Annotated in this window: 95 protein-coding genes; 47 read left to right on the forward strand and 48 right to left on the reverse strand. The window is 53.9% G+C overall.

Going from position 1 to position 94,910, the window contains the following annotated elements; all coding sequences use genetic code 11:
* Positions 1-109: 109 nt before the first annotated feature.
* Genes THS27_RS13050 through THS27_RS13075 form a run of 6 tightly spaced genes read right to left on the reverse strand, consistent with a single transcriptional unit; the run spans position 110 to position 3,227 of the window.
* Positions 110-697, reverse strand: coding sequence for a hypothetical protein (locus THS27_RS13050; protein WP_085591545.1), 588 nt, complete (start codon positions 695-697; stop codon positions 110-112).
* Positions 678-941: an acyl carrier protein gene (locus tag THS27_RS13055; RefSeq protein ID WP_085591547.1), complete on the reverse strand. Its 264-nt coding sequence runs from the start codon at positions 939-941 to the stop codon at positions 678-680. The genes THS27_RS13050 and THS27_RS13055 overlap by 20 nt, the downstream gene beginning before the upstream one ends.
* Positions 938-1,201 carry a phosphopantetheine-binding protein gene (locus tag THS27_RS13060; RefSeq protein ID WP_085591549.1) on the reverse strand — a complete coding sequence of 88 codons (264 nt, stop codon included), beginning with the start codon at positions 1,199-1,201 and terminating at the stop codon, positions 938-940. The genes THS27_RS13055 and THS27_RS13060 overlap by 4 nt, the downstream gene beginning before the upstream one ends.
* Positions 1,188-2,003 (reverse strand): 1-acyl-sn-glycerol-3-phosphate acyltransferase, encoded by an 816-nt coding sequence (locus tag THS27_RS13065; protein WP_085591551.1) that lies wholly within the window; start codon positions 2,001-2,003, stop codon positions 1,188-1,190. Before THS27_RS13065 ends, THS27_RS13060 begins: the two co-directional genes overlap by 14 nt.
* Complete coding sequence (locus THS27_RS13070) at positions 1,996-2,811, reverse strand: beta-ketoacyl synthase chain length factor (RefSeq protein WP_085591554.1); 816 nt, start codon at positions 2,809-2,811, stop codon at positions 1,996-1,998. The genes THS27_RS13065 and THS27_RS13070 overlap by 8 nt, the downstream gene beginning before the upstream one ends.
* A 14-nt stretch (positions 2,812-2,825) precedes the next feature.
* Entirely contained in the window at positions 2,826-3,227 is a 402-nt protein-coding gene (locus THS27_RS13075) for a hypothetical protein (RefSeq protein WP_085591556.1), read from the reverse strand.
* A 173-nt stretch (positions 3,228-3,400) separates the two neighbouring features.
* Here THS27_RS13075 and THS27_RS13080 point away from each other — a divergent pair, with 173 nt between their 5' ends.
* The 3 genes from THS27_RS13080 to THS27_RS27595 all read left to right on the forward strand — a co-directional run bounded on the left by THS27_RS13080 (position 3,401) and on the right by THS27_RS27595 (position 5,407).
* Positions 3,401-3,988 carry a 4'-phosphopantetheinyl transferase superfamily protein gene (locus tag THS27_RS13080; RefSeq protein WP_085591558.1) on the forward strand — a complete coding sequence of 196 codons (588 nt, stop codon included), beginning with the start codon at positions 3,401-3,403 and terminating at the stop codon, positions 3,986-3,988.
* Between the two features lie 178 nt (positions 3,989-4,166).
* On the forward strand, positions 4,167-5,147 hold the full coding sequence (locus tag THS27_RS13085) for an aldo/keto reductase (RefSeq protein ID WP_085591560.1): 981 nt from the start codon (positions 4,167-4,169) through the stop codon (positions 5,145-5,147).
* 137 nt (positions 5,148-5,284) lie between these two features.
* Positions 5,285-5,407, forward strand: a complete 123-nt coding sequence (locus THS27_RS27595; RefSeq protein WP_256376796.1) for a hypothetical protein — start codon at positions 5,285-5,287, stop codon at positions 5,405-5,407.
* Positions 5,408-5,552: 145 nt separating this feature from the next.
* Here THS27_RS27595 and THS27_RS13090 read toward each other — a convergent pair whose 3' ends face one another.
* The 7 genes from THS27_RS13090 to THS27_RS13120 form a co-directional block, all read right to left on the reverse strand.
* Positions 5,553-6,716, reverse strand: coding sequence for an amidohydrolase (locus THS27_RS13090; protein WP_085591562.1), 1,164 nt, complete (start codon positions 6,714-6,716; stop codon positions 5,553-5,555).
* The gene (locus THS27_RS13095; protein ID WP_085591564.1) at positions 6,695-7,357 is read right to left on the reverse strand and encodes a GntR family transcriptional regulator; all 663 of its coding nucleotides are present in this window, start codon (positions 7,355-7,357) and stop codon (positions 6,695-6,697) included. The genes THS27_RS13090 and THS27_RS13095 overlap by 22 nt, the downstream gene beginning before the upstream one ends.
* Before the next feature lie 278 nt (positions 7,358-7,635).
* Positions 7,636-7,923, reverse strand: a complete 288-nt coding sequence (locus tag THS27_RS13100) for a JAB domain-containing protein (RefSeq protein WP_085591566.1) — start codon at positions 7,921-7,923, stop codon at positions 7,636-7,638.
* Positions 7,924-7,963: 40 nt separating this feature from the next.
* Entirely contained in the window at positions 7,964-9,052 is a 1,089-nt protein-coding gene (locus tag THS27_RS13105; protein ID WP_085591568.1) for an ABC transporter ATP-binding protein, read from the reverse strand.
* A 1-nt stretch (position 9,053) separates the two neighbouring features.
* Positions 9,054-10,109, reverse strand: a complete 1,056-nt coding sequence (locus THS27_RS13110; protein WP_168184891.1) for a carbohydrate kinase family protein — start codon at positions 10,107-10,109, stop codon at positions 9,054-9,056.
* A gap of 5 nt (positions 10,110-10,114) precedes the next feature.
* Entirely contained in the window at positions 10,115-10,963 is an 849-nt protein-coding gene (locus THS27_RS13115) for a carbohydrate ABC transporter permease (RefSeq protein ID WP_085591572.1), read from the reverse strand.
* Between the two features lie 2 nt (positions 10,964-10,965).
* The gene (locus THS27_RS13120) at positions 10,966-11,850 is read right to left on the reverse strand and encodes a carbohydrate ABC transporter permease (protein ID WP_168184892.1); all 885 of its coding nucleotides are present in this window, start codon (positions 11,848-11,850) and stop codon (positions 10,966-10,968) included.
* Positions 11,851-11,886: 36 nt separating this feature from the next.
* Between THS27_RS13120 and THS27_RS26905 the strand changes: the two genes are divergently transcribed.
* Positions 11,887-12,027 (forward strand): hypothetical protein, encoded by a 141-nt coding sequence (locus THS27_RS26905; protein ID WP_168184893.1) that lies wholly within the window; start codon positions 11,887-11,889, stop codon positions 12,025-12,027.
* 28 nt (positions 12,028-12,055) lie between these two features.
* Here the strand turns inward: THS27_RS26905 and THS27_RS13125 are convergent, their stop codons facing one another.
* Positions 12,056-13,297 (reverse strand): extracellular solute-binding protein, encoded by a 1,242-nt coding sequence (locus tag THS27_RS13125; protein WP_085591574.1) that lies wholly within the window; start codon positions 13,295-13,297, stop codon positions 12,056-12,058.
* A 123-nt stretch (positions 13,298-13,420) separates the two neighbouring features.
* On the opposite strand from THS27_RS13125, the gene THS27_RS13130 reads away from it, so the two are divergent.
* Positions 13,421-14,629, forward strand: coding sequence for an ROK family transcriptional regulator (locus THS27_RS13130; protein WP_168184894.1), 1,209 nt, complete (start codon positions 13,421-13,423; stop codon positions 14,627-14,629).
* On the opposite strand, the gene THS27_RS13135 is transcribed toward THS27_RS13130, so the two are convergent.
* Together THS27_RS13135 and radC are read right to left on the reverse strand one after the other, a co-directional pair.
* Positions 14,626-15,018, reverse strand: a complete 393-nt coding sequence (locus THS27_RS13135) for a VOC family protein (protein ID WP_085591579.1) — start codon at positions 15,016-15,018, stop codon at positions 14,626-14,628. The genes THS27_RS13130 and THS27_RS13135 overlap by 4 nt on opposite strands.
* Positions 15,018-15,806 (reverse strand): DNA repair protein RadC, encoded by a 789-nt coding sequence (radC, locus tag THS27_RS13140; protein ID WP_139835579.1) that lies wholly within the window; start codon positions 15,804-15,806, stop codon positions 15,018-15,020. Before radC ends, THS27_RS13135 begins: the two co-directional genes overlap by 1 nt.
* A 429-nt stretch (positions 15,807-16,235) precedes the next feature.
* Here radC and THS27_RS13145 point away from each other — a divergent pair, with 429 nt between their 5' ends.
* From THS27_RS13145 to THS27_RS13170, 5 genes are all read left to right on the forward strand, one after another.
* A complete protein-coding gene (locus tag THS27_RS13145) occupies positions 16,236-16,670 on the forward strand; it encodes a MarR family winged helix-turn-helix transcriptional regulator (RefSeq protein WP_085591581.1) in 435 nt (144 codons plus the stop codon).
* Positions 16,671-16,707: 37 nt separating this feature from the next.
* The gene (fabF, locus tag THS27_RS13150; protein ID WP_210402900.1) at positions 16,708-17,973 is read left to right on the forward strand and encodes a beta-ketoacyl-ACP synthase II; all 1,266 of its coding nucleotides are present in this window, start codon (positions 16,708-16,710) and stop codon (positions 17,971-17,973) included.
* Positions 17,974-18,215: 242 nt separating this feature from the next.
* On the forward strand, positions 18,216-18,689 hold the full coding sequence (locus tag THS27_RS13155; protein WP_085591582.1) for a MarR family winged helix-turn-helix transcriptional regulator: 474 nt from the start codon (positions 18,216-18,218) through the stop codon (positions 18,687-18,689).
* Positions 18,690-19,079: 390 nt separating this feature from the next.
* Entirely contained in the window at positions 19,080-19,649 is a 570-nt protein-coding gene (locus tag THS27_RS13165; RefSeq protein WP_085591586.1) for an isochorismatase family protein, read from the forward strand.
* Between the two features lie 70 nt (positions 19,650-19,719).
* Positions 19,720-21,009, forward strand: coding sequence for an MFS transporter (locus THS27_RS13170; RefSeq protein ID WP_246832957.1), 1,290 nt, complete (start codon positions 19,720-19,722; stop codon positions 21,007-21,009).
* A gap of 75 nt (positions 21,010-21,084) precedes the next feature.
* Here the strand turns inward: THS27_RS13170 and map are convergent, their stop codons facing one another.
* A complete protein-coding gene (gene map / locus THS27_RS13175; RefSeq protein WP_085591719.1) occupies positions 21,085-21,891 on the reverse strand; it encodes a type I methionyl aminopeptidase in 807 nt (268 codons plus the stop codon).
* A gap of 430 nt (positions 21,892-22,321) precedes the next feature.
* Positions 22,322-24,268: an alpha/beta hydrolase domain-containing protein gene (locus tag THS27_RS13180; RefSeq protein WP_085591588.1), complete on the reverse strand. Its 1,947-nt coding sequence runs from the start codon at positions 24,266-24,268 to the stop codon at positions 22,322-22,324.
* Positions 24,269-24,313: 45 nt separating this feature from the next.
* On the opposite strand from THS27_RS13180, the gene THS27_RS13185 reads away from it, so the two are divergent.
* The gene (locus tag THS27_RS13185; protein ID WP_210402901.1) at positions 24,314-25,057 is read left to right on the forward strand and encodes a GntR family transcriptional regulator; all 744 of its coding nucleotides are present in this window, start codon (positions 24,314-24,316) and stop codon (positions 25,055-25,057) included.
* Between the two features lie 24 nt (positions 25,058-25,081).
* On the opposite strand, the gene sfsA is transcribed toward THS27_RS13185, so the two are convergent.
* Positions 25,082-25,798, reverse strand: a complete 717-nt coding sequence (gene sfsA, locus THS27_RS13190; RefSeq protein ID WP_085591592.1) for a DNA/RNA nuclease SfsA — start codon at positions 25,796-25,798, stop codon at positions 25,082-25,084.
* Positions 25,799-25,925: 127 nt separating this feature from the next.
* Here sfsA and THS27_RS13195 point away from each other — a divergent pair, with 127 nt between their 5' ends.
* Positions 25,926-26,144, forward strand: a complete 219-nt coding sequence (locus THS27_RS13195; RefSeq protein WP_085591594.1) for a DUF6500 family protein — start codon at positions 25,926-25,928, stop codon at positions 26,142-26,144.
* A 3-nt stretch (positions 26,145-26,147) separates the two neighbouring features.
* Here THS27_RS13195 and THS27_RS13200 read toward each other — a convergent pair whose 3' ends face one another.
* The 3 genes from THS27_RS13200 to THS27_RS13210 all read right to left on the reverse strand — a co-directional run bounded on the left by THS27_RS13200 (position 26,148) and on the right by THS27_RS13210 (position 30,151).
* A complete protein-coding gene (locus tag THS27_RS13200; RefSeq protein WP_085591596.1) occupies positions 26,148-27,062 on the reverse strand; it encodes a methyltransferase domain-containing protein in 915 nt (304 codons plus the stop codon).
* Positions 27,063-27,243: 181 nt separating this feature from the next.
* Complete coding sequence (locus THS27_RS13205) at positions 27,244-29,424, reverse strand: pyridoxamine 5'-phosphate oxidase family protein (protein ID WP_085591597.1); 2,181 nt, start codon at positions 29,422-29,424, stop codon at positions 27,244-27,246.
* 109 nt (positions 29,425-29,533) lie between these two features.
* Positions 29,534-30,151, reverse strand: a complete 618-nt coding sequence (locus THS27_RS13210; protein ID WP_085591600.1) for a glutathione S-transferase family protein — start codon at positions 30,149-30,151, stop codon at positions 29,534-29,536.
* A 154-nt stretch (positions 30,152-30,305) separates the two neighbouring features.
* Here THS27_RS13210 and THS27_RS13215 point away from each other — a divergent pair, with 154 nt between their 5' ends.
* The 4 genes from THS27_RS13215 to THS27_RS13230 all read left to right on the forward strand — a co-directional run bounded on the left by THS27_RS13215 (position 30,306) and on the right by THS27_RS13230 (position 33,411).
* Positions 30,306-31,211 carry a LysR family transcriptional regulator gene (locus THS27_RS13215; protein WP_085591602.1) on the forward strand — a complete coding sequence of 302 codons (906 nt, stop codon included), beginning with the start codon at positions 30,306-30,308 and terminating at the stop codon, positions 31,209-31,211.
* A 57-nt stretch (positions 31,212-31,268) separates the two neighbouring features.
* Positions 31,269-32,105 (forward strand): ComF family protein, encoded by an 837-nt coding sequence (locus THS27_RS13220; RefSeq protein ID WP_085591604.1) that lies wholly within the window; start codon positions 31,269-31,271, stop codon positions 32,103-32,105.
* Between the two features lie 82 nt (positions 32,106-32,187).
* Entirely contained in the window at positions 32,188-32,445 is a 258-nt protein-coding gene (grxC, locus tag THS27_RS13225; RefSeq protein ID WP_085591606.1) for a glutaredoxin 3, read from the forward strand.
* 141 nt (positions 32,446-32,586) lie between these two features.
* Positions 32,587-33,411: a carbon-nitrogen hydrolase family protein gene (locus THS27_RS13230; protein WP_085591607.1), complete on the forward strand. Its 825-nt coding sequence runs from the start codon at positions 32,587-32,589 to the stop codon at positions 33,409-33,411.
* Positions 33,412-33,487: 76 nt separating this feature from the next.
* Here the strand turns inward: THS27_RS13230 and THS27_RS13235 are convergent, their stop codons facing one another.
* The 5 genes from THS27_RS13235 to THS27_RS26660 all read right to left on the reverse strand — a co-directional run bounded on the left by THS27_RS13235 (position 33,488) and on the right by THS27_RS26660 (position 38,134).
* Positions 33,488-34,813 carry an ABC transporter permease gene (locus THS27_RS13235; protein WP_085591609.1) on the reverse strand — a complete coding sequence of 442 codons (1,326 nt, stop codon included), beginning with the start codon at positions 34,811-34,813 and terminating at the stop codon, positions 33,488-33,490.
* Positions 34,810-35,595, reverse strand: coding sequence for an ABC transporter ATP-binding protein (locus THS27_RS13240; protein ID WP_210402902.1), 786 nt, complete (start codon positions 35,593-35,595; stop codon positions 34,810-34,812). Before THS27_RS13240 ends, THS27_RS13235 begins: the two co-directional genes overlap by 4 nt.
* Positions 35,549-35,989, reverse strand: coding sequence for a hypothetical protein (locus THS27_RS13245; protein ID WP_085591613.1), 441 nt, complete (start codon positions 35,987-35,989; stop codon positions 35,549-35,551). Before THS27_RS13245 ends, THS27_RS13240 begins: the two co-directional genes overlap by 47 nt.
* A gap of 72 nt (positions 35,990-36,061) precedes the next feature.
* The gene (locus THS27_RS13250) at positions 36,062-37,549 is read right to left on the reverse strand and encodes an alkaline phosphatase (protein ID WP_085591615.1); all 1,488 of its coding nucleotides are present in this window, start codon (positions 37,547-37,549) and stop codon (positions 36,062-36,064) included.
* A 159-nt stretch (positions 37,550-37,708) separates the two neighbouring features.
* A complete protein-coding gene (locus THS27_RS26660) occupies positions 37,709-38,134 on the reverse strand; it encodes a hypothetical protein (protein WP_139835580.1) in 426 nt (141 codons plus the stop codon).
* 32 nt (positions 38,135-38,166) lie between these two features.
* Here THS27_RS26660 and THS27_RS13260 point away from each other — a divergent pair, with 32 nt between their 5' ends.
* The gene (locus tag THS27_RS13260; RefSeq protein WP_085591618.1) at positions 38,167-38,604 is read left to right on the forward strand and encodes a DUF1178 family protein; all 438 of its coding nucleotides are present in this window, start codon (positions 38,167-38,169) and stop codon (positions 38,602-38,604) included.
* A gap of 109 nt (positions 38,605-38,713) precedes the next feature.
* On the opposite strand, the gene THS27_RS13265 is transcribed toward THS27_RS13260, so the two are convergent.
* From THS27_RS13265 to THS27_RS13290, 6 genes are all read right to left on the reverse strand, one after another.
* A complete protein-coding gene (locus THS27_RS13265; RefSeq protein ID WP_139835581.1) occupies positions 38,714-39,280 on the reverse strand; it encodes a GNAT family N-acetyltransferase in 567 nt (188 codons plus the stop codon).
* Between the two features lie 31 nt (positions 39,281-39,311).
* Complete coding sequence (locus THS27_RS13270) at positions 39,312-39,866, reverse strand: GNAT family N-acetyltransferase (protein WP_085591622.1); 555 nt, start codon at positions 39,864-39,866, stop codon at positions 39,312-39,314.
* A 13-nt stretch (positions 39,867-39,879) separates the two neighbouring features.
* Entirely contained in the window at positions 39,880-40,641 is a 762-nt protein-coding gene (ubiG, locus tag THS27_RS13275; RefSeq protein ID WP_085591624.1) for a bifunctional 2-polyprenyl-6-hydroxyphenol methylase/3-demethylubiquinol 3-O-methyltransferase UbiG, read from the reverse strand.
* A gap of 149 nt (positions 40,642-40,790) precedes the next feature.
* On the reverse strand, positions 40,791-41,426 hold the full coding sequence (locus THS27_RS13280; protein WP_371455600.1) for a YbhB/YbcL family Raf kinase inhibitor-like protein: 636 nt from the start codon (positions 41,424-41,426) through the stop codon (positions 40,791-40,793).
* A gap of 74 nt (positions 41,427-41,500) precedes the next feature.
* Positions 41,501-42,583, reverse strand: coding sequence for an AraC family transcriptional regulator (locus tag THS27_RS13285; protein WP_085591625.1), 1,083 nt, complete (start codon positions 42,581-42,583; stop codon positions 41,501-41,503).
* 33 nt (positions 42,584-42,616) lie between these two features.
* Positions 42,617-43,327 (reverse strand): HAD family hydrolase, encoded by a 711-nt coding sequence (locus tag THS27_RS13290; protein WP_085591627.1) that lies wholly within the window; start codon positions 43,325-43,327, stop codon positions 42,617-42,619.
* Between the two features lie 323 nt (positions 43,328-43,650).
* Between THS27_RS13290 and THS27_RS13295 the strand changes: the two genes are divergently transcribed.
* The 11 genes from THS27_RS13295 (at position 43,651) to THS27_RS13345 (ending at position 59,342) form a co-directional block, all read left to right on the forward strand.
* A complete protein-coding gene (locus THS27_RS13295) occupies positions 43,651-44,871 on the forward strand; it encodes an aspartate kinase (protein WP_085591629.1) in 1,221 nt (406 codons plus the stop codon).
* Positions 44,872-45,039: 168 nt separating this feature from the next.
* Positions 45,040-46,068: a nitronate monooxygenase family protein gene (locus tag THS27_RS13300; protein ID WP_085591723.1), complete on the forward strand. Its 1,029-nt coding sequence runs from the start codon at positions 45,040-45,042 to the stop codon at positions 46,066-46,068.
* 5 nt (positions 46,069-46,073) lie between these two features.
* Positions 46,074-48,353 (forward strand): phosphoenolpyruvate--protein phosphotransferase, encoded by a 2,280-nt coding sequence (ptsP, locus tag THS27_RS13305; RefSeq protein ID WP_085591631.1) that lies wholly within the window; start codon positions 46,074-46,076, stop codon positions 48,351-48,353.
* 168 nt (positions 48,354-48,521) lie between these two features.
* Complete coding sequence (locus THS27_RS13310; RefSeq protein WP_085591633.1) at positions 48,522-49,805, forward strand: RodZ domain-containing protein; 1,284 nt, start codon at positions 48,522-48,524, stop codon at positions 49,803-49,805.
* Positions 49,806-49,979: 174 nt separating this feature from the next.
* A complete protein-coding gene (gene ispG / locus THS27_RS13315; RefSeq protein ID WP_085591635.1) occupies positions 49,980-51,092 on the forward strand; it encodes a flavodoxin-dependent (E)-4-hydroxy-3-methylbut-2-enyl-diphosphate synthase in 1,113 nt (370 codons plus the stop codon).
* 108 nt (positions 51,093-51,200) lie between these two features.
* Positions 51,201-52,442, forward strand: coding sequence for a histidine--tRNA ligase (gene hisS, locus THS27_RS13320; protein WP_085591637.1), 1,242 nt, complete (start codon positions 51,201-51,203; stop codon positions 52,440-52,442).
* Positions 52,443-52,449: 7 nt separating this feature from the next.
* Complete coding sequence (hemA, locus tag THS27_RS13325) at positions 52,450-53,793, forward strand: glutamyl-tRNA reductase (RefSeq protein ID WP_085591639.1); 1,344 nt, start codon at positions 52,450-52,452, stop codon at positions 53,791-53,793.
* A complete protein-coding gene (gene prfA / locus THS27_RS13330) occupies positions 53,790-54,872 on the forward strand; it encodes a peptide chain release factor 1 (protein ID WP_085591641.1) in 1,083 nt (360 codons plus the stop codon). Before hemA ends, prfA begins: the two co-directional genes overlap by 4 nt.
* Before the next feature lie 8 nt (positions 54,873-54,880).
* Positions 54,881-55,759 (forward strand): peptide chain release factor N(5)-glutamine methyltransferase, encoded by an 879-nt coding sequence (gene prmC, locus THS27_RS13335; protein WP_085591643.1) that lies wholly within the window; start codon positions 54,881-54,883, stop codon positions 55,757-55,759.
* Positions 55,760-56,177: 418 nt separating this feature from the next.
* Entirely contained in the window at positions 56,178-57,266 is a 1,089-nt protein-coding gene (locus THS27_RS13340) for a DUF4167 domain-containing protein (RefSeq protein ID WP_085591645.1), read from the forward strand.
* A 474-nt stretch (positions 57,267-57,740) separates the two neighbouring features.
* Positions 57,741-59,342: a type IV secretory system conjugative DNA transfer family protein gene (locus tag THS27_RS13345; RefSeq protein ID WP_168184895.1), complete on the forward strand. Its 1,602-nt coding sequence runs from the start codon at positions 57,741-57,743 to the stop codon at positions 59,340-59,342.
* A 96-nt stretch (positions 59,343-59,438) separates the two neighbouring features.
* Here THS27_RS13345 and THS27_RS13350 read toward each other — a convergent pair whose 3' ends face one another.
* Positions 59,439-60,206 carry an MOSC domain-containing protein gene (locus tag THS27_RS13350; protein ID WP_085591649.1) on the reverse strand — a complete coding sequence of 256 codons (768 nt, stop codon included), beginning with the start codon at positions 60,204-60,206 and terminating at the stop codon, positions 59,439-59,441.
* Positions 60,207-60,279: 73 nt separating this feature from the next.
* On the opposite strand from THS27_RS13350, the gene THS27_RS13355 reads away from it, so the two are divergent.
* From THS27_RS13355 to THS27_RS13365, 3 genes are all read left to right on the forward strand, one after another.
* The gene (locus THS27_RS13355) at positions 60,280-60,588 is read left to right on the forward strand and encodes a hypothetical protein (protein WP_085591650.1); all 309 of its coding nucleotides are present in this window, start codon (positions 60,280-60,282) and stop codon (positions 60,586-60,588) included.
* Between the two features lie 58 nt (positions 60,589-60,646).
* On the forward strand, positions 60,647-63,241 hold the full coding sequence (gene clpB / locus THS27_RS13360; protein ID WP_085591652.1) for an ATP-dependent chaperone ClpB: 2,595 nt from the start codon (positions 60,647-60,649) through the stop codon (positions 63,239-63,241).
* A gap of 139 nt (positions 63,242-63,380) precedes the next feature.
* Positions 63,381-64,211, forward strand: a complete 831-nt coding sequence (locus THS27_RS13365) for a DUF4197 domain-containing protein (protein ID WP_085591654.1) — start codon at positions 63,381-63,383, stop codon at positions 64,209-64,211.
* 76 nt (positions 64,212-64,287) lie between these two features.
* Here the strand turns inward: THS27_RS13365 and THS27_RS13370 are convergent, their stop codons facing one another.
* The 3 genes from THS27_RS13370 to THS27_RS13380 all read right to left on the reverse strand — a co-directional run bounded on the left by THS27_RS13370 (position 64,288) and on the right by THS27_RS13380 (position 67,864).
* Positions 64,288-64,701 (reverse strand): ATP-binding protein, encoded by a 414-nt coding sequence (locus tag THS27_RS13370; RefSeq protein WP_085591656.1) that lies wholly within the window; start codon positions 64,699-64,701, stop codon positions 64,288-64,290.
* Between the two features lie 170 nt (positions 64,702-64,871).
* A complete protein-coding gene (locus tag THS27_RS13375) occupies positions 64,872-65,798 on the reverse strand; it encodes an ABC transporter substrate-binding protein (protein ID WP_085591658.1) in 927 nt (308 codons plus the stop codon).
* 248 nt (positions 65,799-66,046) lie between these two features.
* Positions 66,047-67,864, reverse strand: a complete 1,818-nt coding sequence (locus tag THS27_RS13380; protein WP_085591660.1) for a long-chain fatty acid--CoA ligase — start codon at positions 67,862-67,864, stop codon at positions 66,047-66,049.
* Positions 67,865-68,031: 167 nt separating this feature from the next.
* On the opposite strand from THS27_RS13380, the gene THS27_RS13385 reads away from it, so the two are divergent.
* The 7 genes from THS27_RS13385 to THS27_RS13415 all read left to right on the forward strand — a co-directional run bounded on the left by THS27_RS13385 (position 68,032) and on the right by THS27_RS13415 (position 76,329).
* A complete protein-coding gene (locus THS27_RS13385; RefSeq protein WP_085591662.1) occupies positions 68,032-69,807 on the forward strand; it encodes a M3 family oligoendopeptidase in 1,776 nt (591 codons plus the stop codon).
* A 1-nt stretch (position 69,808) separates the two neighbouring features.
* The gene (locus THS27_RS13390; RefSeq protein WP_085591664.1) at positions 69,809-71,185 is read left to right on the forward strand and encodes an AarF/ABC1/UbiB kinase family protein; all 1,377 of its coding nucleotides are present in this window, start codon (positions 69,809-69,811) and stop codon (positions 71,183-71,185) included.
* 38 nt (positions 71,186-71,223) lie between these two features.
* Positions 71,224-71,661, forward strand: coding sequence for a hypothetical protein (locus THS27_RS13395; RefSeq protein ID WP_139835583.1), 438 nt, complete (start codon positions 71,224-71,226; stop codon positions 71,659-71,661).
* Positions 71,662-72,577: 916 nt separating this feature from the next.
* Positions 72,578-73,753 (forward strand): Re/Si-specific NAD(P)(+) transhydrogenase subunit alpha, encoded by a 1,176-nt coding sequence (locus tag THS27_RS13400; RefSeq protein ID WP_085591668.1) that lies wholly within the window; start codon positions 72,578-72,580, stop codon positions 73,751-73,753.
* Entirely contained in the window at positions 73,746-74,177 is a 432-nt protein-coding gene (locus THS27_RS13405; protein WP_085591670.1) for an NAD(P) transhydrogenase subunit alpha, read from the forward strand. The genes THS27_RS13400 and THS27_RS13405 overlap by 8 nt, the downstream gene beginning before the upstream one ends.
* A gap of 15 nt (positions 74,178-74,192) precedes the next feature.
* On the forward strand, positions 74,193-75,590 hold the full coding sequence (locus tag THS27_RS13410; RefSeq protein ID WP_085591672.1) for an NAD(P)(+) transhydrogenase (Re/Si-specific) subunit beta: 1,398 nt from the start codon (positions 74,193-74,195) through the stop codon (positions 75,588-75,590).
* 166 nt (positions 75,591-75,756) lie between these two features.
* Positions 75,757-76,329: a GNAT family N-acetyltransferase gene (locus THS27_RS13415; protein ID WP_085591674.1), complete on the forward strand. Its 573-nt coding sequence runs from the start codon at positions 75,757-75,759 to the stop codon at positions 76,327-76,329.
* Between the two features lie 72 nt (positions 76,330-76,401).
* Here the strand turns inward: THS27_RS13415 and THS27_RS13420 are convergent, their stop codons facing one another.
* Positions 76,402-77,031 (reverse strand): LysE family translocator, encoded by a 630-nt coding sequence (locus THS27_RS13420; protein WP_210402903.1) that lies wholly within the window; start codon positions 77,029-77,031, stop codon positions 76,402-76,404.
* 232 nt (positions 77,032-77,263) lie between these two features.
* Between THS27_RS13420 and THS27_RS13425 the strand changes: the two genes are divergently transcribed.
* Positions 77,264-77,863, forward strand: coding sequence for a hypothetical protein (locus THS27_RS13425; RefSeq protein ID WP_085591677.1), 600 nt, complete (start codon positions 77,264-77,266; stop codon positions 77,861-77,863).
* Between the two features lie 23 nt (positions 77,864-77,886).
* Here the strand turns inward: THS27_RS13425 and THS27_RS13430 are convergent, their stop codons facing one another.
* Positions 77,887-78,738 carry a hypothetical protein gene (locus THS27_RS13430; RefSeq protein ID WP_085591679.1) on the reverse strand — a complete coding sequence of 284 codons (852 nt, stop codon included), beginning with the start codon at positions 78,736-78,738 and terminating at the stop codon, positions 77,887-77,889.
* 272 nt (positions 78,739-79,010) lie between these two features.
* Here THS27_RS13430 and THS27_RS13435 point away from each other — a divergent pair, with 272 nt between their 5' ends.
* Entirely contained in the window at positions 79,011-79,775 is a 765-nt protein-coding gene (locus THS27_RS13435; RefSeq protein WP_085591681.1) for an SDR family oxidoreductase, read from the forward strand.
* A gap of 152 nt (positions 79,776-79,927) precedes the next feature.
* Here THS27_RS13435 and rpsU read toward each other — a convergent pair whose 3' ends face one another.
* On the reverse strand, positions 79,928-80,131 hold the full coding sequence (rpsU, locus tag THS27_RS13440; protein ID WP_007091098.1) for a 30S ribosomal protein S21: 204 nt from the start codon (positions 80,129-80,131) through the stop codon (positions 79,928-79,930).
* A 224-nt stretch (positions 80,132-80,355) separates the two neighbouring features.
* On the opposite strand from rpsU, the gene def reads away from it, so the two are divergent.
* Both def and THS27_RS13450 read left to right on the forward strand, forming a co-directional pair.
* Positions 80,356-80,949 carry a peptide deformylase gene (gene def / locus THS27_RS13445; RefSeq protein ID WP_085591683.1) on the forward strand — a complete coding sequence of 198 codons (594 nt, stop codon included), beginning with the start codon at positions 80,356-80,358 and terminating at the stop codon, positions 80,947-80,949.
* Position 80,950: 1 nt separating this feature from the next.
* Positions 80,951-81,652 carry a COQ9 family protein gene (locus THS27_RS13450; RefSeq protein ID WP_085591685.1) on the forward strand — a complete coding sequence of 234 codons (702 nt, stop codon included), beginning with the start codon at positions 80,951-80,953 and terminating at the stop codon, positions 81,650-81,652.
* 135 nt (positions 81,653-81,787) lie between these two features.
* Here THS27_RS13450 and THS27_RS13455 read toward each other — a convergent pair whose 3' ends face one another.
* From THS27_RS13455 to purE, 3 genes are all read right to left on the reverse strand, one after another.
* Positions 81,788-82,429 (reverse strand): thermonuclease family protein, encoded by a 642-nt coding sequence (locus tag THS27_RS13455; protein ID WP_085591687.1) that lies wholly within the window; start codon positions 82,427-82,429, stop codon positions 81,788-81,790.
* Between the two features lie 324 nt (positions 82,430-82,753).
* Positions 82,754-83,854, reverse strand: a complete 1,101-nt coding sequence (locus tag THS27_RS13465) for a 5-(carboxyamino)imidazole ribonucleotide synthase (protein WP_085591725.1) — start codon at positions 83,852-83,854, stop codon at positions 82,754-82,756.
* Between the two features lie 164 nt (positions 83,855-84,018).
* Positions 84,019-84,519, reverse strand: a complete 501-nt coding sequence (purE, locus tag THS27_RS13470; RefSeq protein WP_085591691.1) for a 5-(carboxyamino)imidazole ribonucleotide mutase — start codon at positions 84,517-84,519, stop codon at positions 84,019-84,021.
* A 306-nt stretch (positions 84,520-84,825) separates the two neighbouring features.
* On the opposite strand from purE, the gene THS27_RS13475 reads away from it, so the two are divergent.
* On the forward strand, positions 84,826-85,701 hold the full coding sequence (locus THS27_RS13475; RefSeq protein WP_085591693.1) for a GGDEF domain-containing protein: 876 nt from the start codon (positions 84,826-84,828) through the stop codon (positions 85,699-85,701).
* 229 nt (positions 85,702-85,930) lie between these two features.
* On the opposite strand, the gene THS27_RS13480 is transcribed toward THS27_RS13475, so the two are convergent.
* Positions 85,931-86,137, reverse strand: coding sequence for a YdcH family protein (locus THS27_RS13480; RefSeq protein ID WP_085591695.1), 207 nt, complete (start codon positions 86,135-86,137; stop codon positions 85,931-85,933).
* A 135-nt stretch (positions 86,138-86,272) separates the two neighbouring features.
* Here THS27_RS13480 and THS27_RS13485 point away from each other — a divergent pair, with 135 nt between their 5' ends.
* Positions 86,273-87,379, forward strand: a complete 1,107-nt coding sequence (locus THS27_RS13485; RefSeq protein WP_085591697.1) for an ATP-dependent 6-phosphofructokinase — start codon at positions 86,273-86,275, stop codon at positions 87,377-87,379.
* Positions 87,380-87,488: 109 nt separating this feature from the next.
* On the forward strand, positions 87,489-87,965 hold the full coding sequence (locus THS27_RS13490; protein WP_085591699.1) for a TIGR02444 family protein: 477 nt from the start codon (positions 87,489-87,491) through the stop codon (positions 87,963-87,965).
* Between the two features lie 94 nt (positions 87,966-88,059).
* Here THS27_RS13490 and THS27_RS13495 read toward each other — a convergent pair whose 3' ends face one another.
* Entirely contained in the window at positions 88,060-88,749 is a 690-nt protein-coding gene (locus THS27_RS13495; RefSeq protein ID WP_085591701.1) for a type 1 glutamine amidotransferase domain-containing protein, read from the reverse strand.
* Positions 88,750-88,964: 215 nt separating this feature from the next.
* Positions 88,965-89,567 carry a TetR/AcrR family transcriptional regulator gene (locus THS27_RS13500; protein WP_085591703.1) on the reverse strand — a complete coding sequence of 201 codons (603 nt, stop codon included), beginning with the start codon at positions 89,565-89,567 and terminating at the stop codon, positions 88,965-88,967.
* A 711-nt stretch (positions 89,568-90,278) separates the two neighbouring features.
* Here THS27_RS13500 and THS27_RS13505 point away from each other — a divergent pair.
* Both THS27_RS13505 and THS27_RS13510 read left to right on the forward strand, forming a co-directional pair.
* The gene (locus THS27_RS13505) at positions 90,279-90,443 is read left to right on the forward strand and encodes a YdcH family protein (RefSeq protein ID WP_085591706.1); all 165 of its coding nucleotides are present in this window, start codon (positions 90,279-90,281) and stop codon (positions 90,441-90,443) included.
* A gap of 459 nt (positions 90,444-90,902) precedes the next feature.
* Complete coding sequence (locus THS27_RS13510) at positions 90,903-92,810, forward strand: propionyl-CoA synthetase (RefSeq protein ID WP_085591708.1); 1,908 nt, start codon at positions 90,903-90,905, stop codon at positions 92,808-92,810.
* A gap of 232 nt (positions 92,811-93,042) precedes the next feature.
* Here the strand turns inward: THS27_RS13510 and THS27_RS13515 are convergent, their stop codons facing one another.
* Together THS27_RS13515 and THS27_RS13520 are read right to left on the reverse strand one after the other, a co-directional pair.
* Positions 93,043-94,296 carry an MFS transporter gene (locus tag THS27_RS13515; RefSeq protein ID WP_085591710.1) on the reverse strand — a complete coding sequence of 418 codons (1,254 nt, stop codon included), beginning with the start codon at positions 94,294-94,296 and terminating at the stop codon, positions 93,043-93,045.
* On the reverse strand, positions 94,293-94,889 hold the full coding sequence (locus THS27_RS13520; RefSeq protein ID WP_371455614.1) for an N-acetyltransferase family protein: 597 nt from the start codon (positions 94,887-94,889) through the stop codon (positions 94,293-94,295). Before THS27_RS13520 ends, THS27_RS13515 begins: the two co-directional genes overlap by 4 nt.
* Positions 94,890-94,910 lie beyond the last annotated feature (21 nt).

Genomic DNA, 94,910 nt, shown 5'->3' on the forward strand with positions numbered 1-94,910 from the left:
GTTAAAAATGGGGGGATTACCAGCTGATCGCGATAAAAACAGGTGTCACCTTCGAGGCAAACAGGGATGTTTGGCCCGTCTTGCGTGATCAGGGCTGTTAAAAAGCCGGTCATTGACCCTGTTTCCTGTTTTCATGTCGACGACGCAGCCAGTGGCGTACCGGCCATTCGCCAATAAATAAAATGCCGATCAGCCCATAGGAAACAATGCCGTTATAAATTGTCCATTGTTCCAGTGTGCCCCATAAAACGGTGGCGGTACTTATGGCTGCATTAGCCACGAAAAAACCCACCCATACACGGGTCAGGCACCGGGTATAGGCAATGCCATAATCATCAAGATCGGGATGGCGCAGGCGGGCAAACCGTTCGATCATGGGGGGCGGATATTTAAGTGTTGCGCCAAATACCCCGGCCAGCGCCAGGCTGATGAATACCGGGTAAAGTCGCAAAGCCTGCATTTGCGCGTAATAGCCAATAACGGCAATAAGTGCGGCAATCGCCAGGGTAACAATTGCCGCTGCAATACGGGCTGATACCAGAAACAACACCGCACGCGCCACAATCAAACCCAAAAGGCCCCACAGAAGATAGCGGGCCGAAAAACGGGTTAACCCGTAATATGCCAACACCGGATAGCCAAGGCCGATCAGGGCCAGTAGCCCGGCAAAAACCCGTTTAGGTATTGACCAGGGCATGGATTTTTTCGACCACATCATCAACCGTGCGCACCGACTTGAATTCCATTGCCGGAATTTTCTTGCCGACCCTTTCCTGAAATTTGACGATCAGGTCTACGGCATCAATGCTGTCAAGATCCAGGTCTTCCATCAGGCGGGCATCGGGCGAAATGCTTTCGCTGGGCACTTCAAACAGATCGACCAGATAATCGTGCAATTGCTGATACACTTCCTGGCGCGAATGCAATGTCGTGACTGTCATGGCTTCCCCCGCGACATTTCAATAAATTTTGCCAGATTATGCACGGATGCAAAATGGGTTTTCACATCGTCGCTTTTGGCATCAATGCGCACATCGTATTTTTTTTGCAGGGCAACGCCCAGTTCCAGTGCATCAATCGAGTCCAGGCCCAACCCCTCGACAAACAGGGCCTCGTGACTGTCGATATCCTCGACAGTCAGATCCTCAAGATTGAGGGTCTCGATAATGAAGGTTTTCAGTTCGCTCTCAAGCGTGGTCATGGTTTAGCCTGCTGCAGAAATAGTGTTTTATGACCGCCGTTAATGCACGGGCCCGACGGGCGCGCACGTCTGACAGGTCAATTCCCCCCGTAGCGGATATGGTCGATCCGACACGAACATTATATCGTATTTTTGATGGTGGTATGCGGTACCACGGCGTCCCCTTTTTCAGGGTATCGTGATTACAGCGCACAATCACAGGAATCAAGTCGGCAGGTGCAGTAATCGCAATATTTGCAACACCGCGCTGCAACGGACCCAGTTTTTCGCCACTGGCAGTGCGCGTACCTTCGGGGAAAATCATCACGCAATCACCTTCACGCAAATGGCGGGCAGCATCGGCAACCAGTTTTTCGGGGTTGTCATCATTGCGAATAAACCCGGCTGCACGCACCACACCGGCCATAAACGGGTTACGAAACAACTGGTGTTTTACGACGCATTGGCAGCGGTCCATTTGTGCCAGAATAATCACAACATCAAGCAGGGTGGGGTGGTTGGCGATAATCAGCTTGCCATGTGCGGCCAGCAGTTTTTCGCGGCCTTCGATATGTACCGATGCGACCCCGGTAACATCAAGAATGAAACAGAACAGTCGAAAACTGCGGCAAATAACAAGTTGTGCCACCTTGCGCCGTTTTGCCCGGTTTTGCAGCAGTAACATCAGCAAGGGAAACAATGTCAGGGCCAGCAAAAGGGCGCCGCCGCCAAACAGGCAAAAAGCCATACCGGTGGCAAAAAGCCGCCATGCCTGACTGGTTTTATAGGCCACTTTCCCCAAGGTGAACCGCACCTTATCCATTGCGCACCATATGCCATGCAAAACTGCGCCCGGCCAAAAGGCACGATGTCGGCGCGGGGGGGGACGGCGGGGTATCGCAGGGATGACTGTTTTTTAAAAAGTCCGCCATCATGCGGGCGTGGGTGCGGGCAAAGGGTGGCTGCGGGGCGACATCATCGGGGGCGACGGGCCGGGGTTCAAAACAAAAGGCGGCACCCGGCGCGGGTGTGGTCGCGGTGTTAGACAGGGGGGATGTCATGATCATTGCAAAGGCAGTGCCCCTTGTGCCTTCGGGGTCGTTTTGGGCATATACATCGGGCAGGGCAAGGTCGATATAGACAATGGCAACCGGGCTGTGCGGATCGTCCGACAATTGGGATAATGTCTCGGTCAGGGCGGCGACAAAGCTGTCATTTCCGGCTGATATGGCGCTGTGTGACTGGGTAATGGCCCAATTGATGGAGGCAACCCCGACCAGGGCATTATGCACTGACATGCTGAAATCGGCAGGCGAAGGGATTTCTTCGCGGGCAATCTGGCCCAGAAGTTTCAGGGTGCGTTCAATATTGCCGTGTCGGGATGCAAAAACAACCCGGGTATTGCACACGTCATGGGTGCTTGCACCTTCAAGAACGCGGCCTAAAACTTCGGCGCTGGCGCGGCCAAACAGGTCCAGGCGACGACGCCAGGCAGGGGCAATGCCCCGTGCCAGGTCTTTTTTATCTATCCCGGTTGGCTGCCCGTTTGACATATGTGTCATCAGGGTAGGGTATTCTGCGTGATCCTGCAACAGCGCCCATTTGGGAATATAAACCGGGATAGATTGCATCTTGGAACTGTTCCTTACGAAGACATTGCCACTTTGGCAGCAACTTCGCGCTGGATATCAATCTTCAGGTTATTGACCCAGCGGTTATAATTTTTATGAATGGTGCCACCACTATATTTCAGGTTGGTGCTATCCACATACAGAATTGAAAAATCGTGCTGGGTAAAATCAATTTCGACCTTGGCAACATGGTCACGCGGGGCGTAGGTGGCGGTTAATTTGCCGGTCGCAAGTTTTTTGACAGTCCATTCGCGTGCGGTGGCCGCCGTGATGATGGCGTCTTCAATCTGGTCCATGGCCAGGTTTTGTGCTGCGTCGGGAAAGGGTTGACGTTCGACCTGGGCAATCGGGGCGGTGCAGGCAACAACCAGCAAGGTTAACATGCTGAACATGGCAATTTTGACTGAACGCATCATGAAGGGGGCTCCTTATTGCGAAATGTTTGAGGTTGGGTTTAAAAATATGCGTTTGGACAGGCGCAGCAGGTTGTTTTTGAGCATTTGATAACCTGTTGTAGGGCATTGAAACAGAACAAGTAAACAGGGCAGTAGTGTGGTCTGTTTGATAATTTGATAAATGGGACGGGCAAATGCAGATCAAAACAGCCTTTAACGGGAACGTCTTTTGGGCGTGGCAAAGGCTGGAAAATTTGCCCCGGGACCGGGTTTTGCGCCGTAAGGTGACGTCGCAGTGTGCCCGTGTTGCCGTGTGCGATTTGGCGGCAAATGTTACCGGCGAAACCGGTTTGTCCTATCATCGCAATGATAACGGCAAACCGGTTTTGCAACGGGCCAGTGGTGCCGGGTCCTATGGGGTTAGCATCACCCATAGCGGCGACATTTTCGCCGTGGCTTTTTGTCGCACGGGCCAGGTTGGCATTGATGTTGAATATCGTGACCCGGGGCGCAACATATCCCGGCTGGAAAAATGGTTGTTTGGCACAGGGCGGCGGGTGGACCCGAACCAATTGGATGAAAACCGGATGCGTCAGATTGAAAATGACCCGCGCCAGTTTGATTTTTACCAGCAATGGTGCGTTTACGAGGCCATTTTCAAATGTACAGCCATTAACGACCCGGCCCTGCGGCTACCTGCCGATACCTGTTATCTTGATGAATGGGATGATTTTTCCGGTGCGCTGGTTTGGCAATGCCAGGGCGTTGGCGCAGAATTTTAATGTGTTGGCATGTTGGCAAGAATTATTACAACTGTTTTGCGTGCGGATAATTTTGGGTATGATGGGGCATCTCATCATTTCGGCAGCAGGCGCCGCTATCCGCAATATTGGTTAAATATCTGATATTTGGTTTTTGCCGGATACGCGCTTTGCTGCCTTTCCAGACAGGAGACGGCATATGGACTATGTTAAATTTGGTTCTACCGGCTTGGAAGTATCGCGCCTGTGCCTGGGCTGCATGACCTATGGTGAACCTGATCGTGGCCCGCACCCCTGGACCCTGCCCGAAGACGAAAGCAGGCCGATTATTCGCAAGGCCCTGGAAGCCGGGATTAATTTTCTTGATACGGCCAATATCTATTCTGCCGGGTCGTCGGAAGAAATTATTGGCCGCGCGATCAAGGATTTTACCCGTCGCGAAGATGTGGTTCTGGCAACCAAGGTGTTTAACCGTATGCGTCCTGGCCCCAATGGGGCGGGCCTGTCGCGCAAGGCGATTTTTGATGAAATTGATGCCAGTTTGAAAAGGCTGGGCACCGATTATGTTGATCTATACCAGATCCATCGCTGGGATTATGGCACCCCGATTGAAGAAACCCTTGAAGCCCTGCATGACGTGGTCAAGGCGGGCAAGGCGCGTTATATCGGCGCTTCGTCCATGTATGCGTGGCAGTTTGCCAAGGCGTTATATGTATCGCGCGCCAATGGCTGGACGCCGTTTGTCAGTATGCAAAATCATTTGAATTTGCTGTACCGCGAAGAAGAACGCGAAATGCTGCCGCTTTGTGCGGATCAGAAAATTGCCGTGATACCGTGGAGCCCGATGGCCCGCGGCAAACTGACCCGCGACTGGGATGAAAAAACCAACCGCGATGAAAAGGACGAAGTCAGCAAACGGTTATATGAACATACACAGGGTGCCGATCATAAAGTGGTTGATGCCGTCGGTGAGGTCGCCAAAGAACGCGGGGTTCCGCGCGCACAGGTGGCTTTGGCGTGGCTGTTGCAAAAAGACGGCGTTACAGCACCAATTGTCGGCGCATCCAAACCGCATCATTTGGATGATGCGGTCGCAGCGATGACGCTGGGGTTAAGTGATGATGAAATCGCCCGGCTTGAAGCCCCTTATGTGCCCCATGCGGTGGCCGGGTTTAAATAACATTTGCGGGTTTTATCGCCCCAAACACCCGGTCATTCTGGCCGGGTGTTTTTTATGGGCACAACTTTTATTTTTCAATCTTGCGATAGGGGGGCGATGTCGGCTTTGCTGAAACCCTGCGGGCGGATATCGCACATGTGATGTCGCCCTTGGGCGATAATGGTGTAAGCGAAGCCCTGTTTGATGTCGCTGAACTTTCCCACATTGGTCTTGAACTGAGGGTCGCAGAAATAAAATCACATCAGGCCCCGCCTGCCTGATGTGGGCAGGGCCCGTTTTTATGCCATGTCGTTGTTTTGCCAGCCGGCAAGGTCATTCGCTGATGTGGTCGGGTGGGGCAACTGTTTTAAGGCCGATATTGGCGGGTGGCACTGGCATCTAAAAGGGCGAGTGCCATATCCGGTTTCAGGGGGCTTCGACCAGGGCGGCAAAGTATGATGCGCCATATGGCAGGGCGTCGTTGTTAAAATCGAACCATGCGCTGTGAAGGATACGGGCATTGTCATCCGGGCCATTGCCGATCCAGCCGTAACATCCGGGCCGGTCTTCAAGCATGAAGGCGAAATCCTCGACAATCATGGTTTGGGGCGGATTTGTATCAACCTTGTTAAATACCGATAACCCGGCAGCTTCGGCCGTAAGGGCTGCTGCGTGCGAATTTATCAGGGTTGGATATTGCTGATGGTAGGAGAGTTTGCATTGCGCGCCGGTTGACAAGGCAATGCCATCGATAATCCGGCGTATTGCCGGTTCGGCGGCGGCGCGTGCGGCGGGCGAAAATGCCCGGACCGTGCCGCAAATGGTTACCTTGTTTGGCAAAACATTATAGGCGTCGCCGCCGTGAATTTGCGTTGCGCTGACAACGATCGCGTCAAGGGGGTCTATGTTGCGGGCGGAAACTTGCTGAAGGGCGACCAGAATGTGCCCGGCGGTTAACACAACATCAGCCCCTTTTTGCGGCTGGGCGGCGTGCATTCCGGTTGCTGTTACCTCGATTTCAAAGCTGTCGCCTGATGCCATCATCGGGCCAGCTTTTACCGCAAAGGTGCCGATATCCATTCCCGGCCAGTTGTGAATGCCATAAATTTCGTCGCACTGAAATTTTGTAAACAGGCCTTCGCGGATCATGCGGGCTGCGCCGCCGTCTTTACCGCCCATTTCCTCGGCTGGCTGGAAAATAAAAACAACGCGACCTGCAAAATTTTTGGTTTCGGCAAGATAGCGCGCCGCACCCAGCAGCATGGTGGTGTGCCCGTCATGCCCGCAGGCGTGCATAACACCCTTGTTTACCGAACGATGGGCAAAATCGTTGCGTTCTTCAATTGCCAATGCGTCCATGTCGGCACGCAACCCGATGGAGCGGGCGCCCTTTCTGTTGCCATAAAGAACCCCGACAACCCCGGTTCCTCCAACGCCTTCGGTGACCTCGATCCCATAGGATCGTAACTTTTGCGCAACAAATCTGGCGGTTTCATATTCCTGATAGGAAAGTTCGGGATTGGCGTGCAAATGATGCCGCCACTGGCTCATTTCGGTGTGAAATTCGGCTATTCTGTTGATGATGGGCATTCCCTGGGGTTCCTGTTTCGAATGTCATGATGGGCCGATTGTAAATGCGTGCCAAGCAATGCAATCGCGCCGGTTTCGTCGCCCTTTTTGCACGCTTCAAGCAATTGCCGGTGTTCCGCCGCCGACTTTTCGGGCCGGGCGACAATTGAGCTTGCGATGACCTCGGCAAGGGCCGACGCCCTGTTGAGATGTTCGATGGTGCGTAACAGCGTGTGTCGGTTCGAGGGGCGATATAGCGCGTCGTGAAAGGTCCAGTTCAAATCGGAAAGGCGCGAGGGCTGCTGTTCGTTTTCGGCGGCATCAAGCGCCATTTCGGCGGCGGCAAAATCAAGTTTGGTGTGATGTTGAAAGGCCGATTTCAGGGCAAGCGGTTCAAGCAGCATCCGCATTGCAAACAGATCATCGACCATTCCAGGGTCGGGCTTTGCAACGCGAGCCCCTTTAAATCCGGTTGTTTCAACCAGTCCGTTTTCGGCAAGTGATTGCAAGGCGTGCCGCAACGGAGTGCGGCTGACATTAAGATGTTCTGATAGCGCCTCCTGCCGCAATGGCTGGCCGGGTTGAAATGTGCCGTTCAGGATTAAGGTTCTGATTTTGTCGGCAATCGATTCTGCCTGTGTTTTATTTGTATCCGAAACCATAATTGTATCCAATATTGATTTAAGGGTGTGTTGTCAACGCCAAATTCGTACCAGAACTCGCGCATGTCGGCCTGTTGAATTTGATACAAAAAAGCGAGACGCACGGCTTTTGCGTCAAAGGCGGGCGACAAAAAGCCATATCGAAACCGGTGGGATGCGTGGTTGCAATCTGTACTTTGGCTGGGCCAAAGCAATGCACCGTTGCCCTGAACTGCCTTGATTGATGGCACTATTTACGTGGAGCATTTGGGGGATGTAGGGCATGATTTGCGGTTAAATCAGCCCGGCATTTTAAACGAATTATAGCCCGCCCAGGTGACGATGATGTGGTCATGCACATTGATTTTCACGGCCTTGGTGGCCACGATCATTTTGCGGGTTATGTTGATATTGCCGTGTGACGGGGGCAGGGGCGGGGGGCGCGCGTTGCCGCTGGGGTGGTTATGTACCAGGATCAATGCCGGTGTGTGCAGTTCCAACGCGCGCTTGAACCCTTCGGGCGGGTAAACCGGGGTATGGTCAACCGTGCCGCCCGAGTGGCATTCATCGGTAAATCTATGCGGCAACCGGTGTCTTTAGAGGATGCCCCCGCCGATTGGGAAGTTGTTATTGTGCCGCCTCAACCCGGATCCCTTCGGCATCAAAAATATGCCAGTTATCCAGCGATGCGACCGACAGGTTCACGCGTTCGCCAATGCGGACGGGAACGATCCCGGCAAAGCGGACATTGATGTCAACCTGTGCCGGGTCGCCAAAACCGCAATGCAATTGAACAAAGGTGTCCGAGCCCAGATGTTCGACCGACAAAACCGTGCCCTGCAGGGCGGCTGTGCCATCATCGGCTGCCAAAACAAGATGTTCGGGGCGCACCCCAACCGTGACGGGTTGATGGGCGGTTAATTTGCGTGGCAAGGACAGGGCCGTGCCCGATGGTAACAGAAGGTCGCCGTTTTCATTGGTTGTGGCATCCCAGAAATTCATTCTTGGCGAGCCAATAAAACCAGCCACAAACTGGTTAACCGGTGTCAAATAAAGGTCCAGCGGGGAGCCAACCTGTTCGACGATCCCGTCGCGCAGTACCACAATCCGGTCGGCCATGGTCATGGCTTCGACCTGATCATGGGTGACGTAAATCATGGTGGCTTTCAGGTCACGATGCAGGCGGGCCAGTTCCATGCGCATATCAACACGCAGGGCGGCATCCAGGTTGGATAGCGGTTCGTCGAGCAAGATAATTTGTGGATCACGGGCAAGCGCCCGGCCAATGGCAACACGCTGGCGTTGCCCGCCCGATAATTGTTTGGGGGTGCGTTCAAATAACGGCAATAATTGCAAAATGGTGCCGATTTCGTTTGTCTTGGCCTCGATCTCGGCCTTTGACTTGCCCGCCATTTTTAGCGGGAAGCCAATATTTTCCGCCACCGTCATATGCGGGTAAAGGGCGTAGGATTGAAACACCATCGCAATATCGCGGCTGGCCGCCGAAAGATGATCAACCCGCTTTTTGCCAAGGTGAATTTGCCCGCTGGTAATTTCCTCCAGCCCGGAAATCAGGCGCAGCAATGTCGATTTGCCACAGCCCGACGGCCCGACAAAAACAACCAGCTCCCCGTCTTCGATCGACAGATCAACGCCTTTGATGATGTTGGCAGCCCCAAAAGTCTTGGTGACATTTGACAACGATATTGATGACATCTCAGCCGTTCTCCACTTGATCGAAGGTCTTGTGATCGTTTGTTGGTTGGGGGGTAGGGGCCGATGTCAGCAATGTGCGAATACGGACATTCAAATCGGCAAGGGTGGGATATTGGCGTGGATGGCTGGCAATGGCCTTGCCCGCAACCTCGATACCGGCATGAAGGCAATCAAGCAAAGATGCCCCGCGCTGAAAGGCCAGCAGGAAGCCGGCATTAAAACAGTCGCCCGCCCCAACGGTATCAATGACATTGACGCTGCCAGAGGGGGCTGCATGAAGGACCTGTTGCCCCGTGCAGGCCGATGCCCCGTGCGGGCCGCGTTTGACAACCACAATCGCACCCGGTGCCAGTTTGTTGCTGATTGCGCGCATCTGGGCATCCACATTGGCGGTGAAATCATCAATGGCGATGCCCAGTAATCCGGCGGCTTCGGCTTCATTGATTAACAGGACGTCAACCAGCGGCAGCCAGTTTTGCATATGGTGCTGCACATCATCGGTCCAGCCGCCGGTGGGCCAGGCGGTATCAAGGGCGACAATGGCACCCGCATCACGCAATTCGCCTAATAGCTGGGTGCATTCGGGCACCAGGCGCGGCATTAGAAAATTGCCGACCAAAAGGGCGATTGCACCCTTTAACGTGGCATTTTTCAGCATTTTGCGGGCCATGTCGGCATCAAAAAGCGAACTGTGCCCTTGGTTGGATAAAAAGGTTCGTTCCTTGTCGGAATGGGTCAGACCAATGGTAACGGATGTCACCGTGTTGCTGTGATGCCAGTGATCAGCGAGCGCGCCGAATTGCGACTTAAGCCACTGCCCCATTTCATCATTGCCGATATTGACCACCATGCGCTGATTGGCACCAAGAGCCATTAAGGCCGCACCAAAGATGCCGCCGCCGCCGCCAACCCGCATTTCATAATCGGGGTAGACGGTTTCGGTGCCATGATCGGGCCAATGGTCAATCGGGCCGAGCAACTGGTCAATATTGATTGTGCCAATGGAAATGATGTCGCGGGCCGGGTCGGGTTGGCGGGTTTGGGGTGTTTTACGCATGATATTCATCCCTTGACGCTGCCGCTGGCCAGCCCTGAAACCAGGGTTTTTTGCATGAAAAAGGCCAAAATAACCGGTGGGACAGCGGCCAGAATGCCGGCTGCTGAAATCAGCCCGTAATCGGCAACGCGCCCGGCAGCCAGGTCGGCAATGGCGACCGTGATGGTTTTGGAACGGATGTCGTTGGTGAATAACAGGCCATAGAAAAATTCGTCCCAGGCCAGCAAAACCGACATCATCACCGCCGCCCCCAATGCCGGGCGGGCGATGGGCAGGATGACATACCAGATCGCCTGTAACCGGTTGGCGCCGTCAATGATCGGGGCTTCGTCCAGGTCACCGGGGATGGTGTCAAAATTGCTTTTTAACAGCCAGGTCGCAAAGGGCAGCAGGATGGAACAATAAACAATGATCAGGGCAAAATGCGTGTTAAGCAGCCCCAGGGCACTCATGACCGTATAAAGCGGTAACACAAGGGCGACGGGCGGCAGCATGAAGATGGCGATCACGGCATAAAGCAGATTTTTACGACGCGGGCCGGGCATGCGTGAAAAGCTGTATGCGGCGGGAATGGCCGCACAAATCGATAACCCGGTCGCGGCAAGGGCAATGAAAATGCTGTTGCGGATGGCATAGAGGAAACTTTGCGACGGGGTGTTTTCGGCATAGATCAGCAAGCTGCGATAGTTTTCCAGGGTGGGGCTATCGGGCCACCATTCCAGGGGCAGGGTTGTCAGATGGGTGGAGGAGCTGATGCTCATGATAAACAGCCACAAAACGGGCAGGGCAATGACCAGCGCCAATAAGGCAGCGGCCAGATAGATACATATTTTTTTGGCCAGGGTTGTTTGCATGATCAGGCCTCTCCGTGCTTGCGGATCAGATACATGTAACCGGCAATCAGGCAGGCGCTGATCAGCACCACGATCAGGGCATAGGAGGCCCCCGATCCAACCCGCATATAGGCGAAGGCTTCCTGATAGACATAAAAACTGACGGTTTTGGTGCTGCTGGCGGGGCCGCCCCGGGTCATGACATAGATAATGTCAAACACCTTGAAGGCTTCGATGGTGCGCAAGACCAGCGCCACACTAAGCGGCCCCATAATGGCCGGCAGGGTAATGCGCCAAAACCGGTTCCACATGCCAGCGCCGTCCAGGGTTGCGGCCTCGTATAAATCCTTGGGGACGGTTTGCAGGGCGGCCAGCGCGATCAGGGCGACCAGGGGGAAGTTTTTCCAGACATCGGCAACAATCACCATGTCAAGGGCGGTTGCCGGATCGCCCAGCCAGGATCGATAGGCATCAAGCATTCCGAATTGCACCAGAAGTGCATTCAGCGCCCCAAAATCCGGATTATAAATAAGCCGCCACATCATGGCGTTAACCACGGTGGGCAGGGCAAGGGGCAGGATTAGCATGGCACGCAGCAAGGTGCGGCCAACAAAAACCTCGTTTAGCAGCAAGGCGACCATCACGCCGATGATCATTTCCACACCAACGGAAATCACCGCGAAATAGGTGGTGTGCCAAATGGCCTCGCGGAAATTGGCCGAGGACAAGGCACGAATATAATTGTGAAACCAGACCCAATTGTCGGTTAGTTCCGGGGCGACCAGTTTGGCACCCGTCATGCTGTAATAAACTGTTTTGATCAACGGGTATCCGCTGACCCCAAGGATCATTACAATCATCGGGGTCAGCAATAGCCACGCCGTCACCGTTTTACGATGGGAAATCATGGCGGTGGTTCCGGCTCCGGTTGGAAATCATCGTAAATGCTGGTGATCATGACCGGCCGTCAAACCCCGGCACCTGTGTTGGCGGGGTTTGAACAGGAACTTGCCAGTCGTGCTTATAATCACGCAGCACCGTTGGGGCTGATGGGCGTACCCTGCCTTCAGGATAAAACCTTATGAAGGCAGGGGCCAGGTCAGTCGAAAAGGGTTACTGAAGATCGGCAATATTGTTTGCCGCGTTGTCAAGCGCATCTTTTGGGGTGGTGGTGCCCAGCATGGCGTTTTGCAGGGCTTCTTGCAAAACAGCCGATGCCTCCTGATAGGATGCCATCGTGGGACGCGGTGCCATCACGGCAAAGCTGGTTTTTGCTGCATTGACGAACGGTTCCTGGCCCTTGATCACGTCGGGATTGCTATAGGATGCTTCCCAGACCGGCAGGCTGAGCTTGGCGTATTTGTTTTGCACTTTTTGCGACGTCAGGAACTGGATGTATTTCCAGGCTTCTTCCTTGTGCGTGCTTTTGCTGGGAATACCAAGGCCCATCGACCCATTGACGGCCGACGCCTTTGAAACGCCTGCTTCGCCCGGTGCCGGAACAATGCCAACATTGCCGGCAACCTGGCTTTCGGCCGGATCATTGGCAAGATTATACATGTAGCCCCAATTAAGTGCGAAAGCGGCCTGCCCACTTGAAAAGACACGACGGACATCTTCTTCGGCATATTCGCGCGAATTGGGGTTGGTCACGCCATCATTGATGGTTCCGACCATGTATTGTAATGCCTTGAGGCCGCCGCCTGTATTAAAGGCCGGTTTGCCATCCGCATCCAGAAACTTGCCGCCCATGCCTGAGAGGATGGTGGTGTAGTCGCAAATTGCGGCTTCGGATTGTGACCATGACCAGACCAGCGGATAATCAACAATCCCCTTGTCCTTGATGACCTTGGCCTGGGATTCAAGTTCTTCCCATGTTGCGGGTGGATGATCAAACCCGGCTTTTTTCAGCATGTCCTTGTTATAAAAAAGGAACTTTGTATCGGCAATCCAGGGCATGCCGTAATATTTGCCGTCATATTCCACCGTCGTCCAGGCCCCGCTCAGAACAGCTTTGCGGGTTTTGTCATCAATACGGTCTGTTACGTCTTCAAGCAGTTTGTATTGTGCAAATTCTGCAGGCCAGATCACGTCATAAAGAACAACGTCATAGCCATTGGCACTTTGCGACAGCACAATTTTGTCATGCAGGGCCTCGTAGGGGACCAGCTCAACATTGACATCGACGCCAGGATTGGCCGCCTTGAAGTCAGCGGTCATGTTGCGAATGTCGTCTTCGCTATAGGCGGCCTGGGCCATGAACAGCGCATTTAGCGTGACATCTGCGGCATGTGCAGCGCCGGAAATGGCAAAGACACCGAAAACAGCCCCTTTTAGGATATTCCTGATCTTCATGTTCTTATCTCCCTGATAAATGAGATACGCAATGACTGAGACGTGATCTTTTTGATCACAGGCTTTATTATTAATTCAATTTGATGTAATTAATAATGGATAAATTTAGGGAGGGCAATGGTGATGATAAAAAAACAGTCTGAAAATGTAACCGGCACCAACCTTCTGCATGCTAAAAGCCACAATCGCCGCGCCATTCTCGATGCCGTTCGACGCCGTGACGGCCTGTCGCGCGCTGATATTACCCGCATCACCAATCTGTCTGCCCAGGCGGTTTCAAACCTTGTGGCCGAACTGGAAGAAGCCGGGCTTTTGCTTGCGGGTGAACCGGTTCGGCAAAAACGGGGGCAGCCCGCCCGGCCATATCGCCTTAACCCTGAAGGCGGTTTTGCCATTGGCTTTCAGCTAAACGGTACCGAAATTGATGCCGTCCTTGTGGACCTTCTGGGTGAAGAGCGCTGCCGGTTTAGTCAGCAAATCAAACATCCCGATCCTCATCAGGCCGTTGACCTTCTGGTTGCTGCCAGTCACGAGATAATTGCGAAGTCCGGTCTGGATCCCGAACGTAATATCGGGATCGGCATTGCCATGCCGGGCCCCGTCGGTATCGCCGGGCCAACCGGCATTGCGCCGGGATGGGAAAGTTTTGATCTGGCCAGTGCCATGCGAAAAAAGGCGGGCTGCCCGGTTTTTGTCGAAAATGATGCTGATGCTGCGGCCATTTCGGAAAAGCTTTACGGGACCGGGCGCGACCTTGATAATTTCGTTTATATCTTCATCGGTGTTGGTTTGGGCGCGGGATTGTTTCTTGATGGCCGAATAATTCGTGGTGCCAAGGGGGCGGCAGGCGAGATTGGCCATATTCCGATACAGGTTAATGGTCGCCAATGCGGTTGCGGGCGCAAGGGATGCCTTGAGCGTTATGTCTCGCTGTTGGCCTTGTACGAAGAATTTGATGCGGGCCATCGCGACGATCTGGTTCATGACGCCACCTTGACCCGGCTTTCTGCCATGTCACCAGATGACATCCCGGTTCGGAAATGGATTAATCAGGCCGCATTACATTTGACAACGACCTTCCAGATTATCTCAAGCATGTTGAATCCGCAGGCGGTTATATTGGGGGGGCTGCTGCCTGAAGCGATTCTGTATGCTCTTTGGCAGGAAGTCACCCGGCTGCAAGAGGCGGATGGTCCGACACCCACCGGCGATCATTTGCCGGTTCTGATTGGTGATGCCAGCACTTATTCCGCAGCACGTGGTGCTGCGGCCCTGCCAATTTACCAGGAAATGATCCCGGATTTTCAAAACATGCTGAAAGTTCGGGATTAGGCTGGTTGTAACAAATCCCACTTGTTGCCGTATAAATCCTCAAACACGGCAACGATGCCATAGGGTTCGTGGCGTGGGTTTTCTAAAAAACGAACGCCGTTTTCGACCATGCGCGTATGATCCGTTTGAAAATCATCCGTCATCAGGAAAAAACCGACCCGCCCGCCAGTTTGCTGGCCGATGGCGCGTTTTTGACTGTCGTTCACCGCCCGGGCCAGCAAAATCCGGGTTGCGTTGACAGGGGCGCGTGGTGGCGCGATTAAAACCCAGCGTTTGCCATTGCCCATATCGCTATCTTCAATCAGCTCAAACCCGGCCTTTTCGCAATAAAAGGCGATGGCATCGTCATAATCCGCCACCACAATTGAAATCTGCCCGATGATTGGCATCAGATAAGCCCCAGTGTTTTAAACGAATTATAGCCCGCCCGGCTGACAATGATGTGGTCATGCACGTTGATTTCCATGGCCTTGGCGGCGTCAACAATTTTGCGGGTCATATCAATATCGCCGCGTGATGGTGTGGCATCGCCGCTGGGGTGATTATGCACCAGAATGAGGGCCGATGCGTGCAGTTCAAGCGCGCGTTTGATCACTTCCCGCGGGTAAACCGGGGTATGGTCCACCGTGCCGCGCTGGTGGCATTCATCGGCAATCAGGCGGTTTTTACGGTCTAAAAACAGCAAATGCAGTTCTTCGGTATTGCGATGGCCCAGCCGCACCCGGCAATAATCGATCAATTGTTCCCAGGATGCGATGACGGGCAATTCCATCGCCCGTTCCCGGGATAAAACCTGTGCGCTGGCTTCGGCAATTTTTAGGGCGGCGATTGTCGCCTCGCCAATGCCCTTGCATCCTGCCAGTTCGCTTTGGCTGGCTGCCAACACCCCGGCCAGATTTCCAAAACGATCAATCAATGATTTTGCCAGTGGTTTAACATCGCCGCGGGGAATGGCCATGCACAGTAATAATTCCAGTAATTCATATTCGGCGAGTGCCGCGCTTCCGCCTTTTAAAAAACGCTCACGCAACCGTTGGCGGTGGCCGAAATAATGGGGCTTGGGTGCTTTTCCCGACGATTGGGCAGTTGTCGCCGTTGAGGATGGCTGGTCTTTGTTTTCTGTGTTTTCCGCAGGTAAAGCTGCGGGTTCTGGCGCCATTGCGGCTGTTGTGGTCATTGTTGGTTCCGGTGTCCCCTTTGCATCAGGCGGGGGGGTGCCGGTGGTGTGGTGCGCGTCCGTTTCTTTACGAAGGGGGGCGTTGGCACGGGACGATTTTTGGGCCGTGTTTATCGCCCGAGGGGTAATTGCTGAAGGGGGCGTTGCCGTCGGCGACCCGGGGGTTTGGTCATTCTGAGGGGCAATGTCTGCCAATGCGCCCGCAGGATCAAAATAGATCCGGCTGCCATCATCAATGTTGGATTGAGTAGGATTGCGGGGTTTTTCGGCACTCACGGCAGGCTCCTGCGTTGATGCAATTTGACGTTGCAGGTGCAGTTTGCGTTGCCATGCCGCTGCTGTCCAGTGGCAGCGTTCATTGCCGAAGGGTGATTGTGGGGAAATGTGAATTTGTTTGACTTGTGTATATGCACAGGTTAGGCAGTTGAAATGACAATACCATTGCCCGCAGCCCTGATTGATGAATGTTTGGTGTTAAAAAGCCGCAAGGCGGCGCGTGCCATAACGCGCCGTTATAATTTGCGCTTAAAACCGTTTGGGGTGCAGTCAACGCAGGCGTCGCTGCTTTTTTGTATTGCCCGGGGCGGTTTTCAGTCGATCAGCAATCTTGCTGTTCTGATGGACCTGGAACGCAGTGCGTTAACGCGCAACCTTGCAGTATTGCAGCGGGGGGGTATGATTGCCCCGGATCAAACCGGGCAGGGCAAAACCCAGATTTTTTCACTCACCCCGACAGGGGTGGAAAAGGTAAGGCAGATCGTGCCTGTTTGGGAAGAATTGCAATCTGCCATCCATCAGGAAATGGGGGCTGATACCTGGCAGGCAACCCAGCAGGCATTGGCATTAATCGGCAGGATTGGCTGAGAATTTTGATCAACATTTTTTATTTGAAGACGAGGGCATGATGACGCAGCGGATAGTGGTGACCGGAATGGGCCTTGTGACGCCCCTGGGATGCGGCCTTGATGCTGTGTGGCAACGGCTGATTGCCGGTGAATCCGGTGTTGTGACCCATAACCGGTTTGACTGCAGCAATTTATCAACCAAATTTGCCGCCCTGGTGCCCGATCAAAACGAACATCCTGCCGGGTTGAATATGGACGATGTGGTTTCCAAAAAAGACCGCAAAAAGGTTGATCTGTTTACCATTTATGCCCTTGCTGCCGCCGGGCAGGCTTTGACGCAGGCAGGCTGGATTGACCTTGATCAGGATGCCAGGGACCGCACCGGCACCGTCATTGGTACCGGTATTGGCGGGTTGCCGGTAATTACCCATGCCGAGGAAGTCTTGATCGAGCGCGGCCCGTCACGGATTTCGCCCTTTGTCGTGCCCTCCTTCCTGGCCAATATGGCCGCAGGCAATGTGTCGATAAAGCACGGTTTTCGCGGGCCAATTGGCACCCCTGTAACAGCCTGTGCTGCCGGTTTGCAAGCCATTGGTGATGGTGTTCGCCTTATCCGGTCTGGGGAAGCTGATGTGGTTTTGGCGGGCGGTACCGAAGGGTGTGTTGATCCCTTGTCAGTCAGTGGTTTTTCGGCTGCCCGTGCCCTATCAACGCGCAATGACGCCCCGCAGGAGGCATCCCGCCCGTTTGACCGCGACCGTGACGGGTTTGTCATGGGCGAGGGGGCCGGATTGATGGTGATTGAAACGCTGGAACATGCGCTGGCCCGCGGGGCAACACCATTGGTGGAAATTACCGGTTATGGCACCAGTGCAGATGCCTATCATTTAACCGCAGGCCCCGAAGACGGATCGGGTTGTGCATTGGCGGTTCAGGCGGCTTTGCGCATGGCGGGGCTTGGGACGACCGATATTGGCTATGTTAATGCGCACGCAACATCCACGCCGGTGGGGGATCGGGCCGAAGTTGCCGGTTTGCGCCGGGTATTTGGCGATCATTTGCCCAATCTTCCCATTTCATCGACCAAATCGGCAATTGGCCATTTGCTTGGTGCTGCAGGTGGTGTCGAGGCAATTTTTACCGCACTGGCCCTGCGCGACGGCATATTGCCCCCCACCCTTAACCTGCATCACGTGGATGAAGGCCTGGAAGACCTGGACTTTGTGCCCAACCATGCCCGCAAGGCTGATTTGAAACATGCCTTGTGCAACGGGTTCGGGTTTGGTGGCGTTAACGCATCGCTTTTGTTAAGCGCCATATAAAACGCGATACACGGCAGTAACTTTCTTTTTTATCGAACGTTACAGACTATTCGGCCAGCTTTGCACATATGCGGGGCTGGCCGTTTTTGTTTGTCGCACAGGTATGGTGCGGGCATGCCGGTTCTTAATTGATGATTTTAAAATTGTTATCAGGTGCGCTTGACAATACAGAGGCTTCATCTATTTTCACCAATATAGAAAGGTAAACTTGGTAGATTGCCTTTGTATGTGAAAGCCATGATATGACAAACACCCCGGATAACGTCGAACAATCTTCTTCCTTGCCCGCACCAACACCCGCCCTTGCCCTGGCCACCGAACTGCATGCCATTATTGGCAGATTGCGGCGCAAATTACGCGCGCAGGCGCATTTGGGCGACCTGAACTGGACGCAAAAAGGTGTGCTGCGTTATTTGGAAAAAGATGGCCCCGCAACCGTAACGGTGCTGGCCCGCGCCGAAGGTGTGCGCCCGCAATCAATGGGGGCGCATATTACGGCATTGGTGAATGCCGGGCTGGTTGTCGGCCACCCGGACCCGAATGACGGGCGGCAAACCTTGCTGTCCCTAACCCGGTCATGTCGTGACTGGATGCAGGCCAGCCGCACTGTGCGCGAAGACTGGCTTTATCATGCCATTTTGGAAAACTTTTCAGACGAGGAACAACAAACACTTTCTGATGCCACCAATCTGTTACGCAGGATTGTTGATAGCTAATACCTGTTTCCACTGTTTAAACCGGCAAATGGCAGATCGCCAGATTGCGATATTAACGCCCGGCGCAATGCCGAAAGCCAGGCGATCACTTTCAAGCCGCAAGCCATGATCCATCGGCCTTCCCGCCATCCAGTTTCGTTATGCCATCCCTTGGGGTTTTGCCTGCTGCGATATGACCTTGGCATGTTGTGCCCGGTTTGCCCTGAAACCTGACTGCGGCGCCCTTAAATGACCGATTTTTTTTAATGCTTCTGTAGATGCCCCCGGCATCTGTTGTGTTTGCAAATAGTGCCCGCCATGCTGTCAAAACGGCCGTCTGCACCCTGCCTTGTTGTTTTTCCGTGCCCGGTTCTGCGCCCCCAAATTCGCCCTAACAAAGGATTGCGCCCCATGTCTGTTACTGTTCTTGATCCCCAAACTGCCCTGATCGTGATTGATTTGCAAAAAGGCATTATGGCTTATCCGACAGTTCATCCGATCGAGGATGTATTGGCAAAATCGGTGCAACTGAGTGGGGAATTTCGGGCGCGCAATTTGCCCGTGGTGCTGGTCAATGTTGCGGGCATGGCACCGGGCCGTAACGAACAACCACCCCGAACCGCAACATTCCCGCCAGACTGGGCCGACTTGGCCCCCGAACTGGGGGCAGGCACCGGCGACCATTTGGTAACCAAACATACATGGGGTGCGTTTAGCAAAACCGGGTTGGCTGATTATCTGGCCCAGCAGGGTGTAACACAGGTTGTTATATGTGGTGTTGCCACCAGCATCGGTGTGGAATCCACGGCACGCCAGGCCCATGAACTGGGGCTGAATGTGACATTGGCGGTCGACGCCATGACCGATATGAACAAAGACGCCCATGTTAACAGCGTGACGCGCGTTTTTCCGCGCCTGGGCGAAACCGGAACAGTTGCCGATATTATTGCCTGTTTTGATCGTGAAAGTGCCGGGAAATGACAACACAAAAAAAATGGTCCCGGCAATTTCGGGCTAATCATTATTCCGCCCGATTATGCGGGGGGCTGTTATGAAAAACCCGATGAAAGGCACCTTTCGCTCGTTGGCGGTTTATAATTACCGGGTATGGGCCAGCGGAGCGATCATTTCCAACACCGGTACATGGATGCAACGCACCGCCCAGGACTGGATTGTTCTGACGGAACTGACAGACCATAATTCAACTGCCGTGGGCATCGTCATGGGGCTGCAATTTGGCCCGCAGTTGTTGATGTTGCCCTTTACCGGTTTTGCTGCCGACTATTTTGACCGTCGCAAACTGGTGATGGTGACACAGGCCCTGATGGGCTTACTTGGCCTGGGGCTAGGCCTGCTAACGATAACCGGCCTGATCGAGCTTTGGCATGTGTATGTTTTTGCTTTTTTGCTGGGCTGCGTTGCCGCCTTTGATGCACCCGCGCGGCAAACCTTTGTTTCCGATCTGGTGCCGGAACACCATTTGTCCAATGCCATCGCCCTTAATTCCACGTCCTTTAATGCAGCTCGCATGATTGGCCCGGCGGTTGCCGGTGTTTTAATTGCATTCGTGGGTACGGGTTGGGTGTTTTTGTTAAATTCAGCGTCATTCATTGGTGTGTTGTGGTCTTTAATGGCGATCCGAACCGGGGAACTGAATGTCACCCGGCGCCCCTTGCGCGGGCGGGGTAATCTGGTCAGTGGTTTTCGCTATGTTGCTGCCCGGCCCGATTTGATGGCGATCTTTCTGATGCTGTTTCTGATTGGTACTTTCGGGCTGAATTTTCCCATTTTCATTTCGACAATGGCGGTCACGGTTTTTCATGCCGGGGCCGGGGAATATGGCATGCTGTCATCCATGATGGCTGTGGGGACGGTCATGGGGGCGCTGTTTGCGGCACAACGGGCCACACCGCAAATTGGTCTGTTATTTTATGGTGCGCTGGTTTTCGGGGTGGGATGTATCGTTGCGGCCGTTATGCCAAGTTATTGGTTATTTGGCGCTTCGCTGGTGATTATTGGCATTGCCGCCCTGACTTTCATGAGTTCCAGTAACGGCCTGATCCAGCTTTCAACCGATCCGATGATGCGGGGGCGGGTTATGGCTATTCGCATGGCAATTGCCATGGGCGGCACGCCAATTGGCGCACCTATTGTCGGCTGGATCGCCGATCAATACGGGCCGCGCTGGGCTTTGGGCATGGCGGCCCTGTCGGGGATTGCCGCGGCAATTGTGGGGTTGGTTTACCTGGTTAAATATCGCGAATTGCGTATTCGCCGGGTGGATGGGCGGTTGCGCATTCTCGTAAACGAGGTGCCAAAGGTGACAATGGCGGCTGAATAAAAAAAGGCAGGCCAGGTTTTGAACCGGTCTGCCTTTTATTCATTTACCGAACCATTGCTGGTTTATTGCGGCGTATTATTGTGCCGCGTCGCTGATGGCATAGGGCGGTTTTTCCATTCCGGCAGGTGATGTGGTAAAGATTTCATAGCCATCTTCTGTCACACCTAGCGAATGTTCAAACTGTGCTGTCAGTTTGCGGTCACGGGTAACGGCCGTCCAGCCATCGGACAGAACCTTGCATTCATAGGTGCCCTGGTTGATCATGGGTTCGATGGTAAAGATCATGCCAGGTTCCAAAACAAGGCCTTCGCCCGGTTTGCCATAATGCAGGATATTGGGGGCATCGTGAAAAACCTGGCCCAGACCATGACCACAAAAATCACGAACAACCGAAAACCGTTCAGATTCGGCATAGGACTGAATGGCATGGCCAATATCGCCCAGTGTCGCGCCGGGCTTTACCGCCCGAATGCCGCGCCATAGTGCTTCATAGGTTACGTCTACCAAACGTTGCGCCATCACCTTGGGAGTGCCCGCAATATACATGCGGCTGGTGTCGCCATACCAGCCATCAAGAATAACGGTAACATCAATATTCATGATGTCGCCATTTTGCAGTTTTTTATCACCGGGAATGCCATGGCACACAACATGGTTGATTGATGTGCAAATGGATTTGGGAAAACCGCGATAATTCAGGCAGGCTGAAACGGCCCCATGATCACGAATATACTGATCGCACAGATCATCAAGTTTGCCGGTGGTTACGCCGGGCACGACATAGGGGGTAATGAAGTCCAGCACTTCCGCAGCCAGCCGTCCGGCGGCGCGCATGCCTTCAAATGCTTCGGGGCCGTGAATCTTTACTTTGCCGTTTGCCAACCGAATTCTCCTTGTGTTGGCGATCCTTATGGGGCGGGCCCCATTTCTCACCGATAATGCTTTGCAGCCTAATGAAATAATCGTTGTACGCCCAAGAAGCAAGGTCCGGGCGCGCAACAGGGCCAGGTTAAAAGGCCAATATGCCCCCATTATTGTAAATTATGCCTTGTTATGGATCATATTTGCCAAAATTCGGGCCTGCTGCGGTTGTTAATACCTGTTTTGATTGCACAGATAAGTGGGGGTGGGCAAAAATATTTAATCAGGGGCGATCGTGGCACGCTTCCCTAATGGTGGATTGGGGGGCCTCTGATTACTTTTATGCCGGTTTTGCGGCATGAAAAAAGCCCGCCATAAAGGCGAGCCCAGGGTATGGATGGCGGATGCATGAGAATACGGTTCATGCGCCCGCCGCGTGTGCCCTGTTTCGTTAATTGTGCAGACTAACGCTTTGGGCCCTGGCTTTATCCATCACATAATCGATGTCGTCAGGCAGCATATAGCCCTGCCTGATCAGGTTCTGCGATGCTGCGCGAACATTATCCAAATAGCCGGTCTGATTTTGATAATGTTGCGCAAGGCTTTTGCGGCCATCGGCCGATGCATTGTTTTCAAAGGGCACAAAAAGCCCGGTCAGGCTGCATAATTCACCCGGGGCATAGCCGTCATTACGCAGGTTCCAGCCAGCATAAGTGCCCAAAGGTGCCGCGACATAAGGCAGGGCAACACCACCGGTCGGGTTGCCATTGGCATCAACGGGCGGGACATATGCGGGGTAAGTTGCACCGCGTTTGGGCGGAACGGCTGAATGATCCATGACCTGTAATGTGTTATAGGCCGGCACCGGGGCCGTGTCGCCAAATTTTGGCATTTTGAAATCGGCCAGCGGCGTTAATGTGCCATCTTTAAGGTTTGGATAGCGGCTGGCGGGCGGTGTTTTACCTGTTGTGATCCAGTCTGCCATGCGTGCATACAAGGCCCGCATAACCGGGGCCGCACTTAGCGGGTTGGTGGGATAACGACAAACCGGATCCATTTTTGATTCAGTCGCCCAGCCATTGAAATGCGGCGCGCCCTCAATAAAATAAAGCCGCACATTTTCAGGCATCTCAAGCGGTTTGCCGTCTGGCGATGTTGTAACCAGTGAGGCGCGGGCCTGCCAAAACTCGGTCGAGGTATCGGTATGTATGATCTTGGGGCAGGTGTCTGTTTTTTCGCAGGCGTCAAGAATGGAATCCTGTTTGCCCGTCAACGGATCGGTTGTTTCGGTGTAGGTAAACGGGAACTGATCACCGGGATAGTCGTGGTCTTCATGTTGGCGCGAATACCGGCCCGGTTGGGCAAAACGGTAATTGGTAAAGGTTTTGCGCGAACCGGCAATATGCGCCATGGCACCGTCGAAAACCTTGGCCCCGGTTTCGTCAGCATTAAAACCCTGATAAATGAAATCGCGCAGGAAACGCCCGGATTGCGAAATGCCAAGTCCCACTGTGTGTTTGATGCCCGTTAACGGGTCCCGGGCATCGTGGCCCGGATTGCCCCGCAGGAAAGAAATGACATCGCTGGTCGCAACGAAAGAAAGCCCTTGCGGAACCGGGTTTTTGGCCGGGTAAACGAAATCGTAAATGGCACCGGCATCCATGCCCTCGGGGCGGGTGATTTCAATTTCGGTAGGGCTGATATAAGTGAAGGACAGCCCGGCCGGGGTTGTGCGCGGATCATTTTCATTTTCGCGAACGGTCAGGGTTGCTTTTGTCGGGTCCAGGTCGGCGGCGGGATAGGTCAGGGTGCCTTTGCCGGTTGTACCCGGTTTGTCAAAAATGAACTGTTCGCGCGACGGACCGGTAATATCTTCAAGCACCGGAAGGTCAAGATTGATGGCTGAGGCGGGTAAATCGCTTTGCCAGCCCGACCACACCACAGTGTCGCCGCGCAGCATCAAAAATCCGTCACCGGCATCACCTGCTTTTGCAGGGATATCTGAAGATGCTGACCGGTTTAAAAGCATAAAGCTAAGATTACGTCCCCTGTTTGGAACCTCATAGAAAAGCAAACCGGATTTTTTATTGGCGTCTGTCGGTTGTAGAATTGAAACCTCGGTCGAAAACACGATTTCGCCCTGCTGGTTAACAGGAACCTTGTCAATATCGACAATGTTGGCCACACGAGGAGAGTTTGGATCGACGGCGAAGGTTGCCTTGGCATCAATGCGGTCATAAGTGCCGATTGCGGGGAAGGGCATACCTTCAAAAGCCGTGCTTTTTGCTGTGATTTCAAAATTGGTTACCCGGGCATTGGCATCAGTCGCAGTGCCGATACTAATAACACCGAGTGCAAGCATTGCTGGCAGTGCAATTTTTTTACTGCGTTTGTGCATAGTGTCCTCCCTTTTGGTTGAATTATTATCTGCACGCTAAAATTAATGTTGTTTTTGTGTGCAGAGTCAACTTTCTTGTATACAAGAAATAAAAATACGTATGCGGTGTATCGAATGACGACAAATACATTTCACAAGCTTAGAGACGATATTGAGAACGGGATTCTTACGGGAGATTTTGCGCCCGGCGAGCGATTGGATGAAACGCAGCTAGCCACCCGATTTGGCGTATCGCGTACCCCGATCAGAGAGGCCCTTATGCAATTAAATGCCATCGGCCTGATCGAATTTCGACCGCGCCGGGGGGCGGTTGTGGCCGATCACGGACCCAAATATGTGTTTGAGATGTTCGAGGTGATGGCTGAACTTGAGGGGATGGCAGGTGCCCTGGCCGCGCGAAGACATACGGCCGACGATAAAGAACAGCTTTTAAGCGCGCATAACCGATGCCAGGCAGCAGCCGACAATGAGGATACCGACGCCTATTATTATGAAAACGAGGCTTTTCATCACGTCATCTATTCCGCCAGCCAAAACAGCTTTTTGAACGAACAATGTGCCTTTCTGCATCGGCGCCTAAGGCCCTATCGCCGCCTTCAGCTGCGTGTGCGCAACCGTATGAAGACGTCTTTTGATGAGCATGAAGCGATCATTGAAAATATTCTGGGGGGAAACGCGGAAGCGACACGGGCCCTTTTACTTGCCCATGTAAAAGTGCAGGGTGACCGTTTTAGTGATCTTGTTGCCAGTCTGGATCAGATAAGGACCAAGGCAACAAAAGATCGCTAATCTGTGTGCCAGATGTAATGCGCTTTAACCGGTTGGCAAAACGGGTAGCTTGTTGCGCACCGTGACCGATAATGGATCAATGGCGCAATCATAGGCAATGGCTTCAACCCCGTGTGATGTGGCAGCCATGAAACGGGCGGCATAATGCGGGTCAATATCGTGGGCCAGCGTGAACCGGTCGCAATCTGTGCGCTGGATCAGATAAAGCATGACGGCGCGGTGGCCCTGGGCAACCATTTCGGTCATTTCATCAAGGTGCTTGGCGCCGCGTTTTGTGACGGCATCGGGAAATTCGGCAAGGCCCGGCTGGGCATTATCGCGTTTTAAATGCACGTTTTTGATTTCGACGTAACACAGGCCTTTGTCAGGGTCGGATAGTAAAATGTCGATCCGCGAATTCTGCCCGTATTTAACTTCGCGTTTCAGGGTTTCGTAACCCGCCAGTTCCGGGATTTTTCCGGCAAGGATGGCTTCTTCGACGATGGCATTGGGGTGGGATGTGTTAATTCCCACCATCGCATCGCCCACCTGGCATAATTCCCAGCTATGTTTCAGTTTGCGTTTGGGGTTATCCGATGTTGAAACCCACACAGCCAGCCCGGCATCCTTTAACCCGGTCATCGCACCGGGGTTGGCACAATGCGCGGTGATAACATCACCATTTTCCAGTTCAATATCGGCCAGAAAACGCTTGTAACGCTGGATCAGCTTGCCACGGATAAGCGGTGAGGGCAGGTGCATGGTCGGCCTTTCGAAAATCTGTCCTGACAGAACCTGTCATGTGTGTCGGGTAAACATCGTGCCAATTTCACGGCATTTCGGTCATACATCAACCCATTGATGCCTAAAGACATTCAAAGGACCTCACATGCGTGACAGCCTTCGCCAAAAGATCATTGAAATTTGCGACAAGAAAATCACGCAGAAAGGGCCAAATGTCGGCCTGTCATTTTATGCGTTTTTTGCCAACCGCAATGATGATCCCGACCTGTTGATGGAGGCTGCAAACTGGTGGATCAAAACCCACCAGCTTGATCATTTTGAAAAGGCCACAAAAATTCGCGATATGGTTCATGGGGGTAAGTAAGGCCTAGTTTACCGGCTTTGGTTTGTCTGGCACATCGCCCAAAAAATCAACCAGACTAACCTGTCCACTGCCACGGCGCAGTGGTTTGGGCTGGCTTTCATCGGGTGACCATGCGGTAAGGTACACCACCTGAAAACGGGCATTTACCCGTCCGTCGGGCCGGGCGTGGCGGTCGTGGTAAATTGCGGCAGCACGGGCAAGGGTGCTGCGTTTGGTAAATTTTTTGCTGCGTTTTAAAATCAGGTTGCTTTCGCCCATACCGGCAAGGTCACGCATCAGTTTTAGTGCGTCGGGGTAATCCACCGTGATTTCATCAATATCAACCACCGGCAGGGCAAAGCCACTGCGTTGCAACAGCGCGCCAGCATCCCGGACATCAATAAACGGCGAGATGCGCGGCGATACCCCGCCTTCTTCTTCGGCTTCGGCCGTCATCAGCGCATCGCGTAAATCTTTTAACGTTTCCCCGCCCAGCATTGATGCCAAAAAGAACCCGTCGGGTTTTAGTGCCTGCCGGGCCTGAACCAGCATACCGGGCAAATCATTCACCCAGTGCAGCGACAGGTTCGACAGGATCAAATCCAGCGACCCGTGGGCAAACGGCAAAAATTCCTCGTCCGCGACAAGGGTGGGGTGTTTGACCGCACCATTTTTGGCGTTGCGGGCATAGCCTAGCGAAATGTCGGATTGAAAAAGTGTTTCAATGCCGCCGCGTTTGCCAATGATCTGGCCCAACTCGCCACTATGGCACCCCAGATCAAGCGCGGTGGGGAAGTTGCGTGTGGTGTCGTCCAGCCTGTCGGCGAGCCGTTCGGCTGTTTCGGCAAACAGAAAATTGTAATCCTGCGACCGGTTTGCCGCACGGTCGCGGCGCATTTTCAGGATACGGCGATCAAACACCGTAATCGGATCGCTCATCAGGGGCTCCACTGTGCGGAATGCTATATTTGCCCTTTAAATAGCCCGCACAGTGCAGCCGTGCAATGGATCATCGGTTTGACCGGGCCGGATGGCCTGACCGGGCGACGGGTTTGATGGCACGGCATATTCATTTTTGTATCAACCATGATACGTATATGAATGCACCTTGCAGATGTCACTAGACATCAAGAACCAGTTTGGCACTGGCGCCTGCGGCAGGCATGGCGCAACATAAAAGCGCATTGTTATTGTCGCAACTTGCCGAAGGCGGGTTGGCATAGGCAACATCGCCGCTGATAATTGCGACCTTGCAACTTGCACAATTTCCACTGCGGCACCCATAATCCGGGCTTAGGCCTTCGGCTTCGGCCAGGTCCAGCAAGGTTTGGTTTTTGTCGGGATGCCAATGGGCGGTTTTACCGCTTTGGGCAAAGGTGACTTCAACCGGGGCATCGGAAATGGTGGCAGGGGTGCCGTTGTCCGATGCCCCTGTTGCCGGGGAAACATCTGGCGTGCGGGTTAAGCTGGCAGGGCCAAAGGCCTCGGCATGGATGCGGGTATCGGCAATGTTTTTGCTGCGCAGTCCGTCATACAGGGCCTGCATGAAACCGGGCGGGCCGCACAGATAAAAATCGTAATCATCAAACGGCAGTGCTGATTGTAAAAGGTCCATGTCGATGAAGCCGCTGGCATCATAATCGCGATGGGGCAGGGCGTTGTCGGTGTCGCCCAGAACCCGGATAATTTTAAACATGCCCTGCGATGCCTGTTCGAGTTCGGCCAGTTCGTGTTCAAAGGCACGGTCCTGTTTGTTACGTGCGGCATAAAACAGCCAACAGGGTTGAATGCGCCGGGCGCGATGGGCTTCGTATAATATGTGCCGCATCATTGCGATGAACGGGGTAATGCCAATGCCGCCTGCCATCATCACAATCGGGCGGTTTGACCGGGTGTCTGGCACAAAGTTTCCTTGTGGTGCGCGGGCTTCGATGATGTCGCCAATGGCAATGGTGTCGTGCAAATGGCGCGATACGCCGTTTTGACGGGCAACACTGATACGGTAGTTCCGGTCAGTTGGGGCCGAGGACAGCGTATAGGTGCGCACATGTTTGCTGCCATCGGCCATTGTGATGCGAATGGGCAGGAATTGGCCGGCAACAGGCGGGATTAATGCGCTGGAAATGGCATGTTGCGTATTTTTCCCAGTCTTTTCACCCGTGTTTTCATGTGCGTTTGTGCCCGTATGCCCGCGAACGGGGGCCAGATGGAATGATTTCACCGACCGACTTTCATCAACAATGCGAACAACTTCAAGCGGCCGCCATTGATTTGCCATCCGTAGTGCAATGGCACGCTGTGCGGCTTCGTCCCAGGTGCCGGTTAAAAGGTTGTTTGGGGATTGTCCGCCATCGCGCGGATGCCAGCGCAGGGGCAGTGCATTTTTTCGCATAACGATGTGAGTGGGGTAAAAACGCCACAGGCGTTCAGCCCCCTGAAAATGAGCAATTTCGGGGCTGTCGAGCAGGATTTCGGCCCGGCCGGTCAGTTGCAAAATAGTGCCGGTTTCAAAATCGGCAAAAATCAGCCCGGCGCGTCCGGTTTGCAAAATATTACCCAGCGTATTGAAAAACAGGTTTCCTGCAAAATCGGGGATGGTCAGCCCGCCATCGTCGTCCAGTCTGACAAAGCCCGGTTTGCCACCCCGGTGTGAAACATCAACTTCGCGGCGTGTGTGGGAGGTGGAACCGGGTGTTTCCGTGGCGCGGTCTGCATAGCTGGCGACAAAAAACGTATCGGCATTTTTGATCAGATTTTGGCAAAAATCATCGATATGTTCGAGGCGGGTTACGGTTTCGTCCGGGTTGGCAGCAGTGCCTTGGGGGAGGAAATAATGGTCGCGCAGGCGAATATATTGCGGGCAATTGCCAAAGCTGTGATGAACGGAAATTTCAAATCCGGCATCGTCAAAATTGGCAATACGGCCATTCATGCGGTTGCGGCGGCGCGTTTCAAGTTCGATTCCCAAAAGACCGACTGATTTGCCATTGGCAAGGCCGCCTTGGGCCGGATCATTGCTGTTGGGGGACAGGTTGATGTGTAATGTGGTGTCGTTTTTTGCCCGCATAAAACCGGGGGAGCCGGTGCGAATCGTGGCCCAGACATTATCGCGGTCATCGACCGTGCCCAAAACGACAAAGGGCAGTTTGGCAAAGAAGGTGCGGTGTTGTTCGATCATATGGTCGCGAATGGCACGGTTGCCGATTTCGGCCATTTGCGTGGTAATTCCCATGTGCTGATGAAGGGTGCGTTCACCTTCATGCCATGTTTCAGACGCTGGCTTGGAATCTGACATCGACATGGGAATTACCTTTGCTGAAAAAGCAGGCACCAAGGGGCAGCGGCACCCAAAGCGGGGCCGCCTGCCGTGTTCGGCGTTTGAAATGCAGGTTGGTGATGACCGGGCCAGGTTAGCTGGTTGTGCGCAAACCGGCCTGGGTGGTCGGAAAGGGGACAAAGCCCGGCAAAGCCTCGATCTGGCGAAGCCATTTGGCCACGTTGTGATAGGGGCTGATATCGACATTGCCTTCCGGGGCCTGCACGATATAGCTGTAAAGTGCGACATCGGCGATGGTCGCCCGGTCGGTAACCAGCCAGTCGCGGTTGGCAAGTTCGGCATCAATCAGCGTTAAAATGCTGTGCGCCCGGGCAATGACCTCATCGGTGTTGAAATCGGCCCCAAACACAGTGACAAGGCGTGCGGCACAGGGGCCATACGCGATTTGACCGGCAGCGACGGATAACCAGCGCTGGATTTGGGCGGCATGGTGCGGGTCTTCGGGCAACCAGTCGGTTTTGCCGTATTTTTTGGCAACATAAACCATGATGGCGATGGAATCGGGGATGATTACGCCGTCATCCTCAAGTACGGGCACCTGCCCAAACGGGTTTAACGCCAGAAATGCCGGCTTTTTATGTTCACCATTGGCAAGGTCAACAGGGATCAGATCATAGTCGGCACCGATCAGGGACAAGAACAGATGGGCGCGGTGGGAATGGCCGGAAAGTGGAAAATCATAAAGTTTCATAGCATTTTCCTTTGAAAGGAGGTGCAGGGAACGGCTGATGAAATGATTATGATTGTTTCAATTATATTAGTTAAGATAGAGTATTTGGAATGTACTGTTCCGTATTGGGGAATAATAAGGCGGCGCTTTCACACGTGGCATAGAAAGGTAATTCATGGACCGCTGGCAAGCGATGAAGGTTTTTATCCGGGTGGCGGATTGTGGCAGTTTTGCCCAGGCTGGGCGTGATTTGCGTATGAGCCCGCCTGCAGTCACCCGTGCCATTGCCTTTTTGGAAGAAATTACCGGTGCGCGATTGTTGACCCGCACCACGCGCAGCGTAAAGCTGACCGAAGCGGGGGATCGTTATATGCGCGATTGCCGCCGTATCCTTGATGATCTGGCCGAGGCAGAAGCGGCCGCCGGGGGGGCATATGCCACGCCAACCGGCACCCTGACCGTTACGGCTCCGGTTCTGTTTGGTAAAATGTTTGTCATGCCGATTTTAATGGCGTTTCTTGATGAAAACCCCGGTATGCGCGGACAAGTCTTGTTGCTTGACCGGGTGGTGAATGTGGTTGAGGAGGGCATGGACCTTGCTGTCCGTATCGGGCATTTAACGGATTCAGGTTTAAGTGCGGTACGGGTTGGCGCGGTTAAACGGCTGGTTTGTGCCGCCCCTGCCTATTTTGCAAGGTATGGCAGGCCGGAAAAACCGGCTGATTTGGCCGCGCACCGCATTATTGGCACCACCAACCCGCCAACCACCCAGGAATGGCGGTTTGGCCGCACGGAAAAAGTTGCAGTAGTGGTCCAGCCCACCTTGTTAACCAATGCGACGGATGCAGCCTTGCAGGCTGCCCTTGACGGCTGGGGCATTGCACGATTGTTGTCTTATCAGATCAGTCCGGCTTTGGCATCGGGCCAGCTTGAAACGGTGCTGGAGCAATATGACGAAAACCCGGTGCCGATCCATCTGGTGCATCCTGAAGGGCGGCGGGCATCGGCCAAGGTGCGGGCCTTTATTGATTTTGCAACGAAGCGTTTGCGCGCAAATCCTGCTGTTCGTAAATACGAATAAGTATTGTAGCGTTGCATGGGCATGGGCGGCTGCAGACAGGGGGAGAAGCCGGGGTGAATGGATAATCAGGATCAGAAGGTGGATGCGCACCATGATCGTCAGCCCTTTAAGCGGGTAGGCACGGCGGTTTGGCAGGCAATTTTGCGCGGTTTGTTGCCTGCGCGGTGCGGGGGATGTGGTGTTATCAGTGATGCCCCCCATGCGCTGTGTGCCGAATGCTGGTCGGCGTTGCGGTTTGTGTCGCCGCCTTTTTGCGCCTGTTGCGGGTATCCGTTTGAATTGATGCCGGTGGAAATGCTGGCCCCCGCCGACGAAATGGCCGCGCGGGATGCAAAATATGCCAAAGGTGTTTTATGCGGCCCATGTTTGCGCCATATCCCGCCTTATGATCGGGCCCGCGCCGCCCTGATTTATGATGATGGCAGCCGGGATTATGTGTTGCGCTATAAGCATGGTGACCGGACGGATTTAACCCCGCTTTTAACCCGCTGGATGATGCAGGCCGGGCAGGATTTTTGGTCCGATGCCACGTTGCTGGTACCCGTGCCTTTGCATCGCAGTCGGTTATTAATGCGCCGTTATAACCAGTCGGGTTTGTTGGCCGCGTCGCTGGCAAAACAAACCGGTATTTTGTTTGCACCCGATTTGATTACCCGTAAACGCAAAACCCGTAGCCTTGCCGGGCTGGGCCGAACATCCCGCCTGCGCGAGGTGCAGGGGGCCTTTGCGATATCGGCCAAAATGGCGACGAAATATGACGTGGCCGGGCGCAAAATTGTGCTGGTGGATGATGTTTTAACAACAGGGGCCACGGCGGCGGCCTGTGCGCATGTGCTAAAAAAAGCCGGAGCCATGCAGGTGGACCTGATCACAATTGCGCGGGTGGTACGCTGACGAATGGGAAATTATCTGTTATATACCTTCCCAACACACGGATATTCCGGGTCAGGAGCCCGAAATAAAAGGAATTGAATCGATGGCGAAAATTGAAGTTTATGCAACCGACTGGTGCCCCTATTGCAAGCGGGCCCGCAAGTTGCTTGATGAGAAAAATGCCGATTACGACGTGATCGACGTGATGATGGAACCGCGCCGCAAACGCGAAATGATGGACCGTGCCGGTGGCAAAACCAGTGTGCCGCAGATTTTTATCAATGACGAACATATTGGTGGCTGCGACGAACTGATGGCGCTGAACGCCAAGGGCGGTCTGGATAAAATGCTTTCAGCATAATCAAGACGAACTTGAAAAAGGGGTGGCTGCGCATATTGCGGGCCGCCCCTTTTTTGTTTTTGGACTTTCTCCCGCCGCTTTCGCTGCCTATTGTTGGGTAAATTGATGATAACCGGCGTCGTCGGATAAGGAGAATTAACCATGACCCGTTTTACCGCTGCCTGTGTTCAGGTAAACAGCCGTGATGACATGCATGATAATCTGGCGCGCGCGGCGATTTATGCGCGCGATGCCCATGCAGCCGGGGCGCGGTTAATTACCTTTCCCGAAAATGTATCGATGATGTCGTTTGGTGGCGACAAGGTGCGTGCCGCGGCCTATGCCGAAAAGGATCATCCGGCGCTGGCATTTTTCAGTGATCTGGCGCGCGAACTTGAAAGCACACTGATTGTCGGGTCGCTTCACGTTAGCGTGCCGGGTGAAGACCGGGTTGCCAACCGTTGTTATGCGATTGGCCCGGACGGGGCAGTTCTGACATCCTATGATAAAATCCACATGTTTGACGTGGACCTTGCCAATGGCGAGTCTTACCGCGAAAGCAAAACCTTTCGTCCGGGCGATGCCGCCCGGCTGGTTAAAACCGATCAGGCCGATATCGGTTTGGCGATTTGTTATGATGTGCGGTTTCCGCATTTGTTTCGCGGTTATGCCAAGGCGGGCGCAACGGTGTTAACCATACCCGCTGCCTTTACCCGCACGACCGGGCAGGCGCACTGGCACACTTTGCTGCGCGCCCGTGCGATTGAAACCGGCTGCTTTGTCATTGCTGCCGCCCAGTGTGGTGACCACCCCGGCGACCGGCAAACATTTGGCCATTCCCTGATTATTGACCCGTGGGGTGTTGTTTTGGCCGATGGCGGCACAGAGCCGGGCTTTATCACGGCTGAAATTGATCTGGAACGGGTGAATGAAGTCCGCGTGATGGTGCCATCCTTGCGTAATGACCATGATTACAGCCCGGCCTGATCGTGCTTTTAATAAAATAAAGGACCGGCTTTCGGGGCCGGTCCTTGGTGTTTTATGCACGATTAATGGCGTGCGGTTATGATCCGCGCAGGGCTTCGACCACCGGTTTGCGATAGAGCATAAAGGCCGGAACCAAAGCCAGGGCAAAGCCGATAATCACGAAGCCAGCCGCAAGGCCAAGTTCCGGCTTGCCAATGGTGGCCGTCATGGCCATGCCGGTTTCTGCGGTGAAAACCTGTGATACGGCCTGTGCCACACCCCAACCCAGCACCAGCCCAATGGCGGCACCAAAGACCACCAAAATCGCCACATATAGCCAGATCGAGCCGAAAATATAACTCCTCGGGGCACCAAGGGCGCGCAAAACGGCAAATTGCTTGCGATAAATTTGCATAAGCGCCAGCACGGCGGCCAAAATGGCGGCAACCACCAATGCCTGTGTGCCCAGCGCCATCCAGCGCATGACGGCGCCGGCATTACCCAGCATCTGATACATTTCCACCAGCACTTCCGCAGGGAAAAACGCCGTGCTGTGATCGGTGCGATAGCTGGACCGAATGCCATAGGCCCCCGCAATTGATTTGGGATGCACCACCATTGCCGGAACACCGGGCAGGTCCAGTCCATCAAAGGGCGGGCCAAGTTTTACGGTTTCGTGCTCATGTTCGTGCTCATGTTCGTGTTCATGGGCGGCATCGTCATCATGGGTGTCATGATCTGCATGTTCTGGGCTGCCGGTGGCGTGTTCATGCTCATGCTCTTCATCATGGTCGTTTTCGGTGTGCCCGCTGGCAAGCGAATGAACTTCCCATACCTGTTCAACCGGTACGATAATTGCGCTATCCCAGGGGGTGCCGGTGGCATTCATACGGCCAACAACGGTGATGTTCACACCGTGATGATGATGTTCTTCGGCCTCAAAACCATGGCCGTGGGCAGGCTCGAATGTGTCGCCAATTTCAAGCGGAACGGCCGCGCCAATCACGGCTTCTTCGTGGTCGGCAAACATGGCGCCATCACGCAGGCCACCAGAAAGATAGTCGATAAATTGGGCGGTGGAACCAATGATGCTGTGATCGTGCCAGGAATCGCCAAAAGCCAGCGGGGCGGCAAAATCCACCCGGTCGTCATCTAGCAGCTTTGACCATATCGGCCCTTCAAGCAGGTTCACCGCCGAGGGGCGCAGGAAAATGGTATTCATGACAATGTCGGTATGGCTGCCCGGGGCGGCCACCAGAATATCAAACTTGTCGGCGGCATGGGCGCTGCCCTGGCGCAGGGCGCGTTCCTGGGCGGTGATGCCAACACCAATGGCCACGGCCACGGCAATCAGGGCGATGAACAGGATATTCATCACCCAATGGCGGCGCAGGCTGGCGAAAACGATGGGAAACGGGTTCATGCGGCCTCTGCATTGGTTAAAAGCCGGCCTTTTTCGAACTGTAATAGACGCGTGCACCGGTCGATGACGGTGTGATCATGGCTGACCACAATGAGCGTGCGATTATTTTCGCGGGCATAGGCAAACAGGATGTCGGCGCAATTATCGGCGGCAACGGCATCAAGGCTGGCGGTGGGTTCGTCGGCCAGCAAAATGGGCGGATCAAACAACAATGCGCGGGCAATGGCGACACGTTGCTGTTCGCCGCGCGATAAATCGGCCACCGACCCGCGATTGGTGGGAACCCCGACCAGATCAAGCAAGGTGGTTGCGCGCGCGCGCAAATCGGCAGGGATGCGCCAGCCATGAAACCCGGCAGGCAGCAAAACATTTTCCAGTGGCGGCAATTCACCGATCAGATGGAAATCCTGAAAGATAAAACCGACATGCTGGCGCCGCCAGGTATCACATGCCCCTTCGGACAAGGATGTCAAATCGGTATCCCCCCAGTGAACCGACCCTTTTGTCGGGCGCAACAGGCCACTTAGCAAATAGAGAAGGGATGACTTGCCTGACCCTGAAGGCCCGGCGACGCCCAACAAGGTGCCCGGCGCAACCCCAAGATGGGGCAGCGACAGGATCGGGGCGGCTTGTTTGCCAAAACCAAGCGACAAATCATTTATCGCAAGGGGCGGGCTTGTGCTGTTGTCGCTGTCACTGCTGTTGCCTTTGCCGGTTTTGATGGCAGATGCGGTTTCAGACGAGGTCGAAGCTGGCATCGACAAGTCGGACGAGGCTGACAAATCCGGTCTCCTGATCTTTGGCAACACCCAACTCCAAAACACCCTGCGTGATGATCGGGCGGTTGAAGCGAACGGCATCAAGTTTTTCGCGCATACGGACAAAAACAATGTCGTTTGGCCAGTCGGCGCTGGTTTCGCAAAACGGACATACCGACATTGGGCGTTTGGTCAGGACAAAAAAACTGGCATCGGCCTTAAGCGGCGGGGCCATAAAGCCGGGAATTTCGATCCGTTTTCCGACAAGGTTTTTGGCGGTGGTGGAAAATTCGTCCTGGGTTTTATAAATATCGCGGATTTTAAGGCTTTCGGCGGCGCGGGCGAGCGGAATGGCTGCCATCAGGCCCAACAGGGCGGCACTGCCACCGGCCAAAAATGAACGGCGATCACAAGTCATTTTCCAAACCTCCAAATGAGGAAACCGGCCGCATTGTTTGCGGCCGGTTTTGCAAGATCAAGGTCGTCGGGCTTACTTTGCCAGTTGGCTTTCAACCTGTGCGGCGTAATCCATGACGTGATAGATGAAGTTCTGTTCAACAACACCGTGGAACAGATAGGCTGAGGGGCCGGTCGCGAAAATCGCAACGTCGTCACCGGCATGGGTTTCACTGCTCATCGGCACCAGGGCTTGCTGCAGAAAGTCGGGGTCCTGGGTGTCAACATTGGTCAGATCGGCGCGCAGCTCGTCTTTCAGGGCGCCCGGGCCGTTCATGTAGCCAAGGGTGGTGTAAGGCTTGCCATCGTCGCCTTTTTCTTCGGACAGGCCGAGGATCGGGTTGCCGCGCGATGCGTAGCCCGAAATGGTCATGGTGTGGCTGTGATCGGCAGTAACAATGATAAGGGTGTCGTCGGTTTTCACTTTCGACAGGGCCATTTTAACAGCATCGTTCAGGGCAACGGTATCTTCGAGGGCGCGGAAAGCATTGCCTTCGTGATGGGCATGGTCGATACGACCGGCCTCAACCATCAGGAAGAAACCCTTGTCGTTCTGCGACAGCATGTCGATGGCTTTTTCGGTCATTTCGGCCAGGCTGGGCTCGCCACCGGCATCCTTGGCGCGGTCGGCTTCATATTCCATGTGCGAACGGTCAAACAGGGCCAGAACGTGTTTGGTTTTAGCCGGGTCAATGGCTTTGAACTGTTCTTCGTTCCAGACAAATGCGCCTTCATTGCCATAACGTTTGACCCATTCAGCGGTCAGGTCGCGGCCATCGGTACGCTGGCCGGTTTTGCCCTTGTCTTCCGGGTCGGCCATGGTTTTATCCATGAACATGCGGCGACCACCGCCAAAGGCAACTTCAAAGCCGTCGCCTGCCGGCCATTCGACAAGCTGGCTGGCAATGTCTTTGCATCCGCCTTTAAAGGCTTCTTCAGGCAGTTCGGCATTGCTTTCCCAGTCGCGGTTCGACGTGTGGGAATAAACCGAAGCCGGGGTGGCGTGGGTCAGGTGGGCGGTCGAAACGATACCGGTCGACATGCCAAGCAGTTCAGCACGTTCAGCGAGCGAGGTGGTCGGCATTTTAAGCTGTGCGGCACAGTCATTGCGCGCTACATCGCCCGAAACACCGATGGTGCCGTTGTTTGACTTAACGCCGCTCATCATTGCGGATGCGGTCGGGGCTGAGTCAGCGATCTGTGCGTCATTGGTATAGGTTTTCGACAGTGCCACGTTCGGGAACTGACCAAATACCAGGCTGTTGCTTTCGCCGTCGACACCGCGCTGCTGACCTTCAAAAATGCGCGCTGCGGTGACGGTCGGGATGCTCATGCCATCGCCAACAAACAAAATGATGTTTTTGGCTTTGTTGGTGTTCGGTTTGTCAGCCAGTTTCAGCTGCAATTCCTGCTGGGCTGCCGTGTAATACGGATTTTCTGCCTGTGGCAATTTGTCAGCAGCGAGAGCTGCGGTAGAGCACATGGAACTGGCAAGTGCAGTGGCCCAAAGAACGCGTTTCATCAATTTTACCCCCTTGTGAAACAATGAAGGGGGCAAGGCCCCCTGGTTCGCGCCGGGATTATAGGAAGTGTGTGCAACAGTTCTGTGACAGAAACATTATCGCATGGTGACATTCGGTTTCGGGATTTTTCAACGATATAAGCATTTGAAATTGTTTGATTAAAATCGAGATTCGGGCGCAAGTGTGAACTGTTTCACATTTGCATTTCTTTTAGGAAGTATTCTATCTTTGATTGTTTGTTTTTGAAGCTGTTTCATCTTCAGGATTGGCGCCAAAATGTGGATAATACCGCCGAAAAATCCGGCCTTGCCGGCTATTTCAAGGGGGGGGGGGGCTGTTTTGGGGGCGTTCTGGCTGTTTAACTTGTGGTAACGCCGGGTTGCGGGGCCGAGATGGTGCGGGGTGCGTTTGTTGGTGTCACGGCTGATCGTTTTTTGGACGTTTGATGCTTTGTTCGGGATATTCGGGACATTCGAGAACAAACGGCATGCGGCCATGACCGGAAAACACGCAGCATTTGCATGGTAGTGCTGGTGTTTTGCGATAAAATCGCCATATATCGGCAAGAGCCCTTTTTTGTTCACATACCTTTAACGTGACTTGACCAAACGCAATCATGATTCTGTTTCAGTTAAAATGTAACCATGACCACGAATTTGAAGGCTGGTTTCGCGATAGTGCGACATACGAGGCGCAATCGACCAGCGGCGAGCTTTCGTGCCCTATGTGCGGGTCTGACCAGGTGAGTAAGGCCCTGATGGCGCCGCGCCTACGGACATCACGGCAAAAGGAAACGGCGGCAGAAAATCGCAAAAAGGCCGCTATTGCCGAGGCAACCCACAAGGCGCTGAGCGAACTTCGCGCCCAGGTCGAAACCAATTGCGAAAATGTAGGCACCGGTTTTGCCGAGGAAGCCCGCAAAATCCATTATGGTGAAACTGAAAAACGCGGCATTTACGGCGAAGCAACCATCAAGGAAGCCACCGAACTGGTGGATGAAGGCATTGATGTGCATGCCTTGCCGTGGGTCGAGGACAAATCCAAAAAGAACTGACCTGTTGTAATGTGAATACCTGGAAAATCCCTTGCGCCCTGATCGCATAGGTCAGTTGGCAAGGGATACAGGATAGGTCAGTTGTGACAGCTGTCGGGCTTTGTGCCAGTCAGCTGTTTTTGACCGCCGTTGCCGTCACAGAGGGCGCGGCAGCATCGTTTGACCAGTTTTCAACATTCAGACGTACCAGCGGTGTGCCTGCTGAATGATAGGCTGTTGTCATGCCATCGTCGCGCAAGCCACATTTTGTCAGCACGTGGCGCGATGCGTCGTTTTCAGCATCAAATGTTGCGACGATGCTGGTTAGGTTCAGGGTGTCAAAACCGTAATTGATCAGGCATTTGGCAATTTCAGTCGCATATCCCTTGCCCCAGTGTGGTACCAACAGGCGATAGCCGACTTCGATGTCGCTATCATCGGGAAGTGGACGCAAAATACCCAGACCAATTACCTGGGCTGTATCGCGCAGGCGAACACCCCACACGCCCAGTACGCCATCGTCGCGCATCAATATCTGGCAAATACGGGCCTTGGCCGATTCATAATCGGGGCTGGGGGCGCGGATATAACGCATGACGCGCGCATCCATATCTGCACGTGCCAATGCCGGAACATGGGCGTCGCCAAATGGCTCCAGCACCAGTCGGTCGGTGGTAAGGGTGGGTTGTTGGGTCATGACCGGTTTTTCCTGATCCGTTAAAATTGTATCAGGCAAACGTTGTTGTTGGCCCGTTCTTCCATGTGGCGGCAGTTATTTTCATGAGTGGCTTTGCGCTACCACCATGAACCGAAGTTGTCCCGGCATCGTTCATACCGCATTTTGCCAAAACCTTGCGTGATGCCAGATTGCCGGTTTGATAAACCCCGCATATCACGGCAAGACCAAGGTCTTCAAAGCCATGTGCGACAACACGTTGTGCCAGTTCGGTGGCATATCCCTTGCCCCAGCAGGTACGACCAAGACGATAGCCGATTTCAACACCGCTATCATCTGCCAGCCAGCGTAACAGGGCGCGGCCCACAATGGTGTTACTTTCTTTTTCGCGGACACCCCAGTTGCCGACAATGGCCGGGGTGCCTTCGTCGGCCTGGGTCAGCCGGGCGCGGGCACTGGCTATATCAGGGCTGGGCGGGCGAATATGACGCATGACATCGGCATCCATATCCATTTCGCACCATGCCGCAATATGTTCGGGCAACCCGAAGGGCTCCAGAACCAGACGTTGTGTTTCAAGCCGGGCAGGCGTTACGGACAAAGGCATGACAACGTTACCGTTACAATTCGTCAAGGGATGGCTTGGTTGCGATCGCCAGATAATTGATGTCAAGATCGTGCGGAGCAGGCTGCCATTTATCCTGCACCGGATTATAGGAAATGCCGGTGATGTCGGTTAATTGCAGGCCGCAATCGCGGATATAGCGCGATAATTCTGACGGTTTGACAAATTTGCGCCAGTCATGCGTCCCGGCCGGTACCCAGCGCAATATGTATTCTGCGCCAATTTTAGCCAGTGCCAGCGATTTAAGGGTACGGTTCAGGGTCGCGATAAACATGATGCCACCTGGCTTAAGTAGTGCTGCACAGGCTTGCATGAAAAAGGCCGGGTCATCGACATGTTCGATGACTTCCATATTTAAAACCACATCAAACTGGCGGCCGTCGTCAACCATCGTTTCAGGTGTGCCAAGGCGGTAATCGATGGTCAGGCCGGCCTGTTTGGCATGCACGCGGGCAACATTTATGTTGTTTTCTGCGGCATCAAGGGCCGTCATGTTTGCGCCCAGCCGCGCCATCGGCTCGGAAAGCAGGCCCGCACCACAGCCAATATCAATGATATCCAACCCTTTAAGCAGGTTGATATCATTAAGGTCACGGCCATAATGGGCGGCAATATTATCGCGCAACAATTGTAACCGTACCGGATTAAATTTGTGCAGCGGTTTCATCACGCCTTCGGGGTTCCACCATTCATCCGCCATGGCAGAAAAACGTGAAATTTCGTCAGGGTTGGCAGTGCGGTTGGTGTGGGCTGACATGGCAGGGCTCCGGCGGCGCGTAACAGGTAATGTGTATATGCCTGCCCTGTTTACGCGGGCCGCCGGTTTGGCGCAACCATATGCTTGTACCGCAAAGTGTTTTATCCGCGCACCGGCGGGAAATTTGCATGTCGCCATGCGTTCAGCGGTTATTTGCCCGGGCGGCCATATGTCCCGGTTAAGGTGGTGCGGGCGATGGTGTGCGCGTGCACCATAAAACCGACCAGTGCAGTACTGGCGTTGGCATCCATTTCAAGTGCGGCAACATCAAGGGCAAATAACGTAAACTGATAGGGGTGTGGTGCATCGCCAACCGGCGGGCACGGACCACCATAACCAGCCAAGCCAAAATCGGTTTTTAATTGATGTGCGCCGGGAATTGCATTCGGATTTGTTGCATCGCCTGCATTTTGCGACAGGCTGCGTCGGTCTGCCGGGATGTCGGTGACGACCCAATGCCACCAGCCGCTGCCGGTTGGCGCGTCCGGGTCATGCACCATCAGGGCGAAACTTTTGGTCCCATCGGGGACGTCTGACCAGGACAGGGCTGGCGATATGTTGCCGCCCTTGCAGCCAAAGCCGTTGAAAACCTGTGCATCAGCCAAAGGGCCGTTATCGGCAAAGTCGCTGCTGTGTAATTCCAGCGCTGATGCGGGCCGGATTATTGCTGCCATTGTAAGGGCAATGCCGACACCAAAGGCAACCATGGCGGAAAATTGCAGGTGCCGGTGTTTTGGGGCGCAAGGCGTATTGACGGGGGAACGTGCAGTGCGGAGATTTTTCATGGCAGGTTTCCTGATGGTTCGGTATGTGTCGATCCGTCAAGGTTATCAGCTTTGAACTCCATCATATGTGCGGATCACACCATGTTTTGTACCAGTTGCATCGGGCTGTGGCCGAAATGGCGCAAAAAGGCCCGCCCAAAAGCGGATTGCGACTGATACCCGCATTGAAAGGCGATATCGGCAATGGTGATTGGCGGCGCAGACGGGGCAACGACCCGTATGTTCGGTATTTTCTGATGTGGTGTAGATCTATCAACGCCCGTTGGGGCAGGGGTGGTTGGTTGTTTTGTGTGTATTTGGGCCAGCAGGGTAGCGGCATGGGCCATACGTTCCCCTTCAAGCAATTGTCGAAAGCTGGTGCCAGCCTGCTTTAAATGCCGGTCAATCGACGACGGGCTGATGCCAAGGTGACGGGCGACTTGTGGTTTTTGCCATTTGCGTGCCGGGGAAAGGCGAAACAGGGCCAAAAGTCTGTCTTCTATCGTGGATGTGGTGGCAAGTAACAAAAGCGGCCCTGCCTGCCCGTGTTGGGCCAATAGTAGTAAAACCTCCATTAACCGGTGACGGATGATGATGCGGTCATGTTGGCTGGTCGGGGCGGTCAGCAGTGACATAACCGCCAGCACGGACCGTAAAAGCGGCTGCTTGGGCGCGATGACCAGCTTTTGGGGTGCCGCAGCGGCGGCGGTAATGTCGCGAATTTCGGGGTAGGCTGCAATAAATCGCATGATCAGGTCGGGTGAAAATTCAAGCACCAGTGCACTATATAACCCGGTTTCCAGATCGGGGTAATTTACCACCGTTAGCGGAAGCCCCGCCGGGATCAGCAAAATCTGGCCGGGTATCATGGTTTCGCCAGGGGGCGCATCGGGCCTGGTGCCCACGGTTTTGCGCCCGTCGATCAGATATGCGATGGCCGGGAAATCGGCGACATAATCCTGCAAGGTTTCGGTTTGGCGAAAAATCAGCTTTCCCAGGCGTGACAGGCCGTGAATGTCGACTTTGTTTGACGATGGTGTGCCATGCGTCCCGGATGCCCCCATGTTGATTGCGGCAGCTTGCGATGGTCGTGGTAACCGGTGGGCTATTTTGCGAAAATCGCCGGGGGTCAGGTTTGAGGATGGGGAACCTGCTTTGTCAGGTGCGTTATGGGGCATGGCCGGTTTTCCTGGGCGGGCTTCTGCTGGTGGTTATTTTGTGAGTAAAGCGGGCAGTTCGGCAAGTGAGCGAATGGTGCGGATACCATCGGGTATGCCGCTTTGCTGCCATTGGGCAAAAGCCCACGGCCCGCGCAACAGCCAGATTGCATCCATCCCGTGTTGTAACGCCGGGTAAATATCGTTATCCAGCCGGTCGCCAATATAAATGATATCGGCCGGGTCATGGCCGGTTTGTTCGATAACGGCATTGAAAAAGGCGGGGTCGGGTTTTTTGCATTTTAGCCGTGCCGAACTTGACAGCCAGTCAATATGGCAGGGCAAAGCCTGCAACACCTGTTCCGATGATGCAGGCTGATTACCGCAAATACCAACCTTATGGCCGTGTTTGTGCAGGTCGGTCAGGGCCGGTAAGGCGTCGTCATATAGATCGTCAATGGTAAATGACAGCAAATCGGGGCCCCGCCAGGGCTCCCCCGGGATTGCAGAAAAGTCGCCCAGCTGTTTCAGGATTGCCGCGAACCCGCAATTGCGCGCCAGTGCGATGCCCGCCGCAGCTGAAACGGTAAAAGACGGCAAATTAAGATGACGGGCAATGCGGTGCCAGATTGCGGTTTCGCTGATCAGCGTTTCGCCAACATCAAACATCACCAGTTTTTGTGCCGATGTTGTGGCAATGCCTGCCTGGTCGGGGTGTTTGCCAGATGTATGTTGTCGCGGGTGCGTGGCCGATGTGACGGGCATTTGGGGCTCCGGTTTGGGGGCGCAGGGGCGGGTAGTTGAAGTTTTGCGGGTTTTTACGCATGATAATTTCGCAGTTGTTGCAAAACGCTGACTGGATTATGCGTTATTTCAGGTTTTGTGAAAGATCGATGGTTAAAATATAGCCTTGGGGCGGATTAACACTGCCTTCATGCTTGTTTCGCGGTCATTATGGCAGTATTGATATCGCCGCCCTGATCAGGGGGCTTGCAACCTTGCAGGTCCGTGACCCGGAAACTGGCGGAAACACAAGACCTTGCATTTCGGCTGGCGAGATGTAAAGGCAAGCATAACGGGGAATTTTCATGGCCCGTATTGTCATGAAGTTTGGTGGCACATCTGTCGCCGACGTTGAAAAGATCAAGAATGTTGCCCGTCGCGTTAAAAGCGAAGTGGACGCAGGGAACCAGGTTGCGGTTGTCGTTTCGGCAATGTCGGGCAAAACCAATGAACTGGTGGGCTGGGCCGATACAATTTCGCCGCTTTATGATGCGCGCGAATATGATGTGATTGTATCGTCGGGTGAGCAGGTGACAGTTGGTTTGCTGGCGATGGCGCTGCAAAGCATGGATGTCCCTGCACGTTCGTGGCTGGGGTGGCAAATTCCGATCAAGACCGATGGCGCCCATGCTAAGGCCCGGATCAAATCGATCGACACAACCGAACTTGACAAACGCCTTGATGGCGGCGAAGTGGTATGTGTTGCCGGTTTTCAGGGGATTGCGCCAGATAACCGTATTACCACGCTGGGACGTGGCGGGTCCGATACCTCGGCGGTGGCGCTGGCGGCAGCCCTTCGGGCAGACCGTTGCGACATTTATACTGACGTTGAAGGTGTCTACACAACCGATCCCCGCATTGTGCCCAAGGCACGCAAGATTGAAAAAATTACCTACGAAGAAATGCTGGAACTGGCATCGCTTGGGGCCAAGGTGCTGCAAACCCGTTCAGTCGAGATGGCCATGAACCATCGCGTCCGGGTGCAGGTCCGTTCGACCTTTAGTGATGCGGAAGGTACACTTGTTGTAGACGAGGACGAAATCGTGGAACAGGAAGTCGTTAGCGGAATTGCCTATAGCCGGGACGAAGCCAAGATCACGCTGGTTAAGGTTGCCGACAAGCCGGGCACGGCAGCAACCATTTTTGGCCCGCTGGCCGAAGCCAACATCAATGTCGATATGATCGTTCAGAACATATCGGAAAATGGCAACAGCACGGACATGACCTTTACCGTGCCGCGTGGCGAGTTCAAACGTGCGCTTCAGGTGATTGAAGGCAATCGTGAAAAGATCGCCTATCAGGAGCTGTTAAGCACGTCGGATGTGACCAAGGTTTCGATCATTGGTGTCGGTATGCGTTCCCATGTCGGGGTGGCACGTAAAATGTTTGAAACCCTGTCTGACAAGGGTATCAACATTCAGGTTATTTCAACCTCGGAAATCAAGGTAAGCGTCCTGATTGCCGAAGAATATACTGAACTTGCCGTTCGTGCCCTGCATACGGCCTATGGGCTGGATGCCGACTAGGTTCCAAGGGTAGGCCCGATGTGCTGCCGGATTGTTTTTGGCAATTAAGGCAGTGTTAAGGGGCCGTTATTTAATACATATCTGGGCTGGAACATTTTGTTTCGACCATTATGATGAAATAGCAGGGACCATGCGGTGCCCTGCATTTCTGCATTGGGGTACAACTATATGAACGATCCGAAATTTGCGGCAGCGCGCAACCGTCTGGAAAAATTGTGGGCGCCCGGCAAGGAATTCCTGGGCACTGAATACGCCATTTTGGCCGGTGCGATGTCGTGGGTTTCCGAACGTCACCTTGTTGCTGCGGTATCAAATGCCGGTGGATTTGGGGTGATCGCCTGTGGGTCGATGGGGCCGGAACTTTTGGCCGCCGAAATTGCCGCGACCAAGGAAATGACCGCCAAACCGTTTGGCGTTAATCTGATCACCATGCATCCCCAGCTTGACGACCTGATTGCGGTGTGCCGGGAACAGGAAGTTGGTCATGTTGTGTTGGCCGGTGGTTTGCCCTCGTCAAATTCGATCAAGGCGGTTAAGGAATTTGCCCGGGTTATCTGTTTTGCTCCGGCGCTGGTGCTGGCAAAAAAACTGACCCGGTCGGGCGCGGATGCGCTGGTAATTGAAGGCAGCGAAGCCGGTGGCCATGTTGGCCCGGTATCGTTAACTGTACTGGCCCAGGAAATTTTACCCGAAATTCGCAATGTGCCAATTTTCTGTGCCGGCGGTATTGGCCGCGGCGAAGCGATTTCGTCGTTTCTGGAAATGGGTGCGGCAGGGGTTCAGGTTGGGACGCGTCTGGTTTGTGCCAGCGAATGTATTGCCCACCCGGCCTTTAAAAAGGCGTTTATCCGCGCCAGTGCGCGTGAAGCCGTTACCACTGTGCAGCTAGACGACCGCTTCCCGGTTATTCCGGTTCGCGCCCTGAATAACAAGGGTACGGAAGCTTTTATGAATGTTCAGCGCGAAGTTATTGAAAAGTTCCGTGCGGGTCAGTTAGAACAGGGGGCAGCGCAACTTGAAATCGAACATTTCTGGGCAGGTGCCCTGCGCCGTGCCGTTGTGGACGGAGACGTTGAAAACGGATCTGTCATGGCGGGGCAGTCGGTTGGTATGGTAAAGAAAGAGCAGCCGGTTTCTGAAATTCTGGCCGAACTGGTCGATCAGGCCGTTCAGTCCCTCGTACAAAGAGACCTTTAAATCTGATGAGCATATCGCCCGCCGCAGTCACTGGTCCGCGTCGCCTGTTAAAACGGGTGCGCGACGTTATGGCCGGACCGGGGACCGCTGAAGAACGCCTGGGCAAGATCGTGACCATTATTGCGGCGGATATGGTCGCTGAAGTGTGCTCGGTCTATGTGATGCGGGCGGGCGAGGTGCTTGAACTTTTTGCCACATGTGGCCTTGCCGCCGAAGCCGTGCATCGCACGCGTCTGCGCACCGGCGAGGGGATTGTCGGTTATGTTGCCGCCCATGCGCGGCCACTTAACTTGCGCGATGCACAATCGCATCCCAATTTTGCCTATCGCCCGGAAACAGGCGAAGAAATTTATCATTCCATGATCGGCGTGCCGATTTTGCGCGGAGGCCGCATCATTGGGGTTTTGGCGGTTCAGAACCGTACCGAACGCCAATATACCGAAGACGAACAGGAAGCCCTTGAAAACGTCGCCATGGTGCTGGCCGAAATGGTCGCCGGGGGCGAACTGGTCAATCGGGATGAGTTGATCCCGGCGGATGGCATTGCCTTGTTGCCGTTGCGCCTGTCGGGGGCGCGGCTGGCCCCGGGCATTGGTAAGGGCATTGCGGTTTTGCATGAACCGCGCATTGTTATCGACCGCATGGTGGCCGAAGACCCGCAAGAGGAGCTAACGCGCTTGCGCGAAGCGATGCGGGTTTTGCAAAAACACCTTGACCGCATGGTCGAGGCGGTGGGCGAATTTGATGTTGGCGGGGGCGATGACCCCGGCGATATTCTTGATGCCTATCGTATGATTGCCAAGGATACCGGCTGGTTAAACCGCATTACCGAAGCCGTTAACACCGGCCTGACCGCCGAAGCCGCCGTGCAAAAGGTGCATGATGATACCCGTGCGCGCATGGCGCAGGTGACCGACCCTTATTTGCGCGAACGCCTGCATGACCTGGAAGATTTGGCAAACCGGTTGTTGCAGCATTTGTCCGGACAGTATCAGTCCCCGGCATTTGGCGATTTGCCCGATGATATTATTCTGGTGGCGCGCAATATCGGCCCGGCGGAATTGCTTGATTACGATCATACCCGGTTGCGGGGCCTGGCACTGGAGGAGGGATCGCATACATCGCATGTGGCGATAGTGGCGCGTGCCCTTGACATTCCGGTTCTGGGCGGGGTAAAGGGCGTTCTTGACAAGGTTGAAGGCGGTGACCCGTTAATTGTTGATGCGGACAATGCCCAGTTATTTGTGCGCCCCAGCGAGGATGTCCGCGCCGTTATTGACGGGGCATTAAAGGCGCGGGCTGAACGCAAGGCGCTTTATGCGCAGATGCGCGATTTGCCTGCGCAAACCTGCGATGATATTAACATTTCGCTGAACATCAATGCCGGGTTGCTGATTGATGTGCCCCACGTGATTGAAAGCGGGGCTGATGGCATTGGTCTGTATCGAACGGAAATACCGTTCATGGTGCGATCTGCCATGCCCGATATCGAGGATCAGACACGGCTTTATAACCGTATTTTCGAGCAGGCCGAAGGCCGGCCGGTGGTTTTTCGGACCCTTGATGTCGGCGGTGACAAATTATTGCCCTATTGGCAGGATATGATAGAGGAAAATCCGGCCATGGGATGGCGGTCTATCCGGATAACCCTGGATAGACCGGCGGTGTTGGTGCATCAGTTGCGTGCGCTGATCCGTGCTGCCCACGACCGGGATTTGCATGTCATGTTTCCGATGATAGCAGAGGTGGCCGAATTTATGACCGCCAGACAACTGCTGGACCGGCAGCTGGAACGTGAAGCCGAACGGGGTTTTGTGCCACGCTCGGTTAAGGTCGGGGCAATGCTGGAAGTCCCTGCATTGGTCTGGCAGGCGAAAAGCCTGCTGGGTCAGGTGGATTTCCTTTCGGTGGGGACCAACGACCTGCTTCAGTTTATGTTTGCTGCAGATCGTGGGAATCCGCGCCTTGAAGGTCGCTATGACACATTGTCGCCGGGTGTTTTTACCTTTTTAAGGCACCTGGTGAAATTGTGTGACGATCATAATGTGCGTCTGACCATTTGTGGTGAAATGGCCGGGCGCCCGTTAGAGGCGATGGCCTTGATTGGTCTGGGGATACGGCGTATGTCGATGGCTCCGGCATCGGTTGGTCCGGTCAAGGAAATGGTTCGGAGCATGAACGCAAAAAGTGTTGAACAATATGTTTTGTCGCTCCTCGACAGCCCTAAAAAAAGTCTTAGGTCCCGTCTTAAGGCTTTCGCAATAGATCACGGTGTAAAACTTTAAAAAAAATCGCTTTTGGCTGGGGTATTTGCTAGTTTGTTGCTGGATCGTAACGTGGGGGTGCGGGAGTTGGCGATCGGAAAGCGAAAGGAAGATCATTTGGGTGTGCCACCAAGAGGGCGTTTGCGGTTCAAGCCGTTGCCCGGAAGTGCGCCATCAAATGATATGAGTATGGAACCACAGGTTAATTTTAACGCTGAAGCAGTGAATGTCGGGCGGCTGTTGCGCCACACCCGGACGATGCATGGGCAGACCATTGAAGGGGTTGCCCAGCTTTTGCGGATTCGGAAAGTTTACCTCGAAGCGATCGAGAACAGTCAGTATGACGCGCTTCCGGGCGGGCCGTATGGCTTGGGCTTTGTTAAGGGCTATGCCGAACATCTGGGGTTGGACGGCAAGGAAATTGTTCGTCGTTACAAGGAAGAAAGCAACGCGCCCGCTGTGCGCAGCGAGCTGAGCTTTCCCAAACCGGTGCAGGAAAGTCGTGTGCCCGGTGGTGCCATGATGCTGATTGCTGCGGTGCTGGGGATCGTTGCTTATGGTGGCTGGTACTATTTATCAAGCCAGGGCAAGACAATTGCCGATCTGGTAGAGCCGTTGCCCGATAGTATGAAGGGGTATACGGCCATACCCGATACGGGGAACAATAACAGCGCTGCACCCGCCGAACGTGAACGGACCCTGGAAAATGCTGCCGAGGCCCATGCGGCCGAAGTTGGCCCGCGTATGGGCGGTTCGCCATCCGCGCAGGCGTCGGAAAGCATGAATGATGCCATTGGCAGCCCCGTTGAGGGCATGTTTGCCGAGCCGGATTTTGATGTGATGTCGTCGCAGGCGGGAAATCGTGATGTCCCGGCCGACGCGATGCCGGATCAAACGGCATCGGCAGGGCCGAATGCGGCAACCGCACCGGTTTCGGGTAATGAAAACGCCAATGTCGCACCCATGGCTGCGCCTGCATCGCCCTCGGGTACTGCGGATGCCAACACCAACGCCAATGCCAATGCCGTACCGCAAGGTAGTGCCGCGTTGATGCCTAACCAGGGCAATATTCCGTTGCCGCCGCGCGCACCCAATGCGCCGCAAACGGCAGGCACCCCTGAAGTGGCGTCTGTTCCGGCGGCACCCGAAGTTGGTGATGCTGGTGGCGGGCGTGTTTTTGGTGCCGTCAATGCCGATAGCCGCGTAACCATTTCGGCCAATGAAACCAGCTGGGTCCGTATCCGCGAGGATGATGGCAATATTTTGCTAACCCGGATGTTAAGTGCGGGCGATGTTTATCGTGTGCCTAATCGCGATGGTCTTAAACTTGAAGTTGGCAATGCTGGCGCCTTGTCGATCAGCGTGGACGCGACGAAAAATGTCTCGATTGGCAGCTATGGTCAGGTGATTTCAAATTATTCACTGAATCCGGACGATATTCTGGCTTCTTTGACGGAAAAAAAGACACAATAACAGTTCGTTAAAGGGTCTTTATTTTAAAAGGCGGCCATACCCCGGGCCGCCTTTTTCGTGCCTGTCATAAAAACACCGCGAAAAAGCTGAGCGCGACGGTTTCTTCTGCGCCGGTGATAAGCTATATACAGGCCTACAGTTCACTGTGTTGCAACAAAGGCTACGGATCCGCAAATGAGTGTCCGCCCCTATCGTGATATCGAACGCCGCAAAAGCCGTAAAATTCGTGTCGGTTCTGTCGAAGTTGGCGGTGATGCGCCGATTTCGGTGCAGTCCATGACCAATACGCTGACCACGGATGTCGCGGGTACTGTCGCGCAAATTCACCGCCTTGAAGAAGCCGGTGCCGATATTGTGCGTGTATCCTGCCCGGATCAGGAATCGTCGCTGGCCCTGAAAGACATTGTCAAACAGGTGAGCGTGCCGATCGTTGCCGATATTCATTTTCATTACAAACGCGCCATCGAAGCCGCCGAAAGCGGTGCGGCCTGCCTGCGGATTAATCCGGGGAATATCGGGTCGACCGAACGGGTACGTGAAGTGGTCAAGGCGGCCAAGGATCATGGCTGTTCGATGCGTATTGGTGTGAATGCCGGGTCGCTGGAACGGGAATTGCTGGAAAAATACGGTGAACCTTGCCCCGAAGCGATGGTCGAAAGTGCCATGAACCATGCGCGGATTTTGGAAGATCAGGATTTCCGCGAGTTCAAAATATCGGTTAAGGCATCGGATGTGTTTTTGGCCGTGGCGGCCTATTATGGCCTGGCCGAGGCTTGCGATTACCCGCTGCATCTGGGCATTACCGAAGCCGGGGGCCTGCGCGGCGGTACGGTAAAATCATCGATCGGCATGGGCAATTTGCTGTGGGCCGGTATCGGCGACACCTTGCGGGTGTCATTGTCGGCTGACCCGGTGGAAGAAATCCATGTTGGTTATGACATGTTGAAATCGCTGGGTTTGCGGACGCGCGGGGTGCAGATTATTTCCTGCCCGTCCTGTGCGCGTCAGGGCTTTAATGTGGTTGATACCGTGGCCGAACTTGAAAAACGGTTGTCCCATATTTCAACGCCGATTTCCCTGTCGATTATTGGCTGTATTGTCAATGGACCGGGCGAAGCGCGTGAAACCGACATCGGGCTTACCGGTGGCGGTGGTGGCAACCACAAAATGTATATTTCGGGCAAGCCGGACCATAATGTTAGCAGCGAAAAAATGGTCGACCATATCGTCGAGCTGGTTGAAGAACGCGCTGCAAAAATCGAAGCAGCCAAGGCAGCGGCTGAATAGCGTTGTATTTGCCGAATTAAGGCTTTCCGCCACCTCGGCGGAAGGCTATTTTCGTGCGTATATGACTATCCCTTTATAGAAAAACACCAAGAATATCGGAGATCAAACGTGGCATCGCTTCAACCCGTCCGTGGCACACATGACCTTTTACCCGAAGAAAACCGGGTGCAGGACCATATCGCGGAAACGGCCCGCGCCATTGGCGAGCTGTATGGTTATCATCGCATGACCACGCCGATCTTTGAATTTACCGATGTTTTTGCCCGCACCCTTGGCGATACGTCCGATGTCGTGACCAAGGAAATGTATACGTTTGAGGATCGCGGCGGCGAGAAAATCACCCTGCGCCCTGAAAACACCGCCGGGATCGCACGGGCTTATATTTCCAACGGTATGCAGCAATTATCGCCGGTGAAGGTGTGTTATTACGGGCCGATGTTCCGTTATGAACGCCCGCAAAAAGGCCGGCAACGCCAGTTCCACCAGATCGGTGTGGAATTATTAGGTGTAGAACAGGTTGGCGGCGACCTTGAGGTTATTGCCTATGGCGCGCATATCCTGAAGGCGCTGGGCCTGTGGGATAACATCACCCTGGAACTGAATACCCTGGGCGACCCCGACAGCCGGGCAGCGTATCGTGATGTGCTGGTGGATTATTTCAAAGGGCATTTTGATAAATTGTCCGAAGACAGCCGCAACCGTCTGGATAAAAACCCGCTGCGCATTCTGGATTCCAAGGATGAAGGCGACCGCGAACTGGTGGCAAATGCGCCGCTGTTTGGTGAATATCTGAACGAACATTCAAAGACGTTTTTCAAGCAATTGACCGACGGTTTGGGTGATATTGGTATTAATTATCAGCTTAACCCGCGTTTGGTGCGCGGGCTGGATTATTATTGCCATACCTGTTTCGAATTTGTCACCAGCACGCTGGGCGCACAGGGCACGGTAATGGCCGGTGGCCGATATGACGGTTTGGTGTCAACCATGGGTGGCCCGCAAACCGCAGGTGTGGGCTGGGCAGCCGGCGTTGAACGTTTGGCAATGATGGTGGGGACAGCCCCTGCTGCGCCGCGCCCGGTGGCTCTGATCCCGATGGGGGACGCCGCCGAAAGCCGGTGCCGCACACTGGCGCAGCAATTGCGCGAAGCCGGCATTGCTGTCGAGCTGGGCTATGCGGGCAATATGAAAAAACGCATGAAGCGTGCCGATAAGGCCAATGCCAAAATGGCAGTCATCATTGGCGACGACGAACTGGCAAAGGGTGTTGCCATGGTGCGTGACCTTGATGCAGGCGAGCAGCGCGAAGTTGCGATTGACAGCCTGATCGGTGTGATTGGCGAAAGGTAAGTGCCGGGTGAATGAGGCGGCGGGACGCGACGAAGCCGGAGACTGGCCGCTGGACCGTTTGATGGTGGTTGGAACCAACCATCGGCGATCCAGTGAGGAAACGCGCGACCGCCTTTTCATCGACGAAACCCGTTTGCCCCAGTTTCTGGGCGTGATTGACCAGGCCCGGCTGGGGCAGGCGGTGGTTGTTTCTACCTGCAACCGTACTGAAATTCATTTGCTGGCGTTCGAGGCCGAACGTGGCCGCGAACGGGTGATTGACCTGATGGCCCTGTGGGCCGATCTGGACCGGGACCAACTGGCAGCAGAGCTATATATACGGTCAGGGCGGGAAGCCCTGAAGCATGTTTTTGCCGTGGCGGCTTCGCTTGATAGCTTGGTGATTGGCGAGCCCGAGGTTTTTGGCCAGATCAAGGATGCCCATAAAATTGCCCGGATGCATGGGCTGGTGGGCCGGGAACTTGAACAGGTTTATCAAACTGCCTATGCCATTTCCAAACGGGTGCGCAGCCAGACCGGGATTGGGCAGGGGGCTGTTTCGATTGCGGCTGCCGCGCAATCGGTGGCGCGCGACCTGCATGGGGATATTGCCAATTGTACCCTGCTTTTGGCTGGTGCGGGCGATATGGGCGAACTGATTGCGGCATCCCTTGCCGAACGCGGCATGGGACGCATCATGGTGGTGGACCGTTTGGCGGCCCGGGCGCGCCTGGTGGCCAAGCGGCTGGAATGTCACTGGTCGGATATGGGCGATCTTGAACGTTTGCTGGCCGAGGCCGATATCGTGCTGACGGCGGGTGGATCGCGGCGGTATTTGATTGATCATGATATTGCGCTAACCGCAGTGAAGCGTCGCCGCTATCGCCCTGTTTTAATGATTGATACCGCCGTTCCCGGCGATATTGACCCGCAGGTTGACGATATTTCCGAGGTGTTTTTTTACCGCCTGGAAGATCTGGAAAATATTGCTGCACAGGGGCGTGGCGGGCGCGAGGAAAAAGCCGATGAAGCCTGGGCAATGGTCGAGGCGGAGGTTGACCATTTTGTTCGTGTGCGTGCCGAGCGCGCCGCGATCCCGGCCCTTGCCGAATTGCGCCAGCATTTTGATGCAGTGCGCGCAGCGGCATTGGCCGAAAGCCATGGCGATGCCGAAAAGGCAACCCGGCTTTTGGTTAATCGGCTGTTGCATGCACCCACACAAGCCCTTAAAGACCTAGCAGCCACAACAGGTGGTGCCGGGACGATGGAATGGGTTAAGGCGCAAAAATTGTTGGGGCGGCTTTTTCCGCTTTATCCCGACGATGCCGATACTTCGGAACCGACAAATACAGATCAGGAGAATAAAGAGTGAGTTTGGACCCAGGTAAACTGCATGGTGTTGTTCGCCGGTTTGACGAGCTTAAATCCCTGTTGTCGGGTGGGGCGGGTGATAATGACAGCTTTGCCAAATTGTCGCGGGAATATGCGGAATTATTGCCCGTTGTTGAAAAAATTGAAGCCTTTCAGCGCTTGCATGATGATTTGGCCGGGGTAAAGGAATTGCTGGCCGATCCGGAATCAGACCGTGACATGCGCGAGATGGCCGAGGCCGAACGCCAGGAACTGCTGGAGAAATTGCCCGAGGCAGAGCACGACGTAAAGCTGATGCTGTTGCCCAAGGACTCGGCCGATGAAAAGAATGCCATTCTTGAAATTCGTGCCGGAACGGGCGGCGAGGAAGCGGCCCTGTTTGCCGCCGACCTTTACCGCATGTATCAGCGTTATGCCGAGAACAAAGGCTGGCGGTTTGAATTGATGGACGCCAACGAAAACGATCTGGGCGGTTTTAAGGAAGTTGTCGTTAATGTGTCGGGGGCCGGGGTGTTTGCGCGCCTGAAATATGAAAGTGGCGTTCACCGCGTACAGCGTGTGCCGGTAACTGAAACGGGCGGGCGCATTCATACATCGGCTGCCACGGTTGCCGTTTTGCCCGAGGCCGAAGACGTTGATGTGCATATCGATCCCAAGGATTTGCGCATTGATACCTATCGGTCCCAGGGGGCCGGGGGGCAGCACGTGAACACCACCGATAGTGCCGTGCGTGTGACCCATATTCCTTCGGGGGTGGTTGCTGCGTGCCAGGAAGAAAAATCGCAGCATAAGAACAAGGCGAAGGCCATGAAGATGCTGATGACACGTTTGTATGATCACGAACGCGAAACCAAGGATGCTGCCCGCGCGGCAGATCGTAAATCGCAGGTGGGCTCGGGGGATCGGTCCGAACGTATTCGCACCTATAATTTCCCGCAAGGTCGCATATCGGACCACCGCATTAACCTGACCCTGTACCGGTTAGATGATTTTGTAACCGGCGGGCCATCGGTAGATGAAATGATTGATGCGCTGATTTCTGAAGACCAGGCGCAAAAACTGGCCGAAATCGAAAGTTGAGTTCGGGGATGAACCCGCAGGAAGCCGATACGCTTGGTTCTTTGATGACCGAGGCGACAGCGCAGCTAAAACAGGCTGGCTGTGATACGGCCCGCCTTGATGCACGCATTTTGTTGGCCGCGGCCTGCGATGTTGATGCCAGCCGGATTATGGCGTGGCCCGAAGACGTCGTTACGGCGGGTAATGCCCAGGCGTTTCGCCAGATGATTGAACGACGCAGCGCACGTGAACCGGTTGCGCGTATTTTGGGCCAGCGCGATTTTTGGCGCCATCGTTTCAAAGTCACCGCCGATACCCTGGACCCGCGCCCCGACAGTGAAACACTGGTTGAGTGGGCAATTGAGCTGGCAGCTGATTTAACACAACCGGATCTGATTGATTTTGGCACGGGAACAGGGTGTTTGTTGCTTTCCGTGCTGGGTGATGTGCCAGGTGCCACGGGTGTGGGAGTGGATATCAGTGCGGGGGCCGTTGAGTGTGCGGTGGAAAACGCGGTTGCCTTGGGGCTTAATCAGCGCAGCCAATTTGTAGTTTCAGATTGGGATTGTGACCTTGATGCGCAGACAAAGGCCGCCGGATTTGATATCATGCTGTCAAATCCGCCCTATATTGCCCAAAGCGAAATGGCAGGGCTGGCCCCCGAGGTTCGTGATTTTGACCCGTTTAATGCGCTGAGCGATGGCGCGGACGGGCTTACAGCCTATCGCAAGCTGGCAAGGATTGCCGGACAGTTGGTGCGCAGTGCGGGCTGGGTCATTTTTGAGATCGGCCAGGGGCAGGAAGAAGCGGTCCATCACTTGCTGGCGCAGCAGGGTTTTGGAAACATTCAATACCGGCGTGATCTTGGTGGTATCATACGGTGTGTGGGTGGACAAAAACGGGGCTAACGGCATTTCAGGACTGCGGTTTTGGTTAAATGGCCCTGTGTTTGCCCTTTAATTTGGCAATGCCGGACGATTGAGCATCCAGTAAGCAGTTGTGTTTACTGGAAAAGGTTAGCCCTGCGCTGTTGACAGAAACGTAGTTGTAAAAAAAACGAAAGAACGGAAAAAAACAGTTGGAATAAGCCTGCAAGCCATATAGTTTGTCCTGAGCAGGCCGGGTGCCTGACGCGCTTTCTAATTGCGCCGTGTTCCCCTGTAAACAGTAACAAATCTCCGTTCCCTTATATTTGGTCATCGGTTGATTTCTGACGGTACCGTTTGGCCGGTACTGTTTTTCGGGAAATGTGTTTTTTCAGACGGATTGGTTCCGGGGCGCGATGACGCTGCCCACGGGTGTCCTCAACGCCAACAGTATGTTGATATGAGAAATAACAATAAACGTCCGCGCGGGCGGCCACAGCCTAATAAACGTCCTGTAAATCCGAAATTTCAAAATTTTGACAGTAACGGTCCGGACGGGCGCGTGCGCGGTAATGCCCAGCAAGTCTACGAGAAATATGTTTCGCTAGCTAAAGACTGCACGGATGATCCTGTTCTGGCGGAAAACTACTACCAGTATGCCGAACATTATTACCGTATTTTGCAGTCTGCGATCGAATGGGAAAACCAGCGCCGCGAAGCGCAACCCCGTCCGGAACGCAATGAGCGGAACGACCGTAATAATAACGACCGCAACAACAATAACGATCGTAATAACAACGATCGTCACAATAATGACCAGCGTGGCAATCGCCACAACAACACCGATAACCGGGCCGACGATACGCCGTCGCAAGACAGTGTAGCTGCCAGTGCGGGCAATGGTGCGCATAGTGCCGAAGGTGATGCTGGGAATGCTGCGGTACAAAACCAGCAGGATGACAGTGAACGTCGCAATGACGTTTCTGCCAATACCCGCCAGGACGATGCAAAACCGGCACGGGCACCGCGCACGCCGCGGGCACGTACCCCGCGCCAGCCCAAGAAGGCAGATGTCGCCGCCCCTGCGGGCGATGATGCGGCCCCCGTGGCCGCTGCCGAAAACACCGCGCCGAGCCCAGAAGCACCCGCTGCATCAACCGCTGTCGCAGTTGAAGCCCCGGTAGCAGAAAGTTCGGATGCCGGTGAAGAAGCTGCGCCAAAGCGTGCAACACGCGCGCGCCGGACGACAACGCCACGTGCGCCGCGTAAAACCGCCGCAAGTGCCAAATCCGACGATGCCAGCAGCGACGAAGCCGCCGCTGTTGCAAAGCCGGCGGCAAGTGACGGTGATGCTCCGGCCGATGCCGTTGCCGATGGTGACGCCGATGCCGCTGGCGACGATAAAAAACCGCGCAAGCGTGCAGCGTCTACCACCCGGACCCGGGGGCGTCATCCTACGGCCCGCCGCGGTCGTAGCCGGGTTGGTTCGCGCGAAGATGGCGAAGAAGGTGGCGGCAACGACACCGAAACCGAAAAGGTTTCTGCCTGATTTATCAATCGGCGCTATTGCGTCAGGTTGTTCTAAAAAACCCCGGTCACGATGTGGCCGGGGTTTTTTGTTTAAAACATGGCTCCATTAACCGGTTAAATCCATTCGATTGGTTTGTTTTCAGCGTGTTGACAAGCCGATAAACAGTGTTTGTGCATTCCGTGTCGCTGTCGGTATAAGGAATACTCATACCGAGGTATGGGCGTGCGCGGTGCTGCTCCGGATTGCCGGGTTTGCAATGCGGGTTCATCTGTAAATGTGGGGACAGGGTAAATTCCACAGCCGGAACAGCGCAGCCAGTTATGGCTGGATGCGCGCGCTGTGAGTGGTGTGACGAACCGATGGGTGAGGCTGGGGAAGCCTGCCGATGTGTTATCGTTAGGAGCAGGCCGGGTATATTTGAATAAGGCGATGGTGATTTTGCCGGAACGGTACGAAACACCATATAAAAACAGGACGATCGGGGAGGTTGCGATGGGGCCAGCGGGCTTCAGGGTGATACTGGTTTTGCTACTTGGGCTTGGCGCGCTGGTGGTGGTGATTGGCATGATCGCGCGCGATAATGCCCTTGTGCTGGCAGGCATGATATGTGGCGTGATTCCTATGGTCGTGCGGCTGTTTGTATTGTTGCTGGCTCCTTTTTTCAAGGATCGCCCGTTATTGCCCGACGCATCAGCTAACAATGCCCCCTCGCAGGAGCCGGTGATAACAGAAGCACAAGGCCATTGGGCCGACGAAGAAACCCTGCAACAGGCCGGGGTACTGGAACCGGACCCGCAGATTTATCTTGCCCGTTTAAAGGATGGTCCAGGTTTGATCGGGTTGCAGGCCTGTCGCCGGTTAATGACGTTTTGTAACGCATCGCTTGATTTTTACCAAAGTAGCGTTATTCCCAATGCCCTGACCACGCGGGATAATTTGCTGGTATTTGAAGAAAACGGTTTGGTATGCAAGGCCGTTCGCGATCGTCGGGCGCAACTGGGACAGAAGTTGATTGTGCTGGACCCGTTTGGCCAGTCCGGCAGCACGCCGGACCATTTTAACCCGCTTGATTTTATGCGCCCGGATGGCGAAGGCATGGTTTCCGACGCCGGTATGATTGCGGAATTGTTGCTGGCTCCGCAATTTATTCGTGACCTCGACCCGCAAGATGCAAGGGTGGCACGGGTATTATTGCAGGGGCTAATTATACATACCCAGCGCCACAGCAATGCCACGTCGCGCAATTTAAACGAAATGCGTCGCAGCCTGACATTGCCGTCACATCGGTTTTACCCCTTGCTGGGCGAATTGATCGATATCGACGCCACCGAAGGGCGTATTTCCGACATTGCCTTGTCGATTATGGATATGTCAGATGATCGTCGCGATGCGATCCTTGATGCGTGCCGCAAGGCAACAGCCGTGTTTGAAATATCGGCAATTGAGAGTTCCTGCAACACCACCAGCTTTACACTTGAAGACATTACCTTGCGCGGGGTTTCAATTTTTGTGATTGGCAGCCCCCCCGAAGGATATGACGAGCCATTGGTGACATGGGCGCGGGTGGTACTGGGATGTTTGCTGTCACTGGTTTCAGGGCGAGAGCCGGGGCGGCAAACCTCGTCTTTTCTGGTGATGCTAGACAGGGTTGAAGCCCTGGGGCGGCTGGTGCAGCTTGAACGATTGCTGGGCGGTGGCGGCGGGAATGGCAATACCGGTTTAACATTGTGGCCATCATTTACCGGGGTTAGTGCGGTTATGGATGTATGCCATAACTGGGAAAATGTGGTGGGCCGCAGCGATGTTGTGCAAATATTTGGTCAGGACGGGGCGTTCGACCTGGACTGGGCCGCTGGTTTAACCGCCATGTCACGGTTTGCCGACACCGGCAACCGTACCGGCAACAGCGACGTGCCAGTACATTTGCGCGCCAAAGATAAACAGGCCATGTTGAAATCGGTTGAAGTGGCAAGGTTGCCGGAAACAGAACAATTGCTGTTTTGTAAAGGGTTGCCCCCTATTCGGGCCATGCGCTTGCATTGGGCGAACGACGATGTGTTCAGGCGTCTGGCAACGCGCCCGCCAACTTTTTAGGCTGGCGGGCGATATTTGCTTTGGCCGTTAAAATCGGGCGTCCCCGGTTTTGATTAGCTGTTTTTGATTATGGCGATTTGCCCGTAACAGGCGAGGTTAACCCACCGTGATGCTGTCGCCAGCCTTAAGGATGCCGCTGCTGGTTGCTTCCAGATAGACCCCCATTAACAGGTGGTTCATGCCTTTGCGCAGCAATAACGGCACATTAATGTCGGATTGTGCGGTTTCGGGGTTAATGCTGGTGGCTTTGCAGCGGGTAATGGGGTGGATCATGCGAAATGAAACATCGCCAATGGTGATGGTTTGATTTTCGGCCCATTCCAGTTCGGACCATGCCGGCAGGCCATCGACCAGAAAGTTGCCGCGAAAGCGCATTGGATCCACATGCTGGCTGGCAATTCGGTCGCCAAAATCCTTAATCGAGTCGCGGTTAAGCAGTGAAATATAGGGGGCTTCCTTATCGCCAAAATGCGTATCGGGCACCGACATGATTTTAGGGCTGCCTGCAATATCATTTTTTAAAAAGGCACTCAGGAAATCCTCGATCACGGTGCGGCCCATTGCATTTTCAAGGTTGCCTTTGCAAATGGTGCGGCCATTGCGCGAAATGGCAAGGGTGGTGGTGGCATCGTCATATTCAATGCCAAGTTCGGCTAATTTGGGCGTGTTGACCAGTTGCAGGAAATTGCTTTTGCGCGCCCAGCCATCCAGCCCGCCCTGACCAAGTGATGTACTGGTTGCCAGAACATAGCGACGGTCATCTGCCAGCATGTGGTGTGCATCAATTGTTGCTGATGCCATTTCGACGCCGCGAAGCCCTTTGACCGGATAGCGCATGATTGCGCCAAGTTCACCGTTTGCCATTCTAATTTGCCTGTTTCCTGTGGCGAGCAGTTATTTTTAAGCTGCCCGTTTTTCTTTTGACAGGGTGACGTTAATGACTGTGCAGGCGAACGGCAAGCGCGCAATTGTCCTGATTTTTGACAGGGACAATTTAAAAGAAGGTCGTTTTGGCCGCGCTGAAAACATCGGTGGATGTGGCGGTGCCTGTGATAGAATAAAGAAGTGTTTCAAATGGATGCACCGGTTTTGCGAAGGGTTCCTGATTTGGCAATTTTTGCCAGATGAAAAACCTTGTACGATTGGGCAGTCAGGTACTTGCGCGCTGCAAGGCTTGAGACATATCAAGGATGTTCACCTGCTGTTCCTTTATGGTAATGGCAGGATGGATGCCCATCTATGGTGACGGATGCTTCAAAGAAGGTTCGTCTGAAGGCCCCTGTTGGCTCAAGGAGTGACAGATAATGGAATTTGAGAAATTTACCGACCGGTCCAAAGGATTTTTGCAATCGGCGCAAACTTTGGCCTTGCGCGAAAATCATCAGCAATTTGTGCCGGTTCACCTGCTTAAAGTGTTGCTTGATGATACGGAAGGCCTTGCGGCCAACCTGATCAAGGCGCAGGGCGGGGACCCTAAACTTGCCCTGCAACGCACCGAACAGGAACTGGCGAAGCTGCCCAAAGTGACCGGTGCCAATGGCCAGGTTTACCTGTCGAGCGAGTTTGCCCGCCTGATTGATGAAGCCCAGAAAATTGCCCAGAAAGCCGGTGACAGTTATGTCACATCGGAACGCTTGTTGCTGGCCTTAACCCTGGATACCAAATCGGTAACCGGTAAGGTTCTGGCAGATGCCGGGGTAACGGCACAGGGACTTAACACCGTTATCAATGATCTACGCAAAGGCCGCACTGCGGACAGTTCAGGGGCGGAAAGCCAGTATGATGCCCTTAAAAAATATGCACGCGACCTGACAGAAGCCGCCCGCGAGGGCAAACTGGACCCGGTGATTGGCCGGGACGAAGAAATTCGCCGGGCCATTCAGGTTTTGTCGCGGCGGACCAAAAATAACCCGGTTCTGATCGGTGAACCCGGTGTTGGTAAAACAGCCATCGCCGAAGGCCTTGCCTTGCGCATTGTGAAGGGTGACGTTCCTGAAACCCTGAAAACCAAAAAGCTGCTGTCGCTTGATCTAGGGGCGTTGATTGCCGGGGCCAAGTTTCGCGGTGAATTTGAAGAACGGTTGAAAGCGGTTTTGTCCGAAATCGAAGCCGAAGCCGGACAGGTGATTTTGTTTATCGACGAGTTGCACACCCTGGTCGGGGCGGGCAAGTCGGAAGGGTCGATGGATGCATCGAACCTGTTAAAACCGATGCTGGCACGGGGCGAATTGCACTGTGTGGGCGCCACCACGCTAGATGAATACCGTAAATATATTGAAAAGGACGCGGCCCTTGCCCGCCGTTTCCAGCCGGTATTTGTCAGCGAGCCGACTGTCGAAGACACGGTATCGATCTTGCGCGGGATCAAGGATAAATACGAACTGCATCATGGCGTGCGTATTGCCGATGCGGCCCTTGTGGCGGCAGCAACCTTGTCAAACCGCTATATCACCGACCGGTTTTTGCCCGATAAAGCCATCGATTTGATGGATGAATCGGCGTCGCGCCTGCGGATGGAACTGGATTCCAAGCCCGAGGAAATCGACGAGCTTGACCGCCGGATCATTCAGTTGAAAATTGAACGCGAAGCGCTGAAAAAAGAGGAAGACCACGCGTCAAAAGACCGGCTGGGCCGTTTGGACAAGGAACTGTCCGAACTTGAAGATAAGTCTGCGACACTTACGGCAAAGTGGGAATCGCAGAAAAGCGAACTTGCGGCATCGACGCATATCAAGGAACAGCTTGACCAGGCGCGCGGCGAGCTGGAGCGCGCCATGCGTGACGGCTTGCTGGAGCGGGCCGGGCAGTTGCAGTATCAGGAAATTCCTGCCCTTGAACGATTGCTGGCCAAGGCAGAGGATGATCCTACCCACGGTATGAAAGACGAGGCCGTTACCGAAAAGCATATTGCATCGGTGGTGTCGCGCTGGACTGGTATTCCGGTTGATAAAATGCTGGAAGGCGAGCGTGAAAAGCTGCTTGATATGGAAAATGTCCTGCGCAAGCGCGTGGTGGGGCAGGACGATGCCGTCCGGTCCATTTCCAATGCGGTGCGTCGGGCCCGGGCCGGGTTGCAGGACCCGAACCGTCCGATTGGGTCGTTCCTGTTTTTAGGTCCGACCGGGGTTGGTAAAACCGAACTGACAAAGGCTTTGGCACAGTTCCTGTTTGACGATGAACAGGCCATGGTGCGCATTGATATGTCGGAATTCATGGAAAAACATGCGGTGGCCCGTTTGATTGGCGCGCCTCCGGGCTATGTTGGTTATGAAGAAGGCGGTTCTTTAACCGAAGCTGTGCGTCGCCGCCCGTATCAGGTGGTGCTGTTTGACGAAGTTGAAAAAGCCCATCCTGATGTGTTTAACGTGCTGCTTCAGGTGCTTGACGAAGGACGGTTGACCGACGGGCAGGGCCGCACAGTGGATTTCCGTAATACGCTGATTATTCTGACATCCAACCTGGGGTCCGAAATTCTGGCGGCACAGGGGGAAGGTCATGATAGCGGCGAAGTGCGCAGCCAGGTCATGGAAGTGGTTCGGGCGTCGTTCCGGCCGGAATTTTTGAACCGTCTGGACGAAGTCCTGTTGTTCCATCGTCTGGAGCGCGCCCAGATGGATCATATCGTTGATATTCAGCTGGGCCGTTTGGAAAAGCTGTTGGCCGATCGCAAGATCACGCTGAAGCTGGACGATTTTGCCAAAAGCTGGCTGGCGGACAAGGGGTATGACCCGGCTTATGGTGCCCGCCCGCTTAAACGTGTGTTCCAGCGGTATTTGCAGAACCCACTGGCCATGCAAATTCTGGAAGGCGTGGTGCATGACGGGGCAACGGTGCCGGTTTCGGCCGAGGCCGGTGTCTTGTTGCTAAATGGCAAGAAAGTTGAACTTGCTGACGGATAAGCCGCAGTTTTGGCCAGCCTGACTGTTTTAAACCCCCGGTATCGGATGATGCCGGGGGTTTATTTTACAAACATAATTTGGCCGTGATGATTTATCACATACAATGGATGTTTCATTTTCATTGGTCGGGGAACCTTGAATGACCTTGTTGTCGCGTAAAATTGCCTGTGTTGCGGGTGCTGCCATTTTAACTGGCGGCGTTGTTTTAACTGCTGTTCCTGCCCAGGCGGAAAATTCGTTTTTCAGTTCGGCCAAAAAGGCGCTGGGCGATGTGATGAACAACCAGTCCTCGTCAGGCGATACAACGTCTTCGTCGGCGTCATCTGGGACCACAACAGGTACGAACAGCGCAGTGTCGTCGTTGTCGCAAGGGATGGTCGATGATGGTTTGCGCCAGGCCCTTGATAAAGGCATTGGTGCTGTAACCGCGATGTTAGGCGCCAAGGATGGTTTTAATACGGACCCGGTGGCGCACATTCCGCTGCCTGATACGGTGAAGCGGGCACAATCGTTGTTAAACAAGGCCGGAATGGGCAGTTACGGCGATGAAATTGAATTGCGCATGAACCGTGCCGCTGAAAGTGCGATGGATAACGCCGGTGATATTCTGGTTGATGCCGTCAAAAAAATGACTGTTGCCGATGCCAAGGCCATTTTGCAAGGACCGGACGATGCGGCAACGGCCTATTTGCAAAAGGTTTCCGGTACCAGAATTGCCAATGACATGCGCCCGGTGATGAATGACGCCCTTTCCGATACTGGCGCGTTGCAGCTTTACGATCAGATGCTGGGGCAATATGACAAATTGCCAATGATGCCTGATGTGAAAACATCCCTTACCGATTATGCCACCGATGCCGCTATGAAAGGCCTGTTTCATTATCTGGCAGTACAGGAAGGCGAGATCCGCAATAATCCGGGTCAATGGACGACCGATGTGCTGAAGAAGGTTTTCTCGGCAGCGCAATAAATTTCAGCATCAATTTATATAAGCGAAGAAAAAAATGGCGGCCTTGCGTCTGTTTGGCGGACGCAGGGCCGTTGGCCTATTTGCGGGGTAGTTTTTCCCAACGATTGCGCATGGCGGTTAAACCGCGTTCCGGGACATCGTGGATGGATTTAAATTGACCCTGGCATTCAATGATTTGAACCGGAATTATGCTTTCTGCTGCCATATCAAAGTAGGGTTGCATTTCCCAAATCTGGCTGAAAGTATTGGACACAACCACACTGCGCCCGTTTTCCAGGTGAGTGCGGGTTTCGCGTTCGCACCGCGCATGGACATCGGCCAGTTTTGCAGGTGAAAACCGGTATTTTCCGGTGCCATCAACCATAAACATATCGGCTTCAAGGTGAATTAGATCGCCGTTTTGGCACAATTGTTGTGCGAGCGTTGATTTACCCGACCCCGGCAGGCCCCGGATTAGCAATAAATACTGTTCGGTGTTCGGGGACGTCATAGCGTTAAGATCCAAACTGTTTAGCGAAAGGGTAATACGCAATTTCGCAGATTACCCAATATCACACCAGCCTAACCTTATGAGGCGTAATGCGTGTGCTACCGTTACCGTTACCGTGCAACGATGTTTGGGGGCCGGTGCGGATGGTTTGGATTTGGCGACAGGCCGGGTTAATTTCCCAAATCCTGTGTGGGTGATTGCGAGGCAAGCTCTACCACCAGCGGGGACCCAACGGATTTAAGATATTGTACCAGAAGGGTCGGCATTAAATCCTGCCGGTGTAAATTGCGGATGGTTTGATTGAATTGTTCCGCCAGTGCAACGCAGGGGCTTTGCTGTGAAAAAAGGGCATAAAGGGCTTCGCCAGCCACCTTGACCCGACTGAATGACAGGTCGGGATATAGATGCTGACGCAACATATCCCGGGCAACGGCGTCACTTGTTAATAAATAATCTGCCCGCCCGGCATCAAGCATTCGCAAGCCAACCTCGATTTCGGGGATTTCGTCGACTGTCAGGATGTTTTTGGCAATGGCCTGATCCACTTCAGGTCCATGGCTGTCCCCCCGGCGCAAAAGCCCCTTCTGGCGTCGTAAATCATTAAGTGTGGGTTCGTCAAAACGGGGGTGGCTGTCATGGATAACAACAATGCGTTCATAGCCAATGGGAGCATCACTATATGTTGCCCAGGCAAGGCGGTCCGGCGTGCGGTAGGCCGCAGCAATGAAATCGATCGATCCGTCCTGTGCTTCTCGTAACAGGCGGGCCCATGGCATTTGTACCAGTGTGACATCAACCTTCATTTGATTAAAGGCACGCTTTGCGACTTCAACCGATGCACCTTTTACAAGGCCATTTGCATCCTGATAGGAAAATGGCGGATAATAGCTGTATCCAACGTTGATGTTACGGCAAACCTGCTGCGCATAAGACGTAGCAGGCCACATCAGCGAGCCTGCGCAAGCGACAATGATCAGAAACGTGCGTGTGATCGGAATGAAACGATAAACCGGCAGGGCATAACAAAGCCTGGGCAGGAGCAAAACGGCTGCCTGAATTTGAAAAAGAAATTCCGGGTGGTTCCGTTTGTTTTTCATTCACTCACTATGACGGATTTATTGCGCGATTACAATCTGGGCGATGGTTTGACCTTGTTTATAATCCGTTTGGTGGTGACGGTGGATGGTTGATTTTGTATAAAAAGCGCGAATGCCTTGCAGTCGACACAACCCGATATGCACCGGGGTAACGGCCAAAATCATGCTAAATAAAAGCTGGCCGGAAAGGAATTGCGCGAGGAATCCCCTCGCCGGAATAAACCGGGCGAGGGGATGATAAGCCGCAATCAGCTTTGCCGTTTGCGCTGATAAAGGGACACCAGGCGTTGTTCATAAGCCGCACGAATTTTGTGACGGCGAATTTTCATCGATGGCGTCAGCATTTCATTTTCGATGCTAAAGGCGCTGTCGGCAAAGGTGAAGCTGCGTACCTTTTCGATGGTTGACAGGCGGGTATTGACCCGGTCTACGGCCTTGCGGATCATTTTACGGAAATCTTCGTTTTCGGCCAGGGTTTCGATCTTGTTTTCAAGGTTATGGGCGCGGGCGAAATCTCGCATTACGTCTTCTTCGGGGGATAAAATGGCAACCAGATAGGGCTGATTGTCGCCATAGATCATGGCCTGTGCGATTTCGGTTTCCAGGGTCAGCAACCCTTCGATGCGCTGGGGCGATATATTATCCCCGCCGGAATTAACGATAATATCTTTCTTGCGATCGGTAATCATCAGGCTGCCTTCATCGTCAAACTGGCCGATGTCGCCCGTGTGCAGCCAGCCGTCGATAATGGTTTGTGCGGTTGTATCGGGCAGGTTCCAATACCCCTTCATGATGCTTTCGCCGCGCAGCAAAATTTCGCCGTCATCGGCAATTTTGCATTCAACCCCCACCATTGGCGGGCCAACGGTGCGCAATTTATTGTTTTCGGCCCGATTGCACGACACAACGGGGCTAAATTCGGTTTGGCCGTAACCTTGCAAAATGCGCAACCCGCACGAGACAAACAAAACACCCAGTTCGTAGTTTAACGGCCCCCCGCCCGAGACCATGGCTTTAAGGCGACCGCCAAATCGTTGGCGCAGTTTGCGGCGTAACAACAGTTCGCACACCAGATTCTGCACCCATTCAATCGGGTTTAGCCGGGTGCCTTCATATTTTTTGCGGCCCAGACGCAGTGTCAGGTTAAACAGCTTTAGCTTAAAGCCGCCTTCTTTTTCCAGTGTACGGCTCAGGCGTTGATAGAGCATTTCATACAGGCGGGGCACTGCTGTCATGATGGTCGGGCGGACTTCGGCCATGTTGGCAGCCAGTTTGTCCAGGCTTTCGGCATAGTAAATTTGCGCACCGATACTGATGGGGAAATAAAGGCCGGCAGTATGTTCATAGGAATGCGACAGCGGCAAAAACGACAGGAAAACTTCGTCCTTGATGCCCAGGGTCTCGATAATATCGAACGCGCCTGCGCAATTGTTGATAATGGCCCCGTGACTAAGCATCACGCCCTTGGGGGCGCCACCGGTGCCCGATGTGTAAATCAGGCAGGCAGTATCTTCGCGTTTGATATTGGCAACCCAGGCGTCCACGTCGTGGTCAAGGGCGCTGCCCTCGTCGATCATGTCGTTCCAGCGTGAAATGGTAATGCCGCCAACAAAGTTTTGGCCCCAATCCTCGATCGTGATGGCGTGGCGGCAACGGCCGGAATCCAGCGCGCCATGCAAAAACGGCTGCGCCAGTTTTTTGGTCGATATAATTGCCAGGCTGGCACCGGAATCCTCGATAATATGAAGATGGTCGCGTTCGGTGTTGGTTGAATAGGCCGGGGCGGTAAATGCGCCAACGCACATAATCGCCAGGTCGGCGATGCCCCATTCGGTGCGGTTTTCTGACAGTAAAATAACGCGGTCGCCGGGGCGCACCCCCGATTTATACAGCGCACGGGCAAGTGCGCGCACCTGATGGGCAGCTTCACGCCAGCTGATTGAAACAAATTCACCCGTTTCGGACGATTTTGTCCACCAAAGTGGTTTGTCGCCATGATGTTTTGCCAGATCAAAAAACATCATCGGCAAGTTCTGCCAGTTGGCATAATCCTGCAATTGCGTCATGGCGTTTCCCTGTAATCGTTTTCTTATATATATGTTGTACGAAGCCCATCGAAACGGTGATCAGATAAACTGTTTTTGATCTTTTTGCCGCGTCATGCTGGCGATTAAAATATCTTTGTCTTATATCGCAGCAAAGCCTTTTATGTTCCGAATTATCTGGAGGACCAATGAACGCGATCAACAAGAACCTGCCGACCTGGGATCTAAGCGATCTTTATGCGGATGCCAAAGACCCCGCCATTCGCAAAGATCTTGACGATGCCAAACAGCGTTCGGAGGCGTTCCAGAAGGATTATCAAGGCAAACTGGCCGGTCTTTCCGGCGATGCTTTGGCCGCGGCAATTGTCGAATATGAAGGCATTTCCGAAATTTGCGGCAAGATCGGGTCTTTTGCCGGCCTTCTTCATGCGGGGGACGGCAGCGACCCGGCAATTGGCCAGTTTTACCAGGGTGTTCGCGAACAACTGACCACCATTTCCAGCTTTACCTTGTTTTTCGGGCTGGAATTAAACCGCATCGACGAAAGTGCATTGCAAGCCAAATACGACGAAAGTGATGCCCTGGCGCGCTATCGTCCGTGGCTGGATGAAAACCGGTCTTTCCGCCCGCATCAGCTTTCGGACGAAGTTGAACAGGTTTTACATGAACGTGAAGTGGCCGGTTCGGGGGCATGGATCCGTTTGTTTGATCAAACCATGGCCGAACTGCGTTTTCCGATCAATGGCCAGGACCTGACCATGTCGGATGCGGCCAATATGTTGTCATCAACCAAGGTGGAAGACCGTAAGGTTGCCGCGAAATCAATTGGCGATGTTTTGGGCAAAAACATTAAATTGCTGGCCCACATCACCAACACCCTGGCGAAAGACAAGGAAATTGACGATCGTTTGCGCAGTTTCCCAACGCCGGTTAGTGCGCGCAACCTGTCGAACCAGGTGGAAGACGATGTTGTTGAAGCACTTAGCGAAGCGGTTACGTCATCCTATGGGGATTTGTCGCACCGTTATTACAAGCTGAAAGCCAAATGGTTTGGCGTTGATCAGCTTGATTACTGGGACCGTAACGCACCCCTTCCCGAAGATGACGACCGCCAGATTGACTGGGAGGCAGCGCGCGAAACCGTTTTGAAGGCATATGGCGAGTTTTCACCAAACCTGGCCGATATCGGTAAACGGTTTTTTGATAACCCCTGGATCGATGTTCCGCCGCGTGCTGGTAAATCGTCGGGTGCTTTTGCCCACCCGACTGTGCCGTCAGCGCATCCCTATTTGTTGCTGAATTATCATGGTAAAACCCGCGATGTGATGACCCTTGCCCATGAACTTGGCCACGGGGTGCATCAGATTTTGGCGGGCGAGCAGGGCTATTTCCTGTCTGATACGCCGTTAACATTGGCCGAAACCGCATCGGTGTTTGGCGAAATGCTGACTTTCCAGTCGATGTTGCGCGCCGAAACCGACCCGAAAATGCGCCGCATCATGCTGGCAGGCAAGGTTGAGGATATGCTCAACACTGTGGTGCGCCAGATTGCGTTTTTTGAATTTGAAAAACGCGTGCATTCCAAACGTCGCGAAGCCGAACTGACGGTCGAGGAGATCTGCCAGATCTGGATCGACGTACAGAAGGAAAGTCTGGGAGATGCGATCCGGTATGACGAGGAATATAAATATTACTGGTCATATATCCCGCATTTCATCCATTCACCGTTTTACGTTTATGCCTATGCCTTTGGCGATTGCCTGGTGAATTCGCTGTATGATGTTTATCAAAATGCCGAAGATGGCTTTGCCGATAAATATTTCGATATGCTCAAAGCGGGCGGTACCAAGCGTCATCAGGAACTTTTGGCCCCGTTCGGGCTGGATGCATCCGACCCGGCATTTTGGCAGCGCGGCCTGAACATGATCAAACGTCTGATTGACGAGCTGGAGGAACTTTCCTGATATGAGCAATGATAACGACGACGATTTTCGCCAATCCGAAGATAATCGTTTTGGCGGACGCGTGCGTCGTTATGCTCGCGTGGGGGCGTCAGCCGGGAAACTGGCGACGCGCCTTGCGGTTGGTAAGGTTTTTGGAACCGAGGTTGATCACGGGCGTTATGCCGCCGATCTAACCGCCGCCCTTGGCGGGCTTAAAGGCCCGCTGATGAAGGTGGCGCAAATATTATCGACGATCCCCGATGCCCTGCCGCGTGATTATGCCGATGCGCTGGCAGGGTTGCAGGCCGATGCCCCGCCGATGGGCTGGCTGTTTGTCAAACGCCGGATGCGCACCGAACTGGGCGCAGGCTGGCAGGACAAATTTGCCGAATTTGGCAAGGACGCGGCGGCGGCGGCATCGTTGGGGCAGGTGCACAAGGCCACTTTGCCCGATGGCCGCGATGTGGCCTGTAAGCTGCAATATCCTGATATGTCGGCAACCGTAGAGGCCGATTTAAAACAGCTGCGCGCAGCCTTTGCCATTTATCGCCGATATGACAGTGCAATTGATGCTGAAAACATCCAGCTGGAATTAACTGCGCGCCTGCGCGAGGAACTGGATTACGAACGCGAAGCCAAACAGATGGCGTTATATCGCCATATGCTTCGGGACGAATCCCATGTTCATGTGCCTGAACCGGTGGGGGACCTGACGACGCGGCGTTTGCTGACCATGACCTGGCTTCAGGGCGGTAAACTGCAATCGTTTGTGGATCGTAATCCGTCGGAGGAAGAGCGAAACCAGGTGGCGCTGAACATGTTTCGCGCCTGGTATGTCCCATTTTATAAATACGGCGTTATTCATGGCGACCCGCATTTGGGCAATTATTCCCTATGCGATGACCTTAGCGTAAATTTGCTGGATTTTGGTTGTATCCGCGTGTTTCAGCCCAGTTTTGTTGGTGCTGTGATTTCTCTTTATCAGGCATTGCGCGATGGCGACCGAGAAAAGGCGGTGGTGGCCTATGAAAGCTGGGGCTTTACCAACCTTTCAAATGAATTGATTGATGTTTTAAATATTTGGGCCGGGTTTGTGTATGGTCCGCTGCTTGATGATCGCGAACGTAAAATGGAAGAAAGCAATTCGGTCGCCTATGGGGCCGAAGTGGCAGGCAAGGTTCATGCCGAATTGCGCCGTTTGGGCGGGGTAAAGCCGCCGCGTGAATTTGTGCTGGTAGACCGGGCTGCGGTTGGCTTGGGATCAGTTTTTTTAAGGCTTGATGCCAAGGTCAACTGGTTTCGCATTTTCCACGATCTGGTCGGCGATTTTAATGAAGCCGAACTGGCAGGCAATCAGGAAGCAGCCCTGCAACAAGTGGGGCTGGTTCGGCCCGAATAACCATCGGTGCCTTTCTATTGATGGCGGGAACCGGCCTGATGCTGTTTTTTGAATTTGAAGACGGGTTAACTGCGGTGGTGCATCAGTGGTTTTCGTGGTTTTTTCTGATCGGGGCCGGGGCGCATATTTTTGTTAATTTCAAACCGTTCAAAAGTCGGTTGAAATCACGGTCGGGTACTATTTTTGCTGCCGGTTTCGGGATTGTTTTTGTTTTGTCGTGTTTTTCATGGGGGCTGCTTACCGGCCCGCAACTGGAACGCCCGATTGAGGAAGCCCTGGTCTTTGCCCCGTTATCCGCACTGGCGGCGGTTATCGGAAACCAACCGGACGTGATTATTGCAAAGCTGGCCGGGCAAGGTATTGCCGCAACACCGGAACAATCGATTTATAAGGTGGCAGAGAAAACCGGCATTGATGAAAACATTCTGCTGGGCATTATCTTTTTACCCGACAGAGAGACATTGGCGGCAAAGTAACCCTGTACAACAAATCCTTGTGTGAGGTCCTGCCCCTGTGACAGCCATGAATACAGATGAAAGCCGGATGGCACAATGATGTGATCCGGCTTTTTGTCGTTTCAGGAGGACGCACTATCGGGCGGGTTGTGGAAATTTCATCCGGGGAACCATCGGGGCTACAGACTCGGGTTTGTACAATTTCCCGATCTTCAGGGTTTTTCTTCCGGGCAAAGGATAAATTTCTGTATTTGAAGATAAAAATCCGGGAAGGCTGACACGGGGTGGCGTAAATTTTTTTGCTATCCCTGCTTGCGTTGTGGCGACTTTAATGAAAACCTCCGGGTGTATTGGTGGGGCGTATTTAATCCCTTGCGCGGGTGTGATTTGGCAAGAATTGTTGGAAATCAAGGGATTGATTGCGCTTCTTCTGGAATGGCACCTGTTCCATTCAGATAAAGGTGTGTGTGGTTTTCCGCATATTTGCCCTGCTGAGTATTGTAAACCAAAAATAAGTTAAGTGTGATTTTTATATGGTTTTGCTGTTGAGGTCTTGAGAAGAAAATCGCATCTTTCGGTCAACGCAGACAAAGCGGGGCGCTGGTGAATGTTTGTCCTGAGCACCATCGGCGGGTGGGACCCGGTTTGTCACCAAGGCTTTGTTGCCTCGGAAAGCGTGGTGGGAAAGTGGGCGGTTTCTTCTGTTAATTCAGAAGAACCGCCTTTTTTCGTCCTGAACCGAATTTTCCCTTTCACGGGAAATGGGCTAGGGACCGTTGCAGCCAAGGTTGCCGTGCTATCAAGTTAAGGAACGACCGGGGCGCCGGACAAGGGTTTAATAAAACAATACCAAAGTCCCGGAAACAGGGACGCTACAATAAACGAATGACTGACATACCAGACAGGATTGTTCAAATAGGGAAGGAGGTACGACGCGATGAAGCTGGCCGTTCCAAAGGAAATATGGCCCGGTGAAAAACGCGTTGCCATCACGCCCGATACCGTTAAGAAATTTACGGGATTGGGGTTCGAGGTGGTAATCGAAACCGGTGCAGGCGAAAATGCGTCGATTGCGGATGATCGTTACGCCGATGCCGGAGCAACCATTGCCAAAACGGCAAAGACCGCTGTGGCCGATGCCGACATCGTGCTGAAGGTTCGCCCGCCGATGGTCGAAGGCAAAACCAACGAGCTTGCGACTTATAAAAAAGGGGCTGCCGTCATCGGGCTGATCGAGCCTTATGACCGCGCCGACCTGATTGGTAAAATGGCCGAAGCCGGTGTGACCAGCTTTGCCATGGAACTGGTGCCGCGCATTTCACGCGCCCAGTCGATGGATGTTTTATCCTCGCAGTCAAACCTTGCCGGTTACCGTGCCGTAATTGACGCAGCTTATGAATTTGGCCGTATTTTTCCGATGATGATGACAGCGGCAGGCACGCTTGCCCCGACCCGTGTTGTTATTGTGGGGGCGGGTGTTGCCGGTTTGCAGGCAATTGCCACGGCCAAGCGCATGGGGGCGGTTGTGTCCGCCTTTGACGTGCGTCCGGCGGTAAAGGAACAGGTCCAGTCACTGGGCGGTACCTTTATCGAGGTGGAGGATGACGAAGCCGAAACGGCCGAAACTGCGGGGGGCTATGCCCGTGAAATGTCGGACGCTTACAAACAAAAGCAGGCTGCCAAGCTGAAAGACGTATTGGCGAAAACCGATATTGTTATCACAACAGCCCTTATTCCCGGGCGTCCGGCCCCGGAAATTGTCACCGCTGACATGGTTGCGGGCATGAAGGATGGCTCGATCATTATTGATCTGGCAGCCGAACGTGGCGGTAATGTTGCCGGGGTGAAGGTGGGTGAAACCATCATCACAGAAAACGGGGTTAAACTTATTGGCCCGTCCAATATTGTAAGTTCGGTCCCGACTGATGCCACCGCGATGTATGCCAAAAACCTTTTGAATTTTGTGACCCTGATGGTGGATAGCGACAAAAAGGAACTGGCATTTAACCGCGAAGACCAGATTATTGCCGACACCATGTTAACCCATGACGGCAAAATCGTTCATCCGAAATTTGGTGCCCAGGAACCGTCGGGGGAGGCTTCCGATGACTGATCAATCTTTAACCCAGTCTGCCAACGACATGCGCGATGCCGCCCTTGGCCTGGCCGAAAAAGCTGCCAAGTTGGCCGATCAGGTAGCAGCGGGCGCACATGATATGGCAAATGGTGCCGCACATGCAGCATCCTCTGGCGGTGTCAGCCCGACTGTAATGGGCCTGACGGTTTTTGTGCTGGCCTGCTTTGTTGGCTATTACGTGGTGTGGAAAGTAACACCCGCCCTGCATTCGCCGCTGATGGCGGTGACCAATGCCATTTCATCGGTGATTATTGTTGGCGCGCTTCTGGCGTCCGGCCCGGTGGATATGAACATCTCCAAGGTTATGGGGTTTGTTGCCGTGGTATTGGCATCGATCAATATCTTTGGCGGTTTCATCGTCGCGCAACGCATGTTGCAGATGTTCAAGAAAAAGAAGTAGGGAAGGGGAAACATCATGTCGGAAAACCTGTCGGCTTTCCTGTATCTGGTCGCCTCGGTCTGCTTCATTCTGTCCTTGCGCGGCCTGTCATCGCCTGATTCCGCCCGTACCGGCAATATGCTGGGCATGGTCGGCATGGCGATTGCGATCTTCACCACTCTGGCCTCGCCAGAGGTTTTATCTTACACCACCATCATTGTCGGCATTCTGGTTGGCGGGTCGATTGGCACCATTATCGCCCTTAAAATCAAGATGACGGCCCTGCCGCAGCTTGTAGCAGCCTTCCACTCGCTGGTGGGTCTGGCGGCTGTGTTTGTTGCCGGGGCGGCCCTTTATTCGCCCGAGGCCTATGGCATTGGCACCGTCGGCGAAATTCACCCCGCCAGCCTGATTGAAATGGGCCTGGGTGTTGCCATTGGGGCCATTACCTTTACCGGGTCACTGGTGGCCTTTGGTAAGTTGCAAGGCCTTGTATCGGGCACCCCGGTGCAGTTTAGTGGTCAGCATTTGCTGAACCTTGGTATTGGCATTGCCATTATCGTGGTTGGCATCATCTTTGTTACCACCGAAAGCCATACGGCCTTTTGGCTGGCGGTTATCCTGGCGCTGGTTTTGGGGATTACGCTGATCATTCCCATTGGCGGGGCCGATATGCCGGTGGTGGTTTCCATGCTCAATTCCTATTCGGGCTGGGCGGCGTGCGGCATTGGTTTTACCTTGCAAAATAACGCGCTGATCATTACCGGCGCGCTGGTCGGCGCATCGGGTGCGATCCTGTCCTACATCATGTGCAAGGGCATGAACCGTTCGATCTTTAACGTTATTCTCGGTGGTTTCGGGGTTGAAGCAGGCGGTGCCGCAGCCGCCGGTGGCGATGCCGACAGGCCGGTAAAATCGGGCTCGTCCGATGATGCGTCTTTCATTATGAAAAACGCCTCCAGCGTCATCATCGTGCCGGGTTATGGCATGGCAGTGGCGCAGGCCCAGCATGCGCTGCGCGAAATGGCTGATCTTCTTAAGGCCGAAGGTGTGAAGGTGCGTTATGCCATTCACCCGGTTGCCGGGCGGATGCCAGGCCACATGAACGTTCTGCTGGCCGAGGCCGGTGTGCCTTACGATGATGTTGTTGAGATGGACGAAATCAACCGCGATTTTGGCACCGCCGATGTGGCCTTCGTCATCGGTGCAAACGACATTACCAACCCGGCCGCCAAAACCGACCCGTCATCGCCCATTTTTGGTATGCCGGTGCTGGATGTGGAAAAAGCCAAAACGGTGCTGTTTATCAAACGCAGCATGTCGGCGGGCTATGCCGGTATTCAGAACGAGCTGTTCTTTAAGGACAACACCATGATGCTGTTTGGTGACGCCAAAAAAATGTGCGAGGAAATCGTCAATCAGCTTGATGAATGATTGAACTTTCGGTTCGCAAAGCAAAGGGCAGTCTTTCGGGCTGCCCTTTTTGCGTTGATAAAACCCTCGCCTTGCATCGGGATTTTTTATTAAATGGGGTGGCGACCTTTTATGCCTTTTAACGCCGTGGTTGCAGGCTGGTTGCAGGAAGCATTGGAAAACGATTATGGCCGATTTTCGCGATTGCACCTTTGACACACCGCGATTGAAACTGCGCTGTATGCAACTGGAAGATGCCGGGATGGTGTCGGCGTTGATGGTGCCGGAAATTTCGCGATGGCTGGCGTCGTGGCCGCTTCCATTTACCGTGGATAAGGCCCGTGCGCGTATTTTACGCGAGCGCGAAGCCGCCCGGGCAGGCAAAATGTTGCCTTTGGCTGTCAAAGAGCGAGGTACAGGTGCGATTGTTGGCTGTGTCAGCATTTTTCGCGACGCGGATGACCCCAAAAAAGGCGGAACCGGGTATTGGCTGGGGATGGACGCACAGGGCAAAGGGTATTTGCGCGAAATGGGGCCTGTTGTGCTTGCCGCTGCTTTTGAAATGCTGGATGTTGATGTGATCGAGGCGGGGGCGCAGCTTGAAAACGAAGCGTCCTTTGGTGTGATGCGGTGTTGGGGCATGTCACAGGCGGATGACCGGTGGCATTATGCCCCGGCCCGCCAACGCGATGAGCTGTGCCGTTATTTCCAGATCACCCGCGCCACATTTGACGGTCTTGCCGTAACCCGGGGTGTGTGAACGGCACGACAGAGCGGAACGTGGTTTGCGTTCAGGGTTGAAATTGATGTAGTCCTTTGCTGAGTGCAAAACTTAGCGGGTTGTGGCCATTAAAACGCTGCCGCCAATCATAAAGGTGCCGCCAGTATATCCCATGCGCTTTCTGGCAACAGGGCTTTGAAACACCTGGCGGGCGCGGGCGGCAACCAGCGCATAACATGTTAAAAGAACAACGACGACCATGCTGGATGTCAGAGTCAGAATAGCCAGTTGTGCTGTTAAATCTGCCTGCGGATTAATGAACTGGGCCAGAAATGCCATGTAAAAGATGATGGCTTTGGGGTTCAGAATGGCGGTAATGGTGCCCGCCCAAAAGCTGCGCCAGGCAGAATGGGCTTGGCCCGGTGTGGTGATGTTTTCATCTTCTGCCGGGGTTTGGCGGGCTTCGGCGATTTGCCTGTATCCCAACCATGCGAGATAAAGTACCCCAACCCATTTTACGACCTGAAACAGAAGGGCCGAAGCCGCAAGGATGGCACCTACACCGGCAAAGGACAGGCCCATAAGCACTATGCTGCCGATAACATCGCCCAGAATGCACATCATGGCGGCCGCTTTCCCCCGTGTGAGCGATTGCCCGATGACAAGCAAAACACTGGGGCCGGGGATTAGCGTTAAGACGATGCAAGCAGTGGTGAATGCCAGCCATGTTTCAAAGTTCAACGCCATGTCTCCTGTCTGTTAGGCCGGTACTGTCCGCGCGAGAATGCGATAAATTATAAATAACTTATAAGGCGTCTAACGACGATCCGGAAACAGGAAAGGAGAATTTTGCGAAATCGGGGCGGTTTTACGCAGTTATGTGGTTTTGGTGCGCGGCTCATTCGGGCTTGTCTGTAAAAACAGACTGGGCGACACTGATGCAGGTTTTTATGGCTGATATGGTGGATGTCGTTTGAAACTTCGTGTGGTCAGGGTTTCCTTGTTTGCCATTGTGCTGTTGTCGTTGGCTCTTGCGTTATCCATTGCCGGGATTGTGCTGACATATACCCGCCTGACCGATGAAATGCCGGTGGCGGAGGTGACGTTCGAGCAGACCGGGCGCGAAGAGTTTAACGCCTATTTGCGGCTGCCTGGCGAGGATATTCCGCGCAAATACACAATTTATGGCGATCAATGGCGCGTCGATGCGCAATTTGTGAAATTAAAGCCATGGGCCAATATTATAGGCATGGATGCGCGTTATCGGCTGGAGCGGCTGGAAGGGCGTTACGCCGATATTGAACGGCAAAATGCCGGGCCACATCGGGCCTATGACCTGGCATCAAAATATAGTGGGTCGGTTGGAACGTGGTTGTTGCCGTGGAATTTTCTGATTGACGCGCAATATGGCAGTTCGACCTATACCGATATTTCCACCAGTACCACTTATACGGTTTATCGTTCGCAATTTGGCCTTTTGGTGCGTGAAAAGCCAACTGACGCAATGCAAGGTAATGCGGGTGGGATTGGGCATTTGTTTCACTGGTTACTGGGCGATCAAAAATCACCATAAACCGGGTAGGCCGGTTCGGTCTGCTACTTGGCCGGGGCTTTGGTCGTTGTTGTTGTCGGAGCCATTGCGGCGGATGCTGGTTGTGAAGCTGGGGGTGTTGTATCGGAAGTTTGCGGTGACGGTGTGCCATTCGCACCGAGGTGCTCTATTTTGGCGATTTTAGGCGGGTTAGCCTTTTTATAAGCCTTTGCGTCATCGGCAAGGGTGGTTTTCGCCCAGTTTTCGATATCATCTGACAGGGATTTGTCGCCGTCGTTGCCGATGATGGTCAGGGTATAGTCATCCTGGCAGGTGGTGGTGCAGGCAAAATGCAAAATGGCCGTTGCGGTGATTTTGCCTTTGCCGGTGACAATCACAGCGCCCTTTTCCGGGCAGCTATGGGCACGGCAGGCCCCATAAAGCCATAAATCATCGCCGATTTTTTGCCGGATCTGCGGCGGGCCGCTCAAGACCTGGATCATCTGGTCAATCCGGCTGGCATTATTGGCAAGCCAGCTTGATGTGCCCGGGCCGACAAAGGCACCAACACGGTCGGCAAAGCCCTTTGACCAGATCAGTTCATTGGTATCTTCGCATAGCGACATATGATCGCTGTCACAATGTGGCACGGGTGCGGGCGCAGCGTCCTTTGCCGTGCTGGCATTGCCGGTTTTGTCGCTGCCTGTTGTGTCTGACGGGGGACCGGATGTGGGTGTTGCATCGGATGTTGACGTCTTTGCCGCTGGCGCTGCCTGTGGGGATGCACTTTGCGCCAGGGCGGTATTGTCCGGTACGCACAATACCAGTGTCATCACCAATGCCGTGCCCAGCAGGGGGCGCAAAAGGTGAAATTTGCCAGTGTTTGGCAAAATCCGTGTCGGGAGGTGGGGCGGCACGTCATACTCCTGTGATCAGGCATGTCAGCTATGAGAAAGAAGATAGCGTTTCAGCATTTTGATGCAATGGTGTCTTGGCCCGGTGGTCCGGGTTTTAAAAAACAAAACCCACCGTGCCAGTTCAAATACAGGGCCGGGTTTCAGGGAATTGAATACGATTAAAACGCCGCGTCCGAAACTGGCGAGTAGATTTTCGGGGCCTGGCATACCTTTCCACCATCGTTAATTGCACCGCATACCTTCGGGCCGGTGCCGGATGGATTGGAAAGATTATGTTACTTCAAGACAAGGTTGTGATTATCACCGGGGCCAATTCCGGGATCGGCGCGGCATCTGCCAAGCTATTTGCTGCCCAGGGGGCGAAGCTTGTTCTTGGTGCGCGTAATGTTGATCGGCTTGATGCCGTTGTAAGTGAAATTACCGTTGCGGGCGGCGAGGCCTTTGCCCTTGCCGGCGATGTCTGTGACGAGGCTTTCGCCAAGGCGCTGGTCAATGCGGCCATTGGGGAATATGGCGGGCTTGATGTCGGATTTAACAATGCCGGGACGTTGGGATTGCCCGGGGCGCTGGTCGATATTGAACAAGACGACTGGAACCAGACATTGTGCACCAACCTGACCTCGGCAATGTTTGGGGCGAAGCATCAGATGCCCGAAATAGCCAAGCGTGGTGGCGGATCGGTTATTTTTACGTCCACCTTTGTCGGGTATACCATCGGACTGCCGGGCATGACGGCCTATGCCGCCGGCAAAATGGGGCTTATCGGCATGGCGCAATGTCTGGCGGTGGAATATGGCGCGGCAAACGTCCGGGTGAATGCACTTGTCCCGGGCGGAACCGATACGCCGATGGCGGCAAGTTTTGCCAGTGATCCCGAAGCCCGCGCCATGGTCGAAAAGTTCCATGCACTGGGCCGGATTGCCGCCCCCGAAGAGATCGCAAAGGCCGCCCTGTTCCTGGCATCCGATGCGTCGAGTTTTGTTACCGGAACCGCCATGCTGGCCGATGGGGGCAACTCGATCTGCAAAGCAGCCTGATCTGAAATCAGAGGTATAAGGTATAAAAACACAAAACCCGCCAGGCTTGCGCCACGGCGGGTTTCGGCACGGGTCCGATTTTGAAAAATCAAAACTGATTAAGCAAAACCGACCGTACAGTCACGTTCGAGGAACCCCGAAAGTGAAAAAGACTAGAAGCCTTCGCGCTCGATGCGCTTGCGCTCCAGCTTGCGAGAACGACGGACTGCTTCCGCCCCTTCGCGAGCTTTCTTCTCCGACGGCTTTTCAAAGTGACGACGAAGTTTCATCTCACGAAAAATGCCCTCGCGCTGCATCTTTTTCTTAAGCGCCTTCAGAGCCTGATCGACATTGTTGTCGCGAACGATTACCTGCACGGAAACCACGCTCCTTTCAATAATACACAATAAGCCGGAAGGCAGATTTGCCAACCGGATGCTAAAGCGGCCAACATGGCCGTGGCGGTTATATAGTCCAAACCGGATAAAAAGGAAAGAGGGCAGCGTTAGATATCGCGCCTGACGTTGGTTGGAAAATGTTCCGAAGCTTTAATATAAGATTGTTCTTGGCAGCAAACATGGTTTGACCGGATAATAAGCCCATGTCGATATTAAAAATTGCCCGGATGGGCCACCCGGTTTTGCGCAAGGTTGCAGGCCGGGTTGAAAACCCGAACGACCCTGAAATCATTCGCTTAATTGCCGATATGATTGAAACCCTGAAGGATGCTGGCGGTGTTGGCCTGGCAGCCCCGCAGGTGTTTCATTCGTTGGCAGTGATGATATTTTTTGTGCCGCCCAGTCGTGCGAGCGACGATGACGACGAAAGCGAAGTTCCGTTAACCGTGTTGATCAACCCCGAAATTGAACCGGTGGATGACGATGAAAAAGTTGGCGGTTGGGAAGGGTGCCTGTCGATTCCCGGTTTTCAGGGCTATGTGCCGCGCTGGCGCAAAATCCGCTATCGCGGCATTGATGAAAATGGCGACCGGGTGGAAAAGACCGCCAGTGGTTTCCATGCCCGTGTGGTTCAGCATGAATATGATCATTTGATCGGAGTCATGTATCCTGAACGTATGGAAGACATGACCCTGATGGGATTTACCGAAGAATTGCGCCGCGACCCGCCCGATGTTTCGTCTGATAAAGCAGATGCAACCGCGCGCGACCCAGACGATGTGCAACAGGAGAAATAATATGTCGGTTGAGGAAAGTTTCGCCCGTATTGCCCGGCAGCGTGATGATCTGGTGCGTGCCGCCCTGGAGCATGTGGCCTTTGATGGCTGGAGCAAGGTAACCTTGCGCACCGCTGCCGAGGATTTGGGCTGGTCACCTATGGAAGTGGACCGCCTGTTCCCCGGGGGTGTTGGCCAGGTGATTGAACATTATGTGGCATTGACCGATCGTGACATGATGGACCGGCTGGCGGCGATGGATATCAAATCGATGAAAATTCGCCAGCGTATCGGTGCTGCCATTCGGGTACGGCTGGATTTGGCCGAAGCGCACAAGGATGCGGTGCGTGCCGCTGTTGCACATTTGTCCCTGCCGCAAAACCTGCCCAAAAGCTTGCGTATGACGGCCAAAACAGTTGATTTGATGTGGCAGGCGGCAGGCGATACATCGACTGATCATAACTGGTACACAAAACGTGGGCTGTTGGCCGGGGTTTATGGATCAACCCTGATGTACTGGCTGGACGATACATCGGACGGACATCAGGCAACCTGGGAATTTATGGACCGCCGGATTGGCAATGTCATGATGATTCCCAAGGTTAAGGCGAGCCTTGGCAAGGCAGGCAAGGTTGCCGGCACCGGGTTGCGTTTGGGCCGTAAAATAGCATCCTGCGTTCCTACACCGGGCCGCATCGCCCGCCAGTTTGGCGGTGTGCGGTAAGTTTGGTTTGCAGGCCGCCTGTCTGGCTTGGCCGGTTTTAACCCGATAAACAAAACCCCGTTCCCGATTTACCCGGGAACGGGGTTTTGTTTTAGGTCGTGCTCAGGATGCAGGGCGTTTGTTCGTTCGCGCCGCTCAGGGCATTAAAAAACTGATCAGGGTTCGGTCCGGTTCCTGCTGGGCTTTCATTTCGGCGGCAAGGTCGACATTGAAAATGGCGTTGCGAATGGCAGCCTTGGCACCGGGGCTGGTAACGGTTTCGGATTTTTTGGTTGCAGCAATCAGCGATGCGGGCGGGGTGCCCATCCACATGCCTTTGTGGTTGTCGCGGGCAAAATTCTGATCGGCGATATAGGTTTTGCAACGGGCATAGGTGTCGCATACATTCATATCAACCATTGCCCATCCGGCGCGTAAAATCAGGCGGTTCAGGTCACTTTGGCCGATATGGCATTCGGTCAGCATCGGGAAAAGCTGGCTGTCGGATACTTTTTCGCACGAAACGGCGTAATCCTGGACAATTCGGCGCACGGCCTGGGCGGCGGCATCACCACATTGAAACGAGATGTTATCTGCCCTGCAAACCGTGCCGGGTTGCGGCGCGCGAATGCCAAACAAATCGACTGCCATGGCACCAAACAAAAGTTGGTCCCCGCGAAGGACAGTGGGGAAACCCGCTGCGCCCGGATTAAATGAACTTGCCCGTGCGACCCCGCCAATGCCGGGGGCAAGCAGGATCGCCATCAGGATTGCCAGCGTGGAGAAAAGTTTTTGCATCGTCCGTTGCCTCACATATGACCTGCCAGGATATCAGCAAAAGCAATGCCAGTTTTGGCAGGCAGATTATGCCGCCCTGGAAATGTTCGCTGATGTGCCGGTTTTAAGGGAGCAGGCCAAGTATCGCAGTGTTGCCAAACGCTGCAAAACCGCCATTGGCAGTGGGGGCTGGATAAAACGGGGTAGGGGATGATGGCCCGATGCAAGTTGGCGGGTTATTTGGGCGGGATGTTTATGGTTATAAAAATACCCCGCAACCCGGGTAACGGGGCGACGGGGTATTGTCTTTGCCAAGGGGCATATCGCCCGGTAACGCGGGTTGCTTTATTTTGCAGTTTTTGCCGGGCGTAGCCAGGTGACATGGCCCATTTTACGGCCCGGTTTGGCCTCGGCCTTGCCATATAGGTGCAGTTTGGCATCCGGGTCGGACAAAATTGCCTGCCAGGCATCAATGTCGTCGCCTAGCAAATTTTTCATTTCCGCGTCGGAATGGTTGGCCGGGTCGCCCAGTGGCAGGCCGCATACCGCACGGATGAACTGTTCAAACTGGCTGGTAACACAGGCATCAATCGTCCAGTGGCCGGAATTATGCGGGCGCGGGGCCACTTCGTTGACCAGCAGTTTGCCATCGCGGGTCACGAACATTTCAACGGCCAGAAGGCCGATAAATTCCATTTTTTCGGCCAGTGTTTTGGCAATTTTTTCGGCTTCTGCGCGCAGGGACGCGCGGATTTGTGCCGGCGCAATCGTGACATCAAGGATGTGGTTGGCATGGCGGTTTTCTACCGGGCAAAAACAGGCCATTTTGCCATCAATGCCACGGGCGACGATGACAGACAATTCCCGTTCAAAATCGACAAAACCTTCGAGAATGGCTTCGCTGCCATTCATGTCGACCCAGGCAGACGCAAGGTTAGTGTCGTCGGTGATTTTTACCTGCCCTTTGCCGTCATAGCCCATTTCCGTGGTTTTTAAGACCGACGGGCGACCCAGTTTTTCAACTGCGGCTTCAAGGTCAGCCAGGGAACGGACAGCGGCAAATGGGGCTGTGCCAACGCCATGTTCGTTGCAGAAGGTTTTTTCGCGCAAACGGTTTTGTGAAATATGCAGGCATTGCCACCCCGGGCGCACCGGCACCATGCCCGACAACAATTTGACGGCATCGTAAGGGACATTTTCAAATTCAAATGTCACGACGTCAACGCTGTTGGCAAAGTCTTTAAGTGCTGTGAAATCGGTATAGTCGGCAACGGTTGCCTTGTCGCACACCTGCTGCGTCGGGCTGTCTTTTCCGGGGCCAAAGACATGCACGCGGTATCCCAGTTCGGCAGCACAAAGGGCCGCCATGCGGCCCAGTTGACCGTTGCCCATAATGCCAATGGTGCCACCGGGGGCGATAATGCGTTTGTCAAAATCAGGGGTCATGAAATCCTCGGATCGGAAAGGCGGGCGCGAACGGGTTATTTGCGGATCGGCCAATTGATTTATGCACATGATAACGGTTCGTGCGCGATGGCAATATATAATGTCAGCTGCAAAAAGGAATATATGCAAAAATGGCGCATCACCCGATGCGCCATAATGCAATGTCAGATTGCGGGATTAACCGGTTCCTCGGCAACCGCATCAGTCTGGCTTTGACGCCAGGCATCCAGACGGTTTGCCAGGTCATCATCCATCAGGGCCATGATGCCCGCAGCCATAAGACCGGCATTTTTTGCCCCTGCTGCCCCAATTGCCAATGTGCCCACCGGTATACCACCTGGCATTTGCACAATCGATAGCAGGCTGTCCAGACCCTTAAGCGCGCGGCTTTGCACCGGAACGCCCAGAACGGGAAGTGGCGTCATGGCGGCAGCCATGCCGGGCAAATGTGCGGCCCCGCCTGCGCCGGCAATGATCACTTTCAAACCACGGGATTTTGCCGTTTTGGCATACTCAACCAGACGGTCCGGGGTGCGATGAGCCGAAACGATTTTCGTTTCATAGGCGACCCCCAGCGTATCAAGAATATCGGCGGCATTTTTCATGGTTTCCCAGTCGGACTGGCTGCCCATGATAATGCCGATTGCCGGACGAGGGTCGCTCATGATGGGGCTCCGTTTGTATGACGTAATTTGCGAAGGCCCGCATTATAGGGAGGTCGTAACGCCATGCAAGCATGACACCGTGAATAAGAGGCCAAAATTGCGCAAAACCGGCAAAATTGCTCAATGGGTGCTGGTTTATACGATATGTCCTTATTTTTGCCGAAATGTCAGTCCACCCTCCCAAGGGTTGAATATCTATCAGTATAGTATGTCTGTAATGGATTTCTACCGTAAGATGTTATAAGATGCAGTGTGGAAGAGTGCCATGCAGGCCATTCCAAAACGCAGGTAGCGCGAGAACCCGACATGAAAGTCACCGAGGCAAGGATGGCATCGTCATCCTTTGGGGCCGGTTCAGAGGGACGGAACCCCGCCGCACAACAGGCAGTCCATGCGACGCAGGCATATGGCCGTGCCACCCCGGGTGGCCGCGAAGAAAGCTATTCGTTGAGTGACAGCCTTGATGGCCGCGATGGCAACAAGGGTGGTTCGGGCAGTGACGGTTCATCGTCGGGTGGCGGGCAAGGCAATAATGCAGGCCGAACCCCAATGGACCCGGCCAATCTTTTAGGGATTCCATCAGAACAGATTACACCTGCCGTTGAGCGTGCGTTGTCGCGGTTAATGACACGGGTTGATACGCTGGTAACGCAACTTGAAACGGTGCAAAAGCACCAGCAGGAACTTGCCCGGCGATCTTCGCAGGACCCGTTTACCGGCCTGTTGTCGCGACCCTCCTTTATGCAGATTCTGGAAAACGAAATTTCGGTTTCGCCACCGCCGGTTTCACCGCGTTGCTTGCTGTTATGCGAAATTGCCGATCTGGAAAATCTTTCCAAAACCTATGGTCAATCGTGCAAGGATGCGATGATCGCCCAGTTGGCCGAGTTTTTAACCGTTTATATTCAGCCGCCGCATCAGTTGGGGTATCTGGGGTGCAACGATTTTGCCGCCCTGTTGTATAACGTTGATGCCGCCGAGGGATGGCGCCGGTCACAGGCAATTGGCGAACAATTGCAGCGCGCCTCATATTTCTGGGACGGGCAACTGGTGGATTATCGTTTGGTGTTCGGGGTTTATCAAATTGGCCCGGGCGAGAGCGTAACCACTGTTATGGGCGGGGTAGACCGGGAATTGCGGTGGTCGATGGCACAGTTTTCCGGCAATCACCTGCCAGAATAAAGCGAACGCACGGTTGAAATATACCCGTCAGCCGGTGATTTGAGTTCCTGTGGCGAGTGCGCGTGTGGCATGTTTTTACACTGGCGGCCCGGGTGTGGTGCACGGAAGCATTTGCGCACAGCTGGGCAATATCGCGGATATTGCCAAAACGGAACATAAGCCAGTTACACAGTTTTATTCGTAAAACCGGCCGGAACAGCATCTGGCGGTGTGGTTTTGCGTGGGCAGATCAGGCAATGATGTCGGGCAGAATTTGCGACTCGGCATATCGGATCTCGTCCTTTAACGCCAGTTTCCGCTTTTTTAACCGAACCAGACGCAACTGGTCATGGCGCGGATTGCTCGCCATTTCGGTAATGGCGACATCCAGGTCGCGGTGTTCCTCGCGCAGAGTAGCCAATTTTTTTTCAATCTCGATCTGATTGATTTCGTCCATTTTTGATCCAGCTTATTTATCAACGCGAACTGCCTGTAATACTATCAGAAAGCGGGCGTGAACCCACACGAATAATGTGCGGCCTCCATCGTGCGCCCGGCAAAAGCGATGGAAAACAGCAACGGGAGATGTTTGATGCGGATCGGAATTTTAACCAGCGGTGGTGATTGCGCGGGGTTGAATGCGGTAATTCTGGCCGTGGTGCGCCGCGCTGTGCTGGGATATGGCTGGGACGTTGTGGGAATCCGCCAGGGGTCACATGGCTTGTTGCAACGCCCGCCTGCGGTGATGCCACTTAACGATTATGTAAATAACGATGGTATGTTGCGGCTGGGTGGCACCATTTTGGGGACAATTAACAAGGGGAATCCGTTTCATTACCCGATGCCGGACGGTAGTTTTTCCGATCGCTCCGATGAAGTCATTGCCGGATATGAGGCCCTTGGTCTGGATGCGCTTATCGGGATTGGCGGGGATGGCAGTATGGCAATTTTGCGCGAACTGGCGCAAAAAGGCGGGATTAACCTGGTTGGGATTCCAAAAACCATCGACAATGATCTGGCCCATACCGAATATTCGGTGGGCTTTACCACTGCGGTCAATGTGGCGGTGGATGCATTGGACCGGCTGCAACCAACAGCCGCCTCGCACGAACGGATCATGATTTTGGAGGTTATGGGCCGCGATGCGGGGCATATTGCCCTGTTTGCCGGGATAGCCGGAGGTGCCGACGCCATTTTGATACCGGAGATGGATTATGATTTGGAAGATTTGGCCCGGCATTGCTTAAACATTCGCAAGCGCGGACGTAACCATGCCCTGGTGATTGTTGCCGAAGCCATTAAAACCGATCAGGGCGAAGCTGTGGTTTCCGGGCATGACGGGCAAAAGGCACGGTATGGCGGGGTTGGCCATTGGCTGGCCGAAAAACTTGGCGACAGGACCGGGTGGGAAACGCGGGTAACGGTATTGGGCCATTTACAACGGGGGGGCACACCATCACCGCGGGACCGGCTGGTTGCATCAACCTTTGGTGTTCATGCCGTCGACCTGATTGCCCAGGGTAAATTTGACCGTGTGGTGGCGTGGCAACAGCGCCGGGTGGTGGATGTACCGATGGCCGATGTTATTACAGGGCCGCGTCTGGTTGATACCGGGGAAACAATGGTTTCAACGGCCATTGGCCTGGGAGCCTATATGGGAACGCCGCCCAAAACGAAAAGAGCCGCGAAAACCGTGTAAAGTAATGATAGGATATTACGGTAAATGAACCAAATTTACCGTAATATCAAAATATCAAAAAACCGGTTTGCCCGATATAAACGTGGCAGCCAGAACAGGGCCGAGCAAAATGGACGCGAAAGGGTTATGGAAGTTTACGGTCGCCTTTTACGGGCGGCCGGGAATTGCCCCTATGTGCCTGTCATTACAGGAAAAATGTGGGCTGGATGTTAATTTGTTGCTGTTTTTGGCCTGGTTGGGCCTGCAAGACAAGGCTCCCCATAGTATTTCGGCCCTAGAAGATGCGGTGCGGGCCTGGCGCGACAATGTGATTTCGCCGCTTCGAACGACACGGCGCTATTTGCGCGACGATCCGTCGGTCGGGGTCCAGGCCCTGCGCGAACAGCTCAAAAAAGACGAACTTGTTGCCGAACGGCTGGAGCAGGAACTGCTATGTGCTGCGGTTGAAACCATAGAAGCCAATCAGGACAGGACGGCCCCCCTCCGCGCCTATCTGTCGCCGTCCCGGTTTGATTTGACCCAGGATGAATGTAATGAAGCCCTGCGTTTCCTGATTGGCAAGCTACCACCCCGGCTTGAGGGATAATGGTGTAAACGGGACTAAGGGGGAGCGTTTGGCCGGTAAAATGCAAGTTCTGCCGGGGCGGTTGTTTGCTCGACGATCAGGGCGGCAGAGCCCGTTATTTTGGGGGCTGCGCCAGGGTGGCGAGGGCCATAATAGCTGTTTCCTTTGACGATGCCGGGTTTTGACCCGTGATCAGTTTGCCTTCTGCCACAACATACATACCCCAGTCATCGCCAGCAGAATAAAGGCCACCCTTTTCCTTCAGAACGTCTTCGACCAGATAAGGCACAACATCGGTCAGGCCAACGCCTGCTTCTTCGGAATTGGTAAAGCCGGTTACTTTTTTGCCTGCAACAAGCGGGGTGCCGTCGGGTGCCTTGACATCGCGCAGAACGCCAGGGGCATGGCAGACAAGTGCTACGACTTTGCCCGCAGCATAGGCACTTTCAAGCAGGGCAACAGAATTACGGTCTTCGGTCAGGTCCCACAGGGGGCCGTGGCCACCGGGGTAGAAAACGATGTCATAATCATCGTGTGAAACATTGGCCAGCTTTACAGTGTTGCCAAGGGTCGCCATTGCGGTGGCGTCTGCTTCAAAACGGCGGGTGTCATCGGTTTGAAAGTCAGGCTCGTTGCTTTTGGGATCCAGCGGCGGGCGGCCTCCTTTGGGCGAAGCCAGGGTAATTTCAGCCCCCGCATTTTTGAAAACATAATAAGGGGCGGCAAGTTCCTCGATCCAGAAGCCGGTTTTTTTGCCGGTGTTTCCCAGTGTGTCATGCGAGGTCAATACCATGAGGACTTTCATATCTTTGTTCCCTTTCTGGGGTTGTAAACTGTGCAGAGCAATGGTTTTACCGTTGTCCTGCGAATGATCCCGGGTTTTCGGGGATTGGAAGCGGCCCGAAACGGCTTTTTTCAGGGGTGTCTTAAGGGCCTAAAAATAGACCGGTCGTCTAATGTGGTGGTAAATAACAAAGAAAAGTTATGCTACCCTCTGACAGGGTGGCGGGGGCCTTGCTTTTACAAAGTGTCTTGTCGTAACTGCAGTTGTGTTGTCGCCATCGCGGCTTTTAACGGGCTGTCATCCTTTGTTATTTTCGCCATTACGCTGGCCCCCAGCCACGACTGATACAGGGCCTGGGCCAAGGGGGCCGGATCTGCGTTTATGGCAAGGGACCCATCTTTAATGCCTTCGGCAATTATTCCAGCCAGTCGGCTGATAATTTTGCCCGTGCCATGTAACAAAACAACCCGCATGGCTTCGGACAGGTCGGCGACTTCGGCAGCAAGTTTCACAACCAGACATTTGCTTTGCGGGTCGCATGTCGTTTGTGACGTTAGCCAGTTTTGCCAATATAGCATCAGCCGCTTCGCGCCGGTTAAACCTGGCTGGCCGAACAGTTCGTCCATACCTTTCAGGTAACGATCAAAATAGCGTTGCAGCATGGCTTCGCCAAATGCATCCTTCGACTGGAAATAGTGATAGAAGGAGCCTTTGGGGACACTTGCGGCCGCAAGGATTTCGTTTAATCCGACTGCGGAAAAGCCTTTGCCGCTCATGATTGTCTGGGCGGTATCGAGGATCTTGTCGCGAATGTCGGTGCTTTTCGTGTCGGTTTTCATAACCGCAGATATAGCGGCGATTAGACCAGTCGTCTATAGCTTTTTTAAAGATTTTTAAAAAGTGATAATACCCCGGCTTTGTCCCCGTCAGGCGTTACGTATTTAAACAGGGAAATGCCGGGTTTCCGGTGTTTGTTGCATCTGTACTGCATTGGCCGGGAGGTGATGCCAATGCGCGATGTAAACCGGGGGGATCAATCCTCTTTCATTGATCATTGTGATATTGGCCGTTTGTTTGAGGTTACGATGAGGGGAATACCAGTGATGCGGTTGGCCTTGTCGGCTCGGTAAAAATGCGACTCGATACTTTTGGGTGGATTAGTGGGGCGTCATTGTCCTTCTTTGCCTTGAAAATAAGGGTGTGAAGCAGATTATAGACTTTAACGAAGCCAATCGGACAGTGATGTTTCATTTGAGTGACAGCTTTGATTTTCCCGCATTTTTCTGTGATGTGCCGATGTATTTTGTGGGGCGGAGAGCAAAACCGGACCGCGACAGGGTGGCGGTGTGTTTTTAGATAATTTCAAAAAATTCTGTTTAGGTGAAAACGGCTGAACCCCCTGAAACACCGCCAATTATTGGCAGTTTTGCGACAGGTTGTTAGGGCGAGGGCATAAAAATTGAACGATTTGTGCGCGGAAAGGCTGGCAATCACGTTACAGAATTACTACCATTTTGTTGTGGGCAATATCAGGAATGAGGAGTAGGCGAATGAGCGTTCAATCCCATATCGAAGCTCTTACTGCCAAACATGCCACGCTCGAACATGAACTCCATACGGAGCAGTGTCGACCGTCCCCTGATTTATCGCGAATCTCAAGTATCAAACGGCGCAAACTTGAAATCAAAGACGAGATTAACCGGATCACTCACTGACAAAGGATGATGCAGTTCCCGGTGGACCGGGCACAGGTTTGAACCAGCCAGGGTGCCCTCTGCCGATGTAAAGAACGACCCCTTTTACTTTTCGCCGCCTCCGGTTTGTGCCCACGCCGTGAGGCGGCAACTATGTTTAGCCGATGAATTGCCGGCTAAAAAATCAGCTGCCATTTTACAATGCTCCGCGGATTTTAGGTGCCGTGGCCCGGCGTTTTTAAATTGGCTCAGCCCAGTTATTTCCCCATCCCGCCTTTGTGCGTTTGGCACCTTTGCATCATTCCAGATTACCCTGATCGGAATCGACCAATGTCTAAGGGATGTTTTATCCGTAAATAGGTATTATAATGCGGAATTAACGGGCCATCACGAAACCGGTATTGTCTTTGTATCAGGAGGCAGAAAAACCGGTCATGAAAAAATGGTCAAAATGACCGCCAAGCGGGAGGAACAATACTAATGCCGGGTTGCTATCAGGATGTTTACGCCCATTCAATTACCGATCGCGATGCCTTTTGGGCCGAGGCCGCCAATGCCCTGTCGTGGGATAAAAAATGGGATCAGGTTGTTGATGTAACAGCCAAACCTGCCGCCCGCTGGTTTGGCGGGGGCATTATCAATACCTGTTTTAACGCGCTGGATCGCCATATTGATGATGGCCGGGGCGACCAGAATGCCCTGATATATGATAGCCCGGTTACCGATACTGTAAGCCACTATACCTATCGCGAATTGCGCGATGAGGTGGCGCTGTTGGCTGGTGCCATGCAGGCGCACGGTGTGGGCAAGGGTGATCTGGTTATTTTGTATATGCCCATGATCCCGCAGGCGGCGATGGCAATGCTGGCCTGTGCGCGGATCGGGGCGATCCATTCAGTGGTGTTTGGCGGTTTTGCCGCGCACGAACTGGCGACCCGCATTAATGACGCCAAACCGAAAATGATGCTGTCGGCCAGTTGCGGGATCGAGGGCAGCCGTGTGATTGCCTATAAACCGCTGCTGGACCGCGCAATTGAACAGGCAACCCACAAACCCGATGCTGTTTTTGTATGGCAGCGGCCCCAGGCCCAGGCGGAAATGACTGCCGGGCGCGATTTTGACTGGCAGGATGAATGCGCCAAAGCCACCCCGGCAAATTGTGTGCCGGTGGCCGCAACCGACCCGCTTTATGTTTTATACACATCGGGCACCACCGGGCAGCCCAAAGGGGTTGTGCGTGACAATGGCGGCCACATGGTGGCTTTGCACTGGTCGATGAAAAACATTTACGGCGTTTCGGCAGGCGATGTTTTCTGGGCTGCATCCGATGTTGGCTGGGTCGTGGGGCATTCCTATATTGTTTACGGGCCGCTTCTGGCGGGTTGCACCACCGTTATGTATGAAGGCAAACCGGTGGGAACCCCCGATGCCGGGGCGTATTGGCGGGTGATTTCGCAACATGGGGTAAAGGCGTTGTTTACCGCCCCAACAGCGTTTCGTGCCATCAAGCGCGATGACCCCAATGCCGAACTTTTGAAAAATTATGATCTTTCGTGTTTCGATGCGCTGTATCTGGCAGGTGAACGCTCGGACCCCGATACATTGCAATGGGCAGAACGGCATTTGCACGTACCAGTGATTGATCACTGGTGGCAAACCGAAACCGGCTGGCCGATTTGTGCCAATCCGCGCGGGATTGAATTATTACCAATCAAATATGGCTCGCCCACGGTCGCGGTTTGCGGTTGGGAAGTGCAGGTCGTTGATGAAGGTGGCCGGGAATTGCCAAAGGGTAAAATTGGTGCCCTGGTTGCGAAATTGCCGTTACCACCGGGAACCCTGCCAACCCTGTGGCAAAATGACGACCGGTTTGTTTCATCCTACCTGGCGGAATATCCCGGTTATTACGCCACTGGTGATGCCGGTTTTATTGATGAAGATGGCTATATTTATGTCATGTCGCGTACCGATGACATTATCAATGTCGCAGGGCACCGTTTATCGACCGGGGCGATGGAAGAAGTTTTATCGGGCCATCAGGACGTTGCCGAATGTGCAGTTATTGGTGTGCATGATGATCTTAAAGGCCAGGTGCCGTTGGGCTTTATGGTGTTAAAGGCCGGGGTCAACCGCGCCGATAGCGACATTATCGCCGAGGTGATTGCCATGGTTCGCGACCAGATTGGCCCGGTTGCCGCCTTTAAACAGGCAACAATCGTGGACCGCTTGCCCAAAACCCGGTCGGGCAAAATTTTGCGCCGGACCATGCGTTCGATTGCCGATGGCGAGGCTTATAAAACACCGGCCACAATAGATGACCCGGGTATTTTGCCTGAAATTACCGATGCCCTGCGTGATATCGGCTATGCCCGTGACGGGGCAAGTTAACCATCGTTATCTACCTGTTTACAGCAGGAAGGCCAAGACCGGACCGGGAGTTTTTAAGGGGTGATTTCCCCGGTCAGGCTGGTTGCTGTCATGTTTGGCAATATCGTTTATGCGGTTCTGCTTATGCCTTGCTGGCCCCGGTTTTATGCCGGGCAATTTATGGTCCCGTTCGGGCCTGTCCCACCTGCACACCCTTGTTGGGCCCGAATACCCTTGACCGTCCGCTACCCGTTTAGGGGCGGGCGGTTTTTTTATGACGGGTGATATATAAATACAATATCAGCGATGCCAGAAACGCCCCGCCTGACAGGGTAATCAAAATGATCATAGCCGACGATGCGCCAAACCGGTTTATGGCCATTGCAAACAGCGACGGTGCCAATGCTGATAAAACAAAACCCGGTAATAAGAGCGTGCCCACCTGTTTGCCATAGTGGCTGCTATCAAAAATCAGCAAGGGTAATGTTCCCCGTGTGATGGTCAGTACCCCGTTGGCGGCCCCGAAAGACACTGCAAAAACTGCGGCAGGCCACAGTGAAATACCCGCAGCCAACCCCACGATGAATGACAGAACCAGCAATAACGAGGCGCAGACGGTAACCACAGCCGGGCTGATGTGATGCCCAAACAGGGTATCGGCCAGTCGTGATGCCAGTTGCCCGAACCCACGCAAACTGGCGATGTTAATCGCCTGCGCACCAATCAGCCCCAGCCCCGCCAGAAGGGCAATCATGTGGGCTGACATTGCTGCGTTGATAATATTCATCAGCGACATGATTGTGGCATATAGCACGCCGCACACCAGTTGTTGATGTTTTGTAAGGACCGGGATGCCCGCAGGCGCAAGGGGAGTGTGAGGGCGCTTTTCATCTGGTTGGGCCGCTTGAGTGTGATGCGGTATTGGGGCGACGTGACCCTTTGCCGTATTGGTTCCCGTGCCCGATGGCAGGGATAAATGTAGCGGAAAGGTTAGCAATGCAAACCCGGCATAGCTTAAAAGGGCAACGGTCAGGCCAAACTGAACGTCAATATAATGTCCCAGCGGCCAGAATACGGTGGAGGCCAATCCGCCAAACAGCGTGACTTGCCCCATGCTACGCCGCGCGGCAATGCCACCGAGGCGGGCCAATGTCGCAAATGCAGCGTCATATAATGTAAGTCGCATGGCAATGCCCAGTAAAACCCACGCCAGAAAATAGAAGCCAAGGTTACCGGCAAAGGCAAGGGTTATGCAGCCTGCCACATGAAAAAGCGACCCGGCCGCCATCACCAGGCGCCCACCGTGGTGGTCAATCAGTTTGCCACAGAGCGGCGAGACGGCCCCCATCACCAGCAACGACAGCGAAAAACCGCCATAAATAATGGTGTCACTCCAGCCGTGCTGTTGTGCAAGTCGGCTACCAAAATTTCCAATCAGGTAATAGGCCGTTCCCCAACTGATCAATTGTGCAATGCCAAGCCGGATCACCAGACCTGCGCTGATCATTTTGCCCGTGTGGGCGAAGATGTGGGGCAGGGGGCATTGGCGGGGCCAGCGGCAGAAAGGGCTGCAGGTTCCTGGGGTGCGGGGATTACGGGTGTGGTTGATTTTAACGGGCGCTGCATTAAAACGGAATCTAGCCAGCGGCCAAATTTATAACCCACATTGTAAAATGTGCCGCTGGGTTGAAACCCGTGCTTGCGATGAAGGGCAATAGAACCATAATTCTGGCTGTCGCCAATCGCGGCGACCATTTGCCGCCATGGCCCGGCATCGCACCGTTCTATCAGGCTGGTGATTAAAAGGCTGCCAATGCCTTTGCCCTGATGGGCGGGGGAGACATAAATCGAATCTTCTACCGTATGGCGATAGGCTGTGCGGGGGCGATATGGCCCGGCATAGGCATAGCCACATAAATCACCGGTGGTTTCCTCAACCGCAACCAGATAGGGAAAGCCACCCGCGATTAGCGCTTGCTGGCGTTTGGCAAGTTCGTTTTCGTCCGGGGCGATTTCTTCGAACGAGGCTGTGCCTTCCAAAACCGCCTGCCGGTAAATTGCGGTAATTGCCGGAATATCAAAAACGGTTGCATCACGCACGGTAATCCCCCCATTTTTAAC

The sequence above is a fragment of the Thalassospira sp. MCCC 1A01428 genome, from assembly GCF_002115825.1.
GTDB lineage: Bacteria > Pseudomonadota > Alphaproteobacteria > Rhodospirillales > Thalassospiraceae > Thalassospira.

Excerpts from the sequence above, each read along its gene's own strand:
- THS27_RS13050 (WP_085591545.1), bottom strand. The coding sequence starts at position 697 with ATGCCCTGGTCAATACCTAAACGGGTTTTTGCCGGGCTACTGGCCCTG.
- THS27_RS13055 (WP_085591547.1), bottom strand. The coding sequence starts at position 941 with ATGACAGTCACGACATTGCATTCGCGCCAGGAAGTGTATCAGCAATTG.
- THS27_RS13060 (WP_085591549.1), bottom strand. The coding sequence starts at position 1,201 with ATGACCACGCTTGAGAGCGAACTGAAAACCTTCATTATCGAGACCCTC.
- THS27_RS13065 (WP_085591551.1), bottom strand. The coding sequence starts at position 2,003 with ATGGATAAGGTGCGGTTCACCTTGGGGAAAGTGGCCTATAAAACCAGT.
- THS27_RS13070 (WP_085591554.1), bottom strand. The coding sequence starts at position 2,811 with ATGCAATCTATCCCGGTTTATATTCCCAAATGGGCGCTGTTGCAGGAT.
- THS27_RS13075 (WP_085591556.1), bottom strand. The coding sequence starts at position 3,227 with ATGATGCGTTCAGTCAAAATTGCCATGTTCAGCATGTTAACCTTGCTG.
- THS27_RS13080 (WP_085591558.1), top strand. The coding sequence starts at position 3,401 with ATGCAGATCAAAACAGCCTTTAACGGGAACGTCTTTTGGGCGTGGCAA.
- THS27_RS13085 (WP_085591560.1), top strand. The coding sequence starts at position 4,167 with ATGGACTATGTTAAATTTGGTTCTACCGGCTTGGAAGTATCGCGCCTG.
- THS27_RS13090 (WP_085591562.1), bottom strand. The coding sequence starts at position 6,716 with ATGCCCATCATCAACAGAATAGCCGAATTTCACACCGAAATGAGCCAG.
- THS27_RS13095 (WP_085591564.1), bottom strand. The coding sequence starts at position 7,357 with ATGGTTTCGGATACAAATAAAACACAGGCAGAATCGATTGCCGACAAA.
- THS27_RS13105 (WP_085591568.1), bottom strand. The coding sequence starts at position 9,052 with ATGTCATCAATATCGTTGTCAAATGTCACCAAGACTTTTGGGGCTGCC.
- THS27_RS13110 (WP_168184891.1), bottom strand. The coding sequence starts at position 10,109 with ATGCGTAAAACACCCCAAACCCGCCAACCCGACCCGGCCCGCGACATC.
- THS27_RS13115 (WP_085591572.1), bottom strand. The coding sequence starts at position 10,963 with ATGCAAACAACCCTGGCCAAAAAAATATGTATCTATCTGGCCGCTGCC.
- THS27_RS13120 (WP_168184892.1), bottom strand. The coding sequence starts at position 11,850 with ATGATTTCCCATCGTAAAACGGTGACGGCGTGGCTATTGCTGACCCCG.
- THS27_RS26905 (WP_168184893.1), top strand. The coding sequence starts at position 11,887 with ATGCTGGTGATCATGACCGGCCGTCAAACCCCGGCACCTGTGTTGGCG.
- THS27_RS13125 (WP_085591574.1), bottom strand. The coding sequence starts at position 13,297 with ATGAAGATCAGGAATATCCTAAAAGGGGCTGTTTTCGGTGTCTTTGCC.
- THS27_RS13130 (WP_168184894.1), top strand. The coding sequence starts at position 13,421 with ATGATAAAAAAACAGTCTGAAAATGTAACCGGCACCAACCTTCTGCAT.
- THS27_RS13135 (WP_085591579.1), bottom strand. The coding sequence starts at position 15,018 with ATGCCAATCATCGGGCAGATTTCAATTGTGGTGGCGGATTATGACGAT.
- radC (WP_139835579.1), bottom strand. The coding sequence starts at position 15,806 with ATGACCACAACAGCCGCAATGGCGCCAGAACCCGCAGCTTTACCTGCG.
- THS27_RS13145 (WP_085591581.1), top strand. The coding sequence starts at position 16,236 with ATGACAATACCATTGCCCGCAGCCCTGATTGATGAATGTTTGGTGTTA.
- fabF (WP_210402900.1), top strand. The coding sequence starts at position 16,708 with ATGATGACGCAGCGGATAGTGGTGACCGGAATGGGCCTTGTGACGCCC.
- THS27_RS13155 (WP_085591582.1), top strand. The coding sequence starts at position 18,216 with ATGACAAACACCCCGGATAACGTCGAACAATCTTCTTCCTTGCCCGCA.
- THS27_RS13165 (WP_085591586.1), top strand. The coding sequence starts at position 19,080 with ATGTCTGTTACTGTTCTTGATCCCCAAACTGCCCTGATCGTGATTGAT.
- THS27_RS13170 (WP_246832957.1), top strand. The coding sequence starts at position 19,720 with ATGAAAAACCCGATGAAAGGCACCTTTCGCTCGTTGGCGGTTTATAAT.
- THS27_RS13180 (WP_085591588.1), bottom strand. The coding sequence starts at position 24,268 with ATGCACAAACGCAGTAAAAAAATTGCACTGCCAGCAATGCTTGCACTC.
- THS27_RS13185 (WP_210402901.1), top strand. The coding sequence starts at position 24,314 with ATGTTGTTTTTGTGTGCAGAGTCAACTTTCTTGTATACAAGAAATAAA.
- sfsA (WP_085591592.1), bottom strand. The coding sequence starts at position 25,798 with ATGCACCTGCCCTCACCGCTTATCCGTGGCAAGCTGATCCAGCGTTAC.
- THS27_RS13195 (WP_085591594.1), top strand. The coding sequence starts at position 25,926 with ATGCGTGACAGCCTTCGCCAAAAGATCATTGAAATTTGCGACAAGAAA.
- THS27_RS13200 (WP_085591596.1), bottom strand. The coding sequence starts at position 27,062 with ATGAGCGATCCGATTACGGTGTTTGATCGCCGTATCCTGAAAATGCGC.
- THS27_RS13205 (WP_085591597.1), bottom strand. The coding sequence starts at position 29,424 with ATGTCGATGTCAGATTCCAAGCCAGCGTCTGAAACATGGCATGAAGGT.
- THS27_RS13210 (WP_085591600.1), bottom strand. The coding sequence starts at position 30,151 with ATGAAACTTTATGATTTTCCACTTTCCGGCCATTCCCACCGCGCCCAT.
- THS27_RS13215 (WP_085591602.1), top strand. The coding sequence starts at position 30,306 with ATGGACCGCTGGCAAGCGATGAAGGTTTTTATCCGGGTGGCGGATTGT.
- THS27_RS13220 (WP_085591604.1), top strand. The coding sequence starts at position 31,269 with ATGGATAATCAGGATCAGAAGGTGGATGCGCACCATGATCGTCAGCCC.
- grxC (WP_085591606.1), top strand. The coding sequence starts at position 32,188 with ATGGCGAAAATTGAAGTTTATGCAACCGACTGGTGCCCCTATTGCAAG.
- THS27_RS13230 (WP_085591607.1), top strand. The coding sequence starts at position 32,587 with ATGACCCGTTTTACCGCTGCCTGTGTTCAGGTAAACAGCCGTGATGAC.
- THS27_RS13235 (WP_085591609.1), bottom strand. The coding sequence starts at position 34,813 with ATGAACCCGTTTCCCATCGTTTTCGCCAGCCTGCGCCGCCATTGGGTG.
- THS27_RS13245 (WP_085591613.1), bottom strand. The coding sequence starts at position 35,989 with ATGACTTGTGATCGCCGTTCATTTTTGGCCGGTGGCAGTGCCGCCCTG.
- THS27_RS13250 (WP_085591615.1), bottom strand. The coding sequence starts at position 37,549 with ATGAAACGCGTTCTTTGGGCCACTGCACTTGCCAGTTCCATGTGCTCT.
- THS27_RS13260 (WP_085591618.1), top strand. The coding sequence starts at position 38,167 with ATGATTCTGTTTCAGTTAAAATGTAACCATGACCACGAATTTGAAGGC.
- THS27_RS13265 (WP_139835581.1), bottom strand. The coding sequence starts at position 39,280 with ATGACCCAACAACCCACCCTTACCACCGACCGACTGGTGCTGGAGCCA.
- THS27_RS13270 (WP_085591622.1), bottom strand. The coding sequence starts at position 39,866 with ATGCCTTTGTCCGTAACGCCTGCCCGGCTTGAAACACAACGTCTGGTT.
- ubiG (WP_085591624.1), bottom strand. The coding sequence starts at position 40,641 with ATGTCAGCCCACACCAACCGCACTGCCAACCCTGACGAAATTTCACGT.
- THS27_RS13280 (WP_371455600.1), bottom strand. The coding sequence starts at position 41,426 with ATGAAAAATCTCCGCACTGCACGTTCCCCCGTCAATACGCCTTGCGCC.
- THS27_RS13285 (WP_085591625.1), bottom strand. The coding sequence starts at position 42,583 with ATGCCCCATAACGCACCTGACAAAGCAGGTTCCCCATCCTCAAACCTG.
- THS27_RS13290 (WP_085591627.1), bottom strand. The coding sequence starts at position 43,327 with ATGCCCGTCACATCGGCCACGCACCCGCGACAACATACATCTGGCAAA.
- THS27_RS13295 (WP_085591629.1), top strand. The coding sequence starts at position 43,651 with ATGGCCCGTATTGTCATGAAGTTTGGTGGCACATCTGTCGCCGACGTT.
- THS27_RS13300 (WP_085591723.1), top strand. The coding sequence starts at position 45,040 with ATGAACGATCCGAAATTTGCGGCAGCGCGCAACCGTCTGGAAAAATTG.
- ptsP (WP_085591631.1), top strand. The coding sequence starts at position 46,074 with ATGAGCATATCGCCCGCCGCAGTCACTGGTCCGCGTCGCCTGTTAAAA.
- THS27_RS13310 (WP_085591633.1), top strand. The coding sequence starts at position 48,522 with ATGGAACCACAGGTTAATTTTAACGCTGAAGCAGTGAATGTCGGGCGG.
- ispG (WP_085591635.1), top strand. The coding sequence starts at position 49,980 with ATGAGTGTCCGCCCCTATCGTGATATCGAACGCCGCAAAAGCCGTAAA.
- prmC (WP_085591643.1), top strand. The coding sequence starts at position 54,881 with ATGAACCCGCAGGAAGCCGATACGCTTGGTTCTTTGATGACCGAGGCG.
- THS27_RS13340 (WP_085591645.1), top strand. The coding sequence starts at position 56,178 with ATGAGAAATAACAATAAACGTCCGCGCGGGCGGCCACAGCCTAATAAA.
- THS27_RS13345 (WP_168184895.1), top strand. The coding sequence starts at position 57,741 with ATGGGGCCAGCGGGCTTCAGGGTGATACTGGTTTTGCTACTTGGGCTT.
- THS27_RS13350 (WP_085591649.1), bottom strand. The coding sequence starts at position 60,206 with ATGGCAAACGGTGAACTTGGCGCAATCATGCGCTATCCGGTCAAAGGG.
- THS27_RS13355 (WP_085591650.1), top strand. The coding sequence starts at position 60,280 with ATGACTGTGCAGGCGAACGGCAAGCGCGCAATTGTCCTGATTTTTGAC.
- clpB (WP_085591652.1), top strand. The coding sequence starts at position 60,647 with ATGGAATTTGAGAAATTTACCGACCGGTCCAAAGGATTTTTGCAATCG.
- THS27_RS13365 (WP_085591654.1), top strand. The coding sequence starts at position 63,381 with ATGACCTTGTTGTCGCGTAAAATTGCCTGTGTTGCGGGTGCTGCCATT.
- THS27_RS13370 (WP_085591656.1), bottom strand. The coding sequence starts at position 64,701 with ATGACGTCCCCGAACACCGAACAGTATTTATTGCTAATCCGGGGCCTG.
- THS27_RS13375 (WP_085591658.1), bottom strand. The coding sequence starts at position 65,798 with ATGAAAAACAAACGGAACCACCCGGAATTTCTTTTTCAAATTCAGGCA.
- THS27_RS13380 (WP_085591660.1), bottom strand. The coding sequence starts at position 67,864 with ATGACGCAATTGCAGGATTATGCCAACTGGCAGAACTTGCCGATGATG.
- THS27_RS13385 (WP_085591662.1), top strand. The coding sequence starts at position 68,032 with ATGAACGCGATCAACAAGAACCTGCCGACCTGGGATCTAAGCGATCTT.
- THS27_RS13390 (WP_085591664.1), top strand. The coding sequence starts at position 69,809 with ATGAGCAATGATAACGACGACGATTTTCGCCAATCCGAAGATAATCGT.
- THS27_RS13395 (WP_139835583.1), top strand. The coding sequence starts at position 71,224 with ATGCTGTTTTTTGAATTTGAAGACGGGTTAACTGCGGTGGTGCATCAG.
- THS27_RS13400 (WP_085591668.1), top strand. The coding sequence starts at position 72,578 with ATGAAGCTGGCCGTTCCAAAGGAAATATGGCCCGGTGAAAAACGCGTT.
- THS27_RS13405 (WP_085591670.1), top strand. The coding sequence starts at position 73,746 with ATGACTGATCAATCTTTAACCCAGTCTGCCAACGACATGCGCGATGCC.
- THS27_RS13410 (WP_085591672.1), top strand. The coding sequence starts at position 74,193 with ATGTCGGAAAACCTGTCGGCTTTCCTGTATCTGGTCGCCTCGGTCTGC.
- THS27_RS13415 (WP_085591674.1), top strand. The coding sequence starts at position 75,757 with ATGGCCGATTTTCGCGATTGCACCTTTGACACACCGCGATTGAAACTG.
- THS27_RS13435 (WP_085591681.1), top strand. The coding sequence starts at position 79,011 with ATGTTACTTCAAGACAAGGTTGTGATTATCACCGGGGCCAATTCCGGG.
- def (WP_085591683.1), top strand. The coding sequence starts at position 80,356 with ATGTCGATATTAAAAATTGCCCGGATGGGCCACCCGGTTTTGCGCAAG.
- THS27_RS13450 (WP_085591685.1), top strand. The coding sequence starts at position 80,951 with ATGTCGGTTGAGGAAAGTTTCGCCCGTATTGCCCGGCAGCGTGATGAT.
- THS27_RS13455 (WP_085591687.1), bottom strand. The coding sequence starts at position 82,429 with ATGCAAAAACTTTTCTCCACGCTGGCAATCCTGATGGCGATCCTGCTT.
- THS27_RS13465 (WP_085591725.1), bottom strand. The coding sequence starts at position 83,854 with ATGACCCCTGATTTTGACAAACGCATTATCGCCCCCGGTGGCACCATT.
- purE (WP_085591691.1), bottom strand. The coding sequence starts at position 84,519 with ATGAGCGACCCTCGTCCGGCAATCGGCATTATCATGGGCAGCCAGTCC.
- THS27_RS13475 (WP_085591693.1), top strand. The coding sequence starts at position 84,826 with ATGAAAGTCACCGAGGCAAGGATGGCATCGTCATCCTTTGGGGCCGGT.
- THS27_RS13480 (WP_085591695.1), bottom strand. The coding sequence starts at position 86,137 with ATGGACGAAATCAATCAGATCGAGATTGAAAAAAAATTGGCTACTCTG.
- THS27_RS13485 (WP_085591697.1), top strand. The coding sequence starts at position 86,273 with ATGCGGATCGGAATTTTAACCAGCGGTGGTGATTGCGCGGGGTTGAAT.
- THS27_RS13490 (WP_085591699.1), top strand. The coding sequence starts at position 87,489 with ATGGACGCGAAAGGGTTATGGAAGTTTACGGTCGCCTTTTACGGGCGG.
- THS27_RS13495 (WP_085591701.1), bottom strand. The coding sequence starts at position 88,749 with ATGAAAGTCCTCATGGTATTGACCTCGCATGACACACTGGGAAACACC.
- THS27_RS13500 (WP_085591703.1), bottom strand. The coding sequence starts at position 89,567 with ATGAAAACCGACACGAAAAGCACCGACATTCGCGACAAGATCCTCGAT.
- THS27_RS13505 (WP_085591706.1), top strand. The coding sequence starts at position 90,279 with ATGAGCGTTCAATCCCATATCGAAGCTCTTACTGCCAAACATGCCACG.
- THS27_RS13510 (WP_085591708.1), top strand. The coding sequence starts at position 90,903 with ATGCCGGGTTGCTATCAGGATGTTTACGCCCATTCAATTACCGATCGC.
- THS27_RS13515 (WP_085591710.1), bottom strand. The coding sequence starts at position 94,296 with ATGATCAGCGCAGGTCTGGTGATCCGGCTTGGCATTGCACAATTGATC.